The sequence below is a fragment of the Erythrobacter aurantius genome (assembly GCF_023823125.1).
GTDB classification, from domain to species: Bacteria; Pseudomonadota; Alphaproteobacteria; order Sphingomonadales; family Sphingomonadaceae; genus Erythrobacter; species Erythrobacter aurantius.
Genome location: NZ_CP090949.1, coordinates 111,693 through 223,462, shown reverse-complemented (window position 1 = coordinate 223,462; position 111,770 = coordinate 111,693). Strand labels below are relative to the sequence as shown.

Here is a 111,770-nt window from a genome sequence, read left to right as displayed (position 1 = left end):
TATACATCAGTAATTTCGCGTTTTCCCGAAGATGAACGTGATGCCATGCGGGGAGAGAATGGCAAGATCGCTGTGGATTGCGCGTTCTGTGCCAGAACCTTTGAGCTCGCGATCTAACGATTGGCCGCTGTTCAGGCACGGCTCATCGCGCCAGTGCCATTGTGTGCAAGAAATTGCACAGAAGGCCTGTGAGAGTACTGTGATGGTTGGAAGTCGCCACAATTTTTCGAATGGAGCAATGATCGGCCTGACCATATTGGTCGCGTCGGTTGGTTTGCCTGCCCTTGCGCAGGCAGACAGTCTCACAATGTTGCGAACTCTTTCGAAGGGGGAGTGGACTATCAAGCATCGCGACGGTTCCCCTGATCGAAAAATCTGTGTGCGAAGCGGAGAGGAATTGATCCAACTGCGGCATGGAAATCAAGGCTGCAGCAGATTTGTGGTCGAGGACGCTGCAAACCGCATTACAGTTCAATATACTTGCCCCGGCAATGGCTATGGCCGAACGAACATTCGCAAGGAAGCTGGCGGCTTGGTTCAGATCGAGAGCCAAGGAATATCCTCAGGCATCCCGTTCCAGTTCGCAGCTGAAGGGAGGCGAACCGGCGACTGCTAACTGCAGCCCGACAGCGCCGCAATGATTGCTAAATAATCCACTGGCGTTAAGCCAAACTCATGGTTTCGACTGAACACAATGGGATGCCGCGCCGGGCGGTGGTGCTGCTATCGGGTGGCCTTGACTCGATGGTAACCGCAGCGATCGCCCTGGAAGAAGGGTTTGAGGTTCACGCGCTGACCGTTGATTACGGGCAAAGGCACAGAATCGAACTGTTGTCATCCAAGCGAATCGCCGAGAAGCTGGGATTGGCGAGCCGAACGGAAATTTCCTTGGATTTGCGGGCGTTCGGCGGATCCGCCCTCACTGCCTCGATTGACGTTCCCAAAGCTGGTGTCGGAGATGACATTCCAGTCACCTATGTGCCAGCGCGCAACCTTGTATTTCTATCTTTGATGACAGCGTGCGCGGAATCCCTTGGTGCGAGCGATGTATATATCGGCGTAAATGCGCTCGATTATTCAGGATATCCGGATTGTCGCCCCGAATTCATTGCCAGCTTTGCGGAGACGGCACGGCTTGGGACAAAGGCGGGTGTCGAAGGCCATCCCTTCACAGTCCATACGCCGCTTCAGGATATGACCAAGGCGGATATCGCGAGGGAATGCGCTCGGCTTGGGCTTGATCCATCGTGGAGTTGGTCCTGTTATGACCCGACGATTGAAGGGATTGCTTGTGGCGAATGTGACTCCTGCAGACTACGGAAAAAGGGTTTTGCGGAGGCAGGAATTGTCGATAGCACGAAGTACGCAATCTAGAGCGCGCCACTGATTGGGTGCCGATCGCTGAGCTGTTTCGGGAGAGAGTGACTTGAGTGAATATGACGTTGAGACGCCTGATTCGAAAGGTCAGGTGGAAGCAACTGTTCCTGCCTACAGCTGGTATGCTCTTTGCGTGCTCGTCGTGGTCTATGTGCTTAACTTCATTGATCGGCAAATCCTCTCAATCCTAGCCAACGATATCAAAGCGGATCTGGGCGTTGATGATGCCTATCTGGGTTTTCTGTATGGGACGGCATTCGCTATCTTTTACGCCCTTTTTGGAATTCCATTGGGCAAACTGGCAGACAGTTGGAAGCGCATTCGACTGATGACCCTCGGCCTGACGCTTTGGTCGGCAATGACGGCAGTATCCGGATTCGCGCGCGACGCGGGTACATTGACGGTTGCGAGAATTGGCGTTGGCGTTGGTGAGGCGACAGCAAGCCCTTCGGCGTATTCACTCATTTCTGATTGGTTCCCGGCCCGGCTCCGGGCGACTGCTTTGGCAATCTATAGTTCCGGTCTGTATATCGGTGGAGGCGTGTCCCTCGCGATTGGGGGCTTGGTGGTCGACAATTGGAATAATGCTTTCCCGGACGGTGGCCCCTTGGGGCTTGCTGGATGGCAGGCAGCATTCATTGCGGTGGGGCTGCCCGGCCTCCTGTTAGCGCTGTGGGTCTTCACACTGCGCGAACCAGCTCGTGGTGCGATTGATGGGCTATCAACGCCTGAAGACCCCCACCCGTTTCGTGGCTTCGTTCGTGAGCTTTATACGATTATACCGGGTTTCACATTCTTTGGTGCCGCTTCACGCGGTGCGTTGAGCCTTGCGTTGAATATTGCGGTGTTCATTGGAAGTATCGCACTTGCTTATGCCTTGACCGAGATTTTGAAATCCGGGCCGGGCCGCATTCTTCCCTGGATCACAGATCAGTGGTTCTTGCTGGCTATCGGCTATTATGCAGTTTTCTCATGGGCAACAGCACTACGGGTCCGAGATTATCCCACGTTCGCTCTAACATGGGGATCACCAGCTTTTCTTTGTACCATTCTAGGGTACGGCACAGTAGCATTCATGGCCTATTCGGCGTCGTATTGGGGCGCGCCGTACGCTGAACGCGTTTTCGATGTCTCTAAGGGAGAGTTGGGCTTCTGGCTGGGCGGAGGCGGTGCCGTAGGAGGATTCCTCGGTGTGATCCTTGGTGGACGTATGGCCGATGCGCTTTTTACGCGGATGCAGGCTGGCCGGGTTTGGGTAATATTGTTCGGGCTGCTTAGCCCGATCCCGTTTGCCGTCGTGCAATATACAACCGAAAGCTTCGGTTTGTTTATCGTTCTGAATGTTGTCGTCGGCGCTCTGGCCGCATCCGCGCTTGGTGCAGCCGCCGCGAGCAGCCAGGCTTTGGTCCTGCCTCGAATGCGAGGCACTGCAACGGCTACGTTCTTCCTCGCGACAACCTTGGTCGGTCTTGCTCTCGGGCCGTACACTGCGGGTTATGTTTCTGCACAAAACGACGGAAATTTGAGCATCGGCGTCCTTTCGACGCTCTGGATCACGCCGATCGGTCTCGCACTCCTGGTCGCCGCAATAAGACTGGTGCCTCATGCGAACAGAACCGTAGTCGAACGGGCCAAGGCTGCTGGCGAAGTCTTCGATTGAAGACAGTCGGGGCTCGTCCACTGAGGTCGACGCCCGGCGGTCAGTCACTTTATGGGTGGAATATGTGAGCCTGCGAGGGATCACATAGAGATGGTTCTCAGATGCGTTTCCGTTCGTAACAGGGGCGGCGCTGGTGGATCGTGTGCATCGCCATTTGCCAGTTACAGCCAGTATTCTCGCGCAATGGGTAACGTGCGTTTCTGGGGCGCCGCCCTCATTAAGAGAGAGCGACTGAGAGTTCTGTCGAACGCCTATCGGTCAGCGACGATAAGCGCGGGGAGATCGCTGCATTCCGAGAATAGGATTTTGGCCAGATATCTGGCGTAATGATCCAAAGTAGTCGGATCGTGGCTGAACAAAGAAAAAGGGGCCGGAAATTTCCGACCCCTTTCTCGATTTTGGCTTGAAGCCGTTGCTTACATGCCCGAGCCCGGACCGTAAGTGACTTCAACACGACGGTTCTGCAGCTCACGGACACCGTCTGCAGTCGGAACGCGCGGCATCGATTCGCCGAACGCTTCGCTGCTGATGCGCGATGCGGGAATGCCGCGGCCCGTGAGGTACTGCTGCACGCTCGCGTTACGACGTTCTGCGAGACCCATGTTGTAGGTCACGCTGCCGGAACGGTCGGTGTGACCAGCCAGCATTACGTTTGCCGTACCGCAGTTCGCATATGCCGTGACGGCATTGTCGAGGATCGTCGCAGCATCCGCAGTGATGACCGATTCATCGAAGTCAAAGAAGACGATGTAGGGGCCAGTGTTGCACGGAGGCGGCGGAGGCGGCGGCGGAGGCGGCGGCGGAGGCGGTGGAGGCGGCGGCGGCGGCGGAGGCGGAGGCGGCGGCGGCGGAGGCGGAGGAGGCGGTGCTACGTCGCCACCAAAGTTGTAGGTGATCGAGCCGAGCAGTGAGTGCGTGCTCAGATCCGTCTCAAGCGGCCGGCCAAGCGGGTCAATGATGTTGACATTTACGGCGTTGAAGTAGCGATACTTCAGGCCGACGTCCCAGCTGTCGCTGATCGGGGCACGAATACCCGCAAGCAGTTGCCAAGCCAGACCAGTGTCCGAATCATTCCAGATGCCCGGACCGTTGGAGTTTACACGGCCTTCGAGGTCCACACGCGCAACACCGATACCGGCGCCTGCAAAACCTTGGATCCCGTCATCCGAGCCAAAGTCGAACAAACCGTTGATCATGAAGCTGAGCGCATTGAATTCGCCCAGCGCATCACGAGTGTCACTGAAGGTGTTGAAGCCACCAGGCGAGGTGGGCGAGGGATTGAGCGCAAGGCCCGAAATGCCGGCCGAGACTTCATCAAGCTCCGCAGTGCGGTAGCTAGCTTCTGCTTCCAAACGGAAGGCACCAAAGTCGTAACCTACGATCCCGCCGAAGTCTCCTCCAGTGTCGTGGTCAGCTACGGCATCACCAGGATTGCCGTTAACATCAAAAGTGATGTCTTCGACCAGCATCACACCAGCATCGCCCTGGATGTACCACTGGCCTTCGCGGGCCATGGCGGGCGTGGTGAGTGCGGTAGAAGCCATCGCCAAGCCGATGACGATTTTACGCATTCTAAGATTCCCCTTCTTTAGGTCTGAGGCGCTCTTTGTTTCTAACTTCTCACCAGATGAGTAGCAAGCAATCAATGCCACCCAACTGTTGCAAGAATGCCTCGTTTAGGGTCTGATCGCCTAAAATATGGCTAAAAACGGGGAAACTTACGTGTTGGCCAGTTCGTTTGCCGGCGGTGGATCAATCAATGTCGGCAAAGATTCCGATGGCCTTCAGGGCCGACACCAGTTGCTCCAGAGCCTGTCGCGCTTCCTGATCGATATGTGTTCCGCCGCTTGCTGACGCTGGTGCATTCGCCGAGCGCCATGTACCATTGAAATGCAGCATGCGCCCCGCGGCTTGATCGAAAACGGTCATGCCATTGTATGGAACAAGAAATTGCCATGCGCCTGCAATGTAACAGGCGATTGCATCTTCCTTGCCTTCCCAATCGCCTGTCGCAGGTGCTGTGACGCGATAACTCGATCCCTCGCCTGGGGTCTCAGGCGGATTTTGCATCGAGCCAAGAATGGCGCGCTTTGCCACAGAGTCGATCATCGCAAATGCTTGATTGACGAAAAACTCTTTCTGCGCCTGACCGGGAATTAGCATTGGCAGATTGAAATTCGGAGTAGTCGACGGGAAGAAAACTGGATTGGCCATGATACGCCTCCCTTCTCAAGATAGTGTAGCGATCAACAGTGGGGCTGACTGGCCGTAGGTGCCAACTTGTCTTACCCACAGAGGGTTCTGGCCATATTCAGCCAATAGATTTGACATTGCCGAATGCGAGAGTGCGAGGCTTGGTTCGTTTACCGACCAACCTGTATAGGGGGCATCGGTCGGGCCGTATCCAACAAGATAGGCCTCCTGTTCTTCAATTAGCGGTACGTCCGAACCGTCATTCCAGCGCCATTGCCCTCTTGCGCGCCTGACCCATTTGAAAACCCAGTTGCCACTCACGTCCCTGGTTGCCTGTGCACCAATTGGCATCAAAGGCCTGCGCGACAATCCCGCATTGGCTAGCGTCGAGTAGACCAACGTGTTGTCGCCACGCCCAATCGCTGCAATCCGTGTGCTGGGATCAGATGGAACGACCGCTGCATCGAGCGGGGTGAGCCGATCGTCCAGAAACACGACAGATGTTCCGGCAGGGTGGCCAACGATTGCTTGATCCTCCGTGCCTGCGCGGCCGCGAAGCAGACCACGCAATCGCCATCTGTTCGCACCAAGCGACGATGCCTCTAGGAATTGCATCACCTCGCCGCCAACAAGAATGCGATTGGCACCCATTGCCATTCCGGTCACGTCAGTGCTGGAGGGTGTCAGATCGTCTCCAATCATATCAATTTCGAGTTCTTCGTTCGGCGACAACAACATCGACAAAGAACTGCCCAGCGGTTCGACCAACTCACCAATCAGCGCTCGATTTGGTAACGTCCCGCCAAGTCGATCCAAGGTGCCGCCCAGTTCGACAAAGAGAGATGCTCCACGCCACCCGGGCTCTGCCGATGATGCTGCAGCATAGAGAATCGGCAAGGAGGGAGGGGTGGTTCCATCGGGCGGGACTTCGATGGCGCGGAGCGTGGTGGGTGAAGGAATCGTATCCACCGGTCGGTTTGCGAGGCCGGCATCACCTGCATCGGCATTGCTCGCTGAAGGCGACAGTCGCTCGATGGCAAGTTCAATCCCGCGATCGAACCACTCCCAGCTGCGAACCAACCAATAGCCCGCATGCCCAGGAGCTCTCACCACACTTCCTGGTCGAATCCGAGGGTCGAACTCCCCCGTGCGCCAGATCATCTTTTCGTCAAGCCAGCGTGCCCGGTTGGCATTTGCATTGGCGACACTGCGCGCTCCGGCCGCTTGCATCGCCGCGGGAATATCGACAACAGTCTCTCTGCCGCTTTGCCGCATGCCGAGCGCTCGCTGAACGCTCGGCTGGTAGTCTCGGTCCTCGTCATAATACCGCAGGGCCAAGGGCTCCCGTCCCGAGGATCCGCCTCGCTGTTTGCGTTCACCTTCAAGAGCTTCATCCTCAGACTCAAGGAACCGCTCTGACAGCACTGGAATTTCGACAGGAAGATTGTCGCTGGCCGCGAAGCGCAAACCTTCCTGGGTTGTGGCGCAGATTAAAGGGAATACATTCTCCAATACACTCAGAGATCCGACCAGGGCTCCACCCTCATCAGAAAATCCACGCGCATGTGAAAGCAATACACCGCCTCCGTCGCCTCCAGTCTGTGGTACGAGGTCATCAAGCGATACCGTGTCATCGCGCAAGCCGAACAATTCAAAAGTCAGCGCCGGAATTCGGTTGCCGAAATCGCCGAGTTGCAGCCCCTCGAATATGACATAGGCGATGTCCCGAAACGCAGGCGCTGCAGCCCCGATCGATGCCGATATGAGAGGATCGACAGGATGATCGCCTGTGCCCAGATAGGCACGCATTTCGCCTTCGACTTTCAGATCGCCTCCCGCCCCTCTCAGCAGGTTTCCGTCCGCCCAAATTCTTCCGATCCCGCCGACTGGCGTGCTTGAGAGCGCAACCGCAAATGAAGCGGAATAGGAGTAGGTCTTCGTGGAAGGTCGCCCTTTGCCTCCACCTTCCTTCGAAGTTGTCTCGATCAGGTCTGTCGACCAGATCACAGTGCCCGCGACGCGCATTCGACCGAAATGTCGGGCGATGGGCTGCCCATAGCTCGATGTGGTAACCGATAGTTCTCGCAGGCGTGGGCCTTCGCGGCTTCCGCCGCCGAAGATCGCGGCGTCCACTTGCCCGCCTAGAAACGCGCCAACTGCGCTGCCGATCGGTCCGCCAACGACCGCTCCGATGGTGGAAAGAACAAGAGTAGCCATGGAAACTCCCGATAGGGTTTCAGAATAGGCGCCATTGCGCCAGCGGTGCGGTGTGGATTGGGATTGGCTCGCGAACAACGCGACCCAGTCCTGCGTGCGCGTGGACTGAATGGCCTGTTCCATCTGCAATGATCAGGTGAAGCTGGCCCATCCCTGGCTCGATCAGGGCGATGTCCCCGATCATCAGTTCGCCGGTGCTTTTCTGAAAGCCGGACAATTCGGCATAGCCAAGCCAGCGTGATGGATCGCTGTTGCGTAGCCTGTAACCTTCCGGGGTGATTGGCCGACGGTCAATCGCAACCAAGGCTGCGTGAACGAGTCCTATACAATCCAGACCCTTAGAGGGATCCCTGCCATGCAGCCGGAACGGCACTCCAATCAGGTTTGCCGCTGCAAGGGCGAACCGTTTGCCCAGTGGCGACGCATTCATGACGAGCCCGGCTGACCATACCTCGCCAGCAAATCGTTCCCCGGCAGAAATGGTTCGCCGCGAAAGTTGATCGCATTGTCAAAGCGGCTAGTGCAGGTCGTGATTGTATGGTCACATCCCTCAAGCAGCTCGGCCCTTGCTCCTGGCTTCAGAACAACGTCGATTGGTCTGTCGAGTATCAGCCAGTCTGAATCAATCCCAAGCACCCCAAAGCTGATCCCGGTCTGAGGTCCTTCCAAGAACCGTATTCGACCATCAACAAATCTTTCTGCCGCCAGTCCGTCGAAACGAACTTTGTTCGCGTCAACGTCCACCTCTGCAAGGCTCCGCAAGTGCGTGAATTTCGGCGCTGGCAGCCCGCAGCCCGGGCCACAGAACTGGGCTCTGCAGGTGGGGCTGGTCCTGGGCACTAGGTCGCGCTCTAGTTCGTACTTGGCTGATCTCAATTCGGCCGAGAAGCCGGTTCCTCCGCCCTGAACCTTTCCCATCTTACCCCAGTACACAGAGTGCTTGGCCAGCGTGTTCCAGTCGACGATCCCGATCTCGATCGCCGCATTGTCGAAGAGTCCGGCTTCGAGATCGATTTCACTAATGGAGTCATGACTTAACGCCCCATCAACCCCAGCGCTTTCTTCTGAGAAATCGGCTGTCATTCGGATGGCAGTCGGAACCATTCCCGGGGCCGATCGATGGACCAGCCCATCAAAGCAAAGCGAGCGATCATGACTGGTAAAGCCGAACGTCACTCCATCTCTGCGATAGACGCGCCAGAAGGTTGCAGCTGTTTCCAGTTCGCGGTCGAAGAACACGCGCATCAGACTTCTTCCCGCAATTCGATCAGGGGGATGCTCGGTGCCTCTCCCGCGGTGAAGTTCACACCGGAAATATCGATCCGATCTTCGGCAAAACGGACCGGGACATCGAACAGGAACCCGGCACGGACTTCAGCTCCCGCGCCCGGTGCGACGGCGAAGGAGAGCAATCCGGTGGCGCCGATGGTCCAATCGAGACTGGGCGTTCCCCCGACGCTGACGAGAAGCGTATCGTGCCGGGGGCGGGTAATTGGTCTGATTTGAGGATCGGGCTCGGAACCGTATGATTTCACGAGTTGGAAATCAGCCTGCTGGCCATCTCCGATACCAAGCAATTGATCTGACATGGTCGGTGTACCGGTCATGCCGTTCGAACTGTGGTCAAACGGATCGGTGATCCGGAACCCTTTGGCTGCGCCCCGCCGCGCACGGAAGAATGCAATCAGTTCGGAAAGCTCGTCTTCGGATCGAATTCCCGGCCCCACATCAAAGTGAACACGGGCGTCTGTCCAGACTGAGTTTCGTCGTTCATGTCCTGATGCGGTTACTGACACCGAAGTCGAGAACTCCGGAGCGACAGCAGTGCTGCGACCGAGTGGGAATGGATACAGAACGTCGTCAAACGCTTCCATCAAGTCATCTCCTGAAAACGGCAGCCGGGTGTAGCCATCCCGATTGATTTGCGGCTGGGCCCAAACGTAGCGCCTCGGGACATTGCGTTTTCGGGCCTCGTCAATGCCCGCATCAATCCGCGCCCAGAGCGAGTCAGCGTCCGCCGGATCGAGCACGAAGCCGGCGAAATAATCCTGGTCCTCAATCGGGTATCCGAGGCGGGTGTTGACGAAGGTGTAAGCCGCCCGTCTGAGCGCGTCCGCGCCGCCTGTAAGCCAGTCGTAGTCTTCGATCTGACAGCGATCGAATGCGAGTGCTGCCCAACCAACCGGAAGGTTTGCCCGGTAGAGTTCGGGCATGTTCGGGTCGAGGAGTGTCGGCGTGAATGCAAGGAGCAAGACTTCGGCACCCGTGGTCGCTGCGGCCCGGATGTCGGCGGTCAGTGCTGCAGTCGACTGCGCCAGCAACGCTCCAGCGGCATCGAGCAATTCGATCTGGGACGGATCCAGAGGTTCGCGCAAATCCGCGATCTCTACCGGCGAACCCCCGAAAGCTGCTTGCGCGGCGGCGTCATACAGGCAGATCCTGCCGTCGGCGAAAGTCCACCACCAGGGCTCGCCAATCTGCATTTTGACCGGCTGGCCCGCGCCTTCAAGCAGCGACACAAACCCCAGCGTGCTGCCGCGCAGCCATGCCATCGCTTCGGCATTTGCCGGCGAAAGGAGCGTCGAGGGCGGCACCCAGCCAGTCAGCGCGGGTTCGCCTGACCATGTCCTCTGCTTCCATGCTTGGGGACAATAGGCGTCGAACAGTTCGTAGGAAATGGATGCGATGACCTCGAGATCATTGATCCTGGCAAATTCGAAGAAATTCCGGTGCCATTCCGAGGCAGGGGTGCAGATTTCGCCCTGAGCTGTGGCCAGCAGCGCGCCGGATTGTTGGGCGAGCCGCATGAAGTGGCTCATCCCGACATAGTGCACCAGATCTTCGCGGTAGCCGAGGCCGACTGCCCCGCGGATCAGGCGGGCGGGGGTCTGATTGTACCCGTCGTCATAGGCGGTGGCGATCCGCTCACCATGAACCGGCAAGCGCACGTCGCCGATCTCGAGAATGCCAAACCGCCCATCGGCATTGATCTGGGAAATCGTGACGCGCCCGTTTACGCGCTCCGGCAAAAGTTCTGCGCTGCCCGCTGCATAGCCGGGGGCCACCAGTGATATGAACATCCGATCGATATCGTGCGGGTGGATTGGCGTGCCCGGAAGGGTGAAGCCGCCCTCCAGCAGCGAAAACGGCAGGGTTACAAGGGCATCCGCCGGGCTGCCGCTCGCATAGTTCCAGAGCCTCACGAACCATGTTTGCGGATTGCCCGCAGCGTCGCGCCCCTCGATTGTCAGTGTCGGACCGTTCACCTCATCAAGCGGGATCACGCCCTCTGATTGCCAACGGAAACTTAGCGTCGTGTTCGCGTAGTCCCGGTTGGTTTCGTAAGCGAGCAAGGGATGATCCAGACTGTCGACGCTATCCCATATCAATCCGACCAGTTCGCCCCGGTGATGCAATTCGACATCGACCTGCATCGATGTCGGACCAGTCGTGACCACGCTTGCCATTGCCGGGCGGGGAAAGTTGACCGTCCAGAACCGGGGGTCGAACCGCTGGATGAAGCTTGATTCCTGATTACGCCGCTCGCGCGCCAGCCAGAATGCCATGGCCGCTCCTTCCTATCGTTCCTGAAGCGCGCGTCGCACCGCGCTGGCGAGTTGGCGGGATGACCGCTGCATCGCGGTGGGTGCGGCGGTTCCGCGTGGGGAGTTCAGCTGAATCGCGACGCGAACATCACGGCTTCCGCCACCAATAGTTGACGCGGCCGCGATCTGGCCGGAGCTGGTCGGAATGAACAGTTCAGGGCCGCGTTCTCCGACGATGTAACCGCGACCGGGCGATACAGGGCCGCCGGTCGCCCGACCTGGCAGGCCCAGCAGCGCGCCGAACGACTGGCCCAGGAGACCTGCCAGACCGCCGTTGCCGCCCGTGCCCGAGAAGATCGAGCTTAGCCCCGATTGCAGGGCGTGGGCGGCGATCGAATCGAGTGCACTGAAGGCGATCCGCTTAAGGTCATCAAAGCCCAGACTGCCACGACGCAAGGCGGATAACAGGCTGCGTTCAAGTGCCTGCCCCGCACGTCCAAACCCGTCGATCAGAGTCGTATCCAGGGATCCGCGCATCGCTTCCAGGTCGGCATTGAAACCGTCCGTCGTCGCGCGGACATCAATGACCAGCTCTTCGAAATTGTCATCCATTGGCATCCCGTTCCATCAATTGGGCGATTAGATCGCGGTTTGGGGCTAGCCCGCCGACTTGCGGTTGCGGTGGGAGGATTGCGCCGGTGAGCTCGGAAGGGGTCGCAGCCCAGAATTCATTTGGGCGCCAACCCAGTGCTTGCGCGGCGAGCGCCCAGCAAACCGGAACGCTATCGGCAAAATCCTTCATCCTTGGCCTTGCAGGACCTGCGAGAGAATTGCGCGCACGGGCCGGGTTGCAGCGACAAGCCCGATTCTCAGCACCTCCCGCCCGACAGCTTCACGCTCCGGGCGAGGATCGGCTTGGATGCAATGCCATATAAGGCTCGATACCTCTGCAAGGGTGATCTTTCCTTCGGCGGCCCGTTCCACGAGTGCGAACAGCGAGCCAAGTTCTTCTTCCGCAAGCACCAGATTTTCGAAGCTGGGGCGGAGCAGGAAAGTCCTTCCGTCGATCTCAAATTGCGCTTCGCCGCGCAATCGGTTGGCGGGCTGGTTCATGCTGGGACCACAGCGCCGGAGCTTTCCAACTGGAGCGTGTAGTTTCGTTCTCCGTTGAAATCGCCCGAATAATCCAGACGCTGCACCAGGAATTTCCCGCGCAGCCGCTCGCCATCCTCGAACGACAATTCGTATTCATCGATTGTTCCGGCAAGGGCGTGGGCGCGAACAGTGTGCTCCGCCTCGCTGCCCAGAAAGATGCCGGCGGCGCTGACCGAAACCGAGCGGGTTCCGGCCCCTGAAAGCAGATCGCGCCAGCCGCCCGATTGTTTGTGCGTTACGACGACAGCATCGCCGTTGATCGTCATCTGGGTGGTGCGCAAACCGGCAACCGTTTCATAGGTGGGCGTGGCAGCGCCATCGCTGATCTTGAGCAGGAAGGCAGACCCTTTTTGTGCGGGCATGATGGTGTCTCCGTGTGATTGTCAGGCTTGGACGGCGAAGATGCGGAATCGGAATTCCAGCAAGGCGCCGCGAAGATTGTTTTCCCGCGCTTCGCTGCGGGCGCGCAGAAACCGGATTGAGGCCAGTTCGAAGGTTGGGTGGAACGGTGGCAGATCGAGCACCCGCCGTTCGATCGCTGCGAGCAGGGTGGTGTCGCCACCAGCTTCGTCAGACCGGCTTTCGAGCTCGAGTGCGATGCGAACCTCGCGGCCGGGGCGGTCTTTCGTGCCCCAGTCTGCCGATGCGCTCGCAGAAATGCCGAGCCACGGGGCGCTGGCTCTAAGCGGAGCCTCTTCCTCGATCGCATTGATCGTCGCCAGATCGGGATCATTGCGCAGCCATTCGATCAAGGCTGCGCGCAGGGCGTTTTCCATTGCTTCAATCCCTTCCGAAATCGGGCCACAGCGCGCGAGCTGAACGCCAGGCATTGCCGGGGCGTGAGGAGGTGCTGGCGATCTTCCGGGCAAATTCCTGCCCTTTGTTTCTGGCCTTGAGTGTCAGCCGCCTCAGCAGCTCGCCGCTGTTCATCGACGCATTGATCATGTCAGCCGCACGGTGCGCCATGCACGCCAAAGCGCGGTCACGCTGGCTGGCGGAACCGCGCCAGCACCGGGGTAGCCATCCCGATCCCGGTCGCGGAACATGTGCGCGCACAGGCGGATTGCCCCCTGCCTAATGGCAGGCGGCAATGCACTCCATTCGCTTGCAAGCCCGGAGCGAAGGGTGACGACAATCGCATCGGCTGCAGTATCGGCGAAGAGATTGACCGCCACGGATCCCGGGGCTTCAAAGCTGGTTTCGAATTGCTCGGGCAACAGCGGGCTTCGCGTTCCGTCCTGCGCAAACGCTTCGACGGACAGGATCGTTTCGACCGGTTGCGATGAGAGCCTGTAGCGCCCTGCTTGTGTCGGCAGGCGTTCTTCAACCTGCTGCAACAACGGAGCCTGCCCGGTAAAGGCCTCGCACATTTCGAGGCTGGCTTGCAGCAGTCCCGTCAGCAGATCATCTTCATTTGGCCGGGATATACCCAGCCAGTCCTTCAATTCAGCCAGGGCGGAGCCGCTTACATCCGCTGGCATGACTATTTTTCGCCGCATCGCGGTCTCCCATCAACTTGTCCGAAACAAGGCACCCACGCCGCTGCCGGGGCTGGGGTTGGCCGCAAGGGGGCGGCGTGGGTGCGGAAACCCGACAAGGGAAAACACGTCTCGACCTTGCCGGGGCATCAAGGGCGTTTCAGCCTCCGTTCGGAGCCTGTCAGGCCTCGATCTTGAGCAGCTTGATCGCGTTCGAATCCAGCACTTGGCCACCGACGCGTTTGGTCGCGTAGAAGTGGACAAACGGCTTGTTCGAGAACGGATCGCGCAGAACGCGGGTCGCGCTGTGTTCGGCGATCAGATAGCCGTGGCGGAAATTGCCGAATGCGATCGGGAATTCGCCCGATGCGACATCGGGCATGTCTTCGGCTTCGATCACCGGATAACCAAGCAGGCGATCCGGCTGGCCTTCGACCATGCCCGGCTGCCACAGGAAGGCGCCATCGGTGGTCTTGAGCTTGCGCACATTTGCCAGCGTTGCCGAATTCATGACGAAGCTGGCGCCCTGACGGTGTCCTGCCTTGAGCGAATGCACAAGATCGATCAGCTTCGCTTCGGGCGCGGAGCCGAAGCCGGTGGCGCTGCCAGATCCGATGTATTGCAACTGGCCAAAGGCGCGCACGCCGTCTTCTGCCGTACTGGTGGTGGCATTGAGGAAACCGGAAGGCTGGTTGACCCCGGTGCCATTGACGAAAGCGGCACCTTCGGCGCGCGCAAACTCGATTGCGATCTCGTTCGCCAGCCATGTCTCGAGGTCGAACGCTGCATCGTCGAGCATTCCCTGGCTCGCTGCCGGATTGGCATAGAGATCGCCGGAGGGCGGTGCGATTTCGGCGAAGTTCGGCGCTTCGGTTTCCGGGCGTGCAGCGGTTTCGCTGACCCAGCCCGATGCTGTGCCGCCGGTCGACACCAGCTTGCGGTAGCCCGAAGTGCCGGTCTGCACGACTTGGGCAATGGCGCGGATCGGGCTGATTTCGGTAAGCTCGCGGGCAATCATCGCGTCGATCTGGCGCGGGATGGCAAATCCGCCTTCAGCAGGCGAGGCGCCGTTGATCGACTTGACCTCGGTTTCGCGTCCGCGGCGCAGGTAGCCATCGACGAAGCCTTTGACTTCGGCGCTGGTGGCTTCGGTGCTGCCGATCGCCGGGCGAGCTGCAGCGCGGGAAACCTTGTCGAGCCGGGCTTTCACTTCGTCGACGTCGCTGCGCAGAACCTTGATGTCGGCTTCTGCCAAATCCTGCCGCGCGACAATGTCGAAGCTTGCGTCCATTTCGTCGGTCGCAACCGGATTGGGGGTGGGGGTATCCATGGGGTAGAGGGCCTTTCTGTTGGGCATGAAAAAGGCCGCCCCGAATGGCGGCCGTTGGGAAGTTCTCGGAAGGTTTGTCAGGCGATGAAATGCACCCGCGCTCCGTGCTGAAGCGGGTGGGTGACGAGGCTTACTTCGAACAGGTCGATGTCGATGAGTTCGCGGTCCGGCCCGGTTCGGCGGGCCGCTCTTGCGCGGTAGCCGAAGCTCAGGCCGTTGACCGCGCGTGCCAAGAGCATTCGTGCAGCCTTGCTCGCGGTTCGATCGATCCGGGCGATCACGCGGAGGCCGCGTGCATCTTCGGCGATGGTCTCAATCTCCCCGATCTGCTGATCCGGGCGGTGCTGCCACAAGAGCGGCAAAGGTGCGGATCGCTCTGCCAACGTGCGCGCAAAGGCGCCCGGGCGGATCGTATCGCGCCCGGCATCGCGGATGTCGAACAAGCCGGCATAGCCGGCGAACCGGATCGCCTCGGCGGTATCAGAGTTGCGGCTCATCGCAGCAGCTCCCAGACGCCAAGCCGCACGGCAATGCCGATCAACAGGGCTGCGAGCAGACCACGAATCGCCCAGTCGATGAAGGCTCTCCAGGCGCTCGCCTTGGCATCGCGCCATGCGCCGAGCAGTTCGCGCAGTTCGTCCAGATCGCCCTCGGCCCCCGGATCGGAAAGGCCTAGGCGATCGAGCACCCGCTCTGCTGCAAGCTCGCTCGTTTCTTCGACAATGGCACGCAGGGTCACGATGTCGGCGCCTTGCCGGCCGGCCTGTTCCATCAGGCTGGCGAGTACGTCTTCGCGGGTCATTGGCTTTCCTCCTCGGCGGCAAAGCCGAGCAGGACGCGTTTTTCGGAACGGCTCAGGAAATCGGCTTCGGAAACCTGCTTCCAGAGCCTCTCGCGGTCTTCGGACAAGGCGGTGATCCGATCGAGATCAATCGTCAGCCTCGCTTCGGGAAACCACGGCGCAAGCCCTTCGCTAAGGGCCGAGAACAGCTTGTCGGCAAGCGGCAGCAGGGTCAGCCGCCACAGCGCGCGATTGGCTTCGCGATAGTTCGAATAGGTGTTGTCGCCCGGCAGGCCCAGCAGCATCGGCGGGACACCGAAAGCGAGCGCAATCTCACGTGCAGCGGCGCTCTTGAGCGTTGCGAAATCCATGTCCGCCGGGGACAGCGCCATGCTTTGCCATTTCAGCCCGCCGTCAAGCAGCATCGGCCGTCCGGCGTTGACGGCCCCGGAAAAGGCCGCTTCGAGCTCGTGCTTGAGCCGTTCGAACTGGTCTTGCGTCAGGCCCGCGCCATCGCCGGTTTCGTACACCAGCGCACCCGATGGCCGCGCCGCGTTTTCCAGCAGCGAGCGGTTCCATTCGGAGGCTGCGTTATGGATAGCGACGGCCTGTTGCGCGGTGGCGAGGGCGCTGGCGCCCAGATAATCGTCCAGCGGATGCATTGCCCGCACATGGATGATGTTGGGCCACCCGTCCTCGTCTTCGACCGGGATGGTCACGCTATCGCCGACCACCATATACTCATAAGCGCAGGGCCAGCCGTCTGTGCCGGTCACCACCTTCACCCGGTCCGGCCGCAGTGCGTAAAGCTCGACCGGATTGCCTTCGGCATCCTTGGCGATCTGGACGTAACCGTTCCCGTGCAACAGCAGATGCGCGGCCAGCGTTTCGATCAATGACTGGCCAGCGCTGGTCGCGCCGATCAGCTGCTTGAGAGCGTCATCGCCGCCGGTAAATGGAGCCTGGCCGACGCCTTCGGCCACGATCCGCACCGCACGCTGGGCAATCGGATTGGCCAGAAAGCCTTCGCGAACGGCGCGCTCGTAGTGGTAGGGGCGCGCCCCGCCAGCCTCCGCAAAGGCGGGCAGCCAGCCTGCCAATGTCCCTTGAGAAAGCGGCAAGGGTTTGCCCGCCCCGCCCTTGAAGGCGGAGAGCAAGGTATCGATGAAGGACATGGAAATTCCTTGGTTGGAACGCGCGGGTCAGAGCCGACGCACGCGGGGATTGGGCGATGCGGAAAGCATCAGTTCGGTAAGCGCCCAGACCAGCGCGTCGGCCCGGTCGGGCGATCTGCCGGGGCCGGCGTAATCGCCGCCGATCAAGAGACCGCACATCTGGTCTTCCAGCTGCGGGAAGGGCCGTGAATGGCAGACGCGCCCGGCCGAATAGAGCGCGGCGACAGGCTCTGCGCGGGCGACCTTGCCCCGGCTGGCATGCATCAGCTTCACCGGCAGATTGCGATTGGCCGCGCGCAGCACGCTTTCGACCATTGCCCCGCCCTGGTTGGCTTCGGCAATGATCCTGTCGGCCTGCCAGTGCGCAGCGGCATCGGCGACAGCGCTGGCCCAGCGTTCGGGCTGGGCCAGCCCGATCGAGCAGTCTTGCAGCACATGCGCGGTGCCTTCCTTATCAAGCCCTGCGACGATGATCCCGCATTCATCCCCATTGGACGACGCGGGCGGGTCGACCGCCACGACCAATCGGCACATTTCGTTCGATGGGGCAGGTTGCCGTGCCGCTTCGATCATGGCGCGGGTCCACAGCGCGCCTTCGAGATCGGTCAGCAGTTCGCCCATGATTTCCTGCCGGGCGAGCTGGCTTTCCCCGAATTCCTCGCGGATCGCCGAAAGGAACCGCGAAGGCAGATTGGCGGCATTGTCATGTGTCGATCCGCGTGTGATCACGGTGGCCGCATCGCCACTGCCAGTAATCAGCCGCTGGACCAGTGGCACGGCGCGCGGGGTGGTCGTAACGGCGATGCGGGGATCATGGCCAAGCCGCAGTCCCATCAGCAGATTGTCCCAGGCCCGCGTCGCCCGGTCATTCGAAAGCGGCCATTTCCCGATCTCGTCACACCATGCGTGCGAATGTTGAGGTCCGCGCAGGGTTTCGGGTTCGGCGGCGGAAAACAGATGGGCCTGCGCCCCGTTGGGAAAGCGCAGGCGCTTCAATGATGGTTCGAAAACCGGCTGGCGATCAGGCGGTGAGCAGGCCAGCAGCCCGCTTTCGCCTTCGACCATCACGGCGCGGGCTTCTGCCAGCGATGACGATACCAGTGCGATGCTGGCATTGGGGTTGGCCTCGGCGATCATCCGCACCCATTCCGCCCCTGCACGGGTCTTGCCAAAGCCGCGACCGGCCATGATGAGCCACACGCGCCAGTCACCCGGCGGCGGCAACTGCGTAGTCCGCGCATGGAAATTCCAGTGGTATTCGAGTTCGTTGCGTTCCGCCTGATCAAGCGCGTCGATCATGCGGTGACGGATGCGATCATGTTGCCCGGCCAGCCATTCGATCGGGCTGTTCATTGCCGCTTGTCTCGCTCATCACGGACTTGCTGGCGGATCGCCTCGACCTTGCGATCGATCGATGCGCGCACTTCCGCGGCGCTGACGTTGCGCTCTGCAGCTTGTGCCCTGGCGGCGTTGTCACGGTGGGCGGTGAGCAGCCGGATGGCGTTGGCGAAGTCATATTTGTCAGACCCGGATGTCGTCAGATCGCCTTCGCGCAAGCGCCGCAGCACTTCCAGTTCGAGGTGCAGATATCCCTCCCATAGCGCCGCCAGCCATTGCCGGGCAAAGGCCGGGTCCTGCCGCCGCACCAGATAGGCGCGGCTCGGGTTGATGCCGGCCACCTTGGCGGATTCGGTGATGTTGGAGCTTTCCGCGAGGTGATCGAGGAAATGCTTTTGCCAATGGCGGGTGAGGGCTTCTTTCTCGCCCTCCTTTATGTGTGCTGGAATCTTGACCTGGCGACTGCCCTTTCTGGCCATGCATGATCTCCCGAAACGGCAAAAGAAAAGGCGGCGCTTCCCGAGGTGGAAGGCCGCCTGAAACGCCGTGCTGGCGAATCGGTATTTCTCGATGTTGCCTGACGTATAACCAAAGAGCGCGACGATGTCAAGAAAAATAACCAAATAGGTTATCTGTCTCATGTTGCATGCACCGTTGTGCTGCCGTAATGGCGCGCCTTCACCGGGAAGGAACATCATCAGACATGGCCTGGCTGCGCGCTCTTTATAACTGGACGATGGACAAGGCCGCGCATCCGCATGCGGTCTGGTGGCTGGCCTTCTTCTGCTTCATCGAATCCAGCTTCTTCCCGATCCCGCCGCACCCGTTGCTCGGGCTGATGTGCCTTGCGGAGCCGAAGAAGGCCATCCGCTTCGCGCTGGTAGCGACGATATCATCGGTGCTGGGCGGGCTGTTCGGCTATGCTATCGGATTCATGCTCTACGAGACCGTGGGCGTGTGGCTGCTGGGTGCGCTTGGCCTTGCGGAAAGCTTTCCCGTCGCAGCCTGTTACATCCGCGAACAAGGCGCGCTGGCGGTGTTCTTTGCCGCAGGCACTCCGGTTCCGTTCAAGCTGATGACGATCACCGCCGGGTTCATCGAGATGAACCTTCTGACCTTCACGCTGGCCGCTTTGGCTGGTCGTGCGCTGATCTTCATGGCGGTCGGCATACTGTTCCAGATCTTCGGCGCGCCGATCAAGGCGATCATCGACAAATATCTGGGCTGGGTGACGACCGCGTTCGTGGTGCTGGTGGTGGGTGGCTTCATCGCTTTCACCCAGCTGGCGGGCGGCGACGATCAGGCTGGCGAAGCGCATGTCTGCGACAGCGCCACACAGGTGCAGGGCGACGCGCTCTAGGTTTCTACTCCAGCGACGCCTGCTGCAGCGCTTCCCGGTCGATCACTTCCACCCCGCCATAGAAGCGCCTGACACTCCCTCGCGCTTCGTGATGTTTGAGCGCGGCATTGACGGTCGCGCGGGTCAATCCGAGCAATTCGCCCAGCTCCTGCTGGGAAATTTTAAGCTTCGCCGTCTCCGTGGTTTCCCCCGCGAGCGTTGCCAAAAGGCCGGCAACCCGCGCTGTCGCCGTGCCGCGCCGGATCCCTGCGAAAACGTCCAGCACTTCCTGAAACTGTCCGGACAAGGCCCCCAATAACGAGCGCATGCAGCACGGGTCTTTTTGCAGAGCCGCTTCGAACCGCGAGGCGAGAATATGGCGAACCTCGCACCGTGTCCGGGCAATGGCATCGACCACGCGCGGCCGCCGGGCAAACATTGCGAGCTCGCCCCAGGAATCGCCCGGCCCCAGCACGGCCACTCCCCGAAATTCGCCTGATCGCAGGAATTGCCCGACCGTCACCGAACCGCTCTCGGTCAGCCAAAATCCGGCCGCGTCCTCCCCGCGTTGCTGGATAAGTTGTCCTTCCTCAAAGCGTGAAAGCGGCGACCCGGATCGAAGCTCTTCGCGCAAGTGATCGGGAAGCGCGGAGAACAGCATGGGCGCATTGAGCGATCGCGAACCAGAATGTAAAATATCTGACATTTGATATGGCGACTAGCTGCTATCCCCCCTTGGGTCAAAGGAGAGAGAGCCGTGCCAGCATATTCGATTGTCATTCTCGCCATCTATCTGGGGTTTGGCCTGTTGGAGCTGTGGCGTTCCAACCTGTTCATCAAGGATGAACAGACCCGCGACGACGGCATCGTCGAAGCGGTAAGCACGGCGATGCTGCTGGTTGTCACTCAACCCATGATCGTTTTCGCTTCGGCCGGCATAATGTGGGCGATCGCCCCGGAATGGGCGGGGGCGCTTCAAGGCATCAACGTTCTGCTCGCGATCCTGCTGTTCCTCGTGCTGGACGACATGATGCAATACTGGTGGCACCGCGCCAGCCACAGTTTCGCGTGGCTCTACAATCTGCACCGGGCGCACCACAACGCGCGCTACATGTCGGTCCGGCTCGTTTATCGGAACAACCTGTTCTACTACGCGATGATGCCGGGCCTGTGGTTCTCCGGTGTGCTGGTCTACCTCGGGCTTGGCTGGGTCTATGCCGGTTATCTGATCGTGAAGATGACCGTGATCATCGGCGCGCATTGCGATGTCGCATGGGATCGGCGGCTATATTCGATCAAGTGGCTTTCACCGGTTATGTGGCTGGTCGAACGCACGATCTCGACCCCGGCAACGCATCACGCACATCACGGCCGTCACGCCGATGATCCGGCTGTCCACTACAAGGGCAACTACGGGAACCTGCTGTTTTTCTGGGACGTGCTTTTCGGCACCGCGAAAATCACCCGGACCTATCCGCAAAGTTACGGGGTGGAAAACCTCGCTCCGGCGAGCCTCGGACAGCAATTGATGTGGCCCATCTTCCCCGAGCGCAAGGCCGGGGGCGAAAACGGTCAGACTGTGGGAGAGGCTGTCTGACAAGCGGATCGCCGGAGCTCTGCAAGGGAGCTCCGGCGATCTCTTTCCGTCAGATCAGATGATTCCGGTGGCCTTTCCGGCCTGTTCGAAGATTTTGAGGATCGTCTCGACCTCTTCGGCCGAATGTTCGGCGCAAAGCGAACAGCGCAGGAGCGTCATGTTTGCAGGCGTTGCAGGCGGTCTTGCCAGATTGACGTAAAGCCCGCCCTGAAGCAGCGCCTCCCACATCATCGCTCCGCGTTCGAGATCGGGCATGATCACGGCCACAATCGCGCTCTGCGGCTCGGTGGTGCCAAGCTGGAAACCGAGTTCCGTCAATCCGGCGTGGAGCCGCTTTGAATTCTCCCACAGATGCGCGCGCTTGTTGGCGCCATGCATCAGCTTGCGGATCGAGGTCGCAGCGGTGGCGACGACGCTCGGCGGCAGGCTGGCAGTGAAGACGTAGGGACGGCAAACGAAGCGCATCACCTCAAACTTAGGGTGGTTGGAAACGCAGAACCCACCGACGGTGCCAACGCTCTTCGAGAACGTGCCGATGATGAAATCGACATCGTCGATCACGCCTTGCTCTTCGCAGACGCCGCGACCGTTCTCACCGATGAAACCCATCGAATGCGCTTCGTCGACCAGCACCATCGCGCCATACTTCTTGGCGATGGCGACCATCTCCTTGAGCGGGGCAACATCGCCCAGCATCGAATAGACGCCTTCGAGCACAACCAGCTTGCCGGCCTCTTCGGGAAGGCGCCGCAGCCGCTTCTCCATCGCCTCGATATCGTTGTGCTTGAACGGCACCACCTCGGCCCGGCCCATCGCGCAGCCATCATAGATCGACGCGTGGCTGTCGATGTCGAGGATGATGTAATCACCCTTTCCGGCAATGGTCGAAATGATCCCGAGGTTGGCCTGGTACCCGGTCGAGAAGACCATCGCGTGGTCCATCCCGTAAAATTCCTTGAGCGCGTCCTCGCATTCCTTGTGGCCCTGGTAGGTGCCGTTGAGAACGCGGCTGCCAGTCGTGCCAGAGCCGAACTCGGTCAGCGCCTGCTTGCCCGCATCCAGCACATCCGGGTCAAAGGTCATGCCCATATAGTTGTAGGTGCCCAGCAGGATTGTTTCGCGCCCGTTGCAGATTGCACGGGTCGGCGAAACTACCTTCTCCATCACCAGGCTGAACGGATCGGTCACCCCGCTCGAAAGCAAGGTTTCGCGCGCCTGGATGAAGTCGTCGAACTTGGAGAAAAGGTCGCCGCGGGGCTTGGTATCGCTCTCGGTCATGGAGTGCCTTCTATCAATTACCCTGCAGCTTGTGCACTGCAGTGATCAACTGACCATAGGTTTCGATTTCGGCCTGCTGGTTCATGCTGATGATAATGTCGAATTCGTCTTCGATTTCTGCCACGAAATCCATCACGGTCAGGCTGTCGAATTCAAGATCGTTGGCAAAGGTGCTGTCATTGGCGATCTCGATTCCCTTCTTGTTGAAGGGTTCGATCAAGGTTCGGATGCGATCGTCGACTTCGGCTTCGGTCATGGTGAAAAACTGCTCTTGGTTGCGTCGCCCAAAGGGCGGGATTGCTCATAAACGCTTGCAAAGCGCATTCGGTGCTAAGCTTGTCAAGGTTTCACCGCGCTGGCAAAGCGGAACCGCAAACAGGTGGGGGAATAAATCACGTGGCTGAGGCTGATTCGACAGCGGTCCAGCGGGAAGGTCAGGTGGAAGAACAGCGCGTGTTCTCACCTCAGTCGGTCCATCTCCTGCGCACCGCACAGATCAACACGCTGACCTTGTCACAAATGGCCGATCAGAAGGCCTCGATCCTGATCGGCGCAACCTTTGTCGTGTTCTCGCTCGCGGTGACGCGCCTGATCGGCGAAGCTATCACCTGGTCAACGCTGAGCCTTGCGGCGACGGCCTTCCTGTCCTCGCTTTTTGCGGTCGCTTCGGTCTTGCCCTCCCTTGGCAAGCCTCCCAAGGATCAGGCAATGATCAACCCTCTGTTTTTCGGCCATTTCGCTGCGATGGAAGAAGACGAGTGGGTCGAATCCTTGCTGGACCGGCTCGCCACAGACGAAGAACTGTTCCGCACGATGCTGCGGGATATCCATCAGAACGGCCGGGTGTTGTACCACCGCAAATATCGTTTCCTGACGCTTGCCTATCGCATCTTTCTGGCGGGAATCCTGATCACCTGGCTTATTTACGCCGCTGAATTCACTCTCACCTAAGCGGGCAAGAGTTCCCTCACCGCGGCCATGAACGGCATGATCGATACCGGCTTTGAGAGATAGCCTGATGCTCCGGCGGAACGAATGCGTTCCTCATCACCCTTGGCCGCAAAAGCCGTAACCGCCAGAACGGGGATCTCCTTCAATGCCAGGTCGCGTTTTGCAGCAGCGATAAGATCAACACCCGATATCCCGGGAAGCTGGATGTCCATGATGATCAGATCCGGCGTCGTGGTGCGCGCGGTTTCCAGGACGGAATGACCGTCAGCCACCGGATCGACTTCAAAGCCGTTCGCTTTCAGCACGTCGCAGAACAATTTCCGGTTGAGGTCGTTGTCCTCGACAACCATTATACGCTTTGTCACTGAGAGCCCCGACTTTCTACTGATCCTGTCGCTGCCTAAACCTGCCAAGAGGTCATCACAATCCCGCAAGCTCATGAACAGCCTCCAAAGGCTGCCCCATCTCCAGAAGCCGCGACGCGCGCTGCCACCTTGGCGCTGGCCGCGATCGGCTGGCTTTTGCAGAACGATGATCGCGCCCAGCGATATCTTGACCTGACAGGCCTAGACCCGGATTCGCTGCGAGCCGGGCTTTCCGACCCCACCGTGTTGGGATCGGCGCTTGATTTTCTTGCCAATCACGAACCCGATCTGATCCGCGCTGCCGAAGCATTGGCGGTGACCCCTGAAGAACTGATCGCCGCGCGAAAGGACCTTGCCCAATGAGCCGCCCCCTCATCATCAGCGATTGCGACGAAGTGATCCTGCACATGGTTGCCCATTTCAAGGATTGGCTGGAGGAAAGCCAGGGTGTCGATTTCAACCTCGAAGGCCATAACTTCAGCGAAGCGTTGCGCTGGCGCGAGAGCGGTGAACTGCTGAAACCGGATGAGATCTGGAAGAAACTCGGCGGCTTTTTCGATACTGAAATGGATCGTCAATTGCCGATCGCGGGCGCCATCGAGGCACTGAACGAATTGAACGAGCATGCCGATGTTGTGGTGCTCACCAATCTGGTCGATTTCCGGCGGGACAAGCGAGCCGAGCAATTGGCGAAGCACGGGCTTCACGCGCAGGTCTTCACCAATCAGGGGCCCAAAGGGCCTGCCCTGCGGAAGATCGTCGAAGAATTCCGGCCCAGCCGTGCGCTCTTCATCGATGATCTGTCGCAGCATCATCTGTCGGTAAAGGAAACCACCCCCGATGTGGTCCGCCTCCATTTTTGCGGCGAACCCATGATCGCTGATGCTATCGATTGCGCCCACAGGGCGGGGCATGCCGACGCAAGGATTGACCAATGGTCCGAAGCCCTGCCGTGGCTGATGGAAAGACTGGAAGGAAATGCAGCATGAGTATCGAGCAACGTTTGCAGGAACTGGGGATCACCTTGCCAGCGGCAGCGGCCCCGGTGGCCAGTTATCTGCCGGTCGTGGTGCAGGGCGATCTTGCCTACGTTTCCGGCCAGATTTCCTTTGTTGAAGGCGAACTGGTGAAGGGTCGTCTTGGCGATGATGTTTCGCTGGAGGAAGGGATGGCAGCGGCACGCGGTTGCGGCCTGATGATCCTTGCCCAATTGAAAGCGGCGCTTGGATCGCTTGATCGGGTCGAGCGCGTGGTCAAGCTTGGCGGCTTTGTGAATTCGACACCGGACTTCACCGATCAGCCCAAGGTCATCAACGGCGCTTCGGACCTCATGCTCGAGGTGTTCGGCGAAGCGGGCAAGCACGCCCGCGCCGCGGTCGGTGTACCGGCGCTGCCTCTGGGTGTTGCCGTGGAAGTCGACGCGGTGGTGGCGATCAAGGGAGCCTGATCGTTCGTGATTGAGCGCCGTGCCCCTGAATGGCTGACCCGGTGGGAATACGCCCATCGCGGCCTTCACGGTGAGGGCGTGCCCGAGAATACGCTTGCGGCGGCTGAAGCGGCAATCGCAGCGGGGATGGGCATTGATTGCGATATCCAGTTGAGCCGCGACGGCGTACCGATGGTGTTTCACGACTGGGAACTCGATCGACTGACCAACGAAAAAGGAACCGTCGCAAGCTTTAATGCCGCCGAATTGCAGCAGATCGGCATCCTCAATTCGGGGCAAACAATAACCCGGCTCGACGACTTCCTCGCCGTAATCGATGGGCGGGTGCCGTTGCTTATCGAGATCAAGTCAAAGCCGGGCTATGATGTGACGCTAAGCTGCCGCGCAGTGTCTGAATTTTTGGGAGACTATGCTGGCGAGCATGCGGTGATGAGCTTCGATCCGCGCGTGGGCGGCTGGTTCTTCAAGCGTGACAGCTCGAGATGCAGAGGTCTCGTGTGCACCGACACTCTGGATATGGGCTTCCGCGAGGCATGGCGGGCTGCGGGCTCAATTGATCAGGCACACCCTGATTTTCTGGCGGCAGACGTCCGCGATCTGCCCAATGCGATCACGACGATCTGGCGGCAAACGCGCAGGCCGATCCTCACCTGGACCGTTCGCTCTCCGAAGCTGCGCCGCCATGCGCTTGCAGATGCCGATGCTCTCATCAGCGAAGGCGAAGGCCTGGCGTGAGCGACCCGGAGTTAACCGTTCGGCTTGCGCCCGGTGTCGGCAGCTTCGGCCCGGCAGAGTGGAATGCGCTTGGGGGTGATCGCAATCCTTTCGTCTCTCATGAATTTCTGACCGCGCTTGAGGATTCGGGCAGCGTCGGCCCCGGCACCGGCTGGGAGCCCGCGCCGATTGTGATCACTGATGTGGCCGACAACCTGCTTGCTGCCATGCCGAGTTATGCCAAAGGGCACAGCCAGGGCGAATATGTGTTCGATCACAGCTGGGCCGATGCATGGCACCGGGCCGGGGGACGGTATTATCCCAAGCTGCAAATCGCCGCGCCCTTTACCCCGGCAAACGGACCGCGCCTGCTGTTGTCCGATCCTTCGCTGGCGCCGCATCTGCTCAAGGGGGCGGAGACCGTTTGCGTGGACAACGGGCTTTCTTCAGCGCACGCGACATTCATCGAACCGGAGCAACTGCCGCTTTTCGAAAATGCCGGTTGGTTGATCCGGTCCGACATCCAGTTTCATTGGCAGAACCGCGATTACAATTGCTTCGACGATTTCCTAGGTGAGCTGGCATCGCGCAAGCGCAAGGCGTTGCGCAAGGAGCGCGCAGCCGCGCAAGAGGGGTTGCGGATCGAACGTCTTACCGGCGACGCCATCCGGCCAGAGCATTGGGATGCGTTCTGGATATTCTATCAGGATACCGGGGCTCGCAAATGGGGAACACCCTATCTGACCCGCGAAGCCTTTTCCCTGCTGGGCGAACGCATGGCCGACAGGATGGCCCTGATCCTTGCGTTTGATAGAGCGGAGCCGATTGCAGGCGCGCTCAATTTCATCGGGTCGGAAGCACTATACGGCCGGTATTGGGGGTGTACCCGCGACGTGCGCTTTTTGCATTTCGAACTGTGCTATTATCAGGCGATCGACATGGCGATCGAACTGGGTTTGCCTCGGGTCGAGGCGGGTGCGCAGGGCGGGCACAAGCTGGCTCGGGGTTACGAGCCGGTGCAAACATATTCAGCGCACTGGATAGCTGATCCGGGCTTTCGCAAAGCGGTGGCCGACTTCCTTGAGCGCGAGCGGCAGGGCGTGAGCGCCGATCAGGTCTTCCTTGGCGAACGAACGCCTTTCAGAAAACCTGATTAGGCGGCGCGACGTTCCTGAGCCAGCCATTGCCGAGCCCGGCGCTGTGCCTCAGCGATTTCGCGAGCGGTCATTTCGTCCGATACATCACCACGGCACCAGCAGGCCTCCTCGTGCCCGCGCGATGCGGCGAGGTTGAACCACTTGTGCGCTTCGACCAGGTCAACGGTCACACCGTTGCTGCCAGTCGAGTAGGCGACACCGAGATTGAACAATGCGGCGATATCTCCGGCTGCTGCCTCGGCGAGATAGCCTGCGATGGCGATGTCCGCTTCTCCGTTCGAAATTGGCGAAGCCATCCCTGTTTCAACCGGCTTGAGTTCCATGATCCATTCCCCGTTTTCCTGCGCCCGCAGTGCGGAAAAGATCCAGACCCCCTCCGGATCGCGCACCGACAGAACTCACGGATCATGGTCAACAAATGGTTAACGCAGGTTACTTTTTTGGATCGGCAATGCGGCGGCGGTGCAACGGCGCGGGCAAAAATCCCGTTCAGTCCCCCGAATGTTGCAGGCGTTTCTTCAAATCGGCTTGTGTGAGACTGGCGCCTTCCCTATAGGCGCGGCCTACGTAAAGTCTTGCCGGGGGGCGAGGGATGCCGAGATCCTTTCCACGCATCCTTACGGGACGGTCACGCACTGTGTTTTGGGATTAGAGGACCACATGTCAGCGGCCGCGACTGAAGAAATCAACATCTTCGAAAAAGCCAAGAATCTGCTGCCGCCGGACTATGTCCCGAGCGACGACGAAGAATACATGAACGATCGCCAGCTGGCCTATTTCCAGATGTTGCTGATCGAATGGAAGCGCTCCATCCGCACCGCCGCAGGTCAGACCCTGCAGTCTTTGGCGGACGGACCAATCCGGGAAGCCGATCTGAATGATCGCGCCTCCAGCGAAACGGATTGGGGGATCGAGCTGCGCACGCGTGATCGTCAGCGCAAACTTGTCGCAAAGATCGACGCTGCCCTTCGCCGCATCGAAGAAGGTGAATACGGCTATTGCGAGGTCACTGGCGACCCCATCGGATTGCGTCGCCTGATTGCCCGTCCTGTCGCGACAATGACTGTCGAAGCACAGGAAGCTCACGAACGCCGCGAAAAGGTTTCGCGCGACGATTGACGATCACCGGCTGCCGGACACAGCCAGTCCGGCCAGTTTCAATCCGTTCCAGTTTGGGACGAGCGGGGCGAAACCGTCGCAACTCCCGTTGGCCTTAACGCCTCATTTACTGCGCTTCATTAACTGCAATCGGACTGTTTATTTGTCGGGTCGCTCGTTGAAAGCGCTGAATGCGCGAACAGACCGAGTGTAGGAGTTTTGGCGAAAATGACGGGTGTTGAGACCAGAAGTGATTCTCGCGACAGCCTGTTTCTGCTTGCGAGCGTGCGCGTTGAACAGGAAAGCGAAGAGCATCGCGTCCGCGTCCGTAACCTCTCTGATGGCGGAATGATGGGCGAAGGCCCTCTGCGCGTCCAACGCGGCAACCGGGTCGAAATTGAATTGCGCAATATCGGCAGGATCGGAGGCAGCATCGCCTGGGTTCAAGACCAACGATTCGGCATCGCGTTCGACGAGGAAATCGATTCGCAACTCGCTCGAAAGCCCGCCTTTGGCTCTGAAACCGCAAGCGTTGGCAACAGCACAATTTCTTACGCCCATCGCGCCCCGCCACCGCCTGAATTGCGGAATTTCCGCAAGGTCTGATATCGTTGGCGATTGCTGCGAATATCCAGTTCACTTCGCGCTGACCTGCAGCCCTTAAGCTGCTAGTCAATCGAGGTGAGCCGATTCCTGCCTCTTTTCTCATTGATTTTCGCGTTGCTCGCCTGCGACGGTGCCTCCGATCGCGGCCCGCTGAATGTCGCCATTATCGGCGAACCCGAAGACCTGTTCCAGTCAGGTGTTCGTCTTTCGGTGGGCGGACAACATGTACAGGCGGCAACCAATGAGGGCCTTGTTGCGCTTGATCCGACCGGACAGGTTGTTCCGGCAATCGCCGAACGCTGGATCGTTACCGATGACGGCTTGAGCTACATTTTCAGGCTGCGCAATACCGACTGGCCCGATGGTGAGCCGATTGCGGCGGTAGAAGTCCGCACCATGCTGCGCGAATCGATCCGGCGGCTCGAAGGTACATCGTTGGGTCTTGATCTGGCCAAGGTGACTGAAATCCGTGCAATGACAGGCCGGGTGGTCGAACTGCGCCTGTCAGGGCCCATGCCTGAATTTCTCCGGTTACTTGCTCAACCGGAACTGGGTTTTGACCGGCGCGGGAGTGGGGCCGGGCCAATGTCGCTCGAGCGCGAAGCCAATGAGCCGATCGCGCGACTGGCCGCAATTCCCCCGCAGGATCGCGGCCTTCCGACCACCGAGGACTGGGAAGACCTTTCCCGCAATGTGATCGTGCGTGCGTTGCCGGGCAGGGCGGCTGTCGATGCATTTTCGGACGGCGAAGTCGATCTTTTGCTGGGCGGCGATATCGTCACTTTCCCCATGGCGCAGCTCGGCCCCCTTTCACGGGGAACCGTGCAGGTAGACCCGGCGCTCGGCCTGTTCGGGCTCGTGATCCGTAGGGGCGAGGGGGTGCTGTCCGATCCCGCACGCCGCGAGGCATTGTCCATGGCAATTGATCGTGAGGATTTTATCCGACCATTCGGCCTTGGTGGTTGGCGTTCCAGCACTTGGATTGTGCCCCCGGACCTGTTTTCTCCGGTGCAATATCCTGTGTCGCGCTGGGCTGACCAGTCGCTTGACGAGCGCAGAACACGCGCGCGGCAGCGTATCGGGCAATGGGAAGGGGCGACTGGCCGAGATGCGGTGGTCCGCCTTGGCCTTCCGGACGGACCGGGTAGCGACATAATGTTCCAGCAGCTGGAGAGCGCTTGGCAGTCCATCGGTGTCACGACTGTCCGTGTTGGGCTTGGCCAAGGAGCGGATGTCGAATTCTGGGATCGGCTTGCACGCTATTCCTCGCCGCGTTGGTTCCTCAACCAGTTCAATTGCTCGCTTGATATCGGGCTGTGTTCGCGCGCGGCGGATGCTCTGGTGCGGGAATCGCTCACGCTCAAGGATGCCGAGGCGAAACAGCAATTGCTGGCTGAGGCGCATGCCGAATTGGTGGCCGCCGAGGTATTTATTCCCTTGGGTGTGCCGGTGCGCTGGTCGCTGGTTCGCGGGGGAGTCAACGGGTACGAACCCAACCCTTGGGGGCTGCACCCCTTGTTCCCGCTCTCTCAACCCACCACCTAAGGAGGGAAGGAGGCAACAATGAACTCTTCTACTGGACCTGCATTCGACAAGACGGGCGACGGCCCGCGCATAGTCGGTGTGTCGCTGCCGACCGGTAATGACCCGGCATCGGTTCGAGCGCGGGTGGAAGCGGTTGAATTCCTTCTGGAACGCAGCTTCCGAATTCCCGGTGTGAACGTGCCGGTCGGCCTGGATGCGCTTGTAGGTTTGGTACCTGTGCTGGGCGACATCGTGACCACCGCTCTGGGTGCCTACATGGTGTGGGAAGCACGCAATCTGGGGATGTCGAAATGGCATCTCACCCGCATGGGCGCCAATGTCGCGTTCGATGCTGCGCTCGGACTTGTCCCCGTGGTGGGCGACGCCGCCGACTTCGTGTTTCGGTCCAACAGCCGGAACCTGCGGATCATCAAGAAACACCTCGACAAGCATCATCCCGAAACACGGATCATCGAAGGATAGTTTGCGCGCGCGCGCCAAGACGCTAGGGCATGCCGCATGGCTTCAGGCGTAACCTATTCAAGCTATCTCGATCTCGAGAAGATCCTTGCCGCCCAGCATCCCTCGTCGGGCGCGCATGACGAGATGCTCTTTATCATCGTCCATCAGGCGAGCGAGCTTTGGCTCAAGCTGTGCCTGCATGAATTGACCGCGGCTCGGGAGTGCATCGAGGCGGACGATTTGCGACCGGCGTTCAAGATGCTGGCGCGGGTGGCGCGGGCACAGCAGCAGCTGATCCAGAGCTGGGACGTGCTTAGCACCATGACTCCGCACGATTATTCCCGCATTCGCCCGCACCTGGGATCGTCCAGCGGGTTCCAGTCGGCTCAGTACCGGATGATGGAATTCATGCTTGGCGGGCGCGATGCAAAACACATTCGCCTGCACCGTGAAACCGGCGACTGGTCGCAGCGGCTGGAGGCGGAAATGGGCCGTGCAAGCCTCTATGACAGCGCGATCCGGTTGCTCGCAAAGCGTGGTTTCGCAATCGACCCTAAGGTGACTGAAAGGGCACTGAACGGTGTCTACGAACACGATAGCAGCGTCGAAGCCGCCTGGGCGGAGATCTACCGCGATCCCAAACCGCATTGGGATTTGTACGAGCTCGCTGAAAAGCTGGTGGACCTCGAATACCATTTCCAACGCTGGCGGTTCGGCCATCTCAAGACTGTCGAGCGGATCATCGGCTTCAAGAAAGGAACGGGCGGCACACCCGGCGTGCCCTATCTCGCAGGGGTGCTGAAGCAGGCGTTCTTCCCCGAACTCTTGAGCGTCAGGACGGCGATCTGATGGCGGGGGCAACGCCGCGCATCTGGGATATTTCGCAGCCGCTTCGCCCCGGCCTTCCGGTATGGCCGGGGGACACCGCTTTCGAGCAGGCGCGCACATGGCAGATGGAGGAAGGTTCGCCGGTCAATGTCTCGGCCCTGACCCTTTCGACCCATTCCGGTGCGCATGCCGATGCGCCGCTGCATTATTCGCAGACCGCCCCCGATATCGCGAGCGTCACGCTGGAGCCCTACCTCGGCAAATGTCTGGTGGTGGATGCGCGCGGGGTGGGGCAGTTGATTGAAGTGGGCGACCTGCCGCACCTCCATTCGGCTGACCGGGTGCTGTTCCGCACCTTTGACAAATTCCCGCATGATCACTGGCCCGAGGATACCACCGCGATTGCGCCCGAGACGATCGAGTGGCTGGCGGCGCAGGGGGTGAAGCTGGTCGGGCTGGACGGCCCTTCGATCGACCCGCAAAGCTCCAAGACGATGGATGCGCATCTGGCGGTGCTCAAGCACGATATCCGCGTGCTCGAAGGGTTGGTGCTCGATCACGTTTCGCCCGGCTGGTACGAATTGATCGCCCTGCCGCTGCCGATCGTTGGCGGAGACGCGTCACCTGTGCGCGCGATCCTGAGGGAACTGCCATGATGAACCGCGCCCGCGAACTCGATGCCGCCGATCCGCTTGGCCCCTATCGTGATCGGTTCCATGTGCCCGAAGGTGTGATCTACCTCGACGGCAACTCGCTCGGCTGCCTGCCCAAGGCCACGCCTGATGCGATGCGCCGTGTGGTGGAGCAGGAATGGGGCGATGGGTTGATCCGCAGCTGGAACGATGCGGAATGGTTCAACATGGGCAGCCGCGTCGGCGCCAAGATCGCGCCGCTCATCGGTGCGGCCCCGCAAGAGGTTATCGCCTGCGACACGGTGAGCGTGAACCTGTTCAAGCTGATCGCCGCCGCGCTGCAAATGCGCCCCGGCAGGAAGGTCATCCTGTCCGAGCCGGGCAATTTCCCGACCGACATCTACATGATCGAAGGGCTGGAGCGGCAAGGTCTGGCAACGCAGCGGCTTGCCTCTCGCGACCGGATGCTGGACGCGCTGGACGAAGACGTCGCGCTGCTGATGCTCACCCACGCGCATTACAAGACCGGCGAGATCTTCGACATGGCCGCGCTGACCAAAGCCGCCCATGATGCAGGCGCGCTGGTGCTATGGGACCTTTCGCATTCGACCGGAGCCCTGCCTGTTGACCTGAATGGTGTCGGTGCCGATTTCGCCACCGGCTGCGGTTACAAATATCTGTGCGGCGGCCCCGGAGCGCCCGCCTTCGCCTTTGTCGCGCAGCGCCATCACGCGGAGCTGAAACAGCCGCTGACCGGCTGGTTCGGCCATGCGCGCCCGTTCGCCTTTTCGGACGAGTATGAGCCCGCGCCGGGGATTGAGCGGCTGCAATGCGGCACGTCGCCGATCCTTGGCCTGACCGCGCTGGAAGTGGGTGTCGATCTGATCGCGGAGATCGGGGTTGATCGACTGTACGCCAAGTCACGCGCGTTGTCGGAATTCTTCCTCGAATGCCTTGGAGAACTGGGCGTGCTGCACGAACTGGTTTCCCCCGCCCAAAGCGACCGGCGCGGCAGCCAATTGAGTTTCCACCACCCGGATGCCTATGCCATCTGTCAGGCTCTGATCGTGCGCGGCGTGATCGGCGATTTCCGTGCGCCTGACATCCTGCGTCTGGGATTTGCGCCCGCCTATCTGCGGTTTGCCGACATTGCCGATGCCGCGCGCCACCTGTCTGAAGTGCTTGCAAGCGACGAATGGCGCCGCCCGGAATTCCGCCAGCGGGCGGCGGTTACGTAAAACCAACTACGTCAGTTACCGGTGTCGCGGTTCCAGTATCTTTCCATGTGGAGATAGGTCATGGATGCGGTCCAGGTGATCATCACCAGACCGTTCAGCGCCTCGATTCCGCTCAACAATCTTATCTGACCGCTGGGATAGATGTCCCCGATACCCAGCGTGGTGTAGCTTGTGATCGAAAAATAGAACGCGTCGTCGTAAATGCCCGCCGTCTGCCCGGCGATGGTTCCGAGTTCGAAATTGTGTTCGAGCAGCAAGTAACCCGCAGCGTAGAGCGCAATGTGGATGATGTGCGATAGCATGGCTGCGCTCAGCATCATCACCATGCGCATCCGGGGCCTTACGTTGAGATCGGTTGCGCCCAGCGATGCGAGCCGCAGGGTTTCATAATGGATGAAGATCGTCGCTGCGATCAGCGCAACGGCCAGAATGAGAGTGATCATTTGATCAGCCTCGTCCCGGAAGGCCGGATTATCAAGCTTCCAGTTCAATATCCCGGAAAACCGAGTCCCGCCGAGTTTTGCGCCATCTGCATTCGGAAGGCTTTACGCGGAACGCGAAAGGCTAGAGAGTGTGCGCAGCGCAGCCATGCGGCGACCGGGAATTGTTCCGGCCCACCCCGGCATGAGAATCGCGCATGGGAGAGTTATGGCTGATTCGACGGTGGAAGCGCCCGCGCAGGCGCATCCTGCATCCGAAGGTTTTGGAACGCCTGCCTATCGATCCTATGTCCTCGGGGCGTTGCTGGTCGTCTACATCTTCAACTTCATCGATCGCACCATCGTCAACATCCTGACAGAGCCAATCAAACTGAGCTTCGGGCTGGAGGATTGGCAGATGGGGCTGCTCGGCGGGCCTGCGTTCGCGGTGCTTTACACCTTCCTCGGCATTCCGATCGCGCGCGGCGCGGAGCGTTACAACCGGGTGGCGATAATCGCCTGGGCTGTTGCCATATGGAGCCTGTTCACCGCGCTGTGCGGCTTCGCCATGTCGTTCCTGATGCTGTTCCTGTTTCGCGTGGGCGTCAGCATTGGCGAGGCCGGCTGCACTCCGCCTGCGCAATCGCTGATCGCCGATTACTTCAAGCCGTCGCGGCGGGCCACGGCGGTTTCGATCTATGCCCTCGGCGTTCCGCTGGGCGGTATGTTCGCTTCGATCTTCGGAGGGCAGTTGGCGGGTCTGGACGGAGCCGAATTCGGCAATTTCGTCAACGCAATCGGCATCGGTTTTTTGTTCGGCAATCTCGACTGGAGCCAGGTCGAAGGCTGGCGGGTGGCGTTTGTCGTGGTGGGGGTTCCGGGTGTGCTGCTGTCGCTGATTGTCTGGCGCACAATCAAGGAACCGCCGCGTGGCTACACCGATCCGGCATCGTTGCAGGGCCTCGAAAAAGCGAGTTTCAGCGAAGCCCTGGCCGTCCTGATCAAGAAGCCGGCCTATCGCCATGTCGTTATGGGGGCGATGCTGGCATCGTTCGTCGGCTATGGCGTGGGGCAGTTCACCACCTCTTTCCTGATCCGCACCCACGGCCTTTCGATCCAGACGGCGTCGCTGCTGTTCGGGATCATTCTGGGGGTGATGGCGGCGCTGGGCGTGTTCAGTTCGGGCTGGCTGGCCGACAGGATGTCACAACGCCATCCCAAGGCGCTGGCATGGCTCCCGGCAATCGGCATGGCGGCTTCGGTCCCGCTCTATGCCTTCGGGTTTCTGGTGGACAATCTGTGGCTGGCGATGCCTCCGCTGATGATCGCGGCGATGATCCACTATTTCTATCTCGGCCCGATGTATGCGGTGTCGGGCGGCGTCGTTGACAGCCGGATGCGCGCGACATCGGTGGCGATCACGCTGTTTGTCGTCAATCTGCTCGGCTACGGACTGGGTCCGCCGCTGATCGGGATATTGTCGACATTCCTGAAGACGGTGTTCCTCAGCGGCTATGGCATGGGTCTGACGCTGGAAGCGTGCCAGCCGCTGCTGGCGCTTGTACCCGATGCAAGGGCGCTGCTCGACGCGGCCAGCCTTACCACGCTCGAAGCCTGCTCCAGTGCCGAGGCGCGGGGACTGCAATGGTCGATCGTGATCTTTGTCTGCGGCTATGGCTGGGCGGCGCTGCATTACCTGCTGGCCGGGCGCACCTTGCAACAGGATATGGTGGCCAATTCGGCCAGCTGACAGGCTCTACGCTTCCAGCTCGATATCCCAGTAAAGCCAGTCCCGCCACGTTTCGTGCAGGTAATTGGGCGGGAACAGCTTGCCGTGCTGCTGCAACTGCCAGCTGGTCGGGCGGATCGGCTTCATCTGCACCGGCATATGCGCCTGTGACGGCGTGCGGCCGCCCTTCTTCATGTTGCACGGGCCGCAGGCGGTGATGATGTTTTCCCACGTGGTGCGCCCGCCAAGTCGGCGCGGGATCACGTGATCGAAAGTCAGGTTTTCGTGGCTGCCGCAATACTGACACTGAAAGCGATCGCGCAGGAACACGTTGAAGCGGGTGAAAGCGGGAAATTCGCTCTGCTTCACATACTGACGCAGCGCGATCACGCTCGGGATCTTCATGTCTAGGCTGGGCGAATGCACTTCGCGGTCATAGCTTGCGACGATATCCACCCGATCAAGGAACACTGCCTTGATCGCAGTCTGCCAGGGCCACAGGCTCAAAGGGTAATAGGACAGCGGGGTGTAATCGGCATTCAGCACAAGCGCAGGGCAAGCCGACAGATTGGATGTCGGATCATGCTCGGCACTGCGGAACCGCGCGGCCTTTTCTATCAGTTCGGCTTGAAACACGTTTGCTGTTCCTCCCTGATTGAATGGAACATGCCGTGACAAGGAAAAGAGTCAAAGCCGTTACACCCGGCATATCCACAGGGACAGGCTGTTGAGAAGCTGTGGATAGCGCAATGATATGTCCTGTGGCATTGGGCAGGGCATGTCTGATGCCGCTCCAATCGTGACCCGGTTCGCGCCCAGTCCCAACGGGCAGCTGCATCTGGGCCATGCCCTGTCGGCGATTGTCGCGCATGATCTGGCAAAGGACGCGGGCGGTCGTTTCCTGCTCAGAATCGAGGATATCGACGGGCCGCGGTCCCGCCCGGAATACGCCGATGAATTCCGCTGCGATCTGGAATGGCTGGGGTTGGAGTGGGAGGAAGTGCCCGCGCAATCGACCCGGATCGAAGGCTATGTCGCAGCGGCTGAACGGCTGAAGGCGATAGGGCTGCTTTATCCCTGCACCTGCACGCGCAAGGAAATCGAGGCAGCCGGGGCGCGGATGGGCTCCGACGGGTTGATCTATCCCGGCACCTGCAAGCGCACTGCGCCTGATCCTGCTCGTCCACCCGCGTGGCGGCTGGATGCGGCAGCGGCACTGGAGCAGACGGGGCCTCTGGCGTGGGAGGATGAGCTGGCCGGGACGACCCCGGTCGATCTTTGCCAGCTTGGCGATGTGGTGCTGCTGCGGAAGGATTTGCCCGCAAGCTATCATCTTGCCGTAACGCTGGACGATGCAGCGGATGGGGTCACTCTGGTGACGCGCGGGGCTGACCTGTTCGCCTGCACCCATGTCCACCGCGTGCTTCAGGCGCTGTTCGACCTGCCGGTGCCGCGCTGGCACCACCATCCGCTGTTGCTTGACGAGGAAGGCGAAAAGCTCGCCAAACGGCGCGGCTCTCCTCCACTCGCTGCGCGGCGCGAAGCAGGGGAAGACGGACTGATGCTTGCACAGCAACTGCGGTTGCACATAATTGGGGGTGGAACTTCGCAAGGATGAGGCCATTTAGACTGTCATGAACTACATCCTCATCCCGGTGCTCGCGATCCTCGTGATCATGGTGGTCGTCTCGCTGGTGCGCGGCATCATCGCCTTTCTCAAGACGACCAAGATCGACCTTGAGACAGGCGAAGGCGAAACCGTCACCGACATGCAGCTCATGCAGAACAAGGCGATGTTCGCGCGCATCAAGTATCAATTCGCCGCCGTCGTGGTGGTCGCGGTGATCGCGCTCGTTGCAAGCAGCTAGACGCACGGGCGTCCTCTGCGCCATAGGGCCTCGCCATGGTCAAACTGAACAAGATCTACACCCGCACCGGCGATGACGGCACGACGGGCCTCGTCGACGGATCGCGCCTGCTCAAGCACGCGGTCCGGATGGAGGCGATCGGCGCGGTCGATGAAGCGAATTCGGCGTTGGGTTTCGCCTTGCGCGAATTGGACGGAGAGGCGCGCGATGCGGTGTTTCGCATCCAGAACGATCTTTTCGATCTCGGTGCCGATCTCGCCACTCCGGCTGAGGACGACGATGACTTCGCCCCCTCGGAAATGGTGCTGCGGATCGTGCCTACGCAGGTCGATTGGCTGGAAGCGCGGATCGACGCTTTGACCGAGGTGCTAGAGCCGCTGACCAGCTTCATCCTGCCCGGCGGGACCGAGGCAGCCGCGCGCCTGCATCTGGCCCGCACCGCATCGCGCCGCGCCGAACGGGCAATGGCCGCTCTCGCTGCGGCTGACCGTATCAATCCGGCGGCGCTGCAATATATCAACCGGCTATCGGACTACCTGTTCGTGCTTGGTCGCGCGGCCAATGACGCGGGCAAGGCCGACATAAAATGGGTGCCGGGCGCTAACCGCTAGTCAGACCCGCGCTTCCCCGCTAGTGAGCGCGCGTTGTTGCACTTGCGAAAGGATTGTTGCCATGCGGAACATCGCCGTTATCGGGGCCGGACAGATGGGGACGGGCATCGCCCAGACCGTCGCTGCGCATGGCATGCGAGTGATGCTTTCCGACATCGATCTCGCCACCGCCGAGGCAGGCAAGGGCAAGATCGAACAGGCTGTGACCAAGCTGGTCGGACGCGGCAAGATCGAAGCTGACGCGGCCGAAGCGCTGCTCGCCAAGGTCACTCCCGTCGCGGATTATTCGCCGATGGCAGACGCCGACCTGATCATTGAAGCCGCGACCGAGAAGGAAGAGATCAAGCTCCGGATTTTCGAGGCAGCGGGCAAGGTGCTCGGCTCTACCGCTATCATGGCATCGAACACTTCCTCGATCCCGATTACCCGGATGGCGAACCATTCGCCCGATCCGGAGCGTTTCATCGGGCTGCACTTTTTCAACCCCGTCCCCGTCATGGGTTTGATCGAGGTTATCCCCGGCCTTGCCACCGCGCAGGTGACGACTGATAGGGTTACGACTTTCGCCAAGGGACTGGGCAAGGAAGTGGTGCTGAGCCAGGACGAACCCGGCTTCGTCGTCAACCGCATCCTTCTGCCGATGATCAACGAAGCGGTCTTCGTACTTGGCCAGTCGACGGCTGGCATCGAAGACATCGACAAGGGCTGCCGGCTTGGACTCAATCACCCGATGGGGCCGCTGCAACTGGCCGATTTCGTCGGGCTGGATACCTGCCTCGACATCATCAAGGTGCTCTACAAGACCACTCGCGACAGCAAGTATCGCCCCGCGCCGCTGCTGGTGAAATATGTCGAAGCCGGCTGGCTTGGCCGCAAGACCGGGCGCGGATTTTACGATTATTCGGGTGAGGCACCCGTCCCCACGCGCTGATGCGCTTTAGCCTGGAGCGCCGCCGGGAGCCCCGATTGGCGGGGCGCCTTCAGCTGCGCCCGAAATGATCTGGCCGGACGACGACGAGCGGGTCACATTGGCGCCTGGGGGCGGGCCACCGCCCGAAACGGCTCCGCCGCTATCGATTGCTTCTGATTCTTCAGGCTTGAAGCTGCCGAAGGTCGGCTGCGAAGCATTGGGCACTCCCATCGCCGCATCGCCCCATCCGCCGGAATCGCCACTGGCCGATTGATCGGCTGCACCCCAGTCATCGCCGAGACCTGCGTCGTTGTCCCAGCCCGATGCCTGCACCGGTTCGTCCACTGCCTTTGGCTCTTCAACCGCTGCCACTGCAACGGGAGCCTCATCTTCTTCCGACACGAAGGAGTTCAGGCCGGCAGTCGCCGCAACAGCCATGATGACAACTGCAGCGGCAATGCCGAGCATGGTTTTCGGATTGGTAAGGAGCCCTTTCGACATGGCCGCAGCGATAGCAGCAAGAGGGTTAAGTTTTGGTGCAGCCGTGGCCCGCCGATTGCGTTCAATCGAGGGTGCGCTTGAGCTCATAAAGCAGATCGAGCGCATCGCGCGGCGAAAGCGCATCGAGATCGGTCGTGCGCAGTCGCTCCGCCAGAACGTCTTCGGGGCCTTGCTCCGGTTCCGGCGCGGCGGCGGCAGCGAACAGCGGCAATTCGCCGAGCCCCGCGGCAAGCCCGCCAGTTTCGCTGCGTGCCTGTTCAAGCTTGGTCAGCACCTGCCGTGCCCGTTGCACCACGGGTGCGGGAATGCCGGCCAGCTTGGCCACGGCAAGCCCGTAGGAACGATCCGCCGGCCCTTCGGCCAGTTCGTGCAGCAGCACCAGATCGCCCTTCCACTCGCGCGCCCGCACATGGTGCAGCGATAGGCTGTCGCAACTGTCCGCCAGGCGGGCGAGTTCATGATAGTGGGTCGCGAACAGGCATCGGCACGCGATCCGCGAATGCACCGCCTCCACCACCGCCCAGGCAAGAGCCAGCCCGTCGTAGGTGGAGGTTCCCCGGCCCACCTCGTCGAGGATGACAAAACTGCGCTTGGTCGCCTGGGCAAGGATCGCGGCGGTTTCCACCATTTCGACCATGAAGGTCGACCGGCCCCGCGCCAGATTGTCGGATGCGCCGACACGGCTGAACAGGCGATCAACCAGCCCGATCCGCGCCGCGCTGGCTGGAACGAAGCATCCCGCCTGTGCCATGACCACGATCAGCGCGTTCTGGCGCAGGAAGGTCGATTTGCCGCCCATGTTCGGGCCGCCGATCAGCCACAGGCGATCATCGGGGGCGAGTGTGCAGGAATTGGCGATGAACCTTTCGCCTGTTTTTGCCAGCGCGGCCTCGACCACGGGATGCCGCCCGCCGACGATTTCCAGTTGCGCACTGTCGACGATCTCGGGGCGCGCCCAGTCGCCTTGCGCTGCGCGTTCGGCATTCCCCGCCGCCACATCAAGTCTAGCAAGCGCCGCTGCTGTGGCGGCGATCCTTTCCCGCGCGGTATGCACTTCGCCGACCAGTTCCTCAAAGTGGGATTCCTCGGCGGCAAGCGCGTGGCCACCTGCTTCGGCAATGCGCGAGGCCTCCTCGTGCAGGGCCAGCGAATTGAATCGCACCGCCCCGGCCATGGTCTGCCGATGGGTAAAGCCGCTGTCGGGCGCCATCAGCGCGTCGCCATGGCGGCTGGGCACTTCGATGAAATAGCCGAGCACGCCGTTGTGCTTGATCTTGAGCGCGGCGATGCCGGTTTCGTCGCGATAGCGCGCCTCCATCGCCGCAATCGCGCGGCGGGCATTGCCCGATATGTCGCGCAGTTCATCTAGGCTCGCGTCATAGCCGGGGGCAATATAGCCGCCATTGCCGCGTTCGGTCGGAGGTGAAGCGACGAGCGCGCGCGCCAGCAAGTCGATGAGCGCCCCATGCCCGGCAAGCCGCGGCAAGAGCGCATCGAGCAAAGCCGGGCGGTCTGCCTCGCGCGTCAGCCAGTCGTGGATTCGCGCCGCTTCGCCGAGTCCGTCCCTGATCTGCCCCAGATCGCGCGGGCTGCCGCGTCCGGCGACAATCCGGCCCAGTGCGCGACCGATATCGGGCAATGCGCGCAAGACATCGCGCAAATTCGCGCGCTCTATCGGCCGATCACGCCAGAACTGCACCAGCGCGAGCCGTTCTTCGATCAAGTGGCGATCAAGCAGCGGGGCTGAGAGGTCCTCTGCCAGCAATCGCGATCCGGCGCCCGTCGAGCACCGGTCAAGCGCGGCAACAAGGCTGCCTGCACGACTGCCGTTTTGGCTTTCGAGGATTTCGAGGCTGCCGCGCGTTGCTTCGTCCATTGCCATGCTTGATGCATTGGCGCGAAGCCGGGGAGGGAGCAGCAGCGGTAGCTTGCCGCGACCGACATGATCCAGATAGCCGATCAGCCCGCCCGCTGCCGCCAGCATTGCGCGCGAGAATTCGCCAAATCCGTCGAGCGTCGCCACCCCGTGCACCGCGCACAGGCGCTCGCTTCCGGCGTCGCTTGAAAAGGCACCGCAATCATGCGGCACATTTTCGTCTGGCCCATGCTCCCAGCCTTCGGGAACGATCACTTCCGTCGCATGGAGCCGCGCGAGTTCGGCGCTCAGCATTTGCGACGTGCATTCCTCAAGCGCCATCGCGCCTGTCGAAATGTCGCAGCTGGCGATGCCGATCGCGCCGCGCACCTCGGCCAGCGCCACCAGCACATTGGCCCGCCGTGGTTCGAGCAGGGCCTCTTCGGTCAGCGTTCCGGCGGTGACGAAGCGGACGATGTCGCGCGCCACCAGCGCCTTGGACGACGGCTTTCCTTCGCGTTTGGCGCGCGCCTTGGCTTCGTCTGGTGTCTCCACCTGTTCGGCAATGGCAACGCGCTGCCCCGCCTTGATCAACCGTGCGAGATATCCTTCCGCCGAATGCACCGGCACGCCGCACATCGCGACCGGCTCACCCGCATGCTCGCCGCGCGATGTCAGCGCGATGTCGAGGATTTCGGAAGCGATCTTCGCGTCTTCGAAGAACAATTCGAAGAAATCGCCCATGCGGTAGAACAGCAGCGATCCCCCTGCCTCGCGCTTGAGGGCGAGATACTGCTCCATCATCGGAGTGGGCTTTGAGGATGCGGCAGCGGCCATTTCTACCGACTAGCGATGGCGCGGATGATTCGGAAAGGGAGCGTGGAGCCTTTTCAACGCACTTTGGCCTCTATCATCTGTCACCAACGCAAGCTAAGTCAGCGGGAATAGCTTTTACCAGACGCGTTGGGGGTAATTTGATGGCGGACGAACCGAAGGGCGGCTTCACCAGCCGCGAGGCGCTTTTTTATCACGAAACCGGCAGGCCCGGTAAGATCGAGATCGTCGCGACCAAGCCGATGACCTCGCAGCGTGATCTCAGCCTTGCCTATTCGCCCGGCGTTGCTGTGCCGGTGCAGGCAATTGCCGAAGAACCTTCGCTGGCTGCGCGCTACACCGCCAAGGCCAATCTCGTCGCGGTGATTTCTAACGGAACTGCCATCCTCGGCCTCGGCAACCTTGGCGCGCTTGCGTCGAAGCCGGTGATGGAAGGCAAGGCAGTGCTGTTCAAACGCTTCGCCGATGTCGATTCGATCGATATCGAGCTGAACACCGAAGATCCGCAGGCTTTCATCGATGCTGTCGCGCTGATGGAGCCGAGCTTTGGCGGGATCAACCTTGAGGATATCAAGGCACCGGAATGCTTCATCATCGAAGCCGCTCTGCGCGAAAAGATGAACATTCCGATCATGCATGATGACCAGCACGGTACGGCGATCATCACCGCCGCCGGTCTGCTCAACGCCTGTTACCTCACCGATCGCAAGATCGAGGACGTGAAGGTCGTCGTGAATGGTGCAGGCGCCGCCGCGATCGCCTGTACCGCGTTGATCAAGGCGATGGGCGTGCGGCACGAGAACGTGATCATGTGCGACCGTTCCGGTCCGATCACGCGAGGCCGCGACGGGGTTGACCAGTGGAAGAGCGCGCATGCCGTCGCCACCGATGCGACCAGCCTCGAAGAAGCATTGAAGGGTGCGGACATCTTCCTCGGCCTTTCCGCCGCCGGCGCGCTCAAGCCCGAATGGGTCGCGGAGATGGCGGACAAGCCGATCATCTTCGCCATGGCCAACCCGACCCCGGAAATCATGCCGGACGAGGCCAAGGCCGTTCGCCCTGACGCGATCATCGCCACCGGGCGCAGCGACTTCCCCAACCAGGTCAACAACGTCCTAGGCTTCCCGTTCATCTTCCGCGGCGCGCTCGACGTGCAGGCGACGACGATCAACGAGGAAATGAAGGTTGCCGCAGCCACCGCCATCGCCGAACTCGCGCGCGAACGCGTGCCGGAAGAAGTGGCGAGCGCCTATGGCAAGAACCAGAAATTCGGGACGGACTACATCATCCCCGCGCCTTTCGACCCGCGCCTGATCGAGGTCGTGTCCTCGGCTGTGGCCAAGGCTGCGATGGATTCCGGAGTGGCGAAGGCTCCGATTGCCGATCTCGACGAATATCGCCACCAGCTCAAATCGCGCCTCAACCCGACAACGGCGGTGCTGACCGGCGTCTACAACGAAGCCAAGGCCAGCCCCAAGCGGATGGTTTTTGCCGAAGCGGAAGAGGAAGTGGTGCTGCGCGCCGCGATCCAGTTCCGCGACTTCGGCTATGGCACACCGATTCTGGTCGGGCGCACCAAGGCGGTGATGGACAAGCTGCACCAGCTTTCCGTGTCCGATCCGGGCAGCTTCGAAATCCAGAACTCGGCGGATAGCGAATATGTGCCCGCCATGGTCGACTATCTGTACAAGCGGCTTCAGCGGCGCGGCTATACCGAGCGCGACGTGCGCCGCATGGTCAATCAGGAACGCAACGTCTTTGCCGCCCTGCTGGTGGCGCTGGGCCACGGTGACGGCATGATATCGGGCGTGACCCGCACCTATGCCCAGACCGTGCGCGAAGTGAACCTTGTGCTCGACAAGAAGCCCGACGCCTTGCCGTTCGGCATCCACATGATGATCGGTAAGAACCACACGACCTTCCTTGCCGATACCACCATCAACGAGCGCCCCAATTCCGAGGAGCTCGCCTATATCGCGAAGGAAACCGCCGCCGTCGCCCGCCGCATGGGCCACGAACCGCGCGTTGCTTTCCTGTCCTATTCGACATTCGGCAACCCTTCGGGCCAATGGCTCAGCAACATCCGCGATGCTGTGGCGATCCTTGACCGCGACGGCTGCGATTTCGAATATGAAGGCGAAATGGCCCCGGATGCGGCGCTCAACCCTCGGGTGATGAGCCTCTATCCCTTCAGCCGCCTGTCGGCGCCGGCCAACGTACTGATCATGCCGGGCCTGCAATCGGCCAATCTTTCGGCCAAGCTGCTGCGCGAACTGGGTTCGAACACTACGATCGGCCCGATGCTGATCGGGATGGAGAAGCCGGTGCAGATCGTGCCGATGACGGCTGCCGCACCAGACGTGCTGACGCTCGCGGTTCTGTCGAGCGCGGGGGTGGTTGGCTGATCAGCTTAGCCGGTCTTCCACCGGCACATAGTCGACGTCATAGCCAAAATATCGCGGGCCGAAGACGGCAAGTCCGGCATCGCTGCGCCACAGCGGATCGCAGCGGAAAGCGAGTACGGCAACTGATTGGCCCAGTGCGAAATCGGGATTGTTGATGCCGTCATGGGACGTCAGATCGATCACCGTTATCAAATCAGGGCAGGTGGCAACGACCATTCCGTTGCGCCGTGCGATCAGGTGTTCATTCTTGTAGTCGGTTTCGAATGACTGGCCGGCGAATTCGCCGGTGCCCTTGATCTTCAGATTGCCGACAAGGAAACCGTCTTCGTCGCGCCAATCGAAATCGGCGATTCGCCCGGTGAACAGCAAGTAGCCGTCACCGGCAGCGCGAGCGGCCTCGACCGGGTCCGAGCCGGCAGATTTTGCCGTGCGCACTGCGGCCCCGATACTGCGGGCCAGCGTGAGGCTTCCTGTGACAAGCGTTCCCTTTGTTTTCGCCTGAGCGCCGGTGATCGGGCTGTCGGCCACACCACAAACCTCGCTCGCCACGGCGATACTGCGCAGGATGTCTTCGGCTCTGGTGGGGTCGCCAAGCTTGCCTATAACCAATTCATCGCCAAATGGCGTCGCCGCGCCAATCGGTGTCAGCGGAATGCCCGCGACTTTGACCGAATGCTGGTTGATTTCGGGCACGGCGCGGCCGACCGTATCGGCATCAAGCGAGGGAACGCCGAGCCGGGCAGCAATTGAAAGCCCTTCGGCAAGACTCAGCGGACCGATCTCGCCAAGAATCACGGCCGCGAATTTTTGGCCGATATGCCGTTCCAGCGTCTCGAAGGCGAGTTGCACAGGCTCGGCCGTTTCGCCGATCGCGTCGAGCCGTTCCTGCATTTCCGGGCTGGTAGGGGCAAGGCTGGCGAGGCCGTAAGGACATGCCACCCGGTCGCTATCGGCCAGATCGCCAACCGACAGCGTGGTGAATGCCAAACCGGCTGCCAAATCCTTGGCAATCAGCTCGCGGGCTTCCGAAAGGCTGCCACCACCGCCAGTGCCGAGATAGGAGCTGCCGACGAGCGCATCTTCAAGCGCCTCGGCGTTGAGTGGCGTAGCGCCCGGAGATTGAGCCCGGGATTGACTTGTCCCCTCACCTGAAACCAATTCATTGCACGCGGTGAGCGTTCCTGCCGCTATCGCCAGCCCGCCCAGAAATTGTCTACGTGATGTCATTGAGGGGGCCCGCCTTGCCTGTTTGGCGGAGGTTAGCCCTTGTCCGAGCGACTAATCAACGTCGACGGAACCTGAAGTACCAGACCTCATGACCGAACACGGTGCGCGCCTTGTGCTCGTAACGGGTTTCGCACCAGCCGCTTGGCCGGTTCTGCCAGCTTGATGGGCCATCGACGACCCATTCGAACTTGTCGGTATGCCGCTGCATCACCATCAGCGCGTGGCGCACATAGACCGGATGATCGGTGCCGAACCGGAATTCACCGCCGGGTTTCAGCTTGTCCGCGAACATCTGCACGGGCCCGTCATTCATCATCCGCCGCTTGGCGTGCTTGGCTTTTGGCCACGGATCGGGATGCAGCAGGTACAGCATCGTCAGCCCGCCATCCGGCACCCGCCGCAGCACTTCGAGCGCGTCTCCATGATGGATCCTGACATTGGCGAGCCGCTGTTCCTCCACATGGGTCAACGCCTGAGCGACGCCGTTGAGGAATGGTTCGGCGCCGATGAAGCCATGATTGGGCAGGAGATCGGCGCGATAGGCGAGATGTTCGCCGCCACCAAAGCCGATCTCGAAATGCAGCGGGCAATCTTCCCCGAACAGCGCCTGTGCCGTGACCGGGCCCTCTTCCGGAACCGAGATTTGCGGGAGCAATCGATCAACCAGCCCTTGTTGCCGCGCGCGCAAGGGCTTGCCCTGGCTGCGTCCGTACAACCGGCTGAGCGTGGTGGGATCGCCTTCCTTGAATGCTGTCATGGCGCGAGGCGCTAGTCGCGCAGGGCAGGGCTTGTCCAGCCAAGAATAATCGGCCTGCGGGTTGAGGGCTGCCGATGCATCCCTATAACGCGGGGCAGACATGGAAGAACTCTCCGCCACTTTCCACGCCCAGCCGCTCTGGCTTCAGTCCCTGATCGGCCTTGCTCTGCTCGCCGCAGCCGCGCTGGCTCTCAACTACGTGCTCAAACATGTGATCTTGCGGCTCGCCGCACCTTACCTTGATCGCAAGAGCAAGACGATCGACAAGGCAGCGGCCTGGCTCGCTACGGCTGCTCCGCTGATGGTGATTTCGCGGGGGATCACGCTCGTCCCGAACCTCCCGGAAGAAGTCTACACCGTCGTGCGTAACACCGCGCAGGCGCTGATCGTGATTTCGGTGGCGATGGCCATCGTCAAGGCGCTGACCTACGCCAACGAGCTTTACGAACGTCTCCCGCGATCGAAGAACCGCCCGATCAAGGGCTTTGTCCAGGTTGTGAAGATCCTCGTTCTGTGCGGCGCCGCGATCATCCTGATCTCGGTGCTGATCGACCAGTCACCGCTGCTGCTTTTGTCAGGGCTGGGCGCGATCACGGCGGTGCTGCTGCTGGTGTTCAAGGATACGATCCTGAGCCTTGTCGCCAGCGTTCAGCTGACCACGCAGGACATGCTGCGCGTGGGCGACTGGATCACCATGCCCAGCATGGGCGCCGATGGCGATGTGATCGACATTTCACTGCACACGGTGAAGGTGCAGAATTTCGACAAGACGATCGTCACCATCCCCACGCACCGGCTGGTATCGGATTCCTACCAGAACTGGCGTGGAATGAGCGAGAGCGGCGGGCGCAGGATCAAGCGTTCGCTTATCATCGACCAGAACACTGTACGGTTCCTCAGCGATGAGGAAGTCATTGAACTCAAGAAGTTCAAGATGCTCAAGCAGTACCTCGCCGCCAAGCGCGAAGAGATTGCCGAATGGAACGCGCGCGAGCTTTCAGGCGAGGATGCGCCCGTGAACGCGCGGCGCCTGACCAATCTCGGCACGCTGCGCGCTTACATCGCCGCCTATCTCGAATGGCATCCGAGCATTTCCAGGGATTTCACCCTGATGGTGCGACAGCTGCCGCCGGGTCCGCAGGGCATTCCGCTGGAAGTCTATTGTTTCACCAACACCACGTCCTGGGGCATCTACGAGGGCATTCAGGCCGATATTTTCGATCACCTGCTGGCGATCCTGCCCGAATTTGACCTCAAGTTGTTCCAGGAACCGAGCGGCGGCGATTTCGGCCCGGTCTTCGAGAAGCATTGACCTAGAAACCAGAATGCCCGGCTGCCATTCGGCGACCGGGCATTCTCTGAGTTTGTGACTGGCTTTCGCGCTTAAGCGGCTTCGGCCTCTTCGCCCGGATCGCGCAGCACGTATCCGCGGCCCCAGACGGTTTCGATATAGTTTTCACCGCCGCAAGCATGGCTCAATTTCTTGCGCAGCTTGCAGATGAAGACGTCGATGATCTTCAGTTCCGGCTCATCCATCCCGCCATACAGGTGGTTGAGGAACATTTCCTTGGTCAGCGTGGTACCCTTGCGAAGCGAGAGCAGCTCGAGCATCGCATATTCCTTGCCGGTGAGGTGGACGCGGGCGCCGTCGACTTCGACGGTTTTCGCATCGAGGTTGACTGCCAGCTTGCCGGTGCGGATGATCGACTGGCTGTGGCCCTTCGAACGACGCACCACGGCGTGAATGCGGGCGACCAGCTCTTCGCGGTGGAAGGGCTTCGTCACGTAGTCGTCGGCGCCAAAGCCGAACGAGCGGATCTTGCTGTCCATTTCGGCGATACCCGAAAGGATGAGGACCGGAGTCTGCACCTTGGCAACGCGCAGCTTCTTGAGCACGTCATAGCCATGCATATCCGGCAGGTTCAGGTCGAGCAGGATGATGTCGTAATCATACAGCTTGCCCAGATCGAGGCCTTCTTCGCCGAGATCGGTCGAATAGACGTTAAATCCTTCGGTAGTGAGCATGAGCTCGATAGCCTTCGCGGTTGTCGGCTCGTCCTCAATCAACAGCACTCGCATTGCTGGTCCCCTAGTTGCCCCACATGGTGGACATGTTCAGTGCGGTAACCCCTCGCTAAGAGGTGTTGCCTTGTATTAACCACACAAGGTCTGAACGGAAAAGGTTAATTTAGCGTAAACCGGCCTGACTCCACGAGTCGCGGGGGTTTCTACCTAGCCGGATCTGTCGCCGCGCAGGCTTCTTCACGGTGCAGATCAGAGGGACTTGAGCTTCTTCTGCCGCCGTCGCTCGGCACTTGAGCCAAGGCCGATAGCTTCGCGATATTTCGCCACCGTGCGCCGGGCGAGGTCGAAGCCTTCCTCCTGCAGCAGGTCGACCAGCTTTTGGTCGGACAGCACCTTCTTAGGGTCTTCAGCGTCGATCAGCGCCCTGATCCGCGCCTTGATCGCTTCGGACGACGCACCTTCTCCATCGCTCGATCCAACGCCGCTGGTGAAGAAATACTTCAATTCAAAACAGCCGCGTTCGCAATGCAGATATTTGTTACTGGTCACCCGGCTGACGGTGCTTTCGTGCATCTCGATCTTCTCAGCCACCTCGCGCAGCGTCAGCGGGCGAAGATGCGATACACCGTGGCGGAAGAAGCCGTCCTGCTGCTTCACTATTTCGGCAGCGGTCTTCAGGATCGTCTTTTGCCGCTGGTCGAGCGCGCGGATCAGCCAATGCGCATCAGCGAGTTTTTCCTTGAGCCAGTTTTGCGCTTCGGGATCGGGGCAGCCCGCGCTCAGTTCCACGTAATAACTGCGATTGACGATCAGGCGTGGCAGCGTTTCTTCGTTGAGCGTGATGTCCCATCCTCCGGCTGCGTTGGTGGCCAGCAGCACATCGGGGATCACCGCCTCGGCGGAAGAGGGAAGGAATGCGAGGCCGGGCTTGGGATCGTAACTGCGCAATTCACGCAGCATGTCGGCGAAATCCTCGTCATCGACATTGCACAATCGCTTCAGCCGGGCGACTTCGCCCTTGGCCAGCAATTCGAGATTGTCCAGCAGCGCGGCCATGCAGGGATCATAGCGGTTTGCCTCGCGCGCCTGGATTTCGAGGCATTCGGCAAGGCTGCGCGCACCCACTCCGCTGGGATCGCACATCTGGACCACGGTGAGCGCATCCTCGGCCTCGTCCAGTGTGATGCCAAGATCATAGGCGATCTCGCGCAGATCGGCCGACAGATAGCCGGCATCGTCGAGCAGGCCGACGATATGGCGTGCGCAGAATGCCTCTTTGGGATTGACCGCCAGTGCGCCGATCTGCGCCTCGAGATGCGCGCTCAGCGATATTTCACCGGCACGGGTCTCGGCCAGATCGGGCAAGTCCTCGCCGCCTGCGGACCGGGTGGAGCTACCCCATTCCGCGTCGGATGCGGACATTCCGTCGCCCGTGTCGCGATCGGTATCGAGCGAGGAAGGATCAAGATCGAGCGGCGCATCGCCTTCGCCCTGACCCTGCGCAATCAGATGGTCTGCGGTGAATTCATCGCGGGGTATGTCGTCGCCGTCGCCTTCCGGACCATCCCGATCCTGCGACAAAGCGCCAGCCTCGAGCAGCGGATTGGCTTCCAGCGCGTCGCCGATGAAGGTTTCGATTTCGAGATTGGATGCCGCCAGCAGCTTGATCGCCTGCTGCAGTTGCGGCGTCATCACCAATTGCTGCGATTGGCGTAGATCGAGGCGTGGACCAAGAGCCATCGCAGCAACCGCTAGAGCGTAAAGCTCTCCCCGAGATAAAGCCGCTTTACGTTTTCGTCCGCAACCAGCGCCTGCGGCGTGCCCGCAAACAGCACCTGTCCGCCGTATATGATGCAGGCGCGGTCAACGATATCGAGCGTCTCGCGCACGTTGTGATCGGTGATCAGCACGCCGATGCCGCGCCGCTTCAGGTCCTTCACAAGATCGCGGATATCGCTGATCGAAAGCGGATCGATCCCGGCGAAGGGCTCGTCGAGCAGCATGATCGAAGGTTTCGCCGCCAGCGCGCGCGCGATTTCGCAGCGCCGCCGTTCACCACCCGAAAGCGCCATCGCCGGGCTTTCGCGCAGCCGGGTCAGGCCGAATTCGCCCAGCAGCCGCTCCAGTTCCTGCGCACGCGTCTGCGGATCGGGTTCGACCATTTCGAGCACGCAATTGATGTTCTGTTCAACGGTCATGCCGCGAAAGATGCTGGTTTCCTGCGGCAGATAGCCAAGCCCCAGAATTGCGCGCCGATACATCGGCAGGTTGGTCACGTCCTCGCCATCCATCAGGATGCGCCCGGAATCGGGCTTCACCAGACCCATGATGGAATAGAAGCAGGTCGTCTTGCCCGCACCATTGGGGCCAAGCAGGCCGAGCACCTCGCCCTTCGCCACGGTGAGCGAAATGTCGGTCAGCACCGCACGCTTGTCATAGCTCTTGGCGATCGAGATGACTTCAAGGCCGCCATCCGGAAGCGGCGCGGTAGCATCGGCGGGTGCGCCCTTCACAGCGCTTGCCGGTTCTTCAAGAGAGGTAGACTCGCTCATCAAGACAAGCCTTAGCAAAGTGGCTGTCTCATGAAAGGGCGACTGTGTGGATTTCATGCCGATTTTGGCAAGATTTTTGCAACAAATCTGGAGCAGCCTTCCCTCTCGCGGGGAAATCCGCATGTTTCCCGCTGCTTGAGCCGCGTCGGTTGCGCGCTGTGCAACTATATTTCGTTATGGTTACAATGCTTGCAACGGATCGGTGGTTTTGAGATACTCGCACCACACACAAACCGTTGGGGAGCGGATTGATGAAAGAGCTGTCACACCAGCACCACGGGGCCGCAAGAGCGCGCGATTGGCGCAAATCGATGAGCGACCATGTCGCCTACGCCCTGCTGGTTTACACCGGCTTGCAGATTTTCCTGACGGTCAAGGCGCTCAGCCAGGGCTTCTCCTCGATCCTGCCCTACATGGCGCTCATCATACTTGTCGCAGCCATCATTCCGGCATGCCGCTGGTTCGAAAAACGCTGGGCCGGGCTTTCGGACGAACAGGCGGCAGACATGGACTATGCCGCCGCCTTTCGCCGCGATGCCATCGGTTTGTGGATGATGGCGATCTGCCTGCCGCTCGCGCTCACAGGCATTCTGAAGGCGCTCCTTTAGCCAGCAGCCTTGGCGTTTGCAGCGCGTTCAATCGCTTCCGTCACGATCTGGCGTGCTTCTGCTCGGTCACCCCATTTGCCGACACGCACCCACTTTTCCGCTTCGAGATCCTTGTAGTGGGTAAAGAAGTGCTCGATCTGCTGCATGATAATTGAAGGCAGATCCTTCGTTTCGCCGACATCCGAATAATACGGAAAAGTCGTGTCTACCGGCACGCAGATGAGCTTTTCATCGCCGCCATGCTCGTCTTCGAGGTTGAGCACGCCGATCGGGCGTGAACGCACCACGCATCCGGGAATGAAGGGCGAACGGGCGATCACCAGCGCGTCCAGCGGGTCGCCATCGGGCGAAAGGGTGTGGGGCACAAAACCGTAGTTCGCCGGATACCGCATCGGCGTGTGCAGGATACGGTCCACAAACAGCGCGCCCGATTCCTTGTCGAATTCGTATTTCACCGGCTCGCCCCCGGTGGGAACTTCGATGATGACATTCAGGTCGTCGGGCGGATTGTTGCCGGTCGGGATCTTGTCGATACGCATAAACGGGGTTCCTGTCTGTGTCTGGTGCCCCTCTCCCAAAGGCTTGAACGCGCCGATAGCTTCCTCTCGATATTGCGGCAAGGTCGACCTTAGCCTAACTGCGCCCAAAACACAGGACAGCCATGAGCAAGAACACGCCAAAAGCCATTCGCGGCACCCAGGACATTTTCGGCGCCGATGCGGAAGCCTTCGCCTTCGTGGTCGAGACATTCGAACGCGTGCGCAAGCTGTACCGGTTTCGCCGGGTCGAAATGCCCGTGTTCGAAAAGACCGAGGTGTTCAGCCGCGCAATCGGCGAGACGACCGATGTGGTATCGAAGGAAATGTATTCCTTCGAGGATCGCGGTGGGGATTCGCTGACGCTGCGGCCGGAATTCACCGCCGGGATCGCGCGCGCTTTCCTGACGAATGGCTGGCAGCAACACGCGCCGCTGAAGGTCGCGACGCACGGCCCGCTGTTTCGTTACGAGCGTCCGCAAAAGGGCCGCTATCGCCAGTTCCACCAGATCGACGCCGAAATCATCGGCGCCGCCGAACCGCAGGCCGATGTCGAACTGCTGGCGATGGCCGACCAGTTGCTCAAGGAACTGGGGATCGAAGGCGTGACGCTGCACCTCAACACGCTGGGCGATGCCGACAGCCGCGAGGCGTGGCGCGCCGGGCTGATCGACTATTTCGGCAAGGTTAAGGGCGATCTGTCCGAGGATTCGCAGGAGCGGCTGGAGAAAAACCCGCTGCGCATCCTCGACAGCAAGGACCCGCGTGATCGCGTGTTTGTCGCCGATGCGCCCAAGATTGACCAATATCTGTCGGACGAGGCGCTGGCGTTTTTCGAACAAGTGACCGACGGGCTTGATGCGGCAGGCGTGAAGTGGATGCGCGCCGAAAGCCTCGTGCGCGGCCTCGACTACTACCGCCACACCGCCTTCGAATTCGTGCCCGACGAAGGCAGCGAAGCAGCCTCGCGCCTCGGCTCGCAAAGCACAGTGCTGGGTGGCGGGCGGTATGACGGGCTGATGGAGAGCCTTGGCGGGGCACCGACGCCTGCCGTGGGTTGGGCTGCGGGGATTGAGCGGCTGGCCATGTTGGTGGGGGAGAAGCCCGAAGGACTGATAGACGCCATGGTGCTCGTCGAAGATGATGCCGGCCTTCAAGCGGCGACTGCTCTTCTATGCGACCTAAGGAAGTCCGGGTTTGTCGCAGACATGGTTGCGTCCGGATCGCCAAAGAAGCGTTACGACAAAGCGGTAAGACAAAACCCTAAGGCCATCCTTCGCGTAAACGACGAAGGATATTACGGTTATTCCGGCGCAGAAATTGATCCGCGTCTGTCTCAATTCCTGAAGGATGGGTATTAGCCCCCCGTCATCCCCGCGGAGGCGGGGATCCAGCTGCCCTCTGCGGCGGTCACCCAAACAAGCTGGATTCCCGCCTGCGCGGGAATGACGTAGAGAAGAATAACCATGCAAATCCCCGCCACGCGCCTTGATCAGATCGCCCATCGCTTCGCCGAGCTCGAAGCTCGGATGGCGTCCGGCACGCTCGAGGGCGATGCCTTCGTCAAGGCCAGCCGCGACTATGCCGAGCTGGAGCCGGTGGCAAAGGCCGCTGCCGAGGTGAAGGCCATGCGCGAGGAAATCGCCGGGCTCGAAGAAATGCTCGCCGACCCGGAAATGAAGGCGATGGCGGAAGAAGAGCTGGCGGAACTGCGCGAGGCTCTGCCTGAACGGGAGCGCGCGCTCGCCATTGCGCTGCTGCCGCGCGACAGTGCCGACAGCAAACCCGCCATGCTCGAAATCCGCGCCGGAACCGGCGGCGATGAAGCGGCGCTGTTCGCGGGCGATCTTTATCGCATGTACGAACGCTTCGCCGCCGAACAGGGCTGGCGGGTCGAGCCGGTGAGCATCAGCGCAAGCGAAGTCGGCGGGTTCAAGGAAATCGTCGCCAACGTCACCGGCACGGGCGTTTTCGCAAAGTTGAAGTTCGAAAGCGGCGTCCACCGCGTGCAGCGCGTCCCTGTCACCGAAAGCGGCGGGCGCATTCACACCTCCGCCGCAACTGTTGCAGTTCTGCCCGAACCCGACGAGGTTGACGTGCAGATCGAGGACAAGGATCTGGCGATCGACGTCTATCGCGCCAGCGGTGCAGGTGGGCAGCACGTCAACACCACCGACAGCGCTGTTCGCATCACGCATTTGCCGACCGGTTTGGTGGTGACGTGTCAGGACGGCCGCAGCCAGCACAAGAACCGCGAAAAGGCGATGCAGGTCCTGCGTTCGCGCCTGTACGAAAAGATGCGCGACGAGGCGCAAGGGGCTGAGGCGGAGGCACGCAAGGCCATGGTCGGCAGCGGCGACCGCTCCGAACGCATCCGCACTTACAACTTCCCTCAAGGCCGCGTGACCGATCACCGCATCGGGCTGACGCTGCATAAGCTCGAGGAAGTGCTTGCCGGGCCGGGCCTTGCCGAGGTGGTCGACGCGCTGATCGCCGAGGATGAGGGCAAGCGGCTGGCGGCCTTGAGTCAGTAATGGGGGCGGAATGACCGTCCGCGAAAAGCTGCGCGAGGCGACAGAGCGGCTCGCCGCAAGCAGCGACACCCCCCGCCTCGACGCAGAATTGCTGATGGCCCACGCGGTCGGCACCACGCGATCGCAACTGCTGCTGCGCGGCATGAACGAAGTGCTGATCGGCAACCTCGACCATTTTGACGAACTGGTCGCCCGCCGCGCCGCGCATGAGCCTGTCGCCTATATCCTTGGAAGCGCCGAATTCTACGGTCGCTCCTTTGCCGTATCGTCCGACGTGTTGATCCCGCGCCCTGACAGCGAGACGTTGATCGAGGCCGCGCTTGAACAGACGCCGAAGGCAGCGCGCTTGCTTGATCTCGGCACCGGATCGGGCTGCCTGCTGCTGACGGCGATGCTCGAACTGAATGCTCAAAGCGGGATCGGGATTGATGCCTCTGAAGGCGCGCTGGAGATCGCGCGGCGCAATGCGATAAATCTGGGCGTTGCGCCGGACCGGATCGAGTTCTCGCTTCGAAACTGGCACCAGCCGGGCTGGAGCGATGACCTGGGCAACTTTGATCTGATCCTGTGCAATCCGCCCTATGTCGAGCAGGAGGCAGAACTTGATCTCGATGTGCGCGGTTTTGAGCCGGCCAGCGCGCTTTTCGCTGGGCCTGATGGGCTAGACGATTATCGCGCAATCATCCCGCAAATCCGTGATCTCCTGAATCCTGGGGGTGCTGCCATTCTTGAAATCGGCCACACGCAGGCCGATGCTGTCACAATTCTCGCGCAAGCTGCGGGTTTCAATAGTGAAATCCGCCATGATCTTGCAAAAAGGCCACGCGCTGTGGTTCTTTGGTAACGAAATTGCCGCTAGGGCTTGGCAAATGCATCGCGGCTCGCTAGCTGTCGAATCAGACCTGTCGAGGGGCCCTTTGCGCAGATCGACGAGGTCAAGCTCCGAATTACCGCTTTATCTGACCGGTTGGGTCACTCCACTGGTCTCACGCTGGGCGGACGCGCGTGCATGATTGCGCGTGTTGTCAGAGAGGGTCGAAATCGGGGTCCACGGGCTGATCAGGCGCACCATTGAAAACGCGCTGGCCACGGATGAGGATAAATTTCCTTTGAATAACAATCGTAACAATCGTCGCCGCGGTCGCGGAAACCGCAATAATCAGGGCGGTGGAGGCAATCAGAACCGGATTGACAGCCGGGCACGTGGCAATGCGCCGCAGCTTCTCGACAAGTACAAGAAGCTTGCTCAGGACGCGCAGCACAACGGCGACCGGGTTCAGGCCGAATATTATCTGCAGTTTGCCGATCATTACTTCCGCGTGATCGCCGACAACAAGGCTCGTCAGGACGAAGCGCGCGCCAAGCGCAACGATGATCGCGGCCAGTCGAACGATGACGGTGACGACGAAGACGAAGTCGAGAACCGTCGTGACAACCCTAAGCGTGACAAACGCCGCTCGCGCTCGCGCCGGGATGATCAGGACAACAGCTCGGCAGACGACGGCGAGCAGGGCATCGAAGGCGAAGCCTACGATGATGATGACGACGGCGAAGACGAAGCTCCCAAGCCCAAGCGTCGCCAGCGCAAGCCCAAGGCCGAAGATCAGGACGAAAAGCCGCGCCGCAACGCGCGCGGACGCAAGTCGCGCGACGATGACGATGGTGCCGCCTCGGGTGAGTTTGACTCCTCGGTCTTGCCGCCGTCGATCAGCGCCGCAGCCGACGACGGTGATGACGCACTCGAAGCAGTTGGGTGATCGCTGAAGGCACCGGCCCAAGGGTTGATTCATGACCGATCGGCTGGAGCAATTGGCTGAAACCGCGCGGCGGCATCCAAAGCTGCTTGCGCTGCTGCTGGGGTTGACAGCGGCAACAGGCTATCCGCCGATCCACGCATGGCCGCTCGGGCTGCTGAGCCTGGCCGGGCTTGTCTGGCTCATCTTTGATGCGCCGGACTGGCGCGCGGCACTGGGTCGGGGGTGGCTGTTCGGCTGGGCGCATCTGACGCTTGCGAACAACTGGATCGCCACGGCCTTCACCTATCAGGCCAATATGCCCGAATGGCTGGGCTGGCTCGCGGTACCGTTGCTGTGCATCTATCTTGCTTGGTATCCCGCACTGGCTGCGCTGACGGCGCATTTGCTCGCAAAACGCGCCGGACCGTTGGCGTTCGGACTGGTCTTTGCCGCCGCTTGGATCGTGACCGAATGGCTGCGCAGCTGGGTTTTCACCGGATATCCATGGCCACCATTGGGGTTGATGCTGCTGGGGGGCTGGGACAGGCCGGGCATCGCTGCGGTTTTGCCTTGGCTGGGAACCTACGGAATTTCAGGTCTTGCCCTCTTGCTTGCTGCTGCGCTGTGGTGGGCGATGGCGCAGCGCAAATGGCTTGTCGCAGGCGGCGTGACGGTGGCGATAACTGCGGGGATGCTGGTGTCTCTCCACGCCGTAAAGCCGCCCTCGCAGGGTATTCGCTATACCCTCGTTCAGCCCCTCATCCCGCAGGACGAGATCAATGACGCGTCCAAATTCGAGGAGCAGTTCCAGCGGACGGCTGCTCTGACGATGGAGAGCAATGACCAGTCGCGGTTGGTTCTATGGCCCGAAAGCGCGATCCCCGACTATCTCGAAGACGGCTATCCCGAGCGGTATTATCGCGCGATGACGGCGGGCGCCGATCCGCAATTTGCTCGTGATCGCATCGCACGCACCATTGGCGCGCAATCCACTCTGTTGGCAGGCGTGGTGAACCTCAACATCGGCCCTCGTGAAGACGGAAGCCTCGCCGCGATAAGTGCGCGCAATTCCGTAATCGGGATGGATGGTGAGGGCGCAATCACCCATCACTATGCCAAGGCGCATCTGGTCCCCTATGGCGAATATCTGCCTATGGAACAGTACCTTGGCCTCATCGGGCTGTCTCGGCTGACCGCCGGCACCATTCCCTATATTCCGGGGCCGGGGCCGCAGACACTCGATCTGGGTGAACACGGCAAGGCTGGTGTCCAGATCTGCTACGAGATCGTGTTTTCCGGCCAAGTCGTCGATCGCGAAGACCGGCCAGATTATCTCTTCAACCCGTCCAACGATGGCTGGTTCGGGAGCTGGGGGCCGCCGCAACATCTCGCCCAAGCGCGGATGCGCGCGATCGAGGAAGGACTGCCGGTCTTGCGATCAACCACCACCGGGATCAGCGCGGTGATCGATGCGAATGGGATTGTCCGTCAGCACATCGCAACAGGCATGTCCGACAAGATCGAAGGCCGTATCCCGGCCGCGAAAGCCCCAACGCTTTTTGCGCAGGCGGGAAACGCTTTACCGCTGGCGTGGGCTGCCTTGCTCGCGCTGTCGGGGCTTGGCTTGCCAAGATTGCTTGCGCTGCGAGGCGCGCGCAGCTAGGGCTTTTGCAACAGACATAAAGGTTTCCTTATATCTGCATAAGGGGCCTTGAAATGGACAGCGAAAGGCCTCGATCCTCATGCGCAGCGACTATCTCTTCACTTCCGAAAGTGTTTCCGAAGGGCATCCGGACAAGGTTTCGGATCAGATTTCGGACGCAATCGTCGATCTGATGCTGGCGAAGGACCCGGAGGCCCGCGTTGCCTGCGAAACCATGACCACCACGCAGCGCGTCGTCCTGTCCGGCGAAATCCGCTGCAAGCCGATGTATGACGACAAGAACGAGGACTGGAAGTTCAACGGTTACTGGGCCCCCGGTGCGCGCGACGAGATTGAAAGCGTGGTGCGCAAGACGGTGAAGGACATCGGTTACGAGCAGGATGGCTTCCACTGGAAGACGCTTACTTTTGAAAACCACCTGCACGGCCAATCCGCACATATCGCACAAGGCGTCGATGCCGGTGTCGATGGTTCGAGCAAGGATGAAGGCGCGGGTGACCAGGGCATCATGTTCGGCTTTGCCTGTGACGAAACGCCCGATCTGATGCCAGCAACGCTGGATTACAGTCACAAGATTCTCGAGCAGCTGGCGAAGGATCGCCATTCCGGTGCTGCGCCCTTCCTTGAGCCCGACGCCAAGAGCCAGGTCACGCTGCGCTACGAGAACGGCAAGCCGGTCGCCTGCACGGCGGTGGTGGTCAGCACCCAGCACGCCGAAGGCTACGATCAGGGCGAGAAGGAAGCCGAGCTCAAGTCCTATGTGAAAGGCGTTGTCTCCGCGATCCTGCCGGAAGGGTTCCTCTCTGACGAAACGATCTGGCACATCAATCCGACCGGAAGCTTCGTGATCGGCGGTCCGGATGGCGACGCGGGACTTACCGGTCGCAAGATCATCGTCGACACTTACGGCGGCGCAAGCCCCCACGGTGGCGGTGCTTTCAGCGGCAAGGACCCGACAAAGGTTGATCGCAGCGCGGCCTATATCACCCGCTATCTGGCGAAGAATGTTGTCGCGGCGGGTCTGGCCACGCGCTGCACGATCCAGATTGCCTATGCGATCGGCGTGTCCGAGCCGCTGTCGCTCTATGTCGATACTCATGGCACTTGCGCCGAAGGCGTGACCGATGCCGGAATCGAAGACGCGATCAAGAGCATCGCCAAGCTGGGCGGGCTGACCCCGCGTGGGATTCGTACGCATCTGGGTCTGAACAAACCGATCTATCGCAAGAGCGCGGCCTATGGCCATTTCGGCCGCACGGCCGAGGGCGATTTCTTCCCGTGGGAACGGACCGATCTGATCGAAGATTTGAAGGCAGCGCTGGCCTGATCTGGTAGAGTGCCGGGAATGGAAACCCCCGGCACGCACCCCGGCAGAATCATCGAACTGGACGCGCTTCGCGGCGTGGCCGTGATCGGCATCGTCTGGATGAATGTGCTGGTCTTCGCAATGCCGGGCCAGTCCTATTACAATCCGGTGGCCTGGGGGCCGGGTATTGGTGAAGCGAGCGCGGCAGACCGTCTGGTCTGGGCCGCCAGCTTCGTCTTCGTCGAGGACAAGTTCCGCACCCTTTTCGCAATGCTGTTTGGCGCAGGATGCCTGATCCTGATCGAGCGCAGCCAGTCGCGCAAATGGCAGGCGCATTTCGCGCGCATGGCGGTGCTGTTTGGCATCGGACTGGTTCACGCGGTGCTTCTGGCCAGCAATGACGTGCTTCGTGCCTATGCGCTGGCCGGATTGGCCCTGCCGTTGCTTGCACACCTTTCGGCGCGAGAACTCTACGCGATCGCTATCGGCCTGGTGGTACTGCATTGCGGAGCAGGGCTGGTAATGTTCGGAGGTGCCGTTCTCGATCACCTCAACGGGCTCACCACGAGCGATGCCGCCCTGTTCGCCGAGCGCAATTTCGGCCGCGACGAAGCTGCTATCCGTTATTCGCTTTCGGTCGGCGCAGAAGGCCTGTCGGAGCGCATCCTCCGCAGGCTCAACAGCATACCGCAACAAATCGTGGCCATCAGCGGATCGCTGCCGCTCAACCTCGCCGCGATGACTTTGGGCATGGGGCTGTGGAAGCAACGGATGCTGGCGGGCGAGTGGCGCACTTATCTGTTGCAACGTCTTGCAGCGGTTTGCGCCCTGGTCGCGATACCCGGATTGCTGGCGCTGGTGTGGTGGACCGCGCAAAGCGATTTTTCCGGAGCCGTCGCAGGCGCTTCAACTCTGCTGATTTCCGCTCCTTTCGACACCCTGCTGGGCCTTGCCTATGCCGCACTGGCAATGGCGTTCTTCGCGCCCGGCGGAGCCCTCACCGTGCGGCTCGCGGCGGTGGGCAGGCTCTCGCTTACGAACTACCTGATGACTTCGGTGATTTTCGGCGCGATCTTTGCCGGCTGGGGGCTTGGCCTGTTCGGATCGGTCAGCCGGAGCGAAGCTTTCGCGCTCAGCCTTGTGCCGGTTGTCGCGATGCTCCTGTGGTCACCCGTGTGGCTTACAAGGTTCGGACAGGGGCCGTTTGAACGGTTGTGGCGGGCGGGAGCGCGCTTGCTCGCCTAGTCGTCTTCGCCCAGCATCGGCGATGGCCGATCGAACGCCAGTTCGGCATCCGAGAGTGTAAAGGGACTGCGCACACCCGGCATTCCGCCCAGATCGACCCTCAACCCGCGCGCCAGTACCTGCGGATCGGCAAACACCTCGTCCAACCGGTTGATCGGTCCTCCCGGAACGCCCGCTGCATGACAGGCATCGAGCAGACCTTGCTTCGTCCAACCCGCCGTTGCCATCGCAATTTCGGCATCCAGCGCCTTTGCGTTTGCCGTTCTGTCGCCATTCCTTTCGAAGCGCGGGTCGGACGACAAATGGCTCAAGCCCAGCACATCCATCAGCTTGTGAAACAGTCCGTCGTTTGCCGGAGCCAGGATCACGTGTCCGTCACTCACCGGAAAGACGCCATAGGGCGCAACCTGCGCGTGGGCGTTCCCCATCCGCGGGGGATTGTCGCCGGTCGTGAAATAATAGGTCGCCTGATTGGCAAGCAAAGCCACTGAGGAGTCCATCAGGCTCATGTCGACATGCTGGCCCATCCCCGTGCGCACACGTTGTAGCAAGGCCGCCTGAATGCCGTTTGCCGCCCAAACGCCGGTTGAAAGGTCGGAAATCGAAATCCCCATCTTCACCGGATAACCTTCGGGGTCGCCGGTCAGCGACATGAAACCACTCATGCCCTGAACCACGAAATCATATCCGGCTTCATGCGCCCTTGGACCTGTCTGCCCAAAGCCCGTGATCGAACAGTAGACCAGCCCCGGATTGGTGGCTGCAACAGCTTCGTAATCCAGCCCGAACTTCGCAAGACTGCCGGTCTTGAAGTTCTCGATCAGGACATCGGCACCCGCGATTAGGCCCTTCACCCGTTCCAGATCGGCGTCGTTCTTGAAATCGGCGACTATTGACCGCTTTCCGCGATTGCAGGCGTGGTAATAGGCGGCTTCCCGGCGGGTCTTGCCATCGGCACCCACGCGCTCGACCCAGGGCGGGCCCCATTGCCGTGTGCCATCGCCTTCGGGGCTTTCAACCTTGATCACATCCGCGCCCAGATCGGCAAGGATCTGACCGCAGAACGGCCCGGCCAGCACCCGTGCCAGCTCCACCACCTTCAGCCCGGCCAGCGGCGACCGAGAATTGCGCGGGGTCGCCAGCCACATGGATCAGGCGTGCTCCAGCGCCACTTCGTAACGCGCGGTGGTGCTGGCGGCGATATCAGCCTCGCTCACCCCCGGCGCCAGTTCGATAAGCTGGAAAGGAGCGCCCTTTTCCGGCCGTTTGAACACGGCGAGATTGGTGATGATCATGTCGACCACGCCCGCGCCCGTCAGCGGCAATGTGCATTCGGGAATGAACTTGGGTGAACCGTCCTTGGCAGTGTGATCCATCACCACGATGATTTTCTTGACCCCGGCGACAAGATCCATCGCGCCGCCCATGCCCTTGATCATCTTGCCGGGAATCATCCAGTTGGCGATATCGCCGTTCTCGGCCACTTCCATCGCGCCCAGCACAGTAAGGTCGATGTGCCCGCCGCGGATCATCGAAAAGCTTGTTGCGCTGTCGAAATAGGCGCTGTGCGGCAATTCGCTGATGGTCTGCTTGCCCGCGTTGATCAGATCGGGATCAACCTCGTCATCATAGGGAAACGGACCGATGCCCAGCATCCCGTTCTCGCTTTGCAGCGTCACCAGCATTCCTTCCGGAATGTGGTTGGCCACCAGTGTCGGGATGCCGATGCCCAGATTGACGTAATAGCCATCGCGCAATTCCTTGGCCGCACGTGCAGCCATCTGATCGCGGGTCCATCCTGCGGCGTGTGCGGTCATTATCGGGCCCTTTCGGAAAGCAGCGGGGTCGGGATCAGGAACCAGCCTTCCCCGATCATCGGTTCGAGCGCGCGGGCATCCGCCGGGTTGAGGAGGTAGTCGAACAATTCGTGGAAGTCCGAACGTTCATCCCCGGCAATCGCGATCAGGCACGAAGTCTGCGCCAGCTGATCGCGGCGCAACTGCTTGCGTTCGTCAGACGATCGCATCAGCAGAACGTCATCGGTTCCCAGCGGATCAAGGCCGGAGCGGAAAAGGGCCATGCGGACTTCGTTTTCCTTGTCCGCAGCCAGCCCCGAAATCCAGGCGATCGCCACGCCCTTGCGCCGCAATTCCGCCAGTCGCTGAGCGAGCGCCGGTGATGCGCTGGTTATATCGACCGGAAGCAGGTCTTCGCCCTTCGGATCGAGATCGATCAGGACGGTGGACGTGCCTTGCGCGCATTCCATTCGGTCGGGTCGGAGGGCGGTCGCATCGATCAAGACTGCCGATGCCCGATCCGGGCCGGTTCCCGGTTGCATCAGGAACTCGGGTGAGGATGCATAGCTGAAGAACGGATCGAAGAAGGTGCCGCCCGCTGTCGCCGGAGCGGCGCTCGGCACGGCGACCAGACCACCTGCGGCTGGTGCATCGGCACGGGTGCGCGGAACGGCTGCTTCGGAGACAGCAGGAACCGCAGCGGAGGTCGTTGCCGGAACGGGCGGGGGTGCGATGGCAACAGTCTGAGCCGGAGCTGGAGCCGGAGGCGGAGCAACCGGCATCGGCGTCGGTGCTGGTGCCGGTGTCGGCGCGGGTGTCGGTGCTGGTGCCGGTGTCGGCGCGGGTGTCGGCGCTGGTCCTGGCGCCGCCGGAGCGGCTGTCGTTGTGGCAAGGGCTGGAACACGTTCGAGCGCGCTCATGCTGCTGGCGACGGTCGCTGCGGCAGACGGGGCCTCTTCGGCTTCGGCCATCTCGGCCAACTCGCCAGCCACCAGAACAGGCTCGGGTTCCGGCGCTGGGGCAGTGACTATTGTTGGAGCCGGCGCTTCGACAGCTTCAACCTCGGCTTCGACCGTTTCCACTGCCGCCACCGCAGCGCTTGCGGTCGCCACGGTTACCTCGGGTTGGCTGGGCGCCGGTGCGGCAACGGCCGCAGTAGTGGCTGCCACAGCGGGGGAGTCGGCGCTGTCGGCTGCGTCATCAGCGCCTGTGCGCCCTTCGCCTGCCATCAGGCCGCCTGCAACGATTGGGAATGCCGCCGCGACGCAGCCCTGCAAGGCAAAGGCCGCTCCGCAGGCAAGCGCGAGCTTGATCTTCTTCTGGCGTTCCATGCCGCTGTTCATGCTTCCTCCCGTTCACGCACCGTGCGGAATTCGATCTTCTTGTCATAGGGCGCGCCCAGAACCAGACGGTTCACGAACACGCCGGGCAAATGCACTTCGTCGGGGTTCAATGCCCCGGCGGGCACAATTTCCTCGACCTCGGCGATGCATACCTTGCCGCAAGTGGCGGCTGGCTGGTTGAAATTGCGCGCGGTCTTGCGGAAAATCAGGTTGCCGGTTTCGTCGGCTTTCCATGCCTTCACGATCGACAGATCGGCAAAGATTCCGCGCTCCAGAATATAGGTCGACATGACGCCGTCCTGATCGGGGAATTCCTTGTGTTCCTTGCCTTCGGCAACCTGCGTTCCGACGCCGGTCTTGGTGTAGAAGCCCGGTATCCCCGCTCCGCCTGCGCGCATACGCTCTGCCAAGGTGCCTTGCGGGCAGAATTCGACTTCGAGTTCGCCGGAAAGGAACTGGCGCTCGAATTCCTTGTTCTCGCCGACATAGGATGAGATCATCTTCTTGACCTGCCGCGTGCGCAGCAGCTTGCCGATCCCTTCGTTGTCGATCCCGGCATTGTTGCTGGCGAAAGTCAGGCCTGTGACGCCGCTGTCGCGAATGGCATCAAGCAGGCGTTCGGGAATGCCGCAAAGGCCAAAGCCTCCAGCGGCGATCAGCATGTCGTTGGCGATTACGCCTTCGAGAGCGGCGGCGGCATCCGGATAAATCTTTGACATCTTAGGGGTGCGATCCTCGCAATCTTGTCTCGTTTCTGCGTCGCGGAAGACGCATCGCCCCGGACACCCTGAAAGGTGCGGCGGCTAGGGCTGATTAGTCCCTCAAAGCCGCGCTGTCACGACCTTGCGTATATTCGTGAAGACCCTGCCATCCTGTTGCAGTGCAAAATCCAAGACCACCAAAATGCCTACAAAGTAGGCAAATGATTAAAGATTGGGCTGACAAATGTGCAATGCACGACATAAAACTGAAAGATTTTGCGACCCATGTTGCATTTCATGCAATTTATAATGCGGCTTTCGCACTTGCACAAAACTTTCGATCTGATCATATCAGACCGTGCCTTTCAGGCATCCTCTCCCAAACTTTCAAGCCCGGCCTTTGTGCCGGGCTTTTTTCTGCCCTTCGCAAACGGCATTCGCGACCGCGATGCCCGTCCATGCGGATTGAGGGCATTTGCAATCAGGAATTCCGGACCTTAGCTAGATCGCGTCAACGTTTTCACGAAGTTCACGCGCAAAGGATCCGAAAATGGCCGATGTCGACGCTGCCGCCCCGAGCCGCACTGCGCGCCTGCAAGTCGCCCCCGCCCGGCAGGAAGAATCAGGCCAGGGTATTGCCCGTATGCCTCGATCGGCGTTCCAGAAGCTGGGCATTACCGAAGGCGACGTGGTCGAGATCAAGGGGAAGCGCACCACCGCCGCAATCGCCATGGCTGCCTATCAGGAAGACGACACGCTGGATGTCGTCCGGCTCGACGGGCTTCAACGCGGCAATGCCGAAGCCGGATCGGGCGAACATGTCGAAATCAGCGTTGCCGAATCGCGCCCCGCAACCCGCGTGGTGTTCGCTCCGGCGCAGCGTGAGATGCGACTGCAGGGTCCGACGCAGGCATTGAAGCGCAACTTCTTCCGCAAGCCGCTCGTCGCGGGCGATCTGGTGGCGACCACAGGACAGCAACCGGTGCAGAACATGCCGCCCGATGTCCGCCAGCTGCTGCGCGCCCCAGCCTACGCGCTAACGCAGATCCGCCTTTCGGTGCACTCCACCAGCCCCAAGGGTATCGTCCACATTGACGACAACACCGAAGTCGAACTGCGCACCGAATTCGAAGAGCCGCGCGATGCTCGCGCCGTCGTCAATTACGATGACGTCGGCGGGATGGAGGACACGATCCGGGCCTTGCGCGAGATGGTGGAACTGCCGCTGCGCTATCCCGAACTCTTCACCCGTCTCGGTGTCGATCCGCCCAAGGGGGTGCTGCTGCATGGCCCGCCGGGAACGGGCAAGACCCGGCTGGCACAGGCTGTTGCCAACGAGAGCGATGCCGAATTCTTCACCATCAACGGGCCGGAAATCATGGGCTCCGGCTATGGTGAAAGCGAAAAGCGGCTGCGCGAAGTGTTCGAAGAGGCGACCCGCGCCGCCCCCGCGATCATCTTCATCGACGAAATCGATTCGATTGCGCCCAAGCGGACACAGGTGCCCGGGGAGGCCGAAAAACGTCTGGTTGCGCAACTACTTACCCTGATGGACGGGATCGAATCCCGCGCCAATCTTGTGGTGATCGCTGCAACCAACCGTCCGGATGCGATTGACGAGGCTCTGCGCCGTCCAGGCCGGTTTGACCGCGAAATCGTGATCGGTGTGCCCGACCAAGGTGGTCGCCGCGAAATCCTGTCGATCCACACCCGCGGCATGCCTCTGGAAGACAAGGTCGATCTGAGCGAGCTTGCGCGGGTCACGCATGGCTTTGTCGGAGCGGACATTGCGGCGCTGACGCGAGAGGCCGCGATTGACGCCGTGCGCCGGATCATGCCGCGGCTCGACCTCGATGAACGCACCATACCGCAAGACGTGCTGGATGACCTCTGCGTCACCCGCGATGATTTCCTGAGCGCGCTGAAACGCGTCCAGCCATCGGCCATGCGCGAAGTCATGGTGCAGGTGCCGAACGTCGGCTGGGACAATATCGGCGGTGTCGGCGATGCCATCGACAAGCTGAAGGAAGGGATCGAACTCCCGCTCAAGAACCCGGAAGCGTTCCGGCGGCTTGGTATCCGCCCGGCCAAGGGGTTCCTGCTCTATGGCCCGCCGGGAACAGGCAAGACCCTTCTGGCAAAGGCGGTGGCAAAGGAAGCGGAGGCTAACTTCATCTCGATGAAAAGCTCCGATCTGCTCTCCAAATGGTATGGCGAGAGCGAGCAGCAGATTGCCAAGCTGTTCGCCCGCGCGCGTGCCGTCGCGCCTTGCGTCATCTTCATCGACGAGATCGACAGCCTCGTTCCCGCACGCGGTTCGGGGCAGGGCGAGCCGCAAGTCACGGGCCGTGTCGTCAACACCATCCTTGCCGAAATGGACGGGCTGGAGGAGCTGCAATCGGTGATCGTGGTGGGGGCAACCAATCGCCCGGCGCTGGTCGATCCCGCCTTGCTGCGCCCGGGCCGGTTTGACGAGCTTGTCTATGTCGGCACCCCTGACAAGGCGGGCCGCGAGCACATTCTTGGGATTCACACCCGCAACATGCCGCTCGACAGCGATGTCGATCTGGCCGAAGTGGCCACGCAGACCGAACGCTTCACCGGTGCCGATCTCGAAGATGTCGTGCGCCGTGCCGGGCTTGGCGCGCTGCGCCGACTCGGCGGCGAGGTGAGCGAAGTGGCGATGCAGGATTTCGTGGAAGCCCTGAAAGACAGCCGCGCTACCGTTACCGCGCAAATGGAAGCCGAATATCGCAAGATGCGCGGCGAGCTGAAGAAGCGCGCGGCAGAGGTGAACCCGATCGGGTTTTTCTCGCCTGAGCACCTGGAACCAGCCCGAGCAAAGAAGCACGGCGAACCGGAGAAGGATTGAACCCTACAGCCTGCTCGCGGCGTAGAGGGCCATGGCGGCCAGCACTGTGAAAAGCAGGGCGAACCCTGCGTAGATCATCACGCTTTGTTCGTGGATGACGACGGCTGTGGCGAGATCGAGAAATCGGCCATCTTCATTGTAGGGCAGCCCGCGCCTGGCGTTCCAAATGCCGCCACAGATCAACGCGCCGATCAGGCAAAAAGCACTGATCGTGCGCATCAGCCATGGCATCAATGCGCCGCGTCCCAGCTTGCGCCCGTCCCGATATCCACCGCCAGTGGCACGCTGATGTCGACTGCAGGCAGCGCGGCCTCCGACATGACTCGTTCAATGACGGGGGAAGCCTTGGCCACGTCGCCTTTGGGCAGTTCGAACACCAGTTCGTCGTGCACCTGCAACAGCATCTTCACGTCGGGCAGGCCCGCATCGCGCAACGCCGGGAGCATCCGTGCCATTGCACGCTTGATGATGTCGGCGCTGGTGCCCTGTATCGGCGCGTTGATCGCGGCGCGTTCGGAACCTTGGCGTTCGGCCTGATTGGACGATTTGATCCGCGGGAACCACGTCTTGCGCCCGAACAACGTCTCCGAATATCCCCGCGCCCGCACCGTTTCGAGCGTTTCGTGGATGTAACGCTGAATGCCCGGAAAGCGCTGGAAGTAGGTGTCGATCATCTCCTGCGCTTCGTCGGGTTCGACCTCGAGCCGTCCTGCAAGACCCCACCGCGAAATGCCGTAGAGAATTGCGAAGTTGATCGTCTTTGCCCGCGCGCGGGTGTCGCGGGTGACTTCGCCGAACATCTCCGTCGCGGTGCGTGCGTGAATGTCCTCCCCATTGGCGAAAGCCTGTTTGAGCGTATCGACATCCGCCATGTGTGCAGCGAGCCTCAGCTCGATCTGGCTGTAGTCGGCGGCGAGCAAAACGCTGCCTTCCTCCGGCACGAAGGCTTCGCGGATCTGGCGGCCGATAGGGGTTCGGATCGGAATGTTCTGAAGGTTCGGATCGGTCGACGACAGTCGCCCGGTCTGCGCGCCGACCAGCGAATAGCTGGTGTGGACGCGGCCGGTTTCTGGGTTGATCTGCGCTTGCAGGGCATCGGTATAGGTCGATTTCAGCTTCGACAGATGGCGCCATTCGAGCACTTTATTGGCGATTGGCGCGCCTTCTGCCGCCAGCTTCTCCAGCACCGAATGATCGGTCGAATAGGCGCCGCTCTTGCCCTTCTTCCCGCCTTTGAGGCCCATTTGTTCGAACAGCACTTCGCCCAGTTGCTTGGGCGATCCGACTGCGAATTGCTGGCCGGCGATCTCGTGGATCTCGCCTTCGAGCTTGGCCGTCTCGGTGGCGAATTCCTCAGACAGCTTGGCCAGCCTTGCACGATCAACCTTGATCCCTTCGCGCTCCATCCGCGCAACGACAGGGATCAACGGCCGGTCGACCCGTTCGTAGATTTTGCTGCCGCCCTCGGTCGCCAGACGCGGTTTCAGGTGGCGATAGAGGCGAAGGGTGACATCAGCGTCTTCGGCTGCGTACTCAGTCGCCCGGTTAAGCGGGACCTCGCCAAAGGGAATCGCCTTCTTGCCGGTTCCGCAAACGTCCTTGAACGCCAGCGGAGTGTGCAGCAGGTGGCGCTCGGACAATTCGTCCATACCATGACCGCCGCCCATGCCGTCACCCCGGCCTGCGTCGAGATCGAAGCTGATGACCATCGTGTCTTCGATCGGAGACACCGCAATCCCGACCCGTGCCAGAACGTTGAGATCGTATTTGCCGTTCTGGAAAACCTTGGTGACGCTGTCATCCTCCAGCATCGGCTTGAGCGTGGCGATGGCCTGATCCATCGGAACCTGATCGGGCTTCTCCGCGAACATGTCCGACCCGCCATGGGCTAGCGGGATGTAGCAGGCATCGTTGGGGCCAAGCGCGAGGCTGACACCGACAAGGTCCGCCTGGATCGCGTCCAGCGAGGTGGTTTCGGTGTCGACTGCCACCAGTCGGGCGGCCTGCGCCCGGGCAACCCAATGTTCCAGCCGTTCGAGCGTCTGCACCGTTTCATAGGCAGTGCGATCGACCTTGGGCATTTCGGGAAGCGGCTGGCGATTGCCCTCGGGCGTGCCGGCATCCCCTTCCTTATCCGCCTTTGCCGGATTGAGATTGTTTGCGCGTTCGGGGGATCCCGCTCCGGCGCCGAGCCGCTTGAGCAGCGAGGTGAAGCCGTGCTGTTGCAGGAATTGCGCGAGCGGTTCGGGCGGCACCCCGTCCAGCAGGAAATCATCCAGCGGTTCCGGCAGGTCGCAATCTTCCTTGAGCGCCACGAGCACACGACTCATCTCGGCATCCTCGCGCCCTTCGATCAGCCGCTCCTTCAGCTTCGAAGGTTTCATCTCCGGAGCCTGATCGAGCGCGGCCGTCAGCGAACCGTGTTCGGCAATCAGTTTCGACGCGGTCTTGGGGCCGATGCCGTAAATGCCGGGAATATTGTCGACGCTGTCACCCATCAGCGCGAGAACATCGCCGACCAGATCGGGTGTGACCCCGAACTTCTCCTGCACCTCGTCAATGTAGATGCGCTGTGACTTCATCGTATCGAGCATGTCGATACGCGCGCCGTTTACCTCTCCGACAAGCTGCATCAGGTCCTTGTCGGACGATACGATGGTGACATCCCATCCCTGACGTTGCGCGGCGCGTGCATAGGATGCAATCAGATCGTCAGCCTCAAGGCCCGATTGCTCGATGCACGGCAGGCTGAATGCGCGAGTCGCGTCGCGGATCAGCGGGAATTGCGGGCGCAGGTCCTCGGGCGGTTCGGGCCGGTTGGCCTTGTATTCGGGGTAAATCTCGTTGCGGAAGCTCTTCGAATCCTTGTCGAGAATCACCGCGAGGTGAGTCGGTCCGTCAGCCTCGTCGAGATCGGTCGCCAGCTTCCACAGCATGGTGGTGTAGCCATAGACAGCTCCCACCGGCGTCCCCTCCGGATTAGTCAGCGGGGGAAGCCGATGATAGGCGCGGAAAATGTAGGACGATCCATCGACGAGATAGAGATGCTTGTGCTCGCTTGACATGGGCGGGTGCTAGCATCGGTTGCACAGGCACGTAAGCCGCTTTAATGCGCTCACCCGGACATTGTTGCAGCCGTTCAGCCTACCCTGAGCCCCTTCTGAAAAGGGGCGAAAACATGGCAAAAATGTGTCGTCCTGCCTTATTTCGCTTGCAATGCCATAATCTCGCCATTATTTGGGGCGGTGAAGTCGGGGGTCAGAAGCCGACTTTGGTGTGCGTCCGGATCATCGGACCACGCGCCAATCACTCGCTGAACAAGGATTTCATATTATGCGTAAGATCGTTCTTGCTGCTGCAATCGCCACCTCGGCTCTGGGCCTCGCTGCTTGCGGTGAAACCGCTGATTCCGTTGCTGAAACCGGTGACGCAATGGCTGCCGACGCTGAGTCGATCGCCGAAGACGCGACCGCGACCGCTGAAGAAGGCGCAGAAGCCGTTGAAGGCGCTGCTGCTGAAGGCGCAGAAGCTGTTGAAGCTGGTGCAGAAGCTGCTGGCGACGCCGCTGAAGCTGCTGCTGCTGAAGCTGAAGCCATGGTGGAAGGCGAGTAATTCGCTCTCCGTCATCGCCATCCGGCTTTGACTAAAGAAAAGGCGGTGCCGCGAGGCGCCGCCTTTTTCTTTGCCCGGCCTTTTTCCTGGCTCGGAATGCAGCCGTTCAGCCGCCGGTGCGGTCAGCGCTGGTCCAGTTCCGGTTCTGACGCGCCCTGACGTTGAAGCCGTCGTAAAGCGCGCGGGCGATCGCCGCGATCCGCGCCTCACGTGCCGAACGCGATCCTTGCCCGGTTACGTAAATTGCCACTGCAATCGCGCGGTCATCGGGTGTTTCGATGATCCCGACATCGCTGGAAGTGTTGTTGAGCGATCCTGTCTTGTGGCTCACACGGGCTTCATCGGGCATGTGTGCCACGATCCGGCGTTGGCCGGTGACCGTGCGGCTCATCGCGCCAAGCAGCACCTGGCGGCTCTGATCCGAAAGGAAAGCACCGCGATAGAGCCCTTCGAGCAGCTTCACCATCGCACGCGGAGTTGCGGCATCACGGGGATCGATCCAACTCGCAGGATCATACTCGCCATCATCGCGCACCAGCGTTGCAATGTCGCGGTCGATCGAGAACTCTTCGATACCCTGCCGCCGCATCCAGTCGTTGACCTTTTCCGGCCCGCCGACAGCTGCGAGCAACGCGTCGGTTGCAGGGTTGCTCGAACGGGTGATCATGATCTCGATCAGGTCGATCGCGGGCATGTACTGCCCTTCGCGCACCGGAGCGGCGGGTGATGAGAACTTGGCCGAACGGATCGGGATCAGCAGGGGGAATTCCGAAGTCAGCGAATAGCGGCCCTGCTCGACCATTTCGAGATAGGTTGCCGCCACCGCAATCTTGCTGGTCGATGCCATCGGGAACAATTGATCGCCCAGCACCATGATTTGCTCGCCAGTAGCGAGATCGCGCGCCGCCACGCCAATTCGCCCCTGAGCCCCATCGGCGAGTTCCGCGATGCGCTGTTCAAAGCCGCTCGAATAGATCGCCTCGAAACTCTGCGGCTCGCGCATTTCGGTGCCGAACGCGTCGTCAAAGCTGGATTGAAGCTCGTTGGTCTGTGCTGCCGCAGGCAAAGACAGCAGCGCCGCGAAAGCTGCAAAAGCAGTTGCGAAACGTTTGAGAAGGGTCGGTCGGTTCGGGGAAGCCATCAGCCAGAAATACTCCAAACGGGGTTAGTGGCGACTTAACGAAAGATTCTACGTTGGCCGGATTCGTCGCGGCAAGAACCCGGTTCGTCTGGTGCGACGAAATGTGCGCGGCACGCGACCGGAGTTGTGAAACCACTCCAGAATGGAACATTCGCGCCATTGGAAGGTTCCTGTTTTGCCTTCATCGATATCGGTTGCGGCATTGTCATCGCAGCCTTGACTGCACGGTGCAGTCGGGCAGACAGAGCCGCTCCATCACTCAACAGGGACGATCATGATTACACCACGCAACGCTGTTTCGGGTTCTCGCGCTATTCTCACTGCCATGCTGCTGGGCGGATCGACGCTGGCGATGGCGCGGACGGCGCCGATCGTGCAGCCGGGTGCTCCGGGTCAGGCCGGCCGCACTCTGACTGCTGAAGAAGCGACGGAACTGGCCAAGGCAACCTATGTCAAAGCCGACGTGGCTTTCATGCAGGGCATGATCGTCCACCATCAGCAGGCCGTTGAGATGGCCAAGCTGGTTGAGGACCGCACCAATAACGAAGATGTCGTCACCGTTGCCGGCCGCATCCTTTCGAGCCAGGCCGACGAAATCGAATTCATGAACCAGTGGCTGTCGGATCGCGGTGAAAAGACCGTGATGGTCGGCATGGATCATTCGGGGATGGATCACTCCGGCATGGATCACTCCATGCATGCGATGGTGGACCATTCGCAGATGTCCGGCATGGCGACCCCTGAGCAGATGGCGAAGCTAGCCTCGCTTGAGGGTGCTGAGTTCGATCGCATGTTCCTTGGCCTGATGATTGCCCACCACGAAGGCGCGATCGACATGGTCGAGGCGTTGCTGCGTCAGGCAGGCAGCGCGGCAGACCCGGTGCTGTTCCGCTTCGTCAGCGATGTCGAAAATGATCAGAACGCCGAGATCAAGCGCATGGACGTGCTGCTCGCCGGGATTTCGCCCGATCCGCGCGCCAATCTGGCGGCTGGCTTCGATGATGCCGGCGAAGCGATCATGAACCTGCGCCACGTCGTCAGCCTGCGCAAGCCGGCGGGTTTCTTCGATCCGGGCAATCCGGCTGATCTGCGTCCGGCCTTGCCTCCTCGCGAGGAAGAAAAGGACGAAAAGGCTGAAGGCGCCGCAGAAGCAACGCCGGCCCCTGCTGCGGAGGCCGCTGAAGGCGAAGCCGAGCCCGAAGCCGGTGAAAGCCTGACCCAGTTTGCAGAGCGTTCGCCGCTGCTCGATTTCGCAAATACCGACATGGCGTTCTTCGACGACATCATGGTTGCGGGGAACTATCACGGCTTCAACATCTACCGCCTTGGCGAAGATGGCGTGCCCAACCTGCTCAGCTCCGTCGTATGTCCGGGTGGCCAAGGTGACGTTTCGGTTCTCGGCAATATCCTCATCATGAGCGTCGAGCAGACCCGTGGGCGGGTCGATTGCGGCCTGCAGGGTGTCGAGGAAGAGGTGAGTGCCGAACGGTTCCGCGGTCTGCGTGTATTCGACATCTCCGATCTTTCTGCTCCGCGTCAGGTCGGGCAGGTCCAGACCTGCCGTGGCAGCCACACGCATTCGATCGTCAGCGCCAATGAAGAACGTCTGATCGTCTACAACTCGGGCACGTCGCGCATCCGCGAGGAAGAGGAACTGGCCGGTTGCATCGACAACCCGGCTGACAGCCGCACCGCCTATTTCAGCATCGACGTGATCGAAATACCGCTGGCTGACCCGTCACGCTCGCGCATCATCAGCAGCCCGCGAGTTTTCGCCGATGACGAAACCGGCGAGATCGCTGGCCTGTGGCAGGGCGGCGAAGCGGAGCCGGGTGCGCAGGATACCCGCCGGACCGATCAGTGCCACGACATCACTGTGTTCCCGGCGCTGAACCTCGCCGCAGGCGCATGCTCGGGCAACGGCATCCTGATGGATATCTCCGATCCGATGAACCCCAAGCGCATCGATGCGGTGTTCGACAAGGGCTTTGCCTATTGGCACTCGGCGACGTTCAACAACGATGGCACCAAGGTGATCTTCACCGACGAATGGGGCGGCGGTGGCCGTCCGCGCTGCAAGGCATCGGACCCGATGACCTGGGGCGCCAATGCGATTTATGACATCGTCGACGGTAAGCTGGAGTTCCGCAGCCACTACAAGATGCCCGGGCCGCAGGGCGACAAGGAAAACTGCGTCGCGCACAACGGCTCGATCATCCCTGTCCCTGGCCGTGATATCTTCGTGCAGTCGTGGTATCAGGGCGGCATCAGCGTGATGGACTTCACCGACAGCAGCAACCCCGTTGAAATCGCGTTCTTCGATCGCGGCCCCATCAGCGATGAGCAGTTGGTGGTTGGCGGGTACTGGTCGTCCTACTGGTATAACGGTCGCATCTACGGCACCGAAATCACCCGCGGCGTCGATGTCTTCGCTCTGGAGCCGAGCGAATTCCTGACTGCCGAGGAAATCGCCGCTGCCGAAGCCGCCAGCTACGAGGACACCCGCTTCAACCCGCAGACACAGACTCAGGTGACCTGGGATGCAAGCGTGATCGAAGCGATCGAAGCGGCTCGCAAGGGCGGCTAAGGCACCCATAAAGCCAAAACAAAAGGGCCGGGGTAGCGATTGCTGCCCCGGCCCTTTGCTTTGGCGTTTAGCTGTTGATCAGGCCTCGCCGGCCTTCACCGAAGCGATCCAGTTGTCGACCATCTTTTCGAGGATCGGCAGCGGCACCGAACCTCCGCCCAGAACGGTATCGTGGAAGCCGCGAATGTCGAAATCTTCCCCCAGTTCCTTCTGCGCCTTGGCGCGCAGTTCCTGGATGCGGATCATTCCGATCTTGTAGCTGGTGGCCTGCCCCGGCATCACGAAATAGCGTTGCACTTCGCTGCGTGCGACGGTTTCCGGGTTGGGCGAGTTTTCGAGGCAATAGGCAACCGCTTCATCCTCGGTCCAGCCTTTGGCATGGATGCCGGTGTCGACGACCAAACGGATCGCACGCCACATTTCGCTCTGCAGTCGGCCAAACTCCGAATAGGGGTCTTCGTATCCGCCCATTTCCTTGGCCAGCGCTTCGGCATAAAGCGCCCAGCCTTCGCCATAAGCAGAGATAAAGCCGCCCTGCGAACGGAAGCGCGGAACGCCTTCCAGTTCCTGCGCGATCGACACCTGCATGTGGTGGCCCGGATTGCCTTCGTGATAGGCGATCGCCTCCAGCGGCGGGATCGGCATGGCCGTCATGTCGGAGAGGTGCGCGTAATAGATGCCCGGACGCGAACCGTCCGGGGTGCCCGGACGATAGTGTTGTGCGGCGCCATCCTGTTCGCGGAATGCCTCCACCCGGCGAACTTCAAGCGCGGCCTTTGGCAGGCGGCCGAAGAATTCGGGCAGGCGCTCGCTCAGCTTGTCGATGTGCATGGTCGCACGGTCGATGTAGGCCTGCGCCCCGGCTTCGTCGTCCGAGAAGAAGAATTGCGGATCCTGACGGGTGAATACGAAGAACTCCTGCAGAGTCCCCTCGAAACCGGTCTTTGCCATGATGGCTTCCATCTCGCTGCGGATCCGCGCGACTTCGGCAAGGCCGAGATCGTGGATTTCGTCCGCGGTCAGATCGGTTGTGGTCATGTCCTTGAGCCGGTCGGCGTAATAGGCTTCGCCATTGGGCAGCGTGGTCGCGCCCTTTGCCTCTTCATCGGAATTGGGAAGGTCTTCCTTGAACCAGTCGATGACGCGTTGATAGGCTGGGGCCATCTGCGTGGTCAGCGCGGTCCGTGCCTCTTCGCGCAGTTCGTCCGCGCGTTCCTGGGTAATGGTCCCGTCTTCAACCAGCCTGGCAAGGTGTCCTTCCACCCCTGCCCAAAGTGCCGAAGGCTCGCCGCTTTCATCGAACGGGGCGCCGCCGATGATCTTGCCGCTTTCCGCGATCACCGCGTCATAGGCGAAGCGCGGGGGGCGCACGCCGGCTTCGGCATTGGCCTGCGCGCGTGCAAGCAATTGGTCGATCGCCGTTCCAATGCCGCCGATGCGGGCGATGAAGGCCTGCATATCGCTTTCGGTTTCGACCGTGTGCTGGCTCAACAGGAAGCTGGGCAGGAACGTGTGGGCGCCATTCATCTGGTCGAGGATGTATTCCTGCTCCATGAACTCCGCCGCCGCGGCTGCACGCTCGGCCCGGTACTTGAACATGTCGTAGGAAATCTTGTCCTGAGCGGACAGCGCGTCGTAATCGAAGTTCGCCTCCATATCGACGAGCGCCTGTTTCCACCAGTTCACCTGCTCCATCATGGCCTCGGTGCTCAGGTCGTCGATCTTGTCATAATTGGTTTTCATGCCAAGCGCGGTCTGGCGAATGGGCGAGAATGCCAGTTCTTCCTGGAATTTGGTTTCGAACCATTCGTTGAGGCATTCGCCTTGCGTGGTGGTGCATTCGATGGTCGCGGCAGTGGTCATGATGCCGTCGCATCCGGCCAATGCGACCGAGGCGAGCAACAAGGCTGCAAATCTGGTTTTCACGGTGAGTCCCCTAGTTCTTGAAAGCCGCAACCATGCGCCACGCGGCCGTTCTTGGGAACCCTGTCATTCGACCAACGAAAAACCCCGAGGGACGAATGTCCCCCGGGGCCTTTCTTTTCAGCTGTTGAAGCGTGGCTTGGCTTAGAAGCCCATGCCACCCATGCCGCCCATGTCCGGCATTGCCGGTGCAGCAGCCTTGTCTTCCGGAGCGTCGGTGATTGCCGCTTCGGTGGTGATCAGCAGGCCGGCAACCGAAGCTGCATCCTGCAGAGCGGTGCGCACAACCTTGGTCGGGTCGATCACGCCGGCTTCCACCAGGTTTTCATAGGTGTCGGTCGCAGCGTTGAAGCCCTGCGTCTCGTCGCCTTCGCGCAGCAGATTGCCCGAAACCACCGCACCGTCGTGACCGGCGTTTTCGGCGATCTGACGGATCGGCGCCATGATCGCCCGGCGAACGATGTCGATGCCGCGGGTCTGGTCGTCGTTTTCACCCTTCAGGCCTTCGAGCGCCTTGGTGGCATAGAGCAGAGCGGTACCGCCGCCCGGAACGATGCCTTCCTCGACAGCCGCACGGGTTGCGTGGAGGGCGTCGTCGACGCGGTCCTTGCGCTCCTTCACTTCGACTTCCGAAGCACCGCCGACCTTGATCACGGCAACGCCGCCGGCGAGCTTGGCGAGACGCTCTTGCAGCTTCTCGCGGTCGTAATCGCTGGTGGTGTTCTCGATCTGGGTGCGGATTTCACCGACGCGAGCCTTGATGTCGGCTTCTTCACCGGCGCCATCGACGATGGTGGTGTTGTCCTTGTCGATGGTGACGCGCTTGGCCTGGCCGAGCATGCCGAGCGTGACGTTCTCGAGCTTGATGCCGAGGTCTTCGCTGATCATCTCGCCCTTGGTCAGGATCGCGATGTCTTGCAGCATCGCCTTACGACGATCGCCGAAGCCCGGTGCCTTGACCGCTGCAACCTTCAGGCCGCCGCGCAGCTTGTTGACGACGAGCGTCGCCAGCGCTTCGCCTTCGATGTCCTCGGCGATGATCAGCAGCGGGCGACCGCTCTGAACAGCAGCTTCGAGGATCGGCAGCATCGCCTGCAGGTTCGACAGCTTCTTCTCGTGGATCAGGATGTAGGGGTTGTCGAGTTCAACCGTCATCTTGTCCGGGTTGGTGATGAAGTAGGGCGAAAGATAGCCACGGTCGAACTGCATGCCTTCGACAACGTCGAGCTCGAATTCGAGGCCCTTGGCTTCCTCGACGGTGATCACGCCTTCCTTGCCGACCTTTTCCATGGCTTCGGCGATCTTTTCGCCGACTTCACGGTCGCCGTTGGCCGAGATGATGCCGACCTGAGCGATTTCGTTCGAGCCGGACACATCCTTCGAACGCGACTTCAGGTTTTCGACCACCTTGGCAACGGCAGTGTCGATGCCGCGCTTGAGGTCCATCGGGTTCATGCCGGCAGCAACCGACTTCATGCCTTCGCGCACGATCGCCTGGCCGAGAACGGTGGCGGTGGTGGTGCCGTCACCGGCGAGGTCATTGGTCTTCGATGCAACTTCACGCAGCATCTGCGCGCCCATGTTCTCGAACTTGTCCTTGAGTTCGATTTCCTTGGCGACGCTGACGCCGTCCTTGGTGATGCGCGGAGCGCCGAAGCTCTTGTCGATCACGACGTTGCGGCCCTTGGGGCCGAGCGTGACCTTGACGGCATTGGCGAGGGTGTCGACGCCGCGCAGGATGCGCTCACGCGCTTCGCGGCCGAACTGTACGTCCTTGGCAGCCATTGGTGTTTCTCCTGGAATGTATGATTGTTTGGATTAGCGGTTGTGGAATACGGCTATGGCCTCGGGGCTCAGCCGATAATCCCCATGATGTCGCTTTCCTTCATGATCAGCAGGTCTTCGCCGTTGATCTTGACTTCGGTGCCCGACCACTTGCCGAACAGCACACGGTCGCCGGCCTTCACATCCATCGGGATGCGATCGCCATCGTCGTCACGGGCGCCTTCACCCACGGCGACAACTTCGCCTTCGCTCGGCTTTTCCTGTGCGGAATCGGGAATGATGATGCCACCAGCGGTTTTCTGGTCGGCTTCGATGCGGCGCACGACAACACGGTCGTGCAGGGGACGAAATGCCATTTTAATGACCTTTCTTGTTGGGTTGATATGTCTGTTGGCACTCTCTCCCCGAGAGTGCCAGCGCGGCGCATTTGGGGATGGGCTGCGCACGAGTCAACAGCCGCGGCGCGAAAAAATTTTTGGAAACATCATGCCGGGTTGTAGATTGGATAGGGTGTTGGCGATGCCCACAGTTCGGATGATTAAGGTACGGAAAATTCAATGAAATCAGACAAGAACGCGATTGCAATCAACCTTACGGAAGCGGCTGTGACTTGGTTGCAGAACCATCTTTTCTCGATTGCCGGTGCATTCGCAGTGCTTGTCATCGGGCTGATCCTGGCCCGGCTTCTTTCGAAATGGGCCGATCGGATGCTGCGGGCCTCGCCCCGGTTCGACCCAACTGTCGCCGACTTCCTGTCCAGCCTGGTGAAATACGGGCTCTACGCGCTGGTGTTGGCAACGGTGCTGGCCCAGTTCGGGGTAGAAACCACCAGCATCCTTGCGGTTCTTGGCTCGATGGGCCTCGCTGTGGGGCTCGCTTTGCAGGGAACGCTGAGCAATGTCGCCTCGGGCGTGATGATCCTGACCCAGCGTCCCTTCAAGGTGGGAGAAGCGATTCAGGCCGGACCGATCAGTGGCGTAGTGCAGGAAATCGGGCTGTTCACGACCGAGCTGAAGCAGTTCGACGGCCTGTTCCTGCTTGTTCCCAATTCTGAACTCTGGAGCCATCCGATCACCAATTTCCACCGCCATCCCGTTCGCCGTTTCGAACTGATCGTCGGGATCGGATACGGCGACAGCATGGAACAGGCGCGCAACGAGCTGGTCGCGCTGGCAAAGGCGGACGACCGGGTGTTGGCAGAGCCTGAGCCTGTCGCATTCGTCAATTCGCTGGATGACAGCTCGGTCGGGGTTGGTTTGCGGGTGTGGTGCGAAACCGCAGATTACCTCAACCTTTCCTGGGATCTGACCGAAGCGGTAAAGGCGCGGTTCGACGAAGTGGGGCTGACCATTCCGTTCCCGCAGCGCGAGGTTATCACGCGGGTTGCGGGCTGACCGTTGCTACGCTGCTGCGCCGGGTCAGTTGCAGCCGTTCGCGGGCCATCCATCGTGACAGCAGCAGGATCGCGGCAAAGGCGAGGCCGGTGGCAAGGCCGATCCAGACCCCGATCCCCTGCAGGCTGGTGAAGAACCCGAGCCCGATCCCGGCGCCGATGCCCGGCACCCAATAGCTGAAGATCGCGATCCACATCGGCACGCGGGTGTCCTGCAATCCGCGCAGGGCCCCCGCAGCGACGGCCTGAATGCCGTCGACGATCTGGAAAGCGGCGGCCAGCACCAAATATTGCAGGGCAAAGCCGACCAATGCCGCATTCTTGGCGGCATAGGGATCGACGTAGATGGAAAGCAGCAGATAGGGCGCAAACACCATCGCGCCCGCAGTCATGCTCATGAAGCCGACCCCGAGGCCCAGAGCAACCCAGCCCGCGCGCTTGATACCTTCCCCGTCGCGCGCGCCATAGAAATAGCCGACCCGAATGGTCGCGGCCTGGCTGACGCCGAACGGAATCTGGAATGCAAGCGCGGCGAGTTGCAGCGCTACCGTATGCCCGGCCAGTTCGGCGGCGCCAAAGCGTCCCATCATAAAGGCGGCGGCACCGAAAATCCCGGCTTCCGCGGTAACCGTCAGCGCGATCGGCGTGCCGATCCTCACCAATTGCCGGAATCGCTCCCAATCGGGTGCCCACAGCCGGCCAAACACCCGGAAGCGATGCAAGCGAGGGTCAAGCCGGATCGCCAGCACATATGCAGCAAGCGTGAACAGGGCGGTGAGGATTGTCGCGACGGCAGCGCCTCTAAGCCCCATTTCAGGGGCACCGAAATTTCCGAAAATGAAAGCGTAGTTGGCGAAGCCGTTCACGAAGATCCCAGCGCCGGTGATAGCCGTGGCGAAGATCGGTCGGCCCAGTGCGGAGACGAAATTGCGCAGCACGGCGGCGAGCAACATCGGCACCATCGAGAAGACGATGAGATAGTTGTAATCCGTGGCGAGCGCGATGATCGTCTCTTGCTGGCCGGTGACGCGCATGATCGGCTCCAGCAGCAGGCAAATGCCCATGCCTGCAATCCCGCTGATTACAGCCAGCCAAAGGGCCATTCGCACCGATCTGCGCACCGGGCGCAATGACGGGCTGCGTGCGCCAACCGCCTCAGCGATAAGCGGCGCGACCGCCCCTGCAAGCGCGGTCATCGCCCACAGCACCAGCCCGAACAGGGAAACTGCCAAAGCCGATGCCGCCAGCGGTTCCTCACCCAGCCGCGCGATGAAGATCACATCGATGGCATAGGTCAGCATCTGCAGCAGATTGGCGAGCGCCAGCGGCCCCGCAAGCAGGGCGGTCGCCCGCAGTTCCTGTCCCCAGGTGGGCGTTTCGAGAGGTGCCGGATCGCGCATGACATCAGCTTCGCTCGCGACGGGGCGAGCGGGTCGCGATAGGGTCGCGGGCGAGCCATGGGAAGGGAAATTCGTCTTGGGCGGGGAACGACCGGTGCGGCTCACGGAGAAAGCCCTTTATATAACCCGGCAAATTCCTCATAACCCCACATAAGGGTAATTACGGGGGATTCGGTGCAGACATACCCGGAAACAGCTTATGACGCGCAAGCGGAGGGGGCCTCGCGCAAGTTCGGCAAAGGGCGGATTTTCGCTGGTGCTGCGGCAATTGCGATTGCGGTGACCGTGCCAGATCTGTCTGTCGGCGCCATGGATTCCCCGCTGCTTCGCCTTGAGGTGCGCGAGCCCGTCGATGTTCTGAAGCAACCCGTCTGGTCCCCGGCAGTCGGCGCGCCTGCCCCGGTGTACGCTCCTGTCATGGCGGCAGAGGTCGCGGCTCCGGCTTCTGTCACGCTCAGCAATCGCACCGCGCCCATAAGCCGCGAACGCGTGCTGCCGCTCGATTTCCTCGAGCAGGGTTCCGAACGGTTCGACCTTGCCTTTGCGGGGGTCGAAATGCCGTCTCCTGTGACGATGGCGGTTTCGCGCGGGCTGCCCAAACAGCCGGAAGGCAGGATCAATGCGATTTCGGGTGCGATCCGCACCCGCGTGATCGACGTGCCGCAAATCGCCGATGCCCTGCGTTTCACACCGAGGCTGACTGAGACTCCTGCCGAGCCGAGAGCCGCTGTGCGGCCGCAACGCCAGCTCACCGCCAGCTCTCCGGTCGCGCGCAGCGAGGTTTCGAACGAGGAAGCGGCCGTTGCGGCTTTCACAGGAACTTTGGGTGCAAGCGGTGATGTCCGCAATTCGCTCGCGCTTGCAACGCGCCCGCCCGTTCGCCCGCCGCGCACTCCCGAACCCGCTCCGGATGATACGGTGCGAGCGGTGCCGATACCCACACCGCAATCCACGCCGGGTGCGCGTGATCTGCAGAACGAACTGGTGATCAAGACGCGCCTTGATGCACGGATCAACGGGGTGATCACGGGCAAGGTCGATTTCCGTCAGCTTGACGGCACCATTGCGGTGCGGCTGGGTTCGGTGGTGGACATGCTGCGCAACCGTTTCGGTGCGGATGAACTGGACAGGATCAGGGGTGCTGGCGGACTCGACAGCTTCCTGACACTCGCCCAGTTGCAGGCGGCCGGTGTGCCGATCAGTTATGATCCGGTTTATGACGAGGTCGCCTTCGGGATCGATTACAAGGATGCGCCGCAGGCGGTGAAGGTACATGTCGAACAGATCGGTTCACCGACCTTCCGTTCCGACGCCGCGCTGATCGACCAGATTCCACGCCAGTAACCCTCGCGGTTGATTGGGCTGAAAAGTGGGCGGCTCCATCGCTGGAGCCGCCCTTTTTGATCCCGAATGGCGGCGGTTATTCGCCTGCTTCAGGCTTTCCTTCATATTCGGCGAGGTCGTTGCCGATCGTCTTGGCGACATCGGCACGCACCTGATCATTGTGCTCGTCAACCGTGCTGACCACCGCGCCGTCCTTGTCGAGCAGCAAGGCGGGTTCGCCCGAACCCAGCGGTGCCAGCTTCACGATCAGCGGACGCGGAGCGAGGAAGTTGCTCGCGCCATTGCCACCGTCGATCGCTGCGCCGATACCGCCGCCGAGCAGGATGTTGCCGAAAGTCGATCCGCCGAGCCGCGACTGGATCAGCACATAGACCGGCTCGTAGCCGTCCTTGGTGATGTCGACCCGCGTGTCCGAACCGCGGCGCATTTCCAGCTGGCAAGGCGATGTGCAGGAAAGCCCGCCAAGGAAGACCACATCCGCTCCCGTCGGACTGGTTTCGGTCGAGTAGTCAATGTTGGTTCCATTGAGCACGGTGGCGCATCCACCGGTGCTCAGACCCGCGGCCAAAGCCAGCAGGGCGAGTTCTTTTTTCATTGGTTTTGTAACCCCTCAGGTGATCCGAGATTGGATCGGGAGCGGGTTTACTGCGGGCAACAGGCGGCAGAACTGTATTTGCGCGACATGGTGCGCAATTGTCGCGAAGCTATGGAAAATGTGGCGTAAATGTCACCAGAGTGAGTGCCGGTGCGGCAAAGAAAAAGGGCGGCACCATCGCTGGCACCGCCCTGTTCTGGTCAGTCGAAACTGAAAGAAGCTTACTTGAGCTCGACGGTGCCGCCGGCAGCTTCGATCTTCGCCTTGACTTCTTCGGCTTCTGCCTTGTTGACGCCTTCCTTGAGAGCCTTCGGCGCGCCTTCGACGAGAGCCTTGGCTTCGGTGAGGCCCAGGCCGGTGATGGCGCGGACTTCCTTGATCACCTGGATCTTCTTGCCACCGTCGCCGGTGAGAATGACGTCGAATTCGTCCTTCTCTTCAGCAGCGGCGCCGGCATCGCCGCCACCAGCCGGTGCAGCAACAGCAACAGCAGCAGCGGCGCTAACGCCCCATGCTTCTTCAAGTGCGGTTGCGAGTTCAGCTGCCTCGAGGACGGTCAGCTTCGAAAGTTCTTCAACAAGCTTGGCGATATCAGCCATGATGGTTCACTCCAATTATGTGGCGGGGCGGGTTTGGTGCCCCATGATGTTTCGTGTCTGTGCTAAGAAAGCGTCTCTCAGGCCGCGTCCTTGGCGCCATAGGCACCAAACACACGAGCGAGCTTGGCGGCGGGCGCGTTGACGACCTGTGCAACCTTGGTTGCCGGGGCGTTGACGAGACCAACCAGCTTTGCGCGCAGTTCGTCGAGCGACGGCATCGAGGCGAGTGCCTTGACCCCGGCTTCGTCGAGCACCTGCGTGCCCATCGAGCCACCGACGATTTCCAGCTTGTCGTTCGTCTTGGCGAAATCGACAGCAGCCTTGGCAGCCGCAACCGGGTCTTCCGACCAGGCCAGCGCGGTCGGGCCGTTGAGGAATTCCTCGAGCCCGACGTAATCGGTGTCCTTCAGGGCGAGCTTGGCGAGACGGTTCTTCGCAACCTTGTAGGAAGCACCAGCTTCGCGCATCTTCGTGCGCAGTTCGGTGGACTGTGCCACCGTCATGCCGAGGTTGCGGGTGACAACCACCACGCTGACCTCGTTGAAGACCGCATTGAGCTGGGCAACCGCGTCGGCTTTTTGCGAACGATCCATGCCATACTCCTTCACTTATGGTCGTGAGCAAATGGCTCCGCGCACGACCGGCTCATGTCTAACGGTGCCGTTCATCGACACCGAAAAGTCCAACGATGGGGAAGGAGGGTGAGCCAAAAGGCTCGTGGGCAGCACAAAGTGGTGCCGCGTGAATCTCTTTTCCCCGTCTAGGCTGGAAATTAAGAAGGCCCGATTGCCTTCACCAACTGTCTCGGACGGATGAAGGGCGAATACAAAGAGACCCGCCTTTCGGGGGCGGGCCTCTAAGCATTTGCGGGGTTGTGTCAAGCAAAACCGATCAGGCGTCTGTCTCGTTCGATCCGCCCTGGTAGGCGAGAAGATCTCCCGGCTGGCAGTCCAGTTCGCGGCAGATCGCGGCGAGGGTGGAAAACCGGATCGCCTTGGCTTTGCCGGTTTTGAGGATCGAGAGGTTGGCGAGGGTCAGGCCCACCCGCTCTGCCAGTTCGGTTAGGGTCATGCGGCGTTCGTGCAGCAGGTCGTCAAGTTTGACCATGATTGTTGCTCCTTCGTCTTCAGCTGGCATCACACGGTCCCTTCGAGATCTTCGCGCATTGCAGCGCCGTGCTTGAATACGCGGGCGAGGACGAAGAGTGTCAGGACGAGGATGATCCCGCCAAAATCGACGCCGCCCTCCACTGTGCCCGGCGCTTCCTTGGCCAGTTTGGCGATGTAGACGCCAAGTCCGGCCACGGGCAGTGCCAGAACGTTGATCGCCAGCGCGATCCAGGCCATCACAGTCAGCCTGACGGCGTTTTGCGGGATGAACGGATCGCCCTTTCCTACGCTCTGGACGATGCGGAGCATGTCGAGGAAAAAGCGGAAGCCCATCGCAAGCAGGCCTGCGACACCGGCGAGCAAAAGAGCGATCAGCCAATAGGCGTGCTGGGGCAGTTCGGCGGCGTTGATGTCAGCGCCAAGCTCAGCGCCGAATATCAGCGTGGCAGGAATGCCGAGTACGACGAAAAATCCGGCAAACGCGATTATGCCGAGCATGAAATAGATGACCCCTTTGGCTGCGATCAGCAGCGGGTCATTGAGTGCTTTGGTCATTGCATGGTCCTCGGTTTGGGAAGGTGGGTCGTTCAGGCCAGCTCAGTTGCCATGCTCGCTACCGGCACGGTCTGCGCCGATGCGGGAGGAACCGCGACAATCGCGCTGATGGAGCCGAGGGCGAGGATAATGGCTGCAACAGCTGCCATTGATTGTGAAGCGATGCGGGTCATATCGTTCTCCTTAAAGTGACATATCGAATTTCAATAATCACTATCTAGGCGCGTCTGGGTTTATCGTCAATCAATAAATATTGAAAAACGATAATACCCTGATCGAAAAGCAATATTTCCGCTCTTATCGCTTATCAATAAGGCGGTGGAGGGCGTCTTCCGCGCTGCGGTTGTTGGCGATTCGAATCGCCAGACACCTGTTGACGCAGGGGCGGCGTATTCCTACATGGCCGTCACACGCCAGCTTCGAGCCGGACTGATTCATGCGCGGGGATCAGTCCAAGAATGGAAGCGGCGCTTTGCCATATTCGCGACGAAAAAAGCTGCAGCCACGGTGGCCTGAGAGGGTGCGCCATGGAATGCGGCTTCTTTGCGTCGGATAGGCTTTCCGTCTCGCGTGACGAAACGAGTTCAAAACTGCGAGCGGGGCCGGACGTGCTTCGTGAGCACAGGCAAAAGAGGCAATACTCCTCCATGGCAACCAAAGCGAAACCGGTCCGCAGCCGCAAGGCGCAGGGCACCGCGAAAAAGCGCATCCGCAAGATCTTTGGCGACATTCACGAAGTCGTCCAGATGCCGAACCTGATCGAGGTTCAGCGCGAAAGCTATGAGCAGTTTCTGCGTTCGGACAAGGCGACGGGCTATGTCTCCGGCCTCGAAAAGACGCTGCGCAGCGTTTTCCCGATCCGCGACTTCGCCGGCACCGCCGAGCTCGATTTCGTGCACTACGAACTCGAAGATCCCAAGTACGACACCACCGAGTGCCGTCAGCGCGGCATCACCTATGCTGCCCCGATGAAGGTCACTCTGCGCCTGATCGTGTTCGAGGTGGATCAGGAGACCGAAACCCGTTCCGTGCTCGATATCAAGGAGCAGGACGTTTACATGGGCGACATGCCGCTCATGACCGAGAACGGCACCTTCATCATCAACGGCACCGAGCGCGTGATCGTGTCGCAGATGCACCGTTCGCCCGGCGTGCTGTTCGACCATGACCGCGGCAAGACCCACTCTTCGGGCAAGCTGCTGTTCGCCGCCCGCGTGATCCCGTACCGCGGTTCGTGGCTGGATTTCGAATTCGACGCCAAGGACATCGTCAACGTCCGCATCGACCGCAAGCGCAAGCTGCCGGTCACCGCGCTGCTTTATGCGCTGGGCCTCGATAGCGAAGCGATCCTGCACTATTTCTATGACACCGTGACCTGGCAGCGCGCCAAGGACGGCTGGAAGATCCCGTTCACTCCGGAAGTTTGGCGCAATCAGAAGCCGGCCTTCGCGCTGGTGGATGCCTCGACCGGCGAGGAAGTCTTCCCGGCTGGCCAGAAGATCAGCCCGCGCGCCGCGAACAAGGCGGCGAAGGATGGTCTCACCGAGCTGCTGCTGCCGACCGAGGAAGTCGTCAGCCGCTATGCCGCCTATGACATGATCGATGAATCGACCGGCCGAATTTACATCGAAGCCGGCGACGAAGTGACGCTTGAGCACATCGAGACTTTCGACAAGGCAGGGATCGACCGGGTAGAACTGCTCGACATCGACGAAATCAATACCGGCCCGTGGATCCGCAACACGCTGAAGGCTGACAAGGCCGAGAACCGCGACGAAGGTCTGGAAGCGATCTACAAGGTCATGCGTCCGGGCGAACCGCCGACGAAGGAAACCGCAGACGCGCTGTTCGAAGGCCTGTTCTTCGACGGTGAGCGTTACGACCTTTCCGCCGTGGGCCGCGTTAAGCTGAACATGCGTCTGGGCCTCGACGCCGAAGACACGGTGACGACGCTGCGCAAGGAAGACATCCTTGCCGTGGTCAAGGAACTGGTCGGTCTCAAGGACGGCAAGGGCGAAGTCGACGACATCGACAATCTCGGCAACCGCCGCGTGCGTTCTGTCGGCGAGCTGCTGGAAAACCAGTACCGCGTCGGCCTGCTGCGCATGGAGCGCGCGGTCAAGGAACGCATGAGCAGCGTCGACGTGTCGACCGTCATGCCTAACGACCTTATCAACGCGAAACCGGCTGTGGCCGCGGTGCGCGAATTCTTCGGCTCTTCGCAGCTGTCGCAGTTCATGGACCAGACCAACCCGCTGTCCGAAGTCACTCACAAGCGCCGCGTTTCGGCGCTTGGCCCGGGCGGCCTCACGCGTGAGCGCGCCGGCTTTGAAGTCCGCGACGTTCACCCGACGCACTATGGCCGTATCTGCCCGATTGAAACGCCGGAAGGCCCGAACATCGGCCTGATCAACTCGCTGGCTTCGTTCAGCCGGGTGAACAAGTACGGCTTCATTGAAACCCCCTACCGCAAGGTGGTGGACGGCAAGGTGACGAGCGAGGTGATCTACCTCTCCGCCATGGAGGAGCAGAAGCACACCGTCGCGCAGGCATCGGCCGAACTGAATGAAGACGGCAGCTTCGTCGAAGAACTGGTTTCGGCGCGTCACAATGGCGACAACCTGATGGCTCCGAACGAGCAGATCACGCTGATGGACGTGTCGCCCAAGCAGCTCGTTTCGGTCGCGGCATCGCTGATCCCGTTCCTCGAAAACGATGACGCCAACCGCGCTCTGATGGGCTCGAACATGCAGCGCCAGGCGGTGCCGCTTGTGAAGGCAGAGGCTCCGTGGGTCGGCACCGGCATGGAAGAAACCGTGGCGCGCGATTCCGGCGCTGCGATTGCGGCCAAGCGCGGCGGCATCGTCGACCAGGTCGACGCGACCCGTATCGTGATCCGCGCAATCGGCGATGTCGAAGCCGGCCAGTCGGGCGTGGACATCTACACTCTGCAGAAGTTCCAGCGTTCGAACCAGAACACCTGCATCAACCAGCGTCCGCTGGTGAAGGTGGGCGACGTTATCGAACAAGGCGACATCATCGCCGACGGCCCGTCGACCGATCTGGGCGAGCTGGCGCTGGGCAAGAACAGCCTCGTCGCGTTCATGCCATGGAACGGTTACAACTATGAAGACTCGATCCTGATCAGCGAACGCATCGTGAAGGACGACGTGTTCACCTCGATCCACATCGAGGAATTCGAAGTCATGGCCCGCGACACCAAGCTTGGGCCGGAAGACATCACCCGCGACATCCCGAACGTCGGCGAGGAAGCTCTGCGCAACCTCGACGAAGCGGGCATCGTTTACATCGGTGCGGAAGTGCACCCCGGCGACATTCTGGTCGGCAAGATCACGCCGAAGGGTGAAAGCCCAATGACGCCGGAAGAGAAACTGCTGCGCGCGATCTTCGGCGAAAAGGCTTCGGACGTTCGCGACACCTCGCTGCGTCTGCCGCCGGGCGTTGCCGGTACGGTTGTCGAGGTGCGCGTCTTTAACCGCCACGGTATCGAGATCGATGACCGTACGCGTGCGATCCAGAACGAGGAAATCGAGCGTCTGCGCAAGGACGCGGCGGATGAACGCAACATCCTCAACCGTGCGACCTACAACCGCCTGAAGGACATGCTGCTCGGCCAGACCGCGTCGGCTGCGCCCAAGGGTGTGAAGAAGGGTATCGAGATCAGCGAGCAGGTGCTTGAGGATGTCGAGCGGCACGAATGGTTCAAGTTCGCCGTGGCCGACGATTCCCGCCAGGCACAGCTTGAAGCGATCAAGGCGCAGTACGACGAAGCCGCCAAGCTGATCAGCGACAAGTTCGAGGATCGCAAGGAAAAGCTCGAGCGCGGTGACGAACTCGCTCCGGGCGTGCTCAAGATGGTCAAGGTCTTCGTCGCGGTGAAGCGCAAGCTGCAGCCGGGCGACAAGATGGCCGGCCGTCACGGGAACAAGGGTGTGATTTCGCGCATCCTGCCGATCGAGGACATGCCGTTCCTCGAAGACGGCACTCCGGTTGACCTCGTGCTGAACCCGCTAGGCGTGCCTTCGCGTATGAACGTCGGGCAGATCTTCGAAACCCACCTCGGTTTCGCGGCTCGCGGCCTTGGCATGGACATCGCGCAGAAGCTTGAGGAATGGCGCGCCGCCAATCCGAACGCTGCCGAAGACTACGCCGATACCAAGCCACCCGAAGCTGTGATTGAGCGGCTGAAGGACGTCTATGGCGAGCAGTATTTCGATGATCTCGAAAGCCGCTCGACCGCGCAGATCGTGGAACTCGCCACCAATCTGAGCGCGGGCGTGCCGATGGGCACTCCGGTGTTCGACGGTGCGCGCGAAGCAGATGTGACCGATTATCTGGTGAAGGCTGGCATCGACAGCTCGGGCCAGTCGGTGCTGTTCGATGGCCGCACGGGCGAGGCGTTCGACCGCCGCGTTACCGTGGGCATCATCTACATGCTCAAGCTGCACCACCTTGTCGACGACAAGATCCACGCCCGTTCGATCGGCCCGTACTCGCTCGTCACCCAGCAGCCGCTGGGCGGCAAGGCGCAGTTCGGCGGACAGCGTTTCGGCGAAATGGAGGTCTGGGCACTGCAGGCATACGGCGCCGCCTACACCCTGCAGGAAATGCTCACCGTCAAGTCGGACGACGTGGTTGGCCGTACCAAGGTGTACGAAGCCATCGTCAAGGGCGACGACACCTTCGAAGCCGGCATTCCGGAGAGCTTCAACGTTCTCGTCAAGGAAATGCGCTCGCTGGGCATGAACGTCGAACTCAAGTCGCTGTCGGACGGCGATGATGAGGAAGACGGCGATCAGTGGCCGGAGGCAGCGGAATAACACGGCGGCGGGTGCCTGAAACAACGGCACCCCCGCTATCCGCTCCAGAGTTTTCATCCCTCAAGGGAACACAGTCATGAACGAACTGACCAAATTCACCAACCAGCTGGCCAAGCCGGAAACCTTTGACCAGATCCAGATCGGCATTGCCTCGCCTGAGCGTATCCGCAGCTGGTCCTTCGGCGAGATCAAGAAGCCGGAAACGATCAACTACCGCACGTTCAAGCCTGAGCGTGACGGCCTGTTCTGCGCGCGCATCTTCGGTCCGGTGAAGGACTACGAATGCCTTTGCGGCAAGTACAAGCGCATGAAGTACAAGGGCGTCGTCTGCGAAAAGTGCGGCGTCGAAGTGACCGTGACCAAGGTGCGCCGCGAGCGCATGGGCCACATCGAACTGGCCGCGCCGGTCGCGCATATCTGGTACCTCAAGTCGCTGCCCTCGCGCATCGGCCTGCTGCTCGACATGCAGCTCAAGCAGCTTGAGCGCATCCTCTACTTCGAAAGCTACGTCGTGATCGAGCCGGGCCTGACCCCGCTTGAGAAGTACCAGTTGCTGACCGAAGACGAACTGCTCGAAGCGCAGGACGAGTATGGCGAAGATGCCTTCTCCGCCGACATCGGCGCCGAAGCCGTTCGCACCATGCTGATGGATCTCGATCTCGAGCAGGAGCGCGACGATCTGATGGAAGAGCTCGCGACCACCAAGTCCGCGCTCAAGCCCAAGAAGATCATCAAGCGCCTGAAGGTCGTCGAAAGCTTCATCGAATCCGGCAACCGTCCGGAATGGATGATCCTCGAAGTGATCCCGGTGATCCCGCCCGAACTGCGCCCGCTGGTGCCGCTGGACGGTGGCCGCTTCGCAACCTCGGACCTCAACGACCTTTATCGTCGCGTGATCAACCGCAACAACCGTTTGAAGCGTCTGATCGAGCTGCGCGCGCCGGACATCATCGTCCGCAACGAAAAGCGCATGCTGCAGGAAGCCGTTGACGCGCTGTTCGACAACGGCCGCCGTGGCCGCGTCATCACCGGCGCGAACAAGCGTCCGCTCAAGTCGCTGTCCGACATGCTCAAGGGCAAGCAGGGCCGCTTCCGCCAGAACCTTCTGGGTAAGCGCGTCGACTATTCGGGCCGTTCGGTCATCGTGACCGGCCCCGAACTCAAGCTGCACCAGTGCGGCCTTCCGAAGAAGATGGCGCTCGAACTGTTCAAGCCGTTCATCTACGCCCGTCTCGATGCCAAGGGTCTGTCGATGACCCTCAAGCAGGCGAAGAAGTGGGTGGAGAAAGAGCGCAAGGAAGTCTGGGACATCCTTGACGAAGTGATCCGCGAACACCCGGTTCTGCTGAACCGTGCGCCGACGCTGCACCGTCTGGGCATCCAGGCGTTCGAACCCGTGCTGATCGAAGGCAAGGCGATCCAACTGCACCCGCTCGTCTGCTCGGCCTTCAACGCCGACTTCGACGGTGACCAGATGGCGGTCCACGTGCCGCTTTCGCTGGAAGCCCAGCTCGAAGCGCGCGTGCTGATGATGTCGACCAACAACATCCTCTCGCCCGCCAACGGCAAGCCGATCATCGTGCCTTCGCAGGACATGGTTCTGGGGATCTACTACCTCTCGATGGAGCGGCAGGAAAAGACCCCCGAATTCCTCGAGAACGAAGACGGGAGCAAGGTCGAGAAGCTGCCGCGCTTTGCCGATATGGCCGAAGTGCACCAGGCGCTCGAAACCAAGGCGGTCACGCTGCACACCAAGATCATCGCCCGCGTCCCGCAGGCCGATGAAGACGGCAATGTGGTGATGAAGCGCTTTGTCACGACCCCGGGCCGCATGCTGATCGGTGAATGTCTGCCGAAGAACCACAAGGTTCCCTTCGACATCATCAACCGTCTGCTGACCAAGCGCGAAATCGGCGACGTGATCGACCAAGTTTACCGTCACACCGGCCAGAAGGACACGGTGCTGTTCGCTGACGCAATCATGAGTCTCGGCTTCCGCCACGCGTTCAAGGCGGGCATTTCCTTCGGCAAGGACGACATGATCATCCCCGATGCCAAGGAAAAGCTGGTCGAGGACACCAAGTCGCTGGTTGCCGATTACGAGCAGCAGTACCAGGACGGCCTGATCACCCAGCAGGAAAAGTACAACAAGGTGATCGACGCCTGGTCGAAGTGCGGTGACCTTGTCGCCGACGCGATGATGGAGCGCATCAAGGCAACGCCGATCGATGCCGACGGCAAGGAAGCACCGATCAACTCGATCTACATGATGAGCCATTCGGGTGCGCGTGGTTCGCCGGCGCAGATGAAGCAGCTTGCCGGTATGCGCGGCCTCATGGCCAAGCCGTCGGGCGAGATCATCGAAACCCCGATCATCTCGAACTTCAAGGAAGGTCTGACCGTTCTTGAATACTTCAACTCAACCCACGGCGCTCGTAAGGGCCTGGCCGACACCGCACTCAAGACGGCAAACTCGGGTTACCTGACCCGCCGTCTGGTCGACGTGTCGCAGGACTGCGTCATCGTCGAAGACGACTGCAAGACCGAAAACGCGCTGGAAATGCGTGCGATCGTGCAGGGCGGTTCGGTTATCGCCTCGCTGGGCGAGCGCATCCTTGGCCGCACCGTTGCCGAAGACATCATCAACGCCGCTACCGGCGAAGTGATTGTCCCCGCAGGCACGCTGGTAGACGAAGCGATGGTGAAGGACATCGAGGCGGCTGAAGTTCAGTCGGCCAAGATCCGTTCGCCGCTGGTCTGCGAAGCCGAACAGGGCGTTTGCGCGACCTGCTACGGCCGTGACCTTGCTCGCGGTACCCCGGTCAACATCGGTGAAGCTGTCGGCGTTATCGCCGCGCAGTCGATCGGTGAGCCCGGCACCCAGCTGACGATGCGTACCTTCCACATCGGCGGCGCGGCGCAGCTGAACGAAACTTCGCACCTTGAGGCGATTTCGGAAGGCCGCCTCGAATATCGCGACATGCCGACCATCACCGACAAGAAGGGCCGCATCCTTTCGCTGGCCCGTAACGGTGAGCTGGCTGTGATCGACGCCGAAGGGCGCGAGCGTGAAATGCACAAGGTGCCCTATGGTACCGTGCTGCATTTCAAGGACGGTGCGAAGATTTCGGTTGGCGATCGTCTGGCCGAATGGGATCCGTTCACCTTGCCGATCATCACCGAGCAGTCGGGTGTGGTGAAGTATCAGGATTTGATCGAGGGCTCGACGCTCGAAGAGCAGACTGATGACGCCACCGGCATCGCTCAGCGTGTCGTGACCGAGAACCGGGCCACCGGCCGCAAGAAGAAGGAAGAGCTGCGTCCGCGTCTCACCCTTCTGGGCGAAGGCCTGACCGAAGACGAAACCGAGGCACAGCGTTACATGCTGGCTCCGGGCACCACGCTTTCGGTCGAGGATGGTCAGCAGGTCGAGGCCGGTGACATTCTGGCCCGTGCTTCGCGTGAAGCCGCCAAGACCCGCGACATCACCGGCGGTCTGCCGCGTGTTGCCGAGCTGTTCGAAGCGCGCATGCCGAAGGACGTGTCGATCATCGCCAAGATTTCGGGCAAGATCGAATTCGTTCGCGAATACAAGGCGAAGCGCAAGATCGCGATCATTCCCGAGGAGGGCGATCCCGTCGAGTACCTGATCCCCAAGACCAAGGTGATCGACGTGCAGGAAGGCGACTATGTGAAGAAGGGTGACACCCTGATTTCCGGTTCGCCCAACCCGCACGACATCCTCGAAGTTCTGGGTGTCGAGGCGCTGGCCGAATATCTCGTCAACGAGATTCAGGAAGTGTACCGACTGCAGGGCGTGAAGATCAACGACAAGCACATCGAGGTGATCGTTCGCCAGATGCTGCAGAAGGTCGAGATCACCGATGGCGGCGACACCACGCTGCTTCCGGGCGAGCAGGTCGATCTGGCCGAGATGCTCGAGGTGAATGCCAAGTTGGCAAAGGGCAAGGAGCCTGCACAAGGCAACCCGATCCTGCTCGGCATCACCAAGGCATCGCTGCAGACCCGCAGCTTCATCTCGGCGGCATCGTTCCAGGAAACGACCCGCGTGCTCACCCAGGCTTCGGTCGAGGGCAAGAAGGACACGCTGATCGGTCTGAAGGAAAACGTGATCGTCGGTCGCCTGATCCCGGCTGGCACGGGTGCGGGCATGAACCGCCTGCGCGTCACCGCCAACAGCCGCGACGCCGCTCTCAAGGCTGCGTGGAAGAAGCAGCAGGATGCGCTCGCCGCTTCGGGTGCGACCGAGGTCGAACCCGCTGCCGATCCCGTTTCCAGCGAGGAAGCGATGAAGGCCGCCATGGGCGGAGGCGAAGCGAGCGAATAAGCCCGCTTCGGCAACGAAAATCGAAAGGCCCCGGCGGATCGCTTCGCCGGGGCCTTTTGCTTTTGGCCTGCGTCTCGCCTAATCTTGCGACCTGTAAAGAGGAGGTGCCCGTGCGACTGATCCTTGCTCTCTTGCCCGTCCCACTTTTGCTGGTCGCCTGCTATCAGGCCGAACCGCTGGCCGGGAACGTCCCGGACCCGGATTCCCTGCCTGATCCGGTCCCCGCCGCGTTGACCGGTGAATACCGCGTCGCAGCGATTGACGGTGAGGAAGTCGGAGGCGGTATCGGAATCGCGCTGAGCGTGACAGACGGAATGATGTGGTTTGACCCGCGCTGCGCCGGTTTCAGCTGGACTTACACCTATGCCGATGGCGTTCTTACAACAGATCGCCCGGAAAAGCCTCGCAGCGGTGAGGGCCCCTTTGTAGCTCGGCCGATGCGACCGACCTGCCGCATCGCGGTGCATCCGGAACAGCAACGGCTCGCAACCGCGCTCGATGCGGTGACGAATGCCTGGAAGACTCCCTCCAACGGGGTGGAATTGAACGGGGGCGGGCACAGCGTCACGCTCTTTTCGCAATAGCGCGAGTCGATAATAGCTATTGCGAAGCATTCGCAATTAAGTCATGTTCCTCCTGTTGTCACAGCAAGCCAGCAGGAGTCGCATGCCCCAAAGCCAACGAACCGCCGCCGCAAAGGCCACCATTGCGCGTCTTGCCGAACCGCCGAGAATGGCGAACCTCAACCCGATTGCCGCGCGTTTTCTCCATTCGCTGCGGCTGATCGCGCACTATCAGCAGGCCCGGCGCGATCCTGTCGCGGAACTTGCAGCCCGGCTGGGCAGTATTGATGTCGCGGCCAAATCGCTCGCCCTCAGTCAGTCGATCTGCGCAGCCTGGCCTGAGAACATCAGCGTTTCGCGCTTCTGCTGCGGTTTGCTCAGCCATGATGAAGCCTCCATCGGCGCGCTGGTCGAAGCCGGCACGGCTCGTGACCGCACGCGTTTCGAAGCGGAAATTGCGGGACTTGTGCGGCCTGATCGGCTTGAGCGGCTGTGGGATGCGACGCAGGACCTCGTCATGGCGGAACTGCGCGCCTGCTGAACCGCTTGCCGGGGCGCTGGGCAAGTTCTAACGGCAGCGCCTATGAACTCGAAAACCACCCGTTTCGCTCCTTCGCCCACGGGCCGGCTGCACGTCGGCAATATCCGCACCGCGCTGCACAACTGGATGCTCGCCCGCAAATCCGGCGGTTCCTTCATCCTGCGCATTGACGACACCGATGCCGCACGCAGCAAGGAGGAGTATGTCGAGGCGATCCGTGCGGACCTTGCATGGCTGGGGATCGAGGCTGATCGCGAAGAACGGCAATCAGAACGGCTCGACGCCTATGAAGCCGCGTTCCAGCGTTTGCGCGAGGCGGGCCGCATCTATCCGGCTTATGAGACGCAGCAGGAACTTGAGCTCAAGCGCAAGGTGCAGCTGGGGCGCGGCCTGCCGCCGATCTATGATCGCGGAGCCTTGAACCTCACCGAAGAGCAGCGCGCTGCCAAGGAAGCCGAAGGGATCGCCCCGCACTGGCGTTTCAAGCTCGACCATGACGAAAAGATCGCATGGGAAGACGGGGTGCGCGGCCATCAGAAATTCGACCCGGCGCAACTCTCAGACCCGGTGATCCGCCGCGCCGACGGTTCATGGCTGTATATGCTGCCCAGCACGGTCGATGATGTCGACATGGGCGTGACGCAGGTGCTGCGCGGCGAAGATCACGTGTCGAACACGGCGGTGCAGATCCAGATGTTCACCGCCATGGGCGCGGCGCCGCCCGCCTTCGCCCACGAGGCCTTGCTGGTGGGCAAGGAAGGCAAGCTGTCAAAGCGGCTCGGGTCGCTGGGCTGCGATGCGTTTCGCGAACGCGGGATCGAACCCGAAGCGATCATTGCGCTGCTGGCCCGCCTCGGCACCTCGCTTCCCGTCGAACCGATTGCCGATAGGGAAGACCTGCTGGAGACTTTCGACCTCTCCACCTTTGGCCGCGCCCCTGCAAAATTCGACGATGCCGAACTGGAGCGGGTCAACACCGCGATAGTCCATGCCATGCCATACGACGCGGTGAAGCACCGCCTGCCCGCAGGGATGGACGAAGCCGGATGGCACGCCGTGCAGCCGAACATCTCCACCATTGGCGAAGTCGGCGAATGGTGGCGGCTTGTCACCGGCCCGATCGAGCAGCCCGAATTCTCGGATGAAGACCGCGCCTATCTGGCGCAGGCGGCCGAGGCGCTGGCCTGGGGCGATGATCCGTGGGGCGCGCTGACTACCGCGCTGAAGGACAGCACCGGCCGTAAGGGCAAGGCGCTGTTCCTGCCGCTGCGGCAAGCGCTGACGGGCATGAACCAAGGCCCCGACATGGGTGAGCTTCTGCCGCTGATCGGCGAAAGCGAAGCGCTGGCGAGGTTGGAGCGGGCGAGAGGTTAATCCCCGCGCTTCTCCAACTCATCGCCCTTCAGCGTCACCACGTGCAGCAGATTGGTCGCGCCCGGCGTGCCGAAGGGAACACCGGCCAGCACGATCTGCTTTGATCCGGCCTCGCCAAATCCGTGGCGAAGCGCCATGCGTTTGCCCTTGGCGATCATCTCTTCGAAGCTGCCGATATCCTTTGTCGCCACGGCATGCGCTCCCCACAAGAGCGCCACGCGGCGGGCGGTTCGCATCGACGGGGTGAGCACCAGCATCGGCGTTGCGGGTCGTTCGCGTGCCACGCGGCGCGCGGTCGAGCCGCTGGCGGTGAAGACCGTGATCGCGCTGATCGGCACGGTGTCGGCGATGGTCATGCAGGCATGGCTGAGCGCGTCGGCGGTGGTGGCATCGGGCGTCGTGTCGAGCAACCGGATGCGTTCCTTGTAACCCTCGTCGCGTTCCACCTGCGCGGTGATCCTGTGCATCATGGCAACCGATTCTTCGGGCCAGTCACCCGCCGCGCTTTCGGCGGAAAGCATCACCGCGTCCGCCCCGTCGTAAACCGCGTTGGCGACGTCGGAGACTTCGGCGCGGGTCGGGATCGGGCTTTCGATCATGCTTTCGAGCATTTGCGTCGCCACGATCACCGGTTTGCCCGCGCGCCTTGCCGCACCCACGATGCGCTTTTGCAGCGGCGGGACTTCCTGCGGTTCAAGCTCCACGCCCAGATCGCCGCGCGCGACCATGATTCCGTCGGCGAGTTCGATGATCTCGTCCAGACGGCGCAGCGCCTGCGGCTTCTCGATCTTGGCGCAAAGCGCCGGAGTCTGCCCGCGGGTGGCGTGCGAAGCGATCAGCTTGCGCGCCTCGGCCAGATCCTCGGGCCGCTGGACGAAGCTGAGCGCGATCCAGTCGGCCTCGTGTTCGACGGCAAAGGCGAGGTCCTTGCGGTCTTTTTCGGTAAGCGCAGGGATCGGCACTTCGGCATCGGGAACGTTCACGCCCTTGCGGTCCGAAATCACCCCGCCGACTTCGGCGGTGCAGAAGATGCGGTGATTGTCGGCTTCCTTCACCACCAGCTTGATCTTGCCATCATTGATCAACAGGCGCTGCCCGCGCTCCATGATGCCGAACAGTTCGGGGTGGGGCAGGCATACGCGGCTGTCGTCGCCGGGGGCGGGATCGCGGTCCAGCGTGAAATGGCCCGAATGCCGGATCACCGCCTTGCCGCCGACAAATTCGCCCACGCGCAGTTTCGGCCCCTGCAAGTCGGCGAGAATGGCGATCGGACGCGCGAATTCCTTTTCCATCGCACGGATCGCTTCGATCGATTTCTGGTGATCGGCGTGGCTGCCGTGGCTCATATTGACGCGAAACGCGTCCGCGCCTGCGCGGAAAAGCTTGCGCAGCATTTCGGGCGAGCGGCTGGCCGGGCCGATCGTCGCGAGAATTTTCACCTTGCGACCGCGCGGGTCGATCCTGGTATTGTCACTTTTCGCCATGGTGTTCCTGATCCCGTTTGCGCTGCTATGGCACAGCATGTTTGCAACTCAAGGAAAAGCCTGATGACTGACCACAATGATCCGCTGGATACGCTTGATGATCAATATGCAGCCGCCGCTTTTCGTCGGCTGGTGCGGCATTTGCGCCATCGCCACGATGCCCAGAACATCGAATTGATGGGTCTGGCCGGGTTCTGCCGCAATTGCCTTGCCGACTGGATCCGCGATGCAGGATACGAAGGTGACAAGGCGCAGGCGCGCGAATTGATCCACGGAATGCCGATGGAGGAATGGAAAGCCACGCGGCAATTGCCCGCGACCGAGGAACAGATCGCGGCGATGGAAAAAAGCCTGACCCGCAACAAACCGGACCTGCGCTGAACGCGCACCCACTTGTGGATTGCGGCCTTTCGCAGGCGCGGCTGGCAGACTATCCGATGCGCCAACCTGTGATTCTCATTCCAATGGAGTACACCCAAGATGGCCGACGCCACCGATGATCGCCTGCGCCTCCTGATCGAACGGATCGAGCGCCTTGAAGAGGAAAAGAAGGGCATCGCCGACGATATCCGCGATGTCTATGCCGAAGCCAAGGCGGTAGGTTACGACACCAAGATCATGCGCCAGATCATCAAGCTGCGGAAGATGAAGCCGGATGAGCGCAGCGAGCAGGAAATGGTGCTCGACACCTACAAGGCCGCGCTCGGCATGGGTTGATGGCTCGAGGCCGGATGGAAAGCCTTCGCATCTATGTTGATCTCTTGAGGGACAGAGCCGCATGGGTCGGTGCGGCGCTGTTCTTTCTGGTCAACATTCCTTTGTTCCAATTCATTGACCGGCCTGCCGCAGAATTGGGCTATTTCGAATCCAACGCGATCATCCGCACGCTGGGTATCGTCGTCTTCGGCTTCTTCATCTTCCCTGTCACCCGGACTTTGGCCAAAGGCAGGATCGAACTTGCCGCACCGCAAGTCTGGACTTGGGTGGGCACTGCAATCCTGCTTGGCCTTGCAAACTTTGGGCTCAGCTTTTCGATCACGGTGACGGGCTATTACCTCTGGCCCGAAGCTGGCCTGATCCTCGGCCCGGAGTGGCATCAGTACTTCCTCGAGGGGCTGATACTGTCAGCCTTCCTAGGGTTTCATTCGTGGCAAACCGGGCTGATTTGCGGCCGCTCCTCGCCGTCCCTTGCGGCAGTGGTGCGGTTTGTCTGGGGCAGGCGGTCGGCCTTCTTTGTGCTCTATCTGGCACTCTCCATGGTCGATTTTGCGATCATGCTGATGATCACTCCTGATGATGCGAACCAGGCACCTCTATGGTTCGAGGCGGTGATCGCGGCCCGCTATGCTTTCTTCACCTGGTGCCTCAGCCTGATACCTGTCGCCATCTATCTTGAGATTGCCGGCCAATCGCGCCCAATCACCGAAGTCTTCGAATAGGCGGGCTTCTTCAGCGCATCCCATTGAACCCTTGATATTGCGTATTATCTTTATAACACACCAATGCAAAGGAGACAGGGCCATGGCCGGAGAATGGAAAGACGCGCGCGGGATCATCGTAACCACCACCCCCACGATCGAGGGCAGGCCGATCCAGGAATATTGCGGCATCGTGGTGGGCGAGGTGATCGTCGGGGCCAACCTGTTCCGCGATCTGTTCGCCAATATCCGTGACATCGTAGGCGGGCGTTCGGGCAGCTATGAACGCATCCTCGCCGATGCGCGCGAACAGGCGATTGCCGAGCTTCAGGCCGAATGCGCGGCGCGCGGCGGCAATGCGGTGGTCGGGATCGATCTTGATTATGAAGTGATCGGCGATACCGGTTCGATGCTGATGGTATCGGCCAGCGGGACAGCCGTGAAGGTATGACCTTCTCCATCCGGCGCGCCGATCCGGCCCGCGACGCAGCGGCCTGTGCGCGTATCTATGCCCCTTACGTCACCGAAAGCTGGATCAGCTTCGAGGTCGAGGCGCCGGATGACGCGGAAATGGAACAGCGCATCCGCAGCTTCGGCGCGTCACACGGCTGGGTCGCGGCGGAAAGCGATGGAGCGGTGATCGGTTATGCCTACGGCTCGCCGCACCGCACCCGCGCGGCCTATTCCCAATCCTGCGATGTCGCGATCTATGTCGATCGCACCTGCGCCCGCCGGGGCGTCGGCAGGGCGCTTTACACCGAACTCTTCGCGATTCTCGCACCGAAGTATCATGCCGCCTTTGCCGGGGTGACGATGCCCAATGATCCCAGCATGGCGCTGCATGAGGCAATGGGTTTCGAACACGTCGGCACCTATCGTGAAGTCGGCTGGAAGATGGGCGGATGGCGCGACGTGACGTGGTGGCAGAAGATATTGTGATGGGTGCTGGCGGAAACCCGACAATTGCCGCGCATCGCCTTGTACCCGGCGATCTGACCGGGTTTCGCGCCATGAACGCAATTTTCTCCGACGGCTTTGGCGAGCCGCAGAACTACGCCGATCATCCTCCGGGCGATGACTATGCCCTTGCCTGGCTTTCCAACCCTTCGAATTTCGGCATTCTTGGAATTGTGGATGGCGAACCGGCGGGCGCGCTTGCCGGCTATGTGCTGCAGAAATTCGAGCAGGAACGCACCGAGGTCTACATTTACGATCTCGCCGTGCTTGAGCATCACCGCCGAAAGGGAGTGGCGAGCGCGATGATCGCGGAAACGCGCTGCGTGGCGCGCGAATGCGGCGCATGGACCGTGTTCGTGCAGGCTGACATCATCCCCGAGGATGAACCTGCCCGCGCGCTTTATCGCAAGCTGTCACACAGCGAGATCACCGCGCTGCATTTCGACATCGAACCCTGATTCACTGCGCCAGCGTTGACAGCGCGGCGAGCGAAACCGCTGTCGCATTGTGTGCCGCATGGAGCAGGATCGCCGCCCATAGCCCGATGTGCACCCGGACATAGCCGAGCATGGAGCCGAGGATGAACTGCGGCAGCACCAGCGGCAACAGGACCGCAAGCGAGCCCTCATCGAAGTTGGCAAGATGGACGAGCGCGAAGGACAGCGTCGCAAACCAGAAGAAACCGGGAAAAGCCCGCGCATACCACGCCATCGGCCCGCGATGGCGGAGCGTGATCAGCGCAGCCGCCGCCCCGATCAGCGCCGCCGCGATGATCAGCATGCCGATCAATGGCGCGCTGGCGTGGATCACACCGAACCCCGCCGCGCCCGCTCCGATCAGCAGCAGTGCGATGACGTGCCCCGGTTTCCCCGATAGCCAACCGCGAAACGCCAGCTCCTCGAAAACCGGCGCGCCGATTACCACGGCAAGAATCAGCGGCAGTGTGAACTCCATCCCGGCAAGCGCGGTTTCGGGGATATAGACCCCGGCTGCCACTGCCACGCTTGCAAGACCGATCAGGCAGGCAATGGCGATCATGTCGAGCGTGTAGATGCGCGCCAGAACCGTGAAAGGCGCGGCGCTTTCCCCTGCCACCTCAAGCGTGGGTCGCCGCAGGAACACCCATAGCCTGCGCCATTCGCCCACCATATCGGGCGCGGGGGCGGCGCGTTCGACGGCGGCGGGATCGTCGCCGGATACCGCTTCGATATCGGCCTGTGACGCAGCTTGTGTCTGGGGATGGTGCTCGGGGCTTGTCGGCATATATCTCGTCGGTCTAATGCGCCTTCATCAATTACGGGTGAACATCCCGCAAGGTTTCCGAAAACAAAAGAGTTCCCATGGCAGGCCATTCCAAATTCAAGAACATCATGCACCGCAAGGGTGCGCAGGACAAAAAGCGTTCCAACCTGTTTTCCAAGCTCAGCCGCGAAATCACCGTGGCGGCAAAGATGGGCGCTCCCGATCCCGACATGAACCCGCGCCTGCGCCTGGCGATCAACAACGCCAAGGGCCAGTCGATGCCCAAGGACAATATCCAGCGCGCGATCGACAAGGCATCGACCAATGACGGCGATAATTACGAGGAAGTCCGCTACGAGGGATACGGCCCGGGCGGCAGCGCGATCATCGTCGAGGCGCTGACCGACAACCGCAATCGCACCGCCACCAATGTGCGCACCTGCTTTTCCAAGAACGGCGGCAACCTCGGCACCGAAGGATCGGTGCAGCACGGTTTCGAACGGCTTGGCCTGATCGAATATCCCGCGAGCGCGGGCGATGAAGACACCGTGCTCGAAGCGGCAATGGAAGCCGGTGCGCAGGACATCGAATCGACCGAGGACGGCCACACCATCTGGACCGCCGCAGATGACCTCCACCAGGTCGCCAGCGATTTGGAAAAGGCGCTGGGCGAGGCGGAAAACGTCAAACTGGCGTGGAAGCCCAACATCACTGTCGAAATGGACGCCAGCAATGCGGGCACGCTGATGAAGCTGATCGACGCGCTCGAAGATGACGACGACGTGCAGACCGTGTGGGGCAACTACGAAATCAGCGACGAAGTGATGGAGACGCTGTGAGGGAGCATGAAGGCTGAGGAAGCGCGAATGGGCCTTTGCCATCGCGCTCGGCGCGGCTTTTCTGCTCGCGGCGGCATGGCGCATGGGCTGGCGGATCGGATTGTAGTTTTCGCATGCTGATCCTCGGCCTTGATCCTTCGCTATCCTGCACCGGCTGGGGCGTGATCCGCGCAGAAGGTTCGCGCCTGTCGCACATTGCCAACGGTCAGATTGCCACCAGTGCCAAGGCACCGATGGCAGACCGGCTGGCACTTCTGCACGCCGGGATTTCCAAGGTCATTGCCGATCACAGCCCTGATCGCGCCGCTTGCGAGGAAGTGTTCGTCAACGAAAACCCGCAATCGACTCTGAAGCTGGCTCAGGCGCGCGGCAGCGTGCTCGCCGCTTGCGGTGCGGCGGGTCTGACAGTGAACGAACACGCCGCGCGGCTGGTGAAGAAAGCGGTTGTCGGCACCGGCGGAGCGGACAAGCAACAGGTTGCCGCGATGGTGAAGGTGTTGCTGCCCGGAGTGTCACTTGCCGGAACCGACGCCGCAGACGCGCTGGCCGTGGCGATTGCCGACGCGCATCTGGGCCGGGCAATCTAGCCTTATTCGAAAGCTTCCAATTCGTCCTCGTCGAACCCGCCAGCGCGCAGCGCGAAAGCGCCGCGAATGCCCTGCACGATCACGACAAGGAAGACCGCGCCAATAACGACGCCGCCGATCGCAAAGCCGATAAGGCTGTTCAGGATCGAAATCCCCAGCAGAACCGCTGCCGCGATGCCCCAGAACGCTCCTTTTCCGGCACGGAACCTGAAACCGGCAATCAGCGCGACCAGCGCCTCGATCCCGGTGGTTGCGGCGACGATCTGGCCTTCCAGCGTTTCGAGCCCGATCAATCCGCCAAAGAAAAGCGCCCCCAAAATTCGAAATCCTGCCAGAATGAAGCAGGCCAGTCCTGCCCGGCTGGTCGCCGTGTCAGCGCCCATTCTCGTCGTCAGATCTGCGTCCCAAAAAGCCATTGTATCCCCCCGTGATGGTGCGAAGATGGTTGCCACTCCGGCGAAGCATCGGCAAGCGGGCGTTTGCATTCTCAACAGGTTGGATTTCCATGACGATCCATTTCTACGGCATCCCCAATTGCGACACGGTGAAGAAGGCGCGCAGCTGGCTGGATGCGCAGGGCATCGAATACACCTTCCACGACTACAAGAAGGAGGGCGCCGACGCCGCCAAGCTGTCCGGCTGGATCGCGGCCAAGGGCGTCGATGTGGTGCTGAACAAGCGCGGCACGACTTTCCGCAAGCTTTCGGAAGCGGACAAGGCGGCAGCCGATGACAGGGAAGCTGCGGTTGCCCTGCTCGCCGATAACCCTTCGATGATCAAACGCCCCATCGTCGAGTATGCGGGCGGCATCCTCGTTGGGTTCAAGGAAGCGGAATGGGCCGCGGCGCTCGGCTAGGCCACGATCGGTGAACACGCTTGAGATCATCGCCGTCTGCCTCGGGCTTGCCAATGTCGGCCTGCTCGTGCGGCGCAGCATCTGGAACTATCCGTTCGGGATGGCGATGGTGACGGTGTACCTCTTCATCTTCTGGGAAGCGCGGCTGTATGCCGAATCCCTGCTGCAGGTGTTCTTCTTCGGAGTGCAGCGCTGGGGCTGGTATCTGTGGGCGAAGGCCGGCGGGCTGGACCATGCGGTGGCGGTGCGATGGATGGGCTGGCCCGCGCGGATCGGCGCGCTGGCCTGCGTCGCGGTGGCGACCGGCGCGATCGGCTGGCTGATGGCCAGCTTCACCGATGCCGCGCTGCCCTATGCCGATGCCGCCATCGCCGGGGCCAGCGTGGTTGCGCAGATCCTGCTGTCGATCCGGCGGGTCGAAAACTGGGTGCTGTGGGTCGCCATCGATGTGGGCGCGATCTGGCTCTACATTGAACGCGATCTGCATCTGACAGCCGGGCTGTATTGCGCCTTTCTGGTGCTGGCGACGCTTGGGCTGATCCAATGGGTGCGCGCAGCCCGGATCGAGCCCGAGAACGCATGACCAGCCGCGGGTTCCTGCTGGGCAAATTCATGCCGCCTCACGCCGGGCACATCGCCCTGATCGAGACGGCGCGCGCTCTGGTGGACGAATTGACGGTGGTGGTTTGCTGGCTGCCCGATGATCCTATCGCGGGCGAGCGGCGGCTGGGGTGGATGCGCGAGCTGTTTCCCGATTGCCGGGTGCTGGGCCATGGCGAAGTGGTGCCGCAAGCGCCGGAGGACAGCCCCGATTTCTGGCCGATCTGGCGCGATATCGTCGCCGCCGCTCATCCCGAACCGATCGACTATCTGTTCGCGGGCGAGGATTATGGCGCGCGGCTGGCGCAGGAGGCGGGCGGTTTCTTCGTGCCGCTTGGCGGGCGCATTCTGGCGATGGACGATGCGCTTTCGGGTCTTTCGGGCAGCGCCGTGCGTGCCGATCCGGCGGCGCATTGGCCGATGCTGCCCGAACCTGTCCGCGCCCATTATCGCAAGCGCATCTGCCTGCATGGAGCCGAAAGCACCGGCAAATCGACGCTGGCCAGTCAGCTTTCACAAAGGCTCGGCATAATCGCTGTCGGCGAATACGGGCGCAGCCATTGCGAAGTGCATCGTGATGCGTTGACGATGGACGATCTGATGCTGATCGGGCGCGCACAGCAAGCGATGGCCAGCGCGGCGGAACGCTGGGCCGGGACGCGGCTGCTGCTCGATACCGATGCGCTGATGACGGCCGCCTGGTGCGAGATGTTGCTGGGGGAGCGGCCCGAGGAACTGATGCAGGCGCAAAAGGCTGACCTTTATCTGCTGCTCGAACCCGATCTGCCGTGGGTCGATGACGGCACGCGCTTCTTCAGCGACCCTGAAGAGCGTCATCGTTTTGCAAGGATAACCGAGCAGGTGCTGATCGACGCCGATGTGCCGTTTGCGCGCATCTCCGGTTCAGGAACGGCACGGTACGACGCGGCGCTGCGCGCGATGGGAGCATTGGATGTTTGAATTGAAAGCCACCTTGCTGCTTGCGGCACTCGCCGGTCTGGCATCGGGTGTGGGGATGGAGACTTCGGCCATGGCGCAGGACGGACCGCTGGTGATTGCCCATCGCGGCGCAAGCGGGGACCGCCCCGAACACACGCTGGCCGCCTATGAACTCGCGATCGATCAGGGCGCGGATTATGTCGAACCCGATCTGGTCGTGACCAAGGATTTGCAACTGGTTGCGCGCCACGAGAACGAGCTGTCGGATACCACCGATGTCGCGAGCCGCGAAGAATTCGAACATTTGCGGCGCGAAAAGATGATCGACGGGCAAAGGGTCGCCGGGTGGTTTGCCGAGGACTTTACCCTTGCCGAACTGCGCACGCTGCGGGTGCGCGAGCGGGTCGGCAATATCCGCCCTGCCAACACGGGCTACAACGGCCTCTATCAGATCCCGACTTTTGCCGAGATCGTCCAACTGGTGCGCACCAAGGAAGCGCAGACCGGGCGGCGTATCGGCCTTTACCCGGAACTCAAGCATCCGACCTTCATGCTGGAAGCCGAAGGGATCGACATGGTCGACCTGCTGCTGCGCGAACTGCGCAATCTCGGCATAGAGGCCGGCGATCCGATTTTTATCCAGTGTTTCGAGGTCGGCACGTTGCGGCGTCTGAACCAGCGTAGCGATTTCAAGCTGGTGCAGCTGATCCACCCCGAAGGCGGCCCGGTGGACGAACCCGACATGCGCTATGCCGACATGGTCAGCCCGGCGGGCCTCGCTGAAATCGCCACATACGCCGACGGGATCGGGCCGGGCCTCACCTATCTGCTCGATCCTGCAACCATGCAGCCGACTTCGCTGGTGGCGGATGCCCATGCCGCCGGGCTGAAGGTGCACCCGTGGACGCTGCGCAAGGAAAACGGCTTTCTCCCGGCCGGTTTGCAAGGCGAGGGCGGGGTTTCGGATGATGGAAAATACGAAATGCTGTGGCGCGCGGCGATTGCCAGCGGCGCGGACGGTTTCTTCGTCGACAATGTGAAGGAACTGGAGGCGCTGCTAGAGCAGGCGCGGCCCTAGGCTTCCTTGCGCGCGCTCAAGATGTAGTTGAGCGATTCGTCGCTCGACAAATGCAGTCCCTTGCCCGGTCGCCACGCGATCCCGCGCCGCTCGATCACTTCGAGGCCCACCGCTTCGAGCAGGTCTTCGAGGTCTTCGGGCGCGATGAAATCATCCCAGTGGTGCGTTCCCTTGGGCACGTAACCCACCGCCTCTGCTGCGCCCACCAGCAGCAGGCGGCTGGCGGCGGTGCGATTGGGGGTGGACATCACCAGCAACCCGCCCGGTGCAATCCGCGCTGCGACATCGCGCAGGAATGCGGGCTGATCGGCCACATGCTCGATCACTTCGAGCGCAGTGACCAGATCGAAGGTGCCGATATCAAGGCTGGCGACTTCCCCCGCCATATAGCGGATATCCAGCCCTGCGCCCTCTGCATGAGCCGCCGCCGCCGCGACATTCTGCGCCGCCGCGTCCACACCCGTCACATCCGCACCCAGCCGCGCCAAGGGTTCGCATACCAGCCCCGCGCCGCAGCCGATATCCAGCGCCGACTTGCCCGAGAGCGGCCGGATCGCGCGCGGATCGGTGCCGAAATGCGCGTCGATCGCCTCGCGGATGAACTGCATCCTCACCGGGTTTACCTGATGCAGACTGGCCATCTTGCCGTTCGGGTTCCACCAATCCTTGGCCAGTTCGGCGAAGAATTGCGCTTCCTCCGGACGGATGGTTACATTTGAGACGTTTGCGTTTCCCATGCGGCCTCGTTAGCAGCGCCCTGAAACGCAGACCAGCGTAACCTATCGAGCGGGAGTAATCGTACCTTGGCCAAGGGCGGGCAACGTATCGTGATGAAGTTCGGCGGCACCTCGATGGCGGGGACCGAGCGTATTCGCCGTGTCGCCAACATCGTGCGCAAACAGGCGTCGGGCGGCAATGAAGTCGCCGTGGTTGTCAGCGCGATGGCGGGTGAAACCGATCGCCTCGTCAATTTCTGCCGCGAAGCCAATGCGCTGTACGATCCGGCGGAATACGACGTGGTCGTCGCCAGTGGCGAACAGGTGACAAGCGGGCTGCTGGCGCTGACGCTGCAATCGCTGGGCTGCAAGGCGCGCAGCTGGCTGGGCTGGCAGATCCCGGTCAAGACGATTGAGGCGCATGCCAAGGCGCGGATCGAATCGATTGACGCACCTGAAATGGTGGCGGCGATGGAAGCGGGCGAGATCGCCGTGGTCCCCGGCTTTCAGGGAATTTCCGAGGATGGCCGGGTGACGACGCTGGGCCGTGGCGGTTCGGACACTTCGGCGGTGGCGGTCGCTGCGGCGGTGAAGGCGGATCGCTGCGACATCTACACCGATGTCGACGGGGTCTACACCACCGATCCGCGCATCGTTGCCAAGGCGCGCAAATTGAAAGCGGTGACTTACGAGGAAATGCTCGAACTCGCGAGTGTCGGGGCCAAGGTGCTCCAGACCCGCAGCGTCGGCCTCGCGATGAAGGAAGGGGTGCGTATCCAGGTGCTCTCCAGCTTCGTCGGCGACGACGCGGTTTCGGCAGACGAATTGCCCGGCACACTGATCGTGTCGGATGAAGAAATGGACGAATTGGTGGAGAAGGGCCTGATGGAACGCCAGCTTGTAACCGGCATCGCGCATGACAAGAACGAGGCGAAAGTGATCCTCACCCGCGTGCCTGACAAGCCGGGTGCGGTGGCGAATATCTTCGAACCGCTGGCCGAGGCGTCGATCAACGTCGACATGATCATTCAGAACGTCGGTCGCGACAAGGGCGAGACCGACGTGACCTTCACCGTGCCGCAGGCCGATCTGGCGCGCGCGCAGGCGTTGCTGGAGGATCGCCGCGGCGAAATCGGTTTCAACCGGATCATCACCGACAGCAAGATCGCCAAGATCAGCGTCGTCGGTGTCGGCATGAAAAGCCACGCGGGCGTCGCCAGCACCATGTTCCGCGCACTGTCCGATCGTGGCATCAACATCCAGGCGATCAGCACCTCCGAAATCAAGGTCAGCGTGATGATCGACGAGGACGAAACCGAGCTGGCGGTGCGCGTGCTGCACACGGCCTATGGGCTCGACGCGACGGACTGAGATGGGCCTGCCTCGGCTCACCGTGTTATAGGGCCGGCGCTAACTCCATCTTAACTTTCGGGGTCAAAATCTGGCGGCTGCATAAAGGAGTCGCTCGACAATGGCGCTGAAAGCCCACCTGGACAAACCCGCAGTTTCCGCCGCACCCGCAATTGATGCGAGGCGCCATCCCCGCCGCGCCCTGCGGCTCGAAACCAGCGGCACTTTGCCCGAGGGCATCGAGGCCAATGTCACGATCCACAACATCTCGCTTGCCGGCCTGCTGATCGAAACCGAACTGCCGCTCGACGTGGGCGAGGTGCTGGCGGTCGATCTGCCGGAAGTGGGGCCGGTCGGCGCGGAGATCGTGTGGGAAAGCGGCCATCTGTTCGGCTGCGCGTTCCAGCAGGCCTTGGGCGAGGCGGCACTGGCAGCGGCGCAATTGCGCGGGCAGGCGCCTGAAGCCGTGAGCCGGAAGAAGGAAAATGCACTCGCAATCGGTGCAGGCGATGCGCTGGGCGTCCGGCTCAACCGCCTGCGGCGCGAGCGCGGGCTGACGCTGGCGCAGGTCGCTGCCCAACTGGGCGTGAGCAAGCCGACCGTCTGGGCCTGGGAAAAGGGCAAGGCGCGGCCGATTCCCGAACGCCTGGGCGCGATTGCGAAGGCCCTGGGCGTCGATGAGGATGTGCTCGTCGATGCAGGATCAGGGGACGAAGGCTCTCTCGTCGTGGACGATTGCCGTAACCGTATTGCGAGCGCCTACGGCATCCAGCCCAAGAGCGTGCGGATCATGATCGAAATCTGATCGACAAACTGCAAAAACTCTTTTCCTGCCTCTGAATAAACCGGAAATATGGTAAACGAAAATCAACGTTGATTCGTTTTTATATGGGTAAGTTTACAAGACTAACTAAAACATTCGATAGTACTGAGGATCAATAGATCTTCTTATATTATCAAGCAGGGCAAAGTTAGTTTATTGCTTGCCGACATGAAGTTCGAATTGGCGTGATGGTTCGTCAATCGCCGGGGGCAATCGGCAATGGAAATGCACTTCAGCGCGGCCGAGGGTCGCGCTTTGCACGGTCTCATCGAAGAATCTTCGGGAGACATCGTGGTCCGGCTAGACCGGGCGGGTTTCATTCTTCGCGCATCGGAAAATTCGGCTGAACTCGGCGTGGATCTGTCCGCGCTGCTGCTGAAGCCGCATATCTCCGATCTGGCGGTTCCGGGGCACGGCGCCGATGTCGAGCGCCATGCCCGCGCCGTTCTGGCGGGGGAGGCGGTGGATGGATGGATCGAATTCCCGGTCCGCATCTGCTGGACTGAGGACCAGCACGATTGCGACACCGACCTTCTCGAATGCCTGCGCTGGTACGCTTTCAGCCTTAAACCGATCGACGACGGCAATGATCCGGAAACCGCGGCCATCGGCCTGTTACGTTCGGTCCAGCAGAAACACGCGCTGCAAAGCGAAATCAGCGCTCGTTCGCTGACAGATCCGCTCACCGGCCTTGCCAATCGCCATGCGCTGTGTGCGAGCCTTGAGCGCGCTCTCGAATGCGGGGAGGAGCGGGCGCTGGCGGTGTTCGCGCTGGATCGGCTGCGCGCCATCTTCATGCAATATGGCCAGCGCGCCACCGACGAAATCCAGTGGGGCTTTGCCCGGTATCTTCGCACCATGGTCTGCACCGGGCAGGAACTGGCGCAGATCGATGCGGAGCGGTTTGCGGTGATCCTGCCGGGCATGTCGATGCGGCAGGCACGGCGCTGGGCGCAGGATGTGCTTGAGACGTTCACCGGCCTCACCAGCACGTCCTCCACCCGCCCGCCCGAACTCACCGCCAGCGCCGGGCTTGCGCGGGTTGAGCGCTCGGTCGACTGGACCCTGCGGCAGGCGGAGCTGGGGCTAGTCATGGCACGCGCCGGGGGCGGGATGCGGATCGGGGTGAGCGATCGCCCGGCGCGACCCACCGCCGAACCTTCGGGCATCATCCGCGCGATCGAGGAGGCGCTGCTGCGATCAAGGCGGTAGCGCCGCGAATGCCATCGCGGTTGGCGCAGGCCACCGCAGCGGCTAGTCCCTTGCGCATGTCACATATTGCAACGATTCTGCTGCTTGGCTCGGGCGAACTGGGCCGCGAATTCACCATTTCGGCCAAGCGGCTCGGCGCGCGGGTCATCGCCTGCGATGCCTATGCCAATGCACCTGCGATGCAGCTGGCGGACGCGGCCGAGGTTTTCCCGATGCTCGACGGCGAAGCCTTGCGCGCGACCGTGCTGAAGCACCAACCCGACTACATCGTGCCCGAGATCGAGGCGATCCGCACCGAAGTGCTGGCCGATCTGGAAGCCGAAGGGTTCAATGTCGTGCCCTCCGCCCGCGCCGCGCAATTGACCATGAACCGCGATGCGATCCGCGATCTGGCGGCGGGCGAACTCGGCCTTGTCACCTCGCGTTACCGCTACGCCGAAA

114 protein-coding genes (2 of these 114 cut by a window edge) are annotated in these 111,770 nt (G+C 61.2%); 61 read left to right on the top strand and 53 right to left on the bottom strand.

The features are described from left to right. The 4 genes from hslO to L1K66_RS01105 form a co-directional block, all read left to right on the top strand. On the top strand, window positions 1–117 hold the 3' portion of the coding sequence (gene hslO / locus L1K66_RS01120) for an Hsp33 family molecular chaperone HslO (RefSeq protein ID WP_034955702.1). It extends 780 nt beyond the left edge of the window; only the last 117 of its 897 coding nucleotides appear in the window; its start codon lies off the left edge, out of view; its stop codon occupies window positions 115–117. 121 nt (window positions 118–238) lie between these two features. Further along, the gene (locus tag L1K66_RS01115) at window positions 239–616 is read left to right on the top strand and encodes a hypothetical protein (RefSeq protein ID WP_252259193.1); all 378 of its coding nucleotides are present in this window, start codon (window positions 239–241) and stop codon (window positions 614–616) included. Between the two features lie 59 nt (window positions 617–675). Then, window positions 676–1,374, top strand: coding sequence for a 7-cyano-7-deazaguanine synthase QueC (queC, locus tag L1K66_RS01110; RefSeq protein WP_252259191.1), 699 nt, complete (start codon window positions 676–678; stop codon window positions 1,372–1,374). A gap of 52 nt (window positions 1,375–1,426) precedes the next feature. Further along, the gene (locus L1K66_RS01105; RefSeq protein WP_252259189.1) at window positions 1,427–3,037 is read left to right on the top strand and encodes an MFS transporter; all 1,611 of its coding nucleotides are present in this window, start codon (window positions 1,427–1,429) and stop codon (window positions 3,035–3,037) included. Window positions 3,038–3,453: 416 nt separating this feature from the next. Here the strand turns inward: L1K66_RS01105 and L1K66_RS01100 are convergent, their stop codons facing one another. The 3 genes from L1K66_RS01100 to L1K66_RS01090 form a co-directional block, all read right to left on the bottom strand. Next, entirely contained in the window at window positions 3,454–4,608 is a 1,155-nt protein-coding gene (locus L1K66_RS01100; protein ID WP_252259187.1) for an OmpA family protein, read from the bottom strand. Window positions 4,609–4,789: 181 nt separating this feature from the next. Beyond that, entirely contained in the window at window positions 4,790–5,251 is a 462-nt protein-coding gene (locus tag L1K66_RS01095; protein ID WP_252259185.1) for a DUF2793 domain-containing protein, read from the bottom strand. Window positions 5,252–5,266: 15 nt separating this feature from the next. Continuing rightward, complete coding sequence (locus L1K66_RS01090; protein ID WP_252259183.1) at window positions 5,267–7,570, bottom strand: phage tail protein; 2,304 nt, start codon at window positions 7,568–7,570, stop codon at window positions 5,267–5,269. On the opposite strand from L1K66_RS01090, the gene L1K66_RS16410 reads away from it, so the two are divergent. After that, window positions 7,557–7,688 (top strand): hypothetical protein, encoded by a 132-nt coding sequence (locus L1K66_RS16410; protein WP_256471474.1) that lies wholly within the window; start codon window positions 7,557–7,559, stop codon window positions 7,686–7,688. The two genes, L1K66_RS01090 and L1K66_RS16410, sit on opposite strands and share 14 nt — an antisense overlap. A gap of 185 nt (window positions 7,689–7,873) precedes the next feature. Here the strand turns inward: L1K66_RS16410 and L1K66_RS01085 are convergent, their stop codons facing one another. The 14 genes from L1K66_RS01085 to L1K66_RS01020 form a co-directional block, all read right to left on the bottom strand. After that, entirely contained in the window at window positions 7,874–8,692 is an 819-nt protein-coding gene (locus L1K66_RS01085; RefSeq protein WP_252259181.1) for a DUF2163 domain-containing protein, read from the bottom strand. Continuing rightward, a complete protein-coding gene (locus L1K66_RS01080) occupies window positions 8,692–11,013 on the bottom strand; it encodes a DUF2460 domain-containing protein (RefSeq protein WP_252259179.1) in 2,322 nt (773 codons plus the stop codon). Before L1K66_RS01080 ends, L1K66_RS01085 begins: the two co-directional genes overlap by 1 nt. A gap of 12 nt (window positions 11,014–11,025) precedes the next feature. Next, window positions 11,026–11,604, bottom strand: a complete 579-nt coding sequence (locus L1K66_RS01075) for a tail tape measure protein (RefSeq protein ID WP_252259178.1) — start codon at window positions 11,602–11,604, stop codon at window positions 11,026–11,028. Then, window positions 11,597–11,794, bottom strand: a complete 198-nt coding sequence (locus L1K66_RS01070; protein WP_252259176.1) for a phage tail assembly chaperone — start codon at window positions 11,792–11,794, stop codon at window positions 11,597–11,599. The genes L1K66_RS01075 and L1K66_RS01070 overlap by 8 nt, the downstream gene beginning before the upstream one ends. Further along, complete coding sequence (locus L1K66_RS01065) at window positions 11,791–12,105, bottom strand: gene transfer agent family protein (protein ID WP_252259174.1); 315 nt, start codon at window positions 12,103–12,105, stop codon at window positions 11,791–11,793. Before L1K66_RS01065 ends, L1K66_RS01070 begins: the two co-directional genes overlap by 4 nt. After that, on the bottom strand, window positions 12,102–12,509 hold the full coding sequence (locus tag L1K66_RS01060) for a phage major tail protein, TP901-1 family (protein WP_252259172.1): 408 nt from the start codon (window positions 12,507–12,509) through the stop codon (window positions 12,102–12,104). Before L1K66_RS01060 ends, L1K66_RS01065 begins: the two co-directional genes overlap by 4 nt. Window positions 12,510–12,530: 21 nt before the next feature. Then, on the bottom strand, window positions 12,531–12,923 hold the full coding sequence (locus L1K66_RS01055; protein WP_252259170.1) for a DUF3168 domain-containing protein: 393 nt from the start codon (window positions 12,921–12,923) through the stop codon (window positions 12,531–12,533). A gap of 165 nt (window positions 12,924–13,088) precedes the next feature. Beyond that, window positions 13,089–13,628, bottom strand: a complete 540-nt coding sequence (locus L1K66_RS01050) for a head-tail connector protein (protein WP_252259168.1) — start codon at window positions 13,626–13,628, stop codon at window positions 13,089–13,091. A 178-nt stretch (window positions 13,629–13,806) separates the two neighbouring features. Further along, a complete protein-coding gene (locus L1K66_RS01045; RefSeq protein WP_252259167.1) occupies window positions 13,807–14,955 on the bottom strand; it encodes a phage major capsid protein in 1,149 nt (382 codons plus the stop codon). Window positions 14,956–15,032: 77 nt separating this feature from the next. After that, on the bottom strand, window positions 15,033–15,452 hold the full coding sequence (locus L1K66_RS01040; RefSeq protein WP_252259165.1) for an HK97 family phage prohead protease: 420 nt from the start codon (window positions 15,450–15,452) through the stop codon (window positions 15,033–15,035). Next, window positions 15,449–15,757 (bottom strand): DUF6127 family protein, encoded by a 309-nt coding sequence (locus L1K66_RS01035; protein ID WP_252259163.1) that lies wholly within the window; start codon window positions 15,755–15,757, stop codon window positions 15,449–15,451. The genes L1K66_RS01040 and L1K66_RS01035 overlap by 4 nt, the downstream gene beginning before the upstream one ends. After that, window positions 15,754–16,911, bottom strand: coding sequence for a phage portal protein (locus tag L1K66_RS01030; protein ID WP_252259161.1), 1,158 nt, complete (start codon window positions 16,909–16,911; stop codon window positions 15,754–15,756). The genes L1K66_RS01035 and L1K66_RS01030 overlap by 4 nt, the downstream gene beginning before the upstream one ends. A 27-nt stretch (window positions 16,912–16,938) precedes the next feature. Next, entirely contained in the window at window positions 16,939–18,264 is a 1,326-nt protein-coding gene (locus tag L1K66_RS01025; RefSeq protein ID WP_252259157.1) for a DNA-packaging protein, read from the bottom strand. Continuing rightward, window positions 18,261–18,947: a hypothetical protein gene (locus tag L1K66_RS01020; protein ID WP_252259156.1), complete on the bottom strand. Its 687-nt coding sequence runs from the start codon at window positions 18,945–18,947 to the stop codon at window positions 18,261–18,263. The genes L1K66_RS01025 and L1K66_RS01020 overlap by 4 nt, the downstream gene beginning before the upstream one ends. A 5-nt stretch (window positions 18,948–18,952) precedes the next feature. Between L1K66_RS01020 and L1K66_RS01015 the strand changes: the two genes are divergently transcribed. Further along, window positions 18,953–19,609 (top strand): YqaA family protein, encoded by a 657-nt coding sequence (locus L1K66_RS01015; RefSeq protein WP_252259155.1) that lies wholly within the window; start codon window positions 18,953–18,955, stop codon window positions 19,607–19,609. A 4-nt stretch (window positions 19,610–19,613) separates the two neighbouring features. Here the strand turns inward: L1K66_RS01015 and L1K66_RS01010 are convergent, their stop codons facing one another. Further along, window positions 19,614–20,249, bottom strand: coding sequence for a Crp/Fnr family transcriptional regulator (locus L1K66_RS01010; RefSeq protein ID WP_252259154.1), 636 nt, complete (start codon window positions 20,247–20,249; stop codon window positions 19,614–19,616). A gap of 96 nt (window positions 20,250–20,345) precedes the next feature. On the opposite strand from L1K66_RS01010, the gene L1K66_RS01005 reads away from it, so the two are divergent. Further along, window positions 20,346–21,185: a sterol desaturase family protein gene (locus tag L1K66_RS01005; protein ID WP_252259153.1), complete on the top strand. Its 840-nt coding sequence runs from the start codon at window positions 20,346–20,348 to the stop codon at window positions 21,183–21,185. 54 nt (window positions 21,186–21,239) lie between these two features. Here the strand turns inward: L1K66_RS01005 and spt are convergent, their stop codons facing one another. Both spt and L1K66_RS00995 read right to left on the bottom strand, forming a co-directional pair. Further along, entirely contained in the window at window positions 21,240–22,463 is a 1,224-nt protein-coding gene (gene spt / locus L1K66_RS01000; RefSeq protein WP_252259152.1) for a serine palmitoyltransferase, read from the bottom strand. A gap of 13 nt (window positions 22,464–22,476) precedes the next feature. Next, the gene (locus tag L1K66_RS00995) at window positions 22,477–22,719 is read right to left on the bottom strand and encodes an acyl carrier protein (protein WP_252259150.1); all 243 of its coding nucleotides are present in this window, start codon (window positions 22,717–22,719) and stop codon (window positions 22,477–22,479) included. 140 nt (window positions 22,720–22,859) lie between these two features. Here L1K66_RS00995 and L1K66_RS00990 point away from each other — a divergent pair, with 140 nt between their 5' ends. Further along, window positions 22,860–23,414, top strand: coding sequence for a Pycsar system effector family protein (locus tag L1K66_RS00990; protein WP_252259149.1), 555 nt, complete (start codon window positions 22,860–22,862; stop codon window positions 23,412–23,414). Here the strand turns inward: L1K66_RS00990 and L1K66_RS00985 are convergent. Next, a complete protein-coding gene (locus L1K66_RS00985; protein ID WP_252259148.1) occupies window positions 23,411–23,779 on the bottom strand; it encodes a response regulator in 369 nt (122 codons plus the stop codon). The two genes, L1K66_RS00990 and L1K66_RS00985, sit on opposite strands and share 4 nt — an antisense overlap. 129 nt (window positions 23,780–23,908) lie before the next feature. Between L1K66_RS00985 and L1K66_RS00980 the strand changes: the two genes are divergently transcribed. Genes L1K66_RS00980 through L1K66_RS00960 form a run of 5 tightly spaced genes read left to right on the top strand, consistent with a single transcriptional unit; the run spans window position 23,909 to window position 27,097 of the window. Next, on the top strand, window positions 23,909–24,142 hold the full coding sequence (locus L1K66_RS00980; protein WP_252259147.1) for a DUF3572 family protein: 234 nt from the start codon (window positions 23,909–23,911) through the stop codon (window positions 24,140–24,142). Continuing rightward, entirely contained in the window at window positions 24,139–24,768 is a 630-nt protein-coding gene (locus tag L1K66_RS00975; protein WP_252259146.1) for an HAD family hydrolase, read from the top strand. The genes L1K66_RS00980 and L1K66_RS00975 overlap by 4 nt, the downstream gene beginning before the upstream one ends. Continuing rightward, on the top strand, window positions 24,765–25,226 hold the full coding sequence (locus L1K66_RS00970) for a RidA family protein (RefSeq protein ID WP_252259145.1): 462 nt from the start codon (window positions 24,765–24,767) through the stop codon (window positions 25,224–25,226). The genes L1K66_RS00975 and L1K66_RS00970 overlap by 4 nt, the downstream gene beginning before the upstream one ends. 6 nt (window positions 25,227–25,232) lie before the next feature. After that, window positions 25,233–25,961 carry a glycerophosphodiester phosphodiesterase family protein gene (locus L1K66_RS00965; protein WP_252259144.1) on the top strand — a complete coding sequence of 243 codons (729 nt, stop codon included), beginning with the start codon at window positions 25,233–25,235 and terminating at the stop codon, window positions 25,959–25,961. Further along, window positions 25,958–27,097, top strand: a complete 1,140-nt coding sequence (locus L1K66_RS00960; protein WP_252259143.1) for a GNAT family N-acetyltransferase — start codon at window positions 25,958–25,960, stop codon at window positions 27,095–27,097. Before L1K66_RS00965 ends, L1K66_RS00960 begins: the two co-directional genes overlap by 4 nt. Here L1K66_RS00960 and L1K66_RS00955 read toward each other — a convergent pair. After that, window positions 27,094–27,393, bottom strand: a complete 300-nt coding sequence (locus L1K66_RS00955; protein WP_407931995.1) for an SEL1-like repeat protein — start codon at window positions 27,391–27,393, stop codon at window positions 27,094–27,096. The genes L1K66_RS00960 and L1K66_RS00955 overlap by 4 nt on opposite strands. A gap of 364 nt (window positions 27,394–27,757) precedes the next feature. Between L1K66_RS00955 and dksA the strand changes: the two genes are divergently transcribed. The 7 genes from dksA to kynU all read left to right on the top strand — a co-directional run bounded on the left by dksA (window position 27,758) and on the right by kynU (window position 33,485). Beyond that, the gene (gene dksA / locus L1K66_RS00950) at window positions 27,758–28,216 is read left to right on the top strand and encodes an RNA polymerase-binding protein DksA (protein ID WP_034955682.1); all 459 of its coding nucleotides are present in this window, start codon (window positions 27,758–27,760) and stop codon (window positions 28,214–28,216) included. Between the two features lie 207 nt (window positions 28,217–28,423). After that, on the top strand, window positions 28,424–28,801 hold the full coding sequence (locus tag L1K66_RS00945; RefSeq protein ID WP_252259142.1) for a PilZ domain-containing protein: 378 nt from the start codon (window positions 28,424–28,426) through the stop codon (window positions 28,799–28,801). A 75-nt stretch (window positions 28,802–28,876) separates the two neighbouring features. Next, window positions 28,877–30,346, top strand: a complete 1,470-nt coding sequence (locus tag L1K66_RS00940) for an ABC transporter substrate-binding protein (RefSeq protein WP_252259141.1) — start codon at window positions 28,877–28,879, stop codon at window positions 30,344–30,346. 18 nt (window positions 30,347–30,364) lie between these two features. Further along, window positions 30,365–30,808, top strand: a complete 444-nt coding sequence (locus L1K66_RS00935; RefSeq protein WP_252259140.1) for a DUF4112 domain-containing protein — start codon at window positions 30,365–30,367, stop codon at window positions 30,806–30,808. 36 nt (window positions 30,809–30,844) lie between these two features. Further along, entirely contained in the window at window positions 30,845–31,636 is a 792-nt protein-coding gene (locus L1K66_RS00930; RefSeq protein ID WP_034955679.1) for a tryptophan 2,3-dioxygenase, read from the top strand. Continuing rightward, the gene (gene kynB, locus L1K66_RS00925; RefSeq protein WP_252259139.1) at window positions 31,636–32,271 is read left to right on the top strand and encodes an arylformamidase; all 636 of its coding nucleotides are present in this window, start codon (window positions 31,636–31,638) and stop codon (window positions 32,269–32,271) included. Before L1K66_RS00930 ends, kynB begins: the two co-directional genes overlap by 1 nt. Continuing rightward, window positions 32,268–33,485, top strand: a complete 1,218-nt coding sequence (gene kynU, locus L1K66_RS00920; protein WP_252259138.1) for a kynureninase — start codon at window positions 32,268–32,270, stop codon at window positions 33,483–33,485. The genes kynB and kynU overlap by 4 nt, the downstream gene beginning before the upstream one ends. A gap of 11 nt (window positions 33,486–33,496) precedes the next feature. Here kynU and L1K66_RS00915 read toward each other — a convergent pair whose 3' ends face one another. Further along, on the bottom strand, window positions 33,497–33,928 hold the full coding sequence (locus L1K66_RS00915) for a potassium channel family protein (protein WP_034955939.1): 432 nt from the start codon (window positions 33,926–33,928) through the stop codon (window positions 33,497–33,499). 205 nt (window positions 33,929–34,133) lie between these two features. On the opposite strand from L1K66_RS00915, the gene L1K66_RS00910 reads away from it, so the two are divergent. Then, on the top strand, window positions 34,134–35,654 hold the full coding sequence (locus L1K66_RS00910; RefSeq protein ID WP_252259137.1) for a spinster family MFS transporter: 1,521 nt from the start codon (window positions 34,134–34,136) through the stop codon (window positions 35,652–35,654). A gap of 6 nt (window positions 35,655–35,660) precedes the next feature. Here the strand turns inward: L1K66_RS00910 and L1K66_RS00905 are convergent, their stop codons facing one another. Next, window positions 35,661–36,269: an HNH endonuclease gene (locus L1K66_RS00905; RefSeq protein WP_034955675.1), complete on the bottom strand. Its 609-nt coding sequence runs from the start codon at window positions 36,267–36,269 to the stop codon at window positions 35,661–35,663. Between the two features lie 142 nt (window positions 36,270–36,411). Here L1K66_RS00905 and gluQRS point away from each other — a divergent pair, with 142 nt between their 5' ends. The 4 genes from gluQRS to L1K66_RS00885 all read left to right on the top strand — a co-directional run bounded on the left by gluQRS (window position 36,412) and on the right by L1K66_RS00885 (window position 39,043). Next, window positions 36,412–37,251: a tRNA glutamyl-Q(34) synthetase GluQRS gene (gene gluQRS, locus L1K66_RS00900; RefSeq protein ID WP_252259136.1), complete on the top strand. Its 840-nt coding sequence runs from the start codon at window positions 36,412–36,414 to the stop codon at window positions 37,249–37,251. A gap of 16 nt (window positions 37,252–37,267) precedes the next feature. Next, entirely contained in the window at window positions 37,268–37,501 is a 234-nt protein-coding gene (locus L1K66_RS00895) for an HIG1 domain-containing protein (protein WP_252259135.1), read from the top strand. A 35-nt stretch (window positions 37,502–37,536) separates the two neighbouring features. Further along, complete coding sequence (locus tag L1K66_RS00890) at window positions 37,537–38,112, top strand: cob(I)yrinic acid a,c-diamide adenosyltransferase (protein WP_252259134.1); 576 nt, start codon at window positions 37,537–37,539, stop codon at window positions 38,110–38,112. A 61-nt stretch (window positions 38,113–38,173) separates the two neighbouring features. Next, window positions 38,174–39,043 (top strand): 3-hydroxyacyl-CoA dehydrogenase NAD-binding domain-containing protein, encoded by an 870-nt coding sequence (locus L1K66_RS00885; protein ID WP_252259133.1) that lies wholly within the window; start codon window positions 38,174–38,176, stop codon window positions 39,041–39,043. 6 nt (window positions 39,044–39,049) lie between these two features. Here L1K66_RS00885 and L1K66_RS00880 read toward each other — a convergent pair whose 3' ends face one another. Continuing rightward, window positions 39,050–39,523 (bottom strand): hypothetical protein, encoded by a 474-nt coding sequence (locus tag L1K66_RS00880; protein WP_252259132.1) that lies wholly within the window; start codon window positions 39,521–39,523, stop codon window positions 39,050–39,052. 61 nt (window positions 39,524–39,584) lie between these two features. Then, entirely contained in the window at window positions 39,585–42,215 is a 2,631-nt protein-coding gene (gene mutS, locus L1K66_RS00875) for a DNA mismatch repair protein MutS (RefSeq protein WP_456237505.1), read from the bottom strand. A gap of 140 nt (window positions 42,216–42,355) precedes the next feature. Between mutS and L1K66_RS00870 the strand changes: the two genes are divergently transcribed. Further along, window positions 42,356–44,617, top strand: coding sequence for an NADP-dependent malic enzyme (locus L1K66_RS00870; RefSeq protein ID WP_252259131.1), 2,262 nt, complete (start codon window positions 42,356–42,358; stop codon window positions 44,615–44,617). On the opposite strand, the gene L1K66_RS00865 is transcribed toward L1K66_RS00870, so the two are convergent. Beyond that, window positions 44,618–45,844: a DUF917 domain-containing protein gene (locus L1K66_RS00865; RefSeq protein ID WP_252259130.1), complete on the bottom strand. Its 1,227-nt coding sequence runs from the start codon at window positions 45,842–45,844 to the stop codon at window positions 44,618–44,620. Between the two features lie 55 nt (window positions 45,845–45,899). Continuing rightward, window positions 45,900–46,601: a tRNA (guanine(46)-N(7))-methyltransferase TrmB gene (trmB, locus tag L1K66_RS00860; RefSeq protein WP_252259129.1), complete on the bottom strand. Its 702-nt coding sequence runs from the start codon at window positions 46,599–46,601 to the stop codon at window positions 45,900–45,902. Between the two features lie 100 nt (window positions 46,602–46,701). Between trmB and L1K66_RS00855 the strand changes: the two genes are divergently transcribed. Further along, complete coding sequence (locus L1K66_RS00855; RefSeq protein WP_252259128.1) at window positions 46,702–47,913, top strand: mechanosensitive ion channel family protein; 1,212 nt, start codon at window positions 46,702–46,704, stop codon at window positions 47,911–47,913. 71 nt (window positions 47,914–47,984) lie between these two features. Here L1K66_RS00855 and ctrA read toward each other — a convergent pair whose 3' ends face one another. From ctrA to lptB, 3 genes are all read right to left on the bottom strand, one after another. Then, the gene (gene ctrA, locus L1K66_RS00850; protein WP_034955663.1) at window positions 47,985–48,680 is read right to left on the bottom strand and encodes a response regulator transcription factor CtrA; all 696 of its coding nucleotides are present in this window, start codon (window positions 48,678–48,680) and stop codon (window positions 47,985–47,987) included. A gap of 195 nt (window positions 48,681–48,875) precedes the next feature. Beyond that, a complete protein-coding gene (rpoN, locus tag L1K66_RS00845; RefSeq protein WP_252259127.1) occupies window positions 48,876–50,366 on the bottom strand; it encodes an RNA polymerase factor sigma-54 in 1,491 nt (496 codons plus the stop codon). A gap of 11 nt (window positions 50,367–50,377) precedes the next feature. Then, entirely contained in the window at window positions 50,378–51,178 is an 801-nt protein-coding gene (gene lptB / locus L1K66_RS00840) for an LPS export ABC transporter ATP-binding protein (RefSeq protein ID WP_252259126.1), read from the bottom strand. 251 nt (window positions 51,179–51,429) lie between these two features. On the opposite strand from lptB, the gene L1K66_RS00835 reads away from it, so the two are divergent. Continuing rightward, window positions 51,430–51,786: a hypothetical protein gene (locus L1K66_RS00835; RefSeq protein ID WP_252259125.1), complete on the top strand. Its 357-nt coding sequence runs from the start codon at window positions 51,430–51,432 to the stop codon at window positions 51,784–51,786. On the opposite strand, the gene ppa is transcribed toward L1K66_RS00835, so the two are convergent. Further along, the gene (ppa, locus tag L1K66_RS00830; protein ID WP_252259124.1) at window positions 51,783–52,325 is read right to left on the bottom strand and encodes an inorganic diphosphatase; all 543 of its coding nucleotides are present in this window, start codon (window positions 52,323–52,325) and stop codon (window positions 51,783–51,785) included. The genes L1K66_RS00835 and ppa overlap by 4 nt on opposite strands. A gap of 122 nt (window positions 52,326–52,447) precedes the next feature. On the opposite strand from ppa, the gene hisS reads away from it, so the two are divergent. The 7 genes from hisS to L1K66_RS00795 all read left to right on the top strand — a co-directional run bounded on the left by hisS (window position 52,448) and on the right by L1K66_RS00795 (window position 60,806). Then, window positions 52,448–53,683 (top strand): histidine--tRNA ligase, encoded by a 1,236-nt coding sequence (gene hisS / locus L1K66_RS00825; RefSeq protein ID WP_252259123.1) that lies wholly within the window; start codon window positions 52,448–52,450, stop codon window positions 53,681–53,683. A gap of 105 nt (window positions 53,684–53,788) precedes the next feature. Next, window positions 53,789–54,856, top strand: a complete 1,068-nt coding sequence (gene prfA, locus L1K66_RS00820) for a peptide chain release factor 1 (RefSeq protein WP_252259122.1) — start codon at window positions 53,789–53,791, stop codon at window positions 54,854–54,856. A 10-nt stretch (window positions 54,857–54,866) separates the two neighbouring features. Next, window positions 54,867–55,700 carry a peptide chain release factor N(5)-glutamine methyltransferase gene (gene prmC / locus L1K66_RS00815; protein WP_252259121.1) on the top strand — a complete coding sequence of 278 codons (834 nt, stop codon included), beginning with the start codon at window positions 54,867–54,869 and terminating at the stop codon, window positions 55,698–55,700. A gap of 265 nt (window positions 55,701–55,965) precedes the next feature. Beyond that, complete coding sequence (locus L1K66_RS00810; RefSeq protein WP_252259120.1) at window positions 55,966–56,613, top strand: DUF4167 domain-containing protein; 648 nt, start codon at window positions 55,966–55,968, stop codon at window positions 56,611–56,613. A 31-nt stretch (window positions 56,614–56,644) separates the two neighbouring features. Then, on the top strand, window positions 56,645–58,255 hold the full coding sequence (gene lnt / locus L1K66_RS00805; protein ID WP_252259119.1) for an apolipoprotein N-acyltransferase: 1,611 nt from the start codon (window positions 56,645–56,647) through the stop codon (window positions 58,253–58,255). 79 nt (window positions 58,256–58,334) lie between these two features. Beyond that, entirely contained in the window at window positions 58,335–59,582 is a 1,248-nt protein-coding gene (gene metK / locus L1K66_RS00800; protein WP_252259118.1) for a methionine adenosyltransferase, read from the top strand. A gap of 18 nt (window positions 59,583–59,600) precedes the next feature. Next, window positions 59,601–60,806 (top strand): DUF418 domain-containing protein, encoded by a 1,206-nt coding sequence (locus tag L1K66_RS00795; RefSeq protein ID WP_252259117.1) that lies wholly within the window; start codon window positions 59,601–59,603, stop codon window positions 60,804–60,806. Here the strand turns inward: L1K66_RS00795 and L1K66_RS00790 are convergent. Genes L1K66_RS00790 through L1K66_RS00775 form a run of 4 tightly spaced genes read right to left on the bottom strand, consistent with a single transcriptional unit; the run spans window position 60,803 to window position 64,664 of the window. Continuing rightward, complete coding sequence (locus L1K66_RS00790) at window positions 60,803–61,954, bottom strand: CaiB/BaiF CoA transferase family protein (RefSeq protein ID WP_252259116.1); 1,152 nt, start codon at window positions 61,952–61,954, stop codon at window positions 60,803–60,805. The genes L1K66_RS00795 and L1K66_RS00790 overlap by 4 nt on opposite strands. A 3-nt stretch (window positions 61,955–61,957) precedes the next feature. Further along, entirely contained in the window at window positions 61,958–62,623 is a 666-nt protein-coding gene (locus tag L1K66_RS00785; protein ID WP_252259115.1) for a CoA transferase subunit B, read from the bottom strand. Next, entirely contained in the window at window positions 62,623–63,945 is a 1,323-nt protein-coding gene (locus tag L1K66_RS00780; RefSeq protein WP_252259114.1) for a hypothetical protein, read from the bottom strand. The genes L1K66_RS00785 and L1K66_RS00780 overlap by 1 nt, the downstream gene beginning before the upstream one ends. After that, entirely contained in the window at window positions 63,942–64,664 is a 723-nt protein-coding gene (locus L1K66_RS00775) for a CoA transferase subunit A (protein WP_034955639.1), read from the bottom strand. Before L1K66_RS00775 ends, L1K66_RS00780 begins: the two co-directional genes overlap by 4 nt. A 532-nt stretch (window positions 64,665–65,196) precedes the next feature. Here L1K66_RS00775 and L1K66_RS00770 point away from each other — a divergent pair. Continuing rightward, window positions 65,197–67,518 carry a CDC48 family AAA ATPase gene (locus tag L1K66_RS00770; RefSeq protein ID WP_252259113.1) on the top strand — a complete coding sequence of 774 codons (2,322 nt, stop codon included), beginning with the start codon at window positions 65,197–65,199 and terminating at the stop codon, window positions 67,516–67,518. A 3-nt stretch (window positions 67,519–67,521) separates the two neighbouring features. Here the strand turns inward: L1K66_RS00770 and L1K66_RS00765 are convergent, their stop codons facing one another. Continuing rightward, complete coding sequence (locus L1K66_RS00765) at window positions 67,522–67,749, bottom strand: hypothetical protein (RefSeq protein ID WP_252259112.1); 228 nt, start codon at window positions 67,747–67,749, stop codon at window positions 67,522–67,524. Further along, complete coding sequence (polA, locus tag L1K66_RS00760) at window positions 67,749–70,583, bottom strand: DNA polymerase I (RefSeq protein ID WP_252259111.1); 2,835 nt, start codon at window positions 70,581–70,583, stop codon at window positions 67,749–67,751. The genes L1K66_RS00765 and polA overlap by 1 nt, the downstream gene beginning before the upstream one ends. Window positions 70,584–70,696: 113 nt before the next feature. Between polA and L1K66_RS00755 the strand changes: the two genes are divergently transcribed. After that, complete coding sequence (locus tag L1K66_RS00755; RefSeq protein WP_252259110.1) at window positions 70,697–71,161, top strand: hypothetical protein; 465 nt, start codon at window positions 70,697–70,699, stop codon at window positions 71,159–71,161. 75 nt (window positions 71,162–71,236) lie between these two features. Here the strand turns inward: L1K66_RS00755 and L1K66_RS00750 are convergent, their stop codons facing one another. Further along, window positions 71,237–72,271, bottom strand: a complete 1,035-nt coding sequence (locus L1K66_RS00750) for a serine hydrolase (RefSeq protein ID WP_252259108.1) — start codon at window positions 72,269–72,271, stop codon at window positions 71,237–71,239. A 274-nt stretch (window positions 72,272–72,545) separates the two neighbouring features. Between L1K66_RS00750 and L1K66_RS00745 the strand changes: the two genes are divergently transcribed. Then, on the top strand, window positions 72,546–74,858 hold the full coding sequence (locus L1K66_RS00745; protein ID WP_252259106.1) for a DUF305 domain-containing protein: 2,313 nt from the start codon (window positions 72,546–72,548) through the stop codon (window positions 74,856–74,858). Window positions 74,859–74,936: 78 nt separating this feature from the next. On the opposite strand, the gene L1K66_RS00740 is transcribed toward L1K66_RS00745, so the two are convergent. The 3 genes from L1K66_RS00740 to groES form a co-directional block, all read right to left on the bottom strand. Further along, window positions 74,937–76,784 (bottom strand): DUF885 domain-containing protein, encoded by a 1,848-nt coding sequence (locus L1K66_RS00740; RefSeq protein WP_252259105.1) that lies wholly within the window; start codon window positions 76,782–76,784, stop codon window positions 74,937–74,939. Window positions 76,785–76,925: 141 nt separating this feature from the next. Next, a complete protein-coding gene (gene groL / locus L1K66_RS00735; protein WP_034955625.1) occupies window positions 76,926–78,566 on the bottom strand; it encodes a chaperonin GroEL in 1,641 nt (546 codons plus the stop codon). A gap of 68 nt (window positions 78,567–78,634) precedes the next feature. After that, on the bottom strand, window positions 78,635–78,922 hold the full coding sequence (gene groES, locus L1K66_RS00730; RefSeq protein WP_034955623.1) for a co-chaperone GroES: 288 nt from the start codon (window positions 78,920–78,922) through the stop codon (window positions 78,635–78,637). A gap of 201 nt (window positions 78,923–79,123) precedes the next feature. On the opposite strand from groES, the gene L1K66_RS00725 reads away from it, so the two are divergent. Next, window positions 79,124–79,960 (top strand): mechanosensitive ion channel family protein, encoded by an 837-nt coding sequence (locus tag L1K66_RS00725; RefSeq protein WP_034955622.1) that lies wholly within the window; start codon window positions 79,124–79,126, stop codon window positions 79,958–79,960. On the opposite strand, the gene L1K66_RS00720 is transcribed toward L1K66_RS00725, so the two are convergent. After that, window positions 79,941–81,359 carry an MATE family efflux transporter gene (locus tag L1K66_RS00720; RefSeq protein ID WP_252259103.1) on the bottom strand — a complete coding sequence of 473 codons (1,419 nt, stop codon included), beginning with the start codon at window positions 81,357–81,359 and terminating at the stop codon, window positions 79,941–79,943. The two genes, L1K66_RS00725 and L1K66_RS00720, sit on opposite strands and share 20 nt — an antisense overlap. 174 nt (window positions 81,360–81,533) lie before the next feature. Here L1K66_RS00720 and L1K66_RS00715 point away from each other — a divergent pair, with 174 nt between their 5' ends. Then, on the top strand, window positions 81,534–82,703 hold the full coding sequence (locus L1K66_RS00715) for a hypothetical protein (RefSeq protein ID WP_252259102.1): 1,170 nt from the start codon (window positions 81,534–81,536) through the stop codon (window positions 82,701–82,703). Between the two features lie 76 nt (window positions 82,704–82,779). Here the strand turns inward: L1K66_RS00715 and L1K66_RS00710 are convergent, their stop codons facing one another. The 6 genes from L1K66_RS00710 to L1K66_RS00685 all read right to left on the bottom strand — a co-directional run bounded on the left by L1K66_RS00710 (window position 82,780) and on the right by L1K66_RS00685 (window position 85,734). Then, on the bottom strand, window positions 82,780–83,298 hold the full coding sequence (locus L1K66_RS00710; protein ID WP_252259100.1) for a hypothetical protein: 519 nt from the start codon (window positions 83,296–83,298) through the stop codon (window positions 82,780–82,782). A gap of 221 nt (window positions 83,299–83,519) precedes the next feature. Next, window positions 83,520–83,897, bottom strand: a complete 378-nt coding sequence (rplL, locus tag L1K66_RS00705; RefSeq protein ID WP_034955615.1) for a 50S ribosomal protein L7/L12 — start codon at window positions 83,895–83,897, stop codon at window positions 83,520–83,522. Window positions 83,898–83,974: 77 nt separating this feature from the next. Beyond that, window positions 83,975–84,490 (bottom strand): 50S ribosomal protein L10, encoded by a 516-nt coding sequence (gene rplJ, locus L1K66_RS00700; RefSeq protein WP_034955613.1) that lies wholly within the window; start codon window positions 84,488–84,490, stop codon window positions 83,975–83,977. Window positions 84,491–84,788: 298 nt separating this feature from the next. Continuing rightward, on the bottom strand, window positions 84,789–85,034 hold the full coding sequence (locus tag L1K66_RS00695) for a helix-turn-helix domain-containing protein (RefSeq protein ID WP_252259093.1): 246 nt from the start codon (window positions 85,032–85,034) through the stop codon (window positions 84,789–84,791). Next, window positions 85,034–85,561 (bottom strand): DUF2975 domain-containing protein, encoded by a 528-nt coding sequence (locus L1K66_RS00690; RefSeq protein ID WP_252259092.1) that lies wholly within the window; start codon window positions 85,559–85,561, stop codon window positions 85,034–85,036. The genes L1K66_RS00695 and L1K66_RS00690 overlap by 1 nt, the downstream gene beginning before the upstream one ends. A 32-nt stretch (window positions 85,562–85,593) precedes the next feature. Then, window positions 85,594–85,734 carry a hypothetical protein gene (locus L1K66_RS00685; RefSeq protein WP_252259090.1) on the bottom strand — a complete coding sequence of 47 codons (141 nt, stop codon included), beginning with the start codon at window positions 85,732–85,734 and terminating at the stop codon, window positions 85,594–85,596. A 474-nt stretch (window positions 85,735–86,208) separates the two neighbouring features. On the opposite strand from L1K66_RS00685, the gene rpoB reads away from it, so the two are divergent. From rpoB to gltX, 5 genes are all read left to right on the top strand, one after another. Continuing rightward, window positions 86,209–90,402 (top strand): DNA-directed RNA polymerase subunit beta, encoded by a 4,194-nt coding sequence (gene rpoB / locus L1K66_RS00680; RefSeq protein ID WP_252259088.1) that lies wholly within the window; start codon window positions 86,209–86,211, stop codon window positions 90,400–90,402. Window positions 90,403–90,478: 76 nt separating this feature from the next. Further along, a complete protein-coding gene (gene rpoC / locus L1K66_RS00675; RefSeq protein ID WP_252259086.1) occupies window positions 90,479–94,750 on the top strand; it encodes a DNA-directed RNA polymerase subunit beta' in 4,272 nt (1,423 codons plus the stop codon). A gap of 110 nt (window positions 94,751–94,860) precedes the next feature. Continuing rightward, on the top strand, window positions 94,861–95,334 hold the full coding sequence (locus L1K66_RS00670; RefSeq protein WP_252259084.1) for a hypothetical protein: 474 nt from the start codon (window positions 94,861–94,863) through the stop codon (window positions 95,332–95,334). Window positions 95,335–95,416: 82 nt separating this feature from the next. After that, entirely contained in the window at window positions 95,417–95,854 is a 438-nt protein-coding gene (locus L1K66_RS00665; protein ID WP_252259082.1) for a DNA-directed RNA polymerase subunit beta', read from the top strand. Window positions 95,855–95,896: 42 nt separating this feature from the next. After that, complete coding sequence (gene gltX, locus L1K66_RS00660) at window positions 95,897–97,228, top strand: glutamate--tRNA ligase (RefSeq protein ID WP_252259080.1); 1,332 nt, start codon at window positions 95,897–95,899, stop codon at window positions 97,226–97,228. Here the strand turns inward: gltX and pyk are convergent. Beyond that, on the bottom strand, window positions 97,225–98,712 hold the full coding sequence (pyk, locus tag L1K66_RS00655; protein WP_252259079.1) for a pyruvate kinase: 1,488 nt from the start codon (window positions 98,710–98,712) through the stop codon (window positions 97,225–97,227). The two genes, gltX and pyk, sit on opposite strands and share 4 nt — an antisense overlap. A gap of 63 nt (window positions 98,713–98,775) precedes the next feature. Between pyk and L1K66_RS00650 the strand changes: the two genes are divergently transcribed. From L1K66_RS00650 to L1K66_RS00625, 6 genes are all read left to right on the top strand, one after another. Then, complete coding sequence (locus L1K66_RS00650; protein ID WP_034955598.1) at window positions 98,776–99,093, top strand: DUF1244 domain-containing protein; 318 nt, start codon at window positions 98,776–98,778, stop codon at window positions 99,091–99,093. 99 nt (window positions 99,094–99,192) lie between these two features. Further along, entirely contained in the window at window positions 99,193–99,429 is a 237-nt protein-coding gene (locus L1K66_RS00645; RefSeq protein ID WP_034955597.1) for a DUF2312 domain-containing protein, read from the top strand. Window positions 99,430–99,443: 14 nt separating this feature from the next. After that, window positions 99,444–100,151, top strand: a complete 708-nt coding sequence (locus L1K66_RS00640; RefSeq protein WP_252259077.1) for a hypothetical protein — start codon at window positions 99,444–99,446, stop codon at window positions 100,149–100,151. An 82-nt stretch (window positions 100,152–100,233) separates the two neighbouring features. Beyond that, window positions 100,234–100,581: a heavy metal-binding domain-containing protein gene (locus tag L1K66_RS00635; protein WP_252259075.1), complete on the top strand. Its 348-nt coding sequence runs from the start codon at window positions 100,234–100,236 to the stop codon at window positions 100,579–100,581. Continuing rightward, window positions 100,578–101,069 carry a GNAT family N-acetyltransferase gene (locus L1K66_RS00630; RefSeq protein ID WP_252259073.1) on the top strand — a complete coding sequence of 164 codons (492 nt, stop codon included), beginning with the start codon at window positions 100,578–100,580 and terminating at the stop codon, window positions 101,067–101,069. The genes L1K66_RS00635 and L1K66_RS00630 overlap by 4 nt, the downstream gene beginning before the upstream one ends. Then, a complete protein-coding gene (locus L1K66_RS00625; protein WP_252259071.1) occupies window positions 101,033–101,545 on the top strand; it encodes a GNAT family N-acetyltransferase in 513 nt (170 codons plus the stop codon). The genes L1K66_RS00630 and L1K66_RS00625 overlap by 37 nt, the downstream gene beginning before the upstream one ends. A gap of 1 nt (window position 101,546) precedes the next feature. Here L1K66_RS00625 and L1K66_RS00620 read toward each other — a convergent pair whose 3' ends face one another. Continuing rightward, entirely contained in the window at window positions 101,547–102,350 is an 804-nt protein-coding gene (locus tag L1K66_RS00620) for a CPBP family glutamic-type intramembrane protease (RefSeq protein ID WP_252259069.1), read from the bottom strand. A gap of 77 nt (window positions 102,351–102,427) precedes the next feature. Between L1K66_RS00620 and L1K66_RS00615 the strand changes: the two genes are divergently transcribed. Both L1K66_RS00615 and ruvC read left to right on the top strand, forming a co-directional pair. Further along, the gene (locus L1K66_RS00615; RefSeq protein ID WP_034955591.1) at window positions 102,428–103,168 is read left to right on the top strand and encodes a YebC/PmpR family DNA-binding transcriptional regulator; all 741 of its coding nucleotides are present in this window, start codon (window positions 102,428–102,430) and stop codon (window positions 103,166–103,168) included. 113 nt (window positions 103,169–103,281) lie between these two features. Next, on the top strand, window positions 103,282–103,755 hold the full coding sequence (gene ruvC / locus L1K66_RS00610) for a crossover junction endodeoxyribonuclease RuvC (RefSeq protein WP_252259067.1): 474 nt from the start codon (window positions 103,282–103,284) through the stop codon (window positions 103,753–103,755). A gap of 2 nt (window positions 103,756–103,757) precedes the next feature. On the opposite strand, the gene L1K66_RS00605 is transcribed toward ruvC, so the two are convergent. Continuing rightward, window positions 103,758–104,171, bottom strand: a complete 414-nt coding sequence (locus L1K66_RS00605; RefSeq protein ID WP_252259065.1) for a hypothetical protein — start codon at window positions 104,169–104,171, stop codon at window positions 103,758–103,760. 89 nt (window positions 104,172–104,260) lie between these two features. On the opposite strand from L1K66_RS00605, the gene L1K66_RS00600 reads away from it, so the two are divergent. Genes L1K66_RS00600 through L1K66_RS00585 form a run of 4 tightly spaced genes read left to right on the top strand, consistent with a single transcriptional unit; the run spans window position 104,261 to window position 107,228 of the window. Continuing rightward, window positions 104,261–104,611, top strand: a complete 351-nt coding sequence (locus L1K66_RS00600) for an ArsC family reductase (protein WP_252259064.1) — start codon at window positions 104,261–104,263, stop codon at window positions 104,609–104,611. Between the two features lie 10 nt (window positions 104,612–104,621). Then, complete coding sequence (gene pnuC / locus L1K66_RS00595) at window positions 104,622–105,194, top strand: nicotinamide riboside transporter PnuC (protein WP_252259062.1); 573 nt, start codon at window positions 104,622–104,624, stop codon at window positions 105,192–105,194. Then, window positions 105,191–106,171: an AAA family ATPase gene (locus L1K66_RS00590; protein WP_252259060.1), complete on the top strand. Its 981-nt coding sequence runs from the start codon at window positions 105,191–105,193 to the stop codon at window positions 106,169–106,171. The genes pnuC and L1K66_RS00590 overlap by 4 nt, the downstream gene beginning before the upstream one ends. After that, window positions 106,164–107,228: a glycerophosphodiester phosphodiesterase family protein gene (locus tag L1K66_RS00585; RefSeq protein ID WP_407931964.1), complete on the top strand. Its 1,065-nt coding sequence runs from the start codon at window positions 106,164–106,166 to the stop codon at window positions 107,226–107,228. Before L1K66_RS00590 ends, L1K66_RS00585 begins: the two co-directional genes overlap by 8 nt. Here L1K66_RS00585 and ubiG read toward each other — a convergent pair. Beyond that, entirely contained in the window at window positions 107,225–107,965 is a 741-nt protein-coding gene (ubiG, locus tag L1K66_RS00580; protein WP_252259053.1) for a bifunctional 2-polyprenyl-6-hydroxyphenol methylase/3-demethylubiquinol 3-O-methyltransferase UbiG, read from the bottom strand. The genes L1K66_RS00585 and ubiG overlap by 4 nt on opposite strands. 93 nt (window positions 107,966–108,058) lie before the next feature. Here ubiG and L1K66_RS00575 point away from each other — a divergent pair, with 93 nt between their 5' ends. The 4 genes from L1K66_RS00575 to purT all read left to right on the top strand — a co-directional run. Continuing rightward, window positions 108,059–109,315: an aspartate kinase gene (locus tag L1K66_RS00575; protein WP_252260547.1), complete on the top strand. Its 1,257-nt coding sequence runs from the start codon at window positions 108,059–108,061 to the stop codon at window positions 109,313–109,315. A gap of 100 nt (window positions 109,316–109,415) precedes the next feature. Further along, entirely contained in the window at window positions 109,416–110,099 is a 684-nt protein-coding gene (locus L1K66_RS00570; protein WP_252259051.1) for a helix-turn-helix domain-containing protein, read from the top strand. 243 nt (window positions 110,100–110,342) lie between these two features. After that, window positions 110,343–111,329 carry a GGDEF domain-containing protein gene (locus tag L1K66_RS00565; RefSeq protein ID WP_252259050.1) on the top strand — a complete coding sequence of 329 codons (987 nt, stop codon included), beginning with the start codon at window positions 110,343–110,345 and terminating at the stop codon, window positions 111,327–111,329. A 56-nt stretch (window positions 111,330–111,385) separates the two neighbouring features. After that, window positions 111,386–111,770, top strand: the beginning of a protein-coding gene (gene purT, locus L1K66_RS00560) for a formate-dependent phosphoribosylglycinamide formyltransferase (protein ID WP_252259042.1). It continues 794 nt past the right edge of the window; the window shows 385 of its 1,179 coding nt (coding positions 1–385); the start codon lies at window positions 111,386–111,388; its stop codon lies beyond the right edge, outside the window.

Coding starts and splice junctions, on each gene's coding strand:
- L1K66_RS01115 (WP_252259193.1), top strand. CDS start 239: ATGATCGGCCTGACCATATTGGTCGCGTCGGTTGGTTTGCCTGCCCTT.
- queC (WP_252259191.1), top strand. CDS start 676: ATGGTTTCGACTGAACACAATGGGATGCCGCGCCGGGCGGTGGTGCTG.
- L1K66_RS01100 (WP_252259187.1), bottom strand. CDS start 4,608: ATGCGTAAAATCGTCATCGGCTTGGCGATGGCTTCTACCGCACTCACC.
- L1K66_RS01095 (WP_252259185.1), bottom strand. CDS start 5,251: ATGGCCAATCCAGTTTTCTTCCCGTCGACTACTCCGAATTTCAATCTG.
- L1K66_RS16410 (WP_256471474.1), top strand. CDS start 7,557: ATGGCCTGTTCCATCTGCAATGATCAGGTGAAGCTGGCCCATCCCTGG.
- L1K66_RS01090 (WP_252259183.1), bottom strand. CDS start 7,570: ATGGAACAGGCCATTCAGTCCACGCGCACGCAGGACTGGGTCGCGTTG.
- L1K66_RS01085 (WP_252259181.1), bottom strand. CDS start 8,692: ATGCGCGTGTTCTTCGACCGCGAACTGGAAACAGCTGCAACCTTCTGG.
- L1K66_RS01080 (WP_252259179.1), bottom strand. CDS start 11,013: ATGGCATTCTGGCTGGCGCGCGAGCGGCGTAATCAGGAATCAAGCTTC.
- L1K66_RS01075 (WP_252259178.1), bottom strand. CDS start 11,604: ATGGATGACAATTTCGAAGAGCTGGTCATTGATGTCCGCGCGACGACG.
- L1K66_RS01070 (WP_252259176.1), bottom strand. CDS start 11,794: ATGAAGGATTTTGCCGATAGCGTTCCGGTTTGCTGGGCGCTCGCCGCG.
- L1K66_RS01065 (WP_252259174.1), bottom strand. CDS start 12,105: ATGAACCAGCCCGCCAACCGATTGCGCGGCGAAGCGCAATTTGAGATC.
- L1K66_RS01060 (WP_252259172.1), bottom strand. CDS start 12,509: ATGCCCGCACAAAAAGGGTCTGCCTTCCTGCTCAAGATCAGCGATGGC.
- L1K66_RS01055 (WP_252259170.1), bottom strand. CDS start 12,923: ATGGAAAACGCCCTGCGCGCAGCCTTGATCGAATGGCTGCGCAATGAT.
- L1K66_RS01050 (WP_252259168.1), bottom strand. CDS start 13,628: ATGCCAGCGGATGTAAGCGGCTCCGCCCTGGCTGAATTGAAGGACTGG.
- L1K66_RS01045 (WP_252259167.1), bottom strand. CDS start 14,955: ATGGATACCCCCACCCCCAATCCGGTTGCGACCGACGAAATGGACGCA.
- L1K66_RS01040 (WP_252259165.1), bottom strand. CDS start 15,452: ATGAGCCGCAACTCTGATACCGCCGAGGCGATCCGGTTCGCCGGCTAT.
- L1K66_RS01035 (WP_252259163.1), bottom strand. CDS start 15,757: ATGACCCGCGAAGACGTACTCGCCAGCCTGATGGAACAGGCCGGCCGG.
- L1K66_RS01030 (WP_252259161.1), bottom strand. CDS start 16,911: ATGTCCTTCATCGATACCTTGCTCTCCGCCTTCAAGGGCGGGGCGGGC.
- L1K66_RS01025 (WP_252259157.1), bottom strand. CDS start 18,264: ATGAACAGCCCGATCGAATGGCTGGCCGGGCAACATGATCGCATCCGT.
- L1K66_RS01020 (WP_252259156.1), bottom strand. CDS start 18,947: ATGATGTTCCTTCCCGGTGAAGGCGCGCCATTACGGCAGCACAACGGT.
- L1K66_RS01015 (WP_252259155.1), top strand. CDS start 18,953: ATGGCCTGGCTGCGCGCTCTTTATAACTGGACGATGGACAAGGCCGCG.
- L1K66_RS01010 (WP_252259154.1), bottom strand. CDS start 20,249: ATGCTGTTCTCCGCGCTTCCCGATCACTTGCGCGAAGAGCTTCGATCC.
- spt (WP_252259152.1), bottom strand. CDS start 22,463: ATGACCGAGAGCGATACCAAGCCCCGCGGCGACCTTTTCTCCAAGTTC.
- L1K66_RS00995 (WP_252259150.1), bottom strand. CDS start 22,719: ATGACCGAAGCCGAAGTCGACGATCGCATCCGAACCTTGATCGAACCC.
- L1K66_RS00975 (WP_252259146.1), top strand. CDS start 24,139: ATGAGCCGCCCCCTCATCATCAGCGATTGCGACGAAGTGATCCTGCAC.
- L1K66_RS00970 (WP_252259145.1), top strand. CDS start 24,765: ATGAGTATCGAGCAACGTTTGCAGGAACTGGGGATCACCTTGCCAGCG.
- L1K66_RS00955 (WP_407931995.1), bottom strand. CDS start 27,393: ATGGCTTCGCCAATTTCGAACGGAGAAGCGGACATCGCCATCGCAGGC.
- dksA (WP_034955682.1), top strand. CDS start 27,758: ATGTCAGCGGCCGCGACTGAAGAAATCAACATCTTCGAAAAAGCCAAG.
- L1K66_RS00945 (WP_252259142.1), top strand. CDS start 28,424: ATGACGGGTGTTGAGACCAGAAGTGATTCTCGCGACAGCCTGTTTCTG.
- L1K66_RS00935 (WP_252259140.1), top strand. CDS start 30,365: ATGAACTCTTCTACTGGACCTGCATTCGACAAGACGGGCGACGGCCCG.
- L1K66_RS00930 (WP_034955679.1), top strand. CDS start 30,845: ATGGCTTCAGGCGTAACCTATTCAAGCTATCTCGATCTCGAGAAGATC.
- kynB (WP_252259139.1), top strand. CDS start 31,636: ATGGCGGGGGCAACGCCGCGCATCTGGGATATTTCGCAGCCGCTTCGC.
- kynU (WP_252259138.1), top strand. CDS start 32,268: ATGATGAACCGCGCCCGCGAACTCGATGCCGCCGATCCGCTTGGCCCC.
- L1K66_RS00915 (WP_034955939.1), bottom strand. CDS start 33,928: ATGATCACTCTCATTCTGGCCGTTGCGCTGATCGCAGCGACGATCTTC.
- L1K66_RS00910 (WP_252259137.1), top strand. CDS start 34,134: ATGGCTGATTCGACGGTGGAAGCGCCCGCGCAGGCGCATCCTGCATCC.
- gluQRS (WP_252259136.1), top strand. CDS start 36,412: ATGTCTGATGCCGCTCCAATCGTGACCCGGTTCGCGCCCAGTCCCAAC.
- L1K66_RS00895 (WP_252259135.1), top strand. CDS start 37,268: ATGAACTACATCCTCATCCCGGTGCTCGCGATCCTCGTGATCATGGTG.
- L1K66_RS00890 (WP_252259134.1), top strand. CDS start 37,537: ATGGTCAAACTGAACAAGATCTACACCCGCACCGGCGATGACGGCACG.
- L1K66_RS00885 (WP_252259133.1), top strand. CDS start 38,174: ATGCGGAACATCGCCGTTATCGGGGCCGGACAGATGGGGACGGGCATC.
- L1K66_RS00880 (WP_252259132.1), bottom strand. CDS start 39,523: ATGTCGAAAGGGCTCCTTACCAATCCGAAAACCATGCTCGGCATTGCC.
- mutS (WP_456237505.1), bottom strand. CDS start 42,215: ATGGCCGCTGCCGCATCCTCAAAGCCCACTCCGATGATGGAGCAGTAT.
- L1K66_RS00870 (WP_252259131.1), top strand. CDS start 42,356: ATGGCGGACGAACCGAAGGGCGGCTTCACCAGCCGCGAGGCGCTTTTT.
- L1K66_RS00865 (WP_252259130.1), bottom strand. CDS start 45,844: ATGACATCACGTAGACAATTTCTGGGCGGGCTGGCGATAGCGGCAGGA.
- trmB (WP_252259129.1), bottom strand. CDS start 46,601: ATGACAGCATTCAAGGAAGGCGATCCCACCACGCTCAGCCGGTTGTAC.
- L1K66_RS00855 (WP_252259128.1), top strand. CDS start 46,702: ATGGAAGAACTCTCCGCCACTTTCCACGCCCAGCCGCTCTGGCTTCAG.
- ctrA (WP_034955663.1), bottom strand. CDS start 48,680: ATGCGAGTGCTGTTGATTGAGGACGAGCCGACAACCGCGAAGGCTATC.
- rpoN (WP_252259127.1), bottom strand. CDS start 50,366: ATGGCTCTTGGTCCACGCCTCGATCTACGCCAATCGCAGCAATTGGTG.
- lptB (WP_252259126.1), bottom strand. CDS start 51,178: ATGAGCGAGTCTACCTCTCTTGAAGAACCGGCAAGCGCTGTGAAGGGC.
- L1K66_RS00835 (WP_252259125.1), top strand. CDS start 51,430: ATGAAAGAGCTGTCACACCAGCACCACGGGGCCGCAAGAGCGCGCGAT.
- ppa (WP_252259124.1), bottom strand. CDS start 52,325: ATGCGTATCGACAAGATCCCGACCGGCAACAATCCGCCCGACGACCTG.
- hisS (WP_252259123.1), top strand. CDS start 52,448: ATGAGCAAGAACACGCCAAAAGCCATTCGCGGCACCCAGGACATTTTC.
- prfA (WP_252259122.1), top strand. CDS start 53,789: ATGCAAATCCCCGCCACGCGCCTTGATCAGATCGCCCATCGCTTCGCC.
- prmC (WP_252259121.1), top strand. CDS start 54,867: ATGACCGTCCGCGAAAAGCTGCGCGAGGCGACAGAGCGGCTCGCCGCA.
- lnt (WP_252259119.1), top strand. CDS start 56,645: ATGACCGATCGGCTGGAGCAATTGGCTGAAACCGCGCGGCGGCATCCA.
- metK (WP_252259118.1), top strand. CDS start 58,335: ATGCGCAGCGACTATCTCTTCACTTCCGAAAGTGTTTCCGAAGGGCAT.
- L1K66_RS00795 (WP_252259117.1), top strand. CDS start 59,601: ATGGAAACCCCCGGCACGCACCCCGGCAGAATCATCGAACTGGACGCG.
- L1K66_RS00790 (WP_252259116.1), bottom strand. CDS start 61,954: ATGTGGCTGGCGACCCCGCGCAATTCTCGGTCGCCGCTGGCCGGGCTG.
- L1K66_RS00785 (WP_252259115.1), bottom strand. CDS start 62,623: ATGACCGCACACGCCGCAGGATGGACCCGCGATCAGATGGCTGCACGT.
- L1K66_RS00780 (WP_252259114.1), bottom strand. CDS start 63,945: ATGAACAGCGGCATGGAACGCCAGAAGAAGATCAAGCTCGCGCTTGCC.
- L1K66_RS00775 (WP_034955639.1), bottom strand. CDS start 64,664: ATGTCAAAGATTTATCCGGATGCCGCCGCCGCTCTCGAAGGCGTAATC.
- L1K66_RS00770 (WP_252259113.1), top strand. CDS start 65,197: ATGGCCGATGTCGACGCTGCCGCCCCGAGCCGCACTGCGCGCCTGCAA.
- L1K66_RS00765 (WP_252259112.1), bottom strand. CDS start 67,749: ATGCCATGGCTGATGCGCACGATCAGTGCTTTTTGCCTGATCGGCGCG.
- polA (WP_252259111.1), bottom strand. CDS start 70,583: ATGTCAAGCGAGCACAAGCATCTCTATCTCGTCGATGGATCGTCCTAC.
- L1K66_RS00755 (WP_252259110.1), top strand. CDS start 70,697: ATGGCAAAAATGTGTCGTCCTGCCTTATTTCGCTTGCAATGCCATAAT.
- L1K66_RS00750 (WP_252259108.1), bottom strand. CDS start 72,271: ATGGCTTCCCCGAACCGACCGACCCTTCTCAAACGTTTCGCAACTGCT.
- L1K66_RS00745 (WP_252259106.1), top strand. CDS start 72,546: ATGATTACACCACGCAACGCTGTTTCGGGTTCTCGCGCTATTCTCACT.
- groL (WP_034955625.1), bottom strand. CDS start 78,566: ATGGCTGCCAAGGACGTACAGTTCGGCCGCGAAGCGCGTGAGCGCATC.
- groES (WP_034955623.1), bottom strand. CDS start 78,922: ATGGCATTTCGTCCCCTGCACGACCGTGTTGTCGTGCGCCGCATCGAA.
- L1K66_RS00725 (WP_034955622.1), top strand. CDS start 79,124: ATGAAATCAGACAAGAACGCGATTGCAATCAACCTTACGGAAGCGGCT.
- L1K66_RS00720 (WP_252259103.1), bottom strand. CDS start 81,359: ATGCGCGATCCGGCACCTCTCGAAACGCCCACCTGGGGACAGGAACTG.
- L1K66_RS00710 (WP_252259100.1), bottom strand. CDS start 83,298: ATGAAAAAAGAACTCGCCCTGCTGGCTTTGGCCGCGGGTCTGAGCACC.
- rplL (WP_034955615.1), bottom strand. CDS start 83,897: ATGGCTGATATCGCCAAGCTTGTTGAAGAACTTTCGAAGCTGACCGTC.
- rplJ (WP_034955613.1), bottom strand. CDS start 84,490: ATGGATCGTTCGCAAAAAGCCGACGCGGTTGCCCAGCTCAATGCGGTC.
- L1K66_RS00695 (WP_252259093.1), bottom strand. CDS start 85,034: ATGCCAGCTGAAGACGAAGGAGCAACAATCATGGTCAAACTTGACGAC.
- L1K66_RS00690 (WP_252259092.1), bottom strand. CDS start 85,561: ATGACCAAAGCACTCAATGACCCGCTGCTGATCGCAGCCAAAGGGGTC.
- L1K66_RS00685 (WP_252259090.1), bottom strand. CDS start 85,734: ATGACCCGCATCGCTTCACAATCAATGGCAGCTGTTGCAGCCATTATC.
- rpoB (WP_252259088.1), top strand. CDS start 86,209: ATGGCAACCAAAGCGAAACCGGTCCGCAGCCGCAAGGCGCAGGGCACC.
- rpoC (WP_252259086.1), top strand. CDS start 90,479: ATGAACGAACTGACCAAATTCACCAACCAGCTGGCCAAGCCGGAAACC.
- L1K66_RS00665 (WP_252259082.1), top strand. CDS start 95,417: ATGCCCCAAAGCCAACGAACCGCCGCCGCAAAGGCCACCATTGCGCGT.
- gltX (WP_252259080.1), top strand. CDS start 95,897: ATGAACTCGAAAACCACCCGTTTCGCTCCTTCGCCCACGGGCCGGCTG.
- pyk (WP_252259079.1), bottom strand. CDS start 98,712: ATGGCGAAAAGTGACAATACCAGGATCGACCCGCGCGGTCGCAAGGTG.
- L1K66_RS00650 (WP_034955598.1), top strand. CDS start 98,776: ATGACTGACCACAATGATCCGCTGGATACGCTTGATGATCAATATGCA.
- L1K66_RS00645 (WP_034955597.1), top strand. CDS start 99,193: ATGGCCGACGCCACCGATGATCGCCTGCGCCTCCTGATCGAACGGATC.
- L1K66_RS00640 (WP_252259077.1), top strand. CDS start 99,444: ATGGAAAGCCTTCGCATCTATGTTGATCTCTTGAGGGACAGAGCCGCA.
- L1K66_RS00635 (WP_252259075.1), top strand. CDS start 100,234: ATGGCCGGAGAATGGAAAGACGCGCGCGGGATCATCGTAACCACCACC.
- L1K66_RS00630 (WP_252259073.1), top strand. CDS start 100,578: ATGACCTTCTCCATCCGGCGCGCCGATCCGGCCCGCGACGCAGCGGCC.
- L1K66_RS00625 (WP_252259071.1), top strand. CDS start 101,033: ATGGCGCGACGTGACGTGGTGGCAGAAGATATTGTGATGGGTGCTGGC.
- L1K66_RS00620 (WP_252259069.1), bottom strand. CDS start 102,350: ATGCCGACAAGCCCCGAGCACCATCCCCAGACACAAGCTGCGTCACAG.
- L1K66_RS00615 (WP_034955591.1), top strand. CDS start 102,428: ATGGCAGGCCATTCCAAATTCAAGAACATCATGCACCGCAAGGGTGCG.
- ruvC (WP_252259067.1), top strand. CDS start 103,282: ATGCTGATCCTCGGCCTTGATCCTTCGCTATCCTGCACCGGCTGGGGC.
- L1K66_RS00605 (WP_252259065.1), bottom strand. CDS start 104,171: ATGGCTTTTTGGGACGCAGATCTGACGACGAGAATGGGCGCTGACACG.
- L1K66_RS00600 (WP_252259064.1), top strand. CDS start 104,261: ATGACGATCCATTTCTACGGCATCCCCAATTGCGACACGGTGAAGAAG.
- L1K66_RS00590 (WP_252259060.1), top strand. CDS start 105,191: ATGACCAGCCGCGGGTTCCTGCTGGGCAAATTCATGCCGCCTCACGCC.
- L1K66_RS00585 (WP_407931964.1), top strand. CDS start 106,164: ATGTTTGAATTGAAAGCCACCTTGCTGCTTGCGGCACTCGCCGGTCTG.
- ubiG (WP_252259053.1), bottom strand. CDS start 107,965: ATGGGAAACGCAAACGTCTCAAATGTAACCATCCGTCCGGAGGAAGCG.
- L1K66_RS00575 (WP_252260547.1), top strand. CDS start 108,059: ATGAAGTTCGGCGGCACCTCGATGGCGGGGACCGAGCGTATTCGCCGT.
- L1K66_RS00570 (WP_252259051.1), top strand. CDS start 109,416: ATGGCGCTGAAAGCCCACCTGGACAAACCCGCAGTTTCCGCCGCACCC.
- L1K66_RS00565 (WP_252259050.1), top strand. CDS start 110,343: ATGCACTTCAGCGCGGCCGAGGGTCGCGCTTTGCACGGTCTCATCGAA.